The organism is Pseudopontixanthobacter vadosimaris, from assembly GCF_012979275.1.
In the GTDB taxonomy this organism is placed as follows: domain Bacteria; phylum Pseudomonadota; class Alphaproteobacteria; order Sphingomonadales; family Sphingomonadaceae; genus Pseudopontixanthobacter; species Pseudopontixanthobacter vadosimaris.
Window position 1 is genome coordinate 56,535 of record NZ_JABASZ010000039.1, and the last position, 103,086, is coordinate 159,620.

Genomic DNA, 103,086 nt, shown 5'->3' on the forward strand with positions numbered 1-103,086 from the left:
AGTGCCGGTTCTGGGACAATGCGCAAATAGAGGAAGGTGCCGGTGAGCATCCAACGCAAACCACCATCAAGAGAGCAGACGAAGCATGTTTGAGATACTCCACATGCAAAGCTTAGCTGATTGGTGGACATCTGCAATGGGGTCGTAAGCCGAACGTCCGTTTGCAAGTTCAAATATGCCAGTATCTGCCGTTCCAAACTCTGCCCCAACATCGGTGCGTCAGTGACGCCCGAACAGCTTCTCCACATCGTCCATCGACAGCTTGACCCAGGTGGGCCGGCCGTGATTGCATTGGCCGGAGCGCGGGGTGCGTTCCATTTCGCGCAGGAGGGCGTTCATCTCCTCGGTCCGCAGCACCCGCCCTGCCCTGACCGATCCGTGACAGGCCATGGTGGCGAGCACGAGATCGAGTTTTTCGCCGAGCAGCAATGCCTCGCCATGTTTCGCCAGGTCGTCGGCAATGTCGCCCAGCAATTTCGCCGGGTCCGATCCGCCGAGCGCATGGGGCACGCTGCGGACGAGCATGGCGCACGGGCCGAACCTCTCGATGGCGAGGCCCATCTCCGCCAGCTTTTCGGCCGCGTCCTCCAGCCGGTCGCAGGCCGGTTCGTCCATCTCCACGACCTCGGGCATCAGCAGCGCCTGGGCACGGGCCACCGAAGCCCCTGACCCCGCGGCGCGCAAGCGTTCCAGCACCAGCCGCTCATGCGCCGCGTGCTGATCGACAAGGACGAGCCCGTCCGCAGCTTCTGCGACGATATAGGTGTTCGCCACCTGCCCGCGCGCTATGCCGAGGGGAAAGTCACCCGCATTCGCCGGCGCGGCCGCACTCTCGGCAACGCGCCCCTGCAACGGAGCCGCCACGGGATCGGCCTCCCCTCGCCACCCTTGCGCGGATTCCCCGACGATGTTCCGATCGGCACCGGGCGGGTCGCGGAACAGCGATGTCGTCCCGGCATAGGCTTTGGCATGAGCGTCAGGCAATCCTGCCCCGCCCGCAGGTTCCGTCTGCCAGCGGCCCATCGCTCCCTTGTCCGGCGACTGAGCGCTGCGCCGGTCTCCTGTCGACAGCGCGGACCGCAGGCCCGACACGATGAAGCCGCGCACGTTCTGCGCATCGCGGAAGCGCACCTCGGTCTTCGCCGGGTGGACATTCACATCCACATCCTCGGGCGGAAGGTCCAGAAACAGTGCCAGGACCGCGTGGCGATCGCGTGCCAGCATGTCGGAATAGGCGCCGCGCACCGCGCCGGTCAGCAGGCGGTCCTTCACCGGGCGGCCATTGACGAACAGATATTGCTGGTCAGCAATCCCGCGATTGAAGGTGGGCAAGCCTGCGATCCCGGTCAGGCGCATCGTGCCGGTTCCTGCCGGGCGTTCGAGCGCGATGGAAACGCCATTGTCCTCCAATTCGCGCGCGATAGTTGCGGACACGCGGTGTGCCAGGCTGTCGCCCTCCGCCACGGCCAGAGTTCGGCGGCCGCCATGGTCGAGGGTGAAGGCGATGTCGGGCCGCGCCATGGCAAGCCGCCGCACCACGTCGAGCACCGCTGCATATTCGCTGCGGGCGGTGCGCAGGAATTTTCGCCGCGCAGGCACCTTGGCGAACAGGCTTTCCACTCGCACGCGGGTACCCGGCGGCAATGCGGCAGGTTCGTCGGCGATCGTGCTGCCGTGGTCTGTCACCATGCGCCAGCCAGCCTCCCCCCCTTGCGGGCGGCTTTCAAGCGTGAGCCGCGACACGCTGGCGATGGACGGCAGCGCCTCGCCCCGGAAGCCCAGGGTGGTGACCTGTTCCAGCGCGCCATGCTCGCCGATCAGGCTTTCCGGCAGTTTGGAGGTCGCATGGCGTTGCAGCGCCATCGCCATCTCGGCCCGGTCCATGCCGCAACCATCGTCCGTCACCTCGAAACGGGACAGCCCGCCGTCCACCAGACTGATCGCAATGCGCTTCGCGCCCGAATCGATGGCATTTTCCACCACTTCCTTCAGGGCAGACGCCGGGCGCTCCACCACCTCGCCCGCGGCGATGCGGTTGACGAGATCCTCTGGCAGTCGGCGAATTTCCGGCATCGCGCCGCTTGTAGCGACGAGCCGCCGGCAATTCGAGGCAGACAGTGAAATAATCCTCCACAGCCCCGAATAATTTTTAGCCTTTTAGGGGATGATTGGCTAAGGACGGGGCCACTCCCAGTCACAAACGGGCTGTCACGGCTGCAGGAAACTGCGCTGCCGGCCCGAAACAGCACGGAAATTCGGCACCAATGGGCTTTTTCTCGAATCTTCTGAAATTCGGCTCGCAGAACATGGCGATCGACCTCGGTACGGCGAATACTCTGGTCTATGTGCAGGATCAGGGCATCATCCTCAACGAACCCTCCGTGGTCGCTATCGAAACGCTGAACGGCATCAAGCGGGTCAAGGCCGTGGGCGACGATGCCAAGATGATGATGGGCAAGACCCCCGATTCGATCGAGGCGATCCGCCCCCTGCGCGATGGCGTGATCGCCGATATCGAGATCGCGGAAGAGATGATCAAGCATTTCATCCGCAAGGTGCATGGCAAGAAGAGCCTGTTCCGCTACCCCGAAATCGTGATCTGCGTGCCTTCGGGATCGACTTCGGTCGAACGCCGCGCGATCCGCGATGCGGCGAGCAATGCGGGTGCCAGCCAGGTCTTCCTGATCCTGGAGCCCATGGCGGCCGCGATCGGCGCGGACATGCCGGTGACCGAGCCGGTCGGTTCGATGGTGGTGGACATCGGCGGCGGCACGACCGAAGTCGCCGTGCTGTCGCTGCGGGGCCTCGCCTATACGACATCGGTACGCACCGGCGGCGACAAGATGGACGAAACGATCGTGTCCTATGTCCGTCGCCATCACAATCTGCTGATCGGTGAAAGCACGGCCGAACGGATCAAGAAGAGCTACGGCGTCGCGACGATGCCCGAAGACGGTGTCGGTGAAACCATCACCATCAAGGGCCGCGACCTCGTCAACGGTGTGCCCAAGGAAATCACCATCAACCAGGGTCATGTTGCCGAAGCCCTGGCCGAACCCATCGGTGCCATCGTCGAAGGCGTTCGCATCGCGCTGGAAAACACCGCCCCCGAACTCGCCGCCGACATCGTCGATCAGGGCATCGTGCTCACCGGCGGCGGCGCGCTGATTTCCGGGCTGGACGTGCATCTGCGCGAGGAAACCGGCCTTCCCGTCAGCATCGCGGAAGATCCGCTGTCCTGCGTTGCGCTGGGCACCGGGCGCGCGATGGAAGATCCGATCTATCGCGGCGTGTTGATGACAGCTTAAGGGGAAAATCGGATGGCGCCGCCTTCCTCACGGCGCTCGGGGCATTCGCGCAGGGCGCAGTTCAGTCAGTTCACCGGCTATGTCGTCGCAGGCATCGGCGCGCTTGTCGGTGCCGTGCTGCTGGGTCTGTCGCTGTGGCAACCCACCCTGTTCGGCGGATTGCGCGGAGCGGCCAGCGACGTGACCGTGCCCGTGGCGCAGGCGAATGGCGCGGCCCGTGCCGAATCACTGGGGTTCATCGAGAGCGTTCAGGGCTATCTCCGCGCCGGCAGGCAGAACGCCGCGCTGAAGGAGGAGATGGAGCTTGCCCGCATCCGCCTTGCCGAAGCGGCGGCGGTGAAGCAGGAAAACCGCCGCCTCAAGGGACTTCTCCGCTTACAGGAAGACGAGGTTCGTCCAGTGGCCGTGGCGCGCCTCGTCGCCTCCACCGCTGCCAGCACGCGGCGCTTCGCCTATCTGGCGGCAGGGTCGAATGACGGCGTGAGGGTGGGCATGCCCGTGCGGTCTCCGCGCGGGGTGGTCGGGCGCGTCCTCGAAGTGGCGCGCAATTCCTCGCGCGTGCTGCTGCTGACCGACAGCGAAAGCGTGCTGCCGGTGCGCCGCGCGCAGGATGAAACGGTCGCCTTCGCCGAAGGGCGCGGCGACGGACGGTTGCGCATTCGCCTGATCAACCTCGGCATCAATCCCCTGAAAGTCGGGGATGTCTTCGTGACAAGCGGCGCTGGCGGATATTACCGCCCCGGCATCGCCGTCGCGGTATTGAGCCAGAAGACCGAGGATGGCGGCATCGCGCGCATCATCAGCGACCCTGCGGCGTCCGATTTCGTGTCGGTCGAACCGATCTGGCAACCGGCTGCAGCGATCGGGGCGAATACCGCACCCGATGAAGCATTCGGCGAAGACGGGTCGGCTCAGGTGGAGCCGGCAGAAAGCACGGCGGAACCGGCCGGGTCCGCCGAGGTTCAGACCGAATGATCGACCGCCTCAATCCCCGGTCCCGGCGCGACCGGTATGGCAGCCGGATCAATCGCGATCATTCGCCGCTGCTTGCCTATTCAATTCCCTGGCTCACGATCCTGTTCGGGTCGCTGCTGCCGCTGATCCCGATTGCCTCTGCCATTCCGCTCGTCCCGCCGACGGGACTGCTGTTTCTCGTTGCCTGGCGCCTTGTCCGGCCCGGATTGCTGCCGATGTGGGCGGGGTTTCCGCTGGGGCTTTTCGACGATCTGTTCAGCGGCCAGCCTTTCGGCAGTGCGATCTTTCTCTGGTCTGTCGTGATGCTCGCCATCGAAGGGGTGGAAACCCGCTTTCCCTGGCGCAGTTTCTACCAGGACTGGCTCGTCGCCACTCTGCTGGTGGGTGCCTATCTGGTGTTCGCGGCGATTTTCAGCGGGGCGGATATCGAGCTGTCGGTCGCCATCGTGCTGATTCCGCAATATGTCCTCTCCATCCTGGTCTTTCCGCTGGTCGCCAGGATCGTCGCCAGACTGGATAGGTTCAGGCTGTGGCGTGTACGGTCGGTGCGATGATTTTCGGAAAGCGCGGCAGGGAAGTAGTTTCCTCATCCATTCTGCAGAACCGGTTCGACCGGCGAACCTTTGCCCTCGGCGCTGTCCAGGGCGGGTTCGCCTTGCTGCTGGCCGGGCGCATGAGCTATATCGCCATTGCCGAGAACAAGAAATACGAGCTGGAATCCGAAAGCAACCGCGTCAATCTGAGCCTGATTCCGCCGCGCCGCGGATGGATCCTCGACCGGAACAATGCGCCCCTCGCCTCCAACCGGGCCGATTTTCGCGTCGACGTCATCCCCGAACGCATGGACGACCCGGAAGGCACGATAGATCAGCTGGCCGAACTTCTCGCGCTCGACCCGGCGCGGGTCGCCGATGTCAAATCGAAGCTGGCCGAGGCGCGCAATTTTCAGCCGGTAGAGGTTGCAAGCGGCCTCGATTACGATCAGTTCGCCGCCATCAGCGTGCGCTTGCCCGATTTTCCGGGCGTGGTTCCGCAGCGCGGCTTCTCCCGCTATTATCCCACCGGCCCCGCAGTCGGCCATCTGATCGGATATGTCGGCGCCGCCTCGGCCGAGGAATTCGAGGAGGACGGCAACCCGATCCTCATCACGCCGGGATACAAGATCGGTAAGGACGGACTGGAAAAGCAGTTCGAGCAGCGCCTGCGAGGCGTTCCGGGGGCGCGCCGGGTCGAGGTGACCGCATCAGGGCGGATCGTCCGCGATCTTGCAACCAGGGAAGACATTCAGGGCAACCCGGTCCGCACGACCATCGACGGCCCGTTGCAGGATTACGCCGCCCGCCGCCTGGGGCTCGAATCCGGGTCCGTGGTAGTGATGGATTGCAGGACGGGCGACCTGCTCTGCATGTCCTCCATGCCGAGCTTCGACCCCAATAGCTTTTCCGACGGCATCGGCAGCGTCGAATATTCGATGCTGCGCGAGGACGAACGCGTGCCACTGCGGAACAAGGTGCTCAAAGGGCTGTATCCTCCGGGTTCCACGGTCAAGCCGATGGTGTCCATGGCGTTTCTGGAAGCCGGGCTGGATCCTGCCGCGACCGTCTTCTGCGGTGGCGGCCTGCGGGTCGGCAACCGAGTCTTCCGCTGCTGGAAACGCGGCGGCCACGGCACCGTCGACATGGCCAAGGGCATCTACCAGAGCTGCGATGTCTACTTCTATCATTTCGCCCAGCAGCTCGGCATGGATGTCATCGCGCCGATGGCCAAGCGCTGCGGCATGGGGCAGGAATTCCCCCTGCCCGTCACCAGCCAGTTCTACGGCACCGTGCCCGATCCCGAATGGAAAATGCGGAAGTACGAGCGGGAGTGGCAGCCCTTCGACACCGTGAATGCGACAATCGGGCAGGGTTACATGCTGGCCAGTCCGCTCCAGCTCGCCGTGATGTCCGCGCGCCTAGCGACCGGGGCCAAGCTGATGCCGCGCCTCATCATCAATCCGAACGACCCGTCCCCGGCATCGATGAATTTCAGTCAGGACCATGTCCGCACGATCCAGAACGCCATGTCCGACGTGGTCAACGGACCTGGCACGGCCGGGCGGGCGCGCATTCCGATCGAGGGCGTGAACATGGCTGGCAAGACCGGAACCGCGCAGGTCGTCAGCCTCAGCCGCAGCGACGGCAAGACGGGCAATTGGAAATATCGCGACCACGGATTGTTCATCTTCTTCGCGCCGTTCAACAATCCGCGTTATGCAGGTGCCGTGGTCATCGAACATGGCGGCGGTTCCGGTGCCGCCTATCCGATCGCGCGTGACGTCATGACGTTCATGTTCGACCCGCAGAAGGGCCTCGACGCACTTACCGAACTTGAAAAGGGCTGGGGCGGCACCGCGCAGCAGCGGCTGAACTCCAAATATGCAGCCTATGCGGCAGCGGCAGGTGAAAGCGTCGAGCCCGTGCCGCGCCGCGAGGCGGATATCTTCGCCCGTGTCGATGCGGAAGCGCGCGCGGCTGCCGAACGGCCATCCGCCCTGGCGGACCGGCCAACCACGCCGCGCCCCGAACCCGGGGACGAGGAAGGTTCGGCCGGCCCGCCGCCCGGTACGATCGCCGCACCGGCACCGGCTCCAGCACGGGTTCCAGCACCGGCGCAAGCTCCGGCAGCGGGTGCAAGGCCGGCGGCGGCGACGCCATGAGTTCGGTAGTTCCGGCACCCATTGCGCGGCAGCCATGGTCGATGCTGTTCCCGCTGATCACGCTCATCGCCTTCGGAGCGGCTGTCCTCTATTCGGCGGCGGGCGGCAGCATGCAGCCTTATGCCCAGTCGCATCTGGTCCGTTTCGCCTTGTTCCTGGTGATGGCGGCGATCATGACCCGCTTTTCGCGGCAATGGGTGAAATTTCTTGCCTATCCGATTTACGGCATCGTGCTGCTGCTGCTCGTTGCGGTGGAGGCGATCGGCGCGATCGGCGGGGGCAGCCAGCGCTGGCTCAATCTCGGATTTATTGTCCTGCAGCCATCGGAACTGATGAAGCCCGCCATCGTGCTGGCGCTCGCACGTTTCTACGACACGCTTCCGCCCGGCATGACCGGTTCGTGGCGCGCGATCGTGCCCGCCGGTGTCCTGCTGTTTGCGCCGGTCTGCCTGGTGTTGCTGCAACCCGATCTCGGCACGTCGCTGGCGCTTATCTTCGGGGGCGCGATCGTGATGTTCCTGGCCGGTCTGCCCCTGCGCTGGTTCGTCATCGGCGCACTCGGGGCCGCCATCGCGGCGCCGCTCGCCTTCTTCTTCGGGCTGCAGGAATATCAGCAGCGCAGAGTTTTCACCTTCCTCGACCCCGAAAGCGATCCGCTGGGGTCGGGCTATCATATCACCCAATCGAAGATCGCCATCGGGTCCGGTGGCCTTTTCGGCAAGGGTTTCAACGAAGGGTCGCAAAGCCATCTCAACTACCTTCCCGAACCCCATACCGATTTCGTCTTCGCGACCATGGCGGAGGAATGGGGCCTGATCGGCGGGCTGGTGGTGATCGGCATCTTCGTCCTGATCCTGGGATGGGGCCTGAGGGTGGCGCGCCAGTCCAGCGATCGCTTCGCATCGCTGCTGGCTGCCGGCATGGTCGCCACGATCTTCTTCTACGTCGTCATCAACCTGATGATGGTGATGGGCCTTGCCCCTGTCGTCGGCATCCCCCTGCCCTTCATGAGTCATGGCGGATCGTCCATGCTCACCAACATGCTCTGTATCGGTGCGCTGATGATGGTGAACAGCTGGAACCGCAGCCGCCGCGCACGCTCATTCTCCGCCTGAGGTGAAAAAACATGGCGCGGCCTCTTTCAATGTGCAGGCACCGCGTTATATGCAGCGCCTGCCCGGCGACGGGCACGATTCGCCCTTTCGCTGCAAGGCACACGGCAATCTCGTGGACGCATAGCTCAGTTGGTAGAGCAGCTGACTCTTAATCAGCGGGTCCTTGGTTCGAACCCAAGTGCGTCCACCATTTTTCTGGCAAGATCGGCAATGTAACCGGCGGGGACGCGCTTGCGTGTCGTCGGCGCAGCGAGGTCGCCATCGCATCGGTATAGTCGTATTGGTGCACCTCCACGGTGGGAATCGTGGTTCGGCCACACCGCCCGTGCCTCTCAAGCGCCTTTTTGGCGGGCCGCGCGCCGGTCATAGGCGATCACTGCCTTTACCGTGTTCTGCATCAGCTGCATCCTTGCGGGAATGGGCTGGCTGGTCCGGCCGATCGTGACCGCGACGGAATAGTACCTGCCACCCGGCGATGTCACTACGCCGATATCGTTGTAGCCGGCCTGCACGCCTTTGAAGACCTGGCCCGTGCCGGTCTTGTGGGCGATGGACCAGCCGGGTGCGAGGCCGCCTTTCAGACGCCTGGGGCCGCTCTTCGTCCTGCTCAGGATCGCCAGCAGCTTGGCGGTGGAGGCGGGCGAGAGAAGTTCGCCCTCCTGCAATCTGGCGAGGGCATTCGCGATCCCGACCGGAGTCGCTCCATCGACCGGATTGTCGAGATAATCTCGAAACGCCTGCTCACGCCTCTTCGCCGGCACCTCTGCCCTAGCCTCGTGAAAGCCGGATTCGAGCGAGTAGTCCTGATCCCACTCCAGTCCCGCGATGCCGCTTTGCAACTTCCGCTCTCCCGGGCCGAACCGGATGCCGCCGATCTTCTTCTCCGCGAGAATTCTGCGTACGGTATCCGGCCCACCGATCCGTCGCAGCAGAAAATCATTGGCCGTGTTGTCGCTCCGCATGATGGCTCTCTCCAGCAGATCGTCGAGAGTGGTCGTGTAGCCGTCGCGACGCAGGACGAGGGTTCTGACCGGCTGATAGAACAGCGTGAGATCATCCTTGTCCAGGGTTACCTCCGCCGACAGGTCAAGCTTGCCCCTGTCGACCAGTTCGAGCGCCGCGATCGCTACCCACAGCTTGCTGACGCTCTGTTGCGGGAAGAATTCGTCACCCCGATGTTCCGCGGTCCAGCCGCGCGCCACATCGCGAACGGCAATCCCGACCTCCCCCTCGAATGCCTGCGCCAGACGCTCGAGATCGCTTGCCAGCCGCAATTCGGCTTTACTTTCTGCCGGAGGGGACGAGGGGATCGGAACGCGGGCCAGCGCCTCGGCCGGTGTGAGCTTCTGCTCAGCCCGTCCACCGTCCGCCTCTGCCCCGCTCTCGATCATCCGCGTCTCCTTGTCGTCCTCGGCAGCGCATGCGGGCAGCAGCAGCGCCATCGCCAGGGCTGCCATGACAGGCGTATTGATCTGCACGGTCCGCTTGCCACGTGTGGCATATCGCTTGATCCGCCCCGATCCTGCGGCCGAGGATCGGAGAAAGGAAAACATCATACGGGCAGTCTTTTAGGTAGTCTTTCCGGCGCGTTCGAAGCGATCAATGTTCTTCCCTTCTTCGTGCAACTCGTGCAATTTTGCGTGCCGATATGGGATCGGCGAGGTTCATCGCGCGATCCCCAAGACGGCATTCTCCGCTTTCGCAACTTCTGCGCGCGTGGCGGGTTATCTAACCTCGCCGTTTCAGCAGGCCTGCCGCTCCGGCAGCGACAGCCAGCAGGCCAATGGCCGTAGCGGCGGGATTCAGCCGCATCGTTGTGTAGAGACTCGTGCTTCGCATAAAGGTGCCCTGATCACCGTAGATGGCACCGTCGGCACCGGTCTCGTGGAATCCGCCCTTGCTCCTGCGCTTCCGCTTGTCCCGCAGGGCCGTCGCGAAGAACGCCTTTTCGAAGAGGTGATCCGCAAAATTGGGCGCGACATTGGCGAGCAGGGTCATCGCCCGGCCACCGCCACCGACGATCATGTCGCGCACGGGATTTTCGGCCGCGTTGCAGACGGCCTTCGCAACGATCTCCGGATCGTAGACAGGTGGCGGAACCTGCGCCCGATCGTCGGTTTCGTTCAGCGCATGCTTGCTGAAAGGAGTGTTGATGCCGCTGGGCTGGATCAGCGTCACCGATACCGGCGCGTCGTCATGCATCAGTTCGAGCCGCAGCGAATCGATATAACCCTTCACTGCATATTTGCTGGCCGTATAGGAGGACAGGAGCGGCGCGGGCATCTGCGACGATATCGAGCCCATGGTGATGAGGGCACCGCCGCGCTTCTTCAATTGCGGCAGGGCTTCTGTCGCGCAATGGACCACACCCCAGTAATTTGTTTCGAAAACCTGCCGGTGATCCTCATCCGCAAGGTCCTCCAGCTTCGCATAGACACCCACGCCGGCATTGCTGACCCAGGTGTCGAAACCGCCGTGCCGGTCAATTATAGTGGCGACCGCTGCGCGCACCTGCTCGCGCGAGGCGACATCGGCGACGACGTGATCACACCTGCCACCAGATGCACGGATCTTCGCCGCAGCCTTTTCCAACGCGTCTTCACCGCGCGCGATGATGACGACATTGGCCCCGCTGCGCGCTGCACGTTCTGCCGTTGCGAGGCCGATTCCCGACGAACCGCCGGTGATGACGATCGTCTGTTCGTTCAGGGGCTTGAGCTGCATTTCTCGACTCCGGCAAAATTCGTTCGTTAATTCGTCTGCTATGCGATTCGAAAGATTGGCTTGTCCGTTCGTTCCGAGATTCTTCTTCGTGATCGGCGCTGGAAGCCATGGTGGAGAAGATGGTTTCGGCACCGCGCTGCAATCGCTTCTTGATGACACGCGCAATTCGTCTAGCGCTGCACGATCCCAATCACCGCTCCGGGAGCGATACATGGCCAAGTTCCTTATCGTGGAAGCTCGCTTCTACGAACATCTCAATGATATGCTGATCACAGGCGCAAGAAACGCCCTGGAAGCAGCAGGGCACGAGGCGGAGGTGCTGACCGTTCCGGGGGCGCTCGAATTGCCGGGCGCAATATCGCTGGCAGCGGATAGTGCGGATTATGCCGGCTTCGTCGCGATCGGCGTGGTAATCCGCGGCGAAACCTATCATTTCGAGATCGTCGCCGGAGAAAGCGCGCGCGGCCTCATGGCGCTGTCCATGGACGGAATTGCCATCGGGAACGGCATTCTGACGGTGGAGAACGAGGCGCAGGCGCTGGAACGGGCGGACCCTGCTAGAAAGAACAAGGGCGGCGAGGCTGCCGAGGCTGCGCTCGCCCTGTTGAAGCTGCAGAACCGCTTCTCCAGATGATGATCGGCCTCGGTAATCTGCGGCTAGGGACGGGACTCAGCCGATGAACGGACCGCTCGAATGGTCCGCTGCCATCGGCACCATGATAGCCGCAGGCCTTATCGCCGCCGATCTCGGCCGGCGCGCCACCGGTTGGGGCTTCGTCCTGTTCAGTGTCGTGGCGATTATGTGGATCGTCTCCGGCCTGACCGGCGATGCCATGCCGATTGCCGCGATGAACGGCATCCTCCTGCTGATCAATCTGTGGGGCGTGTGGCAATATCTCCTCAGCCCCAAGAACCGCCGGGTGATGGAACGCATGGAGAAGATCGAGCACGAGGTCGAAGAGGAGGTCGAGGAAGAAATGGAGGAGGAGAACCGCTGAGGCTCCCCGCCCCCGGGCAAAAGCGCCTTCAGGAAAGACGGCCAAAGCATTCGCGGCCGGCAAAGCGGGCGCTGCCGCCAAGCTCCTCCTCGATCCGGATCAGCTGATTATATTTCGCCAGCCGGTCCGAGCGTGCCAGCGAACCGGTCTTGATCTGCCCGCAATTGGTCGCGACCGCCAGATCGGCGATGGTGGCATCCTCGGTCTCGCCGGAGCGATGGCTCATCACGGCGGTGTAGCCCGCCCGGTGAGCGATATCGACAGCCTGCATCGTTTCGGAAAGCGATCCGATCTGGTTGACCTTCACCAGCAGGGAATTGGCGAGACCATCCGCGATGCCCTGCCGCAGCCGCTGCGGATTGGTCACGAACAGATCGTCTCCCACCAGTTGCACCCGGTCGCCGATCCTGTCCGTCAGGGCCTTCCAGCCCGCGAAATCGTCTTCCGCCATACCGTCCTCGATGGAACGGATCGGGTAATCGTCGCAGAGCTTCGCCAGGTATTCGGCCATTTCCTGCCCGTCCAGCGACAGCTTCTCGCCTGAAATCTCGTATTTGCCGCTGCGATAGAATTCGGTCGCCGCGCAGTCGAGCGCCAGCACGACATCCTCGCCCGGCTTGAAGCCCGCCTGCTCGACCGACCGCATGATGAAATCCAGCGCATCGCGGGTGGAGGCGATGTCGGGCGCGAAACCACCCTCGTCGCCGACGGAGGTGGCGAGGCCCTTCTGTGTCAGGCCCTTCTTCAGCGTATGGAAGATCTCCGCGCCCCAGCGTACGGCCTCGGCAAGGCTGTCGGCTCCTACCGGCATGACCATGAATTCCTGGATATCGATCGGATTGTCGGCATGTTCGCCGCCATTGATGATGTTCATCATCGGCACGGGCAGCAGATGCGCTCCCACCCCGCCGATATAGGAATAGAGCGGCAGGCCGCGGGCGGCGGCGGCGGCTTTCGCGACAGCGAGGCTGGTGCCCAGGATCGCATTCGCGCCGAGGCGGCTCTTATTGTCGGTTCCGTCGAGCGCGATCATGACGCCGTCAATGTCGCGCTGGTCTTCCGCATCGAGGCCGAGCAGGTGCTCCGCGATCTCGCCATTCACCGCATCCACCGCCTTCAACACGCCCTTTCCGAGGTAACGCGCAGCATCGCCATCGCGAAGTTCCACCGCCTCATGCGCGCCGGTGGAGGCGCCGGAGGGCACTGCGGCGCGACCGAAGCTGCCATCGTCGAGCAGGATGTCCACCTCGACCGTGGGATTACCTCGGCTATCGAGAATTTCGCGCGCGTGGATATCGATAATGGCGGTCATGGCAGGCTCCGTTTGCTGTAAACGCGGTTCGAAGCGGATCAGCACCGCATCGTCTGCGTCGCGTCCTATAAGTCGGAACAATGCCGCGCAAGTTGCGTTGCCATTTTGAAACCCCGGTCTTTTGATCGTCGCTTCTCGGCGGATGACAGAACGGGATGATCTTACGAAACGCATCAGGGCAAAGGAAAAGACCATGGCAGAAGCCGGCACACCCCCGCTTACCACAGAAAAGAGCAGCACCCGCAAGACGACGGCGCTGAACAACGCGACCGCGACCCATCCGGGCGGTTCGACGCGAAACGCCGCTGACACGGCGACCAACACCTCTACGATAGTGGACGACAATGCCGGAACATCGGGCACGGACGGCCGCAACGAAGCCCGGACGCGCTTCAATTCGGCGCTGAACGAAGCGAAGGCCGGCGCTGCTGCGCTGCGTTCCGAGGCCGGTCATCGCGCCGACGATTACAAGACGCGGGCCCGCGGCAAGGGTGACGATCTTCGCGCCGAAGCCAAGGCCTACACCGATCAGGCGAAGAACCGCGCTGGCGAATATGCCGTGGAGGGCAAGGCCAAGGTCAGCGGCGGCATCGCGTCGCTCGCGCGCCTGGTCGACGAGAATGCTTCCACGCTGGACGAGAAGATGGGCGCGCAATATGGCGACTATGCCCGCACCGCATCGCGCAGCCTGCAGGACACGGCCGACAGTCTCGACAACAAGAGCATCGAGGAACTGGGCGAAGATGTCCGCGAATTCGTTCGCAAGAGCCCCGGAACGGCCATCGGGATCGCAGCCGTAACCGGTTTCATGCTGTCGCGAATCTTCAGCACCGGTCGCCGCTGATCCCTTCACCCTTCAGAAGGGAAGACTGAATGCTCGAAGAAAGTGTGCGGACCGATCCCACGATTGAAGCCGAAGTGGCGGAGCCTCACGAGGACCCGTATGCCGGCGGATCGCTGAAGGATGACATCACCGCTCTTTATGAGGATGGCAAGACTTACGCAGAGGCCGAACTCGCCTATCAGAAGACACGCGCCCGCTTTACCCTGGAAAAGGGCAAGAAGGGCGCAACTTTCCTGGGAGGGGCGCTCGCGTTCCTCCATCTGGCGGGGATTGCCCTGGTGGTCGGCCTGATCATCGCATTGACACCGCTGATCACGGCGTGGGGCGCAACCGCTCTCGTCGTCGCACTTCTCGTCATCGGCGCATTGATCCTCGGCAACATGGCCAGGAAGAAATTCGCGGCCATGTCCTCTGCCTATAAGGAGGGCGACCGATGAGCGGATCAGTGATGGATATCGACAATCAGCTTCGCCAGGACCGGGCGATCCGCGATGGAGCGAAGGCCGTGTTCATGCAGGATTACCGCCATCTGCGGGAAGATCTTGCAGAGAAAGGCGTAGGGTCGCGCTTGTTCGACCGGGCGGCGATCGGGGCGAGTGATGTGTTCGACGAAGCCGTCGAGGTCGCCGACAACAATCGCGGCGTGCTGTATGCCCTGCTGGCAGCTGTCGGCCTGTGGTTTGCCCGCAATCCGATACTCTCGATCTTCTCCGGCGACGATGACGACGATTGGGATGACGATGATTGGGATGACGATGAATGGGACGAAGATGATGATCGTCACTATTGAGCGCGGCTGGCCCGAAACACCATTTTAGAAACATCGTAGGCGAAGATTTTCCGACATGAATCAGACACAAGAAGAAAAACGCGAAGAACTGCGACAAAAGATCGAGGCCAGCGAGGCCCGCAACGCGGAGCGCGGGATTGGTGACTATGCAGCCGACATTCGCGACGGCACGGTCAATTTTGCAAAAGATCACCCGATTGCGGCAGTTGCAGGCGGCCTCGCCCTTGGTGTCATCATTGCGTCACTGATCCCCGGCCCCGGTCGGCGAATGCGGCGCAGGGCGACATCGAAGGCGTCTTCGCTTGCAAGCACATTGAGCGAGCTTGGCATCGCCTATGCCACCGGAATCTTCGATACGGCAGGCGATTTGGCTGAGGATATCGGGGACGGGATCAGCGACAAGGCGCGCCAGTTGAACCGGGAAGCGCATTACCGCGCCGGGAACACTGGCGATGCAGCGCGTAGTCTCTCTCGTCAGGCCAGCAAGAAGGCGGACCGCACCTTGCGCGATCTGCGCCGCTGAAACCTGCGGTTCGGCAATCGCGATTTTCGGCGCGGCGGGCTTGGCCTGCCGCGCCGAAGTCGTTAGTGGAACGCATAATCTTCATCAATCCGGAACGGCAGCGGCTGATCATGCCGACGCTGCACAAAGGTTCAGACATGGCCGAAACAGAGAGCAAGCAATTACTGCACCTGGTAATGGGCGGCAGGGTCAAGGATCCCCGCACGCTCGAATTTCAGGACCCCGAAAGCATCCATGTGGTGGGTGTCTACAGCAATTTCGAATCCGCCGAAGAAGCATGGCGCGGCAATGCGCAGCGCACCGTCGACGACGCCGAAATGAAATATGTCATCGTACATCTTCACAAGCTGCTCGACCCTGAAGCCTGAGCAGCTTCAGGATTGGAATGTCTGACGAAAAAACCCCAAACCGGGGGGTTTCTCATGTCAGTTTTGGACAAGTTTCAGATGAATTCTATTTTCTTCACCAGGTAGAACTTGTCACCGGAAGGTACGGTGACTTCGACTTCCTCATCCACCTTCTTGCCGATCAGGGCGCGGGCCATGGGTGAGCTGTAGGAGATACGGCCGCTGTTCGCATCAGCCTCGGTCTGCCCGACAATCTGGTATTTCACCGGCTTGTCATCTTCATCGAGCAGCGTGACGGTCGCCCCGAAAATGACCCGGTCGCCGGACAGGCTCTTCGGATCGATGATCTGCGCCCGCGACACCTTGTCCTCGATGTCGGAAATCTGGGCTTCAACCTGGCCCTGCCGTTCCTTCGCCGCATGATATTCCGCATTTTCGGAAAGATCCCCATGCGCGCGGGCTTCCTCGATCGCGTCGACGATCCTGGGCCGTTCGGCACGCAAGACCTTCAGATCGCTGGTCAGGCGCTCGTACCCTTCGGCGAGCATCGGGACCTTTTCCATGACACGTTCCAATCAGTTTCGCTCGCATCCGAACAGATCGCCCCTCCTGCCGTTCCATGATGTGGAACGGCGCCTGGAGGATGGAGAATGTGCGAAAGCAGCGCGGTTGTTTCAGCTATGATAGTCCTGCAACGGCTTCACTTCAAGCTGGCTGACCCTGACCGAGGCGATCGCCCGGCTGGCCGCCAAGGATGCTGCGGCCGTGGTGTAGGACGGGATCTTCATCTGCAATGCCGTGGCGCGGATCGATTTCGAATCGATCAGGCTCTGCCATCCCTCCGTCGTATTGAAGACGAGGTCCACTCCGCCGTCGATCATCCGGTCGACGATATGCGGCTGCCCCTGGGCAACCTTATTGATCCGTTCGACCGTCAGCCCCTGTTGGGCAAGATATCCGCCGGTTCCGTCGGTCGCGAGCACCGAGAACCCCTGCTCGATCAGGCTGCGCACTGCCGGGACGATGGCCTGCCGGTCGCTTTCCTTCACCGAAACGAAGGCCGTGCCGCTTTCGGGCAGCGTGACTCCCGCTCCCAGTTGCGACTTGAAGAAAGCGGCGGGAAAATCGCTGTCGATCCCCATGACCTCGCCCGTCGATTTCATCTCCGGCGAAAGGACCGGGTCCGCACCGGGGAAACGGGCGAAGGGAAACACCGCTTCCTTCACCGCCATGTAATCGAATTTTCGCCGGATCGGCGGGAATGCGGACAGCATTTCGCCCGCCATGATCCGCGCGGCGATCTTGGCGATCGGCTGTCCGGTTGCCTTGGCGACGAAGGGCACGGTACGGCTCGCGCGCGGATTGACCTCGATCAGATAGACCAGCTCGTTCCCATTCTCGTCCGCCTTGATCGCGAACTGGATGTTCATCAGCCCGCGAACGCCGAGTGCCAGCGCCAGTTTCCGGGCCTGACCCTCCATTTCGGCGATCACCGCATCCGACAGGCTGTAGGGCGGCAGGGTGCAGGCGCTGTCGCCGGAATGGACGCCGGCTTCCTCGATATGCTGCATCACGCCGGCGATGACGACATCGGTTCCATCGCACAGCGCGTCGACATCGCATTCGACCGCATCGCGCAGATATTGGTCGATCAGGACGGGCGAATCGCCCGAGACATTCACCGCCGTCGCTATGTAGTCGTCAAGCTGCGCCTCGCTGTCCACGATCTCCATCGCGCGGCCGCCCAGCACATAGGAGGGGCGCAGCAGGACCGGATAGCCGATGCCCCGCGCAACGGCGGCGGCCTCGTCACGGCTGCGGGCGATGCCGTTGTCGGGCTGCCGCAGCCCCAGCTTTCCGACCAGCTTGGCGAAGCGTTCCCGGTCTTCGGCAAGGTCGATGGCGTCGGGGCTGGTGCCCAGGATCGGGATGCCTTCGTCTTCCAGCGCCTGCGCCAGTTTTAACGGCGTCTGCCCGCCGAACTGCACGATCACGCCGACGAGTTCGCCATTCTGCTGCTCCACGCGCAGGATCTCGAGCACGTCTTCCGCCGTCAGCGGTTCGAAATAGAGCCGGTCGGACGTGTCGTAATCGGTGGAGACGGTTTCCGGGTTGCAATTCACCATGATGGTCTCGAACCCGGCTTCATCGAGCGCGAAACAGGCATGGCAGCAGCAATAGTCGAATTCGATGCCCTGCCCGATCCGGTTCGGCCCGCCGCCCAGGATCACCACCTTGCGGCGGTCGCTGGGCCAGGCCTCGTTCTCCGGTTCGCCGAAGCTGGGCGCTTCATAGGTCGAATACATATAGGGCGTGATCGCCTCGAATTCGGCGGCGCAGCTGTCGATGCGCTTGAACACGGGATGGACGCCCAGCTTCTCGCGCAATTTGCGGACCTCGGCCTCCGAAGTCGCCCCGGCCATCGCGCGCAGCGTATCATGCAGCAGACCGCTGCGCCGGGCCTGCGTTTCCGCCATGCCGCCCGCAACGCCCACGCTGCGCACGGCAAGGGTGGCAAGCCGCTTGTCGGAAAAGCCCATCGCCTTCAGACGCCGCATTTCCGCGGCATCGCGCGGCAGGCCCGTGTGGCCGAGCATCCGTTCTTCATAGATGATGGCTTCGATCTGGCGCAGGAACCAGGCGTCATATCCGGTGATCGGCTGGATTTCCTCGACGCTCAGCCCCTCGCGGAATGCCTGGGCGACATTCAGCAGCCGGTCGGGGGTGCGGCGCGACAGGGCGGCGGTGATGACGTCCCTGCTCGTGCCTTCGAGCTCCACGACGCGGTTGAAGCCGTCCAGGCCGGTTTCCAGTCCGCGCAGGGCCTTCTGCATGCTTTCGGCGAAGCTGCGGCCGATGGCCATGACTTCACCCACCGATTTCATCGCGGTGGACAGATCGTCTTTCGCGCCCTTGAACTTTTCGAAGGCGAAACGCGGGATCTTGGTGACGACATAGTCGATGGTCGGTTCGAAACTGGCCGGGGTTGCGCCGGTAATCTCGTTGGTGATCTCGTCCAGCGTGTAACCGACTGCCAGCTTCGCCGCGACGCGCGCGATGGGGAAGCCGGTCGCCTTGGATGCCAGCGCGCTGGAGCGCGACACGCGCGGGTTCATCTCGATCACGATCAGCCGCCCATCGGCTGGATTCACGGCGAACTGTACGTTGGAACCGCCTGTTTCGACACCGATTTCCCGCAGCACGGCGATGCTGGCCGAGCGCATGATCTGATATTCCTTGTCGGTCAGCGTCAGGGCCGGGGCAACGGTGATGGAATCACCGGTATGCACGCCCATCGGGTCGACATTCTCGATGGCGCAGACGATGATGCAATTGTCGGCGCGGTCGCGCACGACTTCCATTTCGAACTCTTTCCAGCCGAGGAGCGATTCCTCGATCAGCACCTCGTTGGTCGGGCTGGCGTCGATGCCTTCGCGGGTGATGCGTTCGAATTCGGCCTTGTTATAGGCGATGCCGCCGCCGGTTCCGCCAAGGGTGAAGCTGGGGCGGATGATGGCCGGAAGGCCGGTGCGTTCGAGCACCTTGAAGGCTTCGTCGACCGAATAGGCCACGCCGCTGCGCGCGCTTTCCAGCCCGATGCTGTCCATCGCCTCGCGGAAGCGCTGGCGATTCTCCGCCTTGTCGATGGCGTCGGCCTTCGCGCCGATCATCTCGACGCCGTATTTTTCCAGCGTGCCGTCATTCGCCAGTGCAAGCGCACAGTTCAGCGCCGTCTGTCCGCCCATGGTGGGCAGCACCGCATCGGGGCGCTCCTTGGCGATGATCTTGGCGACGATTTCGGGCGTGATCGGCTCGACATAGGTCGCATCCGCCATTTCCGGATCGGTCATGATCGTGGCAGGATTGGAATTGACGAGGATGACGCGATAGCCCTCCTCCTTCAAGGCCTTGATCGCCTGCGTGCCGGAATAGTCGAACTCGCAGGCCTGGCCGATGATGATCGGGCCAGCGCCAATGACGAGGATCGAGGAGATGTCAGTGCGTTTGGGCACGCTATTGGGCTCCGTCCGTAACTGTTTTATCAAAAAATTCTGCGCGAACACCGAACTCGTCTAAACGAGCACGAACGCAATCGATATCGTCATTCAAGACGTCGTCGTCTGGTGACCAATACCAAGCAGGGTTGCCGCCTTTGTCGATCCGGACATCGGCATCGTGAATGCCGCATGCCTTCAGAGAGGTCGAAATTTGCTCTATCGACGCGGGTTGCTCGGAACATGCTGAGAGCAATACGATGGAAGCCATCAACCCGAGCCTCACCCCAACATTCCCACGAACTTATCAAACAGGTAAAAGCTATCCTGCGGCCCCGGACTTGCCTCCGGGTGATACTGCACCCCGAATGCCTTCTTGCCGCTGATCGCGATGCCGCAGTTCGAGCCGTCGAACAGGCTCACATGGGTCTGCTCCACGCCCTCCGGCAGCGTATCGCCATCGACCGCGAAGCCGTGGTTCATGCTGGTGATCTCCACGAGGCCTTCGGTGTCGCCCCAGCTTTCGCCCACGCGCTGGACCGGGTGGTTGGCGCCGCGGTGGCCCTGGTGCATCTTCTTCGTCTTCGCGCCTGCCGCCAGAGCGAGCAATTGATGGCCGAGGCAGATGCCGAAGATCGGCATGTTGCGATCCAGCAATTCGCGGATGACCGGCACCGCCCGTTCGCCAGTGGCGGCAGGGTCGCCGGGGCCGTTGGAGAGGAACACGCCCGCAGGTTCATGCGCCATGATGTCTTCCACGCTCGCGCTGGCCGGAACAACCGTCACGCGGGCGCCGGCGCGCACCAGATTGCGGAAGATGTTGTCCTTCGATCCGTAATCCACCGCGACCACATGCGGCCTGTCGCCAGCGCCCTGCGCCGCGCTGCCGTAACCTTCACCCAGCGTCCATTCGCCGCCTTCCCAGCCTTCGGCCTTCTCGCGGCTGACCCGGCTGGCGAGGTCCATGCCTTCCAGTCCGGCCCAATCGGCAGCCTGCCGCTTCAACTCGCGCAAATCGAAACGGCCGTGCGGATCATGCGCGATCACCGCGTTCTGCGCGCCCGACAGCCGGATGCGGCGGGTCAGCGCGCGGGTGTCCACGCCCGACAGGCCGATGCGCCCTTCCGCCGCCATCCAGCTGACGAACTGGTCGCTGGCGCGAAAACTGGAATGCGGCGTCACTTCCTCGCGCACGATGCAGCCCACGGCGCTTTCCACCCGGCTTTCGCGGTCTTCCTCATTCGCGCCGACATTGCCGATGTGAGGGAAGGTAAAATTGACGATCTGCGCGGCGTAGCTGGGATCGGTCATCACTTCCTGATAGCCGGTCATCGCCGTGTTGAAGCAGAGTTCGCCCACGGCGGAGCCGGAAGCGCCGAAGCCCTTGCCCCAGACGGCGGTGCCGTCGGCCAGAACGAGGACTCCTGTCGCACCCGCAGGTTGCGCAAGAGTTGTGGCGGGGTCGGCCATGGGGGCGCTCCGTTTGCGAAAAATACCGGCGATGTTGCTAAGCCGCAGCGGCTAGGCTGCGCCGCCCCTTCCGTCAAGCGCGCATCTGTCCACACCCGTTCAGGATGGCGATTTTGCGCCGCAGCTATGGCGAGTGCGGGGGCATCTTGTATAGGGTCGCCAGATTATCCGCTTCCCGAGGAACTGAAGATGCTGCGCGAGAATGTTCAGAAAGAAACCATCGCGGCCATGAAGGCCGGCAACAAGCCGCGCACGGCGGCCCTGCGGCTGATCGGTGCCAAGATCAAGGACCGCGATATCGAGAACCGCACGGCCAAGAGCGTGCCCGATGACGACGATATGGTGACCGAGGTGCTTCAGAAAATGGCCAAGCAGCGCCGCGAATCGATCCAGATGTACGAGGATGGCGGGCGCACCGAACTGGCCGATCAGGAAAAGGCAGAGCTTGCCGTGATCACGGAATTCCTGCCGCAGATGATGGATGAAGGCGAAATGCGCGCCGCCATCGCGCAGGTAAAGGCGGATATCGGTGCCGAATCGGTGAAGGACATGGGCAAGGTGATGGCCGAATTGAAAAGCCGCCACGGCGCTACTCTGGACATGTCGGAGGCCAGCGGGTTCGTGAAGGACAGCTTCCAGTAAGCGCCGTCTGCCGTATCCAGAGGCAGTCTTGGCCGAATAACCCGCGCCGGCGCACTGGCGGGCGCGGCGAAGAAGCTGTAAGGCGAGCCGCATGGCGCTATCCCCACAATGGCTGGACGAATTGCGCGCGCGCATCTCGCTCTCCAGCCTGATCGGGCGTACGGTCAGGCTGCAGAAGGCAGGTCACGAACATAAGGCCTGCTGCCCGTTTCACGACGAGAAATCGCCGAGCTTCACCGTCAGCGACCAGAAGGGCTTCTATCACTGCTTCGGCTGCGGCGCGCATGGCGATGCGATCCGCTGGATGACGGACCAGCGCGGCCTGCCCTTCATCGACGCGGTGAAGGAACTGGCGAGCGAGGCCGGCCTGGAGATGCCCGCCCCCGATCCGCAAGCCATGCAGGCCGCCGAGCGACGGGCGGGGCTGCATGACGTCACGCAGGCGGCGCAGGAATGGTTCGCGGCGCAATTGCAGTCCGATGCCGGGAGCGCGGCGCGCGAATATCTGGCCGGGCGCGGCTTCGATGCCCATACCGCTGCTCGTTTCGGCTTCGGCTATGCTCCGGCTGACAGGCAGGCGTTGCAGCAGGCGCTGGGACAATTCGATGAGAAGGAACTGATCGAAGCGGGGTTGCGCGTCGCAGTGGAAGGCAAGCCGCCCTACGACCGCTTCCGCGACCGTCTGATGCTGCCGATCCAGGACCAGCGCGGCCGTGTGATCGGCTTCGGCGGGCGCATCCTGCAATCCGGCAGCGATGCTCCGAAATATCTGAACTCGCCGGACACCCCGCTGTTCGACAAGGGGCGGAGCCTCTACAATCTGCACCGCGCCGGCCCGGCATCGCGGCAGACCGGGCGGATGATCGTGGTCGAAGGCTATATGGACGTGGTCGCCCTCGCCGCCGCCGGTATCGAGGATGCCGTCGCGCCGATGGGCACCGCCGTAACGGAACAGCAGATCGAACTGCTGTGGCGGCAGGTTCCTCGCCCCATCCTGTGTTTCGATGGCGATGCCGCGGGCCAGCGGGCTGCGATGCGGGCGGCCACACGCGCCCTGCCCATGCTCCGCCCCTCTCATTCGCTGTCTATCGTAACGCTGCCGGCGGGCAAGGATCCCGATGATCTGCTGAAGGAGAAAGGCCGGGCGGCGCTGGAAGATTTACTCGCCGCGCCTGCCAGCCTGCTCGACATGCTGTGGCAGCATGAACGAGACGCGCAGCCGCTCCATTCGCCCGAGGACAAGGCGGGGCTGAAGGCGCGGCTTCTGGCGCATGTGGAAGCGATTGGCGATACAGATATTGCCGCACTTTACAGGCGGGAACTGCTCGAACGTTTCTCCGCCTTCGCCTTTCCGCCGCGCGAACGCAGACCGTGGGTGAAGAATAGCAGTGCCGCGCCGTTTCAGCGGGGCGTGTTCCGCAAAGCGCCCGATCCCGTCCTTTCTCCGGAAGCTTCGCAGCGTCTGCGGCGCATGAGCGAAGGCGGCAGCCGCGACGGACTGGCAGCCGCCGTGATCGCGGGATTAATGCGCCACCCTGCCGAAGTCATGCGCCATGCCGACGCACTTTCGCGTTACGCCGCCAGCGATGCGCGCATCGCACCTGTGGTAGATTCCCTGCTCGATGCCGCAGAAGCGCTTGAACCGGGGCGCACATCGCCCATATCGGACGGTGAAAGCCAGGCTGCGCCGCCTGAAGACACCCGTTTTTCCTTCCTCGTGGAAGGAACCGAACCTCAGGTCGCGCGCGAAGATCTGGCTGAAGCCGTGTCGCTGCTGGTGGAGCGGCCCGCGCTGGAGGCGGCCCTTGCGGCTGCAACTGCGCGGTTCGAGACTGATCCGGAAGGCGCTTTCGCCGAGCAGCAGCGCCTGCTCAAACGAAAGCTGGCTTTCGAAAAGCGACTCGGGCAGATGGCAAGCAACCGGGCCGCCCGCGTGGCCCAAGACAATTCAGAACCCGTTCCGGCGCAAGGCGATGCGTTGACGGGCCAGGTAACGGACTGACAACAGATCGATGGCTTCCGAAGCGAACACCAAGAAGAATGACGATGCGCCGCTGATCGACCTCAACGAGGCGTCGATCAAGAAGCTGATCGGTAAAGCGAAGAAGCGGGGTTACGTCACCTATGACGAGTTGAACGAGGCGCTGCCGCAGGACCAGATGAACAGCGAGCAGATCGAGGATGTCATGTCCGCGATCAGCGAGATGGGCGTCAACATCGTGGAAAATGACGAGGAAGCGGAAGCCGATTCCGAGACCGATGGCGACAGCGATGTCGAGGAAATCACCGCCGACGATTCCAAGGAGGCGAAGAAGCCCGCCGCCGCGCCGAAGAAGCTGGCGGCAGGCGAACGCACCGACGATCCGGTGCGGATGTATCTGCGCGAGATGGGCGCGGTGGAACTGCTCAGCCGCGAAGGCGAGATCGCCATCGCCAAGCGGATCGAGGCCGGCCGCGACATGATGATCATCGGCCTTTGCGAAAGCCCGATCACCTTTCACGCGATCATCCATTGGTCCGAAGCGCTCAATAATGAGGAAATGCAGCTTCGCGAAATCCTCGACCTCGATGCCATGCTGTCGAAGGAACCCCCGGTCGACAAGATGGAGGAAGGCGAGGAGGACGACAGCGGCGAAATCAGCGAGGAAACCGCCGGCCCGACCATCCGCGACGATGACGAGGATGAGGACGGTTCAAGCGGCGATGATGGCGATGACGACGAAGACGGTGAAGGCGGGTCCAAGCGCCGCGACGATGACGAGGAGGAGGACAACACCCTCTCCCTCGCCCAGATGGAAGCGGCGCTGAAGCCCGACGCGATCGTCCGCTTCGCGCGCATCACCGACCTGTTCCGCAAGTTCGAGAAATTGCAGGCGGAACGGGTCGATACCATCGCCCGCGGCGACGATTTCCCGGCGGCGAAGGAAAAGAAATACGAGACCCTGCGCGAGGAACTGACGGCCGAGGTGGAAAGCGTCCAGTTCCACGCGACGAAGATCGAATTCCTCGTCGACAATCTCTACGCCTTCAATCGCCGGCTGACTGCGCTGGGCGGCCAGATGCTGCGCCTTGCCGAACGGCACAAGGTCAAGCGGATCGAGTTCCTCAATGCCTATATCGGCAATGAACTCGACGACAGCTGGTTGAAGGCGAATGCGAAGAAGGACAAGAAATGGGCCGCCTTCGCATCGAAGGAAGCCGATGCGGTAGAACGCATCAGGGCTGAAATTGCCGACATCGCCGCGAACACCGGCATGAGCCTGGAAGAATTCCGCCGCATCGTGAACATGGTGCAGAAGGGCGAGCGCGAGGCGCGTATCGCGAAGAAGGAAATGGTGGAGGCCAATCTGCGCCTCGTCATCTCCATCGCCAAGAAATACACCAATCGCGGCCTGCAGTTCCTCGACCTCATCCAGGAAGGCAACATCGGCCTGATGAAGGCGGTCGACAAATTCGAATATCGCCGCGGTTACAAGTTCAGCACCTATGCGACCTGGTGGATCAGGCAGGCGATTACCCGCTCCATCGCCGATCAGGCCCGCACCATCCGCATCCCGGTCCACATGATCGAGACGATCAACAAGCTGGTGCGGACCAGCCGCCAGTTCCTGCACGATCAGGGCCGCGAACCAACGCCGGAGGAAATGGCGGAAAAGCTGTCGATGCCGCTGGAAAAGGTTCGCAAGGTGATGAAGATCGCCAAGGAACCGATCAGCCTCGAAACGCCCATCGGTGACGAGGAAGATTCGCATCTGGGCGACTTCATCGAGGACAAGAACGCGATTATTCCGGTCGATGCCGCCATTCAGGCCAACCTCAAGGAAACCGTCACCCGCGTGCTCGCCAGCCTTACCCCGCGTGAGGAACGCGTCCTGCGGATGCGCTTCGGCATTGGCATGAACACCGATCACACGCTGGAGGAAGTCGGCCAGCAGTTCAGCGTGACGCGCGAACGTATCCGCCAGATCGAGGCGAAGGCCCTGCGCAAGCTGAAGCACCCCAGCCGCAGCCGCAAGATGCGCAGCTTCCTCGACCAGTAATCGTGTCGATCCAGCCCCGGCAGCTGTCGATAGACAGGTGCCGGGGCTGGCAGTCGATGGCGACATGCCCTATGCGGCGCGCTTTCACCGAAGGGCTCAGCCATGAAAATCGCTATCGCCTCAGATCATGCTGCACTGGACATGAAATCCGCGCTGGCCGAATGGCTGATGCAAGAAGGCCACGAGGTTGCCGATCTTGGCCCTGCCAACGCCGACAGCGTCGATTACCCCGATTTCGGATACAAGCTGGCCGGTGTCGTTGCCGATGGCACGGCAGAGCGCGGGATCGCGCTTTGCGGATCGGGCATCGGGATATCCATGTCGGTCAACCGCAATCCGGCCATGCGATGCGCGCTGGTGTCGGACCCGCTTTCCGCAACCCTCGCCCGTGAACATAATGATGCGAACTGCCTTGCCCTTGGCGCCCGGCTGACCGGCATCGACATGGCCAAGGCCTGCGTCACCGCATTTCTCGAGACGGAATTCGCCGGCGGCCGCCACCAGCGCCGTGTCGACAAGCTGACCAACCCTCCCCGCTGATCCCTATGCGAAAACAAGGTGCGACGATGACCGACAGCCTTTCAACCGGCACCCTTCCCCCCGGTACGCAGCGTTTCTGGTGCGACAGCCTGTCCGAAGCAGACCCGGAAATCTACGCGGCCGTCCGCAACGAACTCGGGCGCCAGCGCGACAAGATCGAACTGATCGCCAGCGAGAACATCGCCAGCCGCGCGGTGCTGGAGGCGACGGGATCCGTCTTCACCAACAAATATGCCGAGGGCTATCCCGGCAAACGCTATTACGGCGGCTGCGACTATGCCGATGTCGTCGAGACCCTCGCCATAGAGCGGGCGAAGAAGCTGTTCGGCTGCGAATATGCGAATGTGCAGCCCAATTCCGGCAGCCAGATGAACCAGGCCGTGTTCCTGGCGCTGCTGCAGCCGGGCGACACCTTCATGGGGCTGGACCTCAATTCCGGCGGCCATCTGACGCATGGCTCGCCGGTGAACATGAGCGGTAAATGGTTCAACCCGGTCGCTTACGGCGTGCGGCAGGATGACGAATTGATTGACATGGACGAGGTCGCCTCCATCGCCCGCGAGCACAGGCCGAAGCTCATCATCTGCGGCGGCACCGCCTATTCGCGCGGCTGGGATTTCGCCCGTTTCCGCGAGATTGCCGACGAGATCGGTGCCTGGCTGCTGTGCGACATGAGCCATATCTCCGGGCTGGTTGCCGGCGGCGTTCACGAATCCCCTTTCCCCCATGCCCATGTGGTGACCAGCACCACGCACAAGAGCCTGCGAGGGCCGCGCTCCGGCATCATCCTCACCAATGACGAGGCGCTGGCCAAGAAGTTCAACAGCGCCGTATTTCCGGGCATGCAGGGCGGTCCGCTCGTGCATGTCATCGCTGCCAAGGCCGTGGCTTTCGCAGAAGCCCTGCGGCCCGAGTTCAAGACTTATGCCAAGGCGGTGCAGGACAACGCCCGTGCGCTTGCCGCCAGCTTGCAGGACAGCGGCTTGCGCATCGTTTCGGGCGGCACGGACAATCATTCCATGCTGGTCGACCTGACGGTGGCGCGCGGCGGCGGTGACGTGACCGGCAAGGCGGCGGAAAAGGGGCTGGATCGCGCCTATCTCACCTGCAACAAGAACGGCATTCCTTTCGACAGGCGCAGCCCCTTCGTCACCAGCGGCATCCGGCTCGGCACGCCTGCCGGTACGACCCGTGGTTTCGGAACCGAGGAATTCCGGATTATCGGCGGCCTCATTGCCGAGGTGGTCGAAGGAATGGCGAGAAACGGCGATGATGGTGACGGTCAGGTGGAACAAACGGTGCGCCGGCGAGTCGGGGAACTGTGTGAACAATTTCCCGTCTATCCAGGAAGATAAAAGATGAACAATGATGACAGAGATACGCTGCACCCCGTCACCGCAACCGAAGATCACGTGATGGCGACCCACGATGCCTACGAACGCCCCAGCCTTGCCGGTGACGCCACCCGCGAAGCCAAGGGCATGTTCTCCGAAGGAATGAACCATCCCAGCACCAAGCCGGTGCTGACCGGCGCTGCTGTAGGCGCCGTTGCGGGCATTCTGCTGCCCTTCGTCACGCTGCCGCTGGGTGCAGTGGCCGGTGCGGGCTACGCCTTCTACAAGCGCGTCCGTCCCTGATCCATGCGCTGTCCTTTCTGTGTCCATGACGACAGCCAGGTCAAGGACAGCCGGCCCACCGAAGACAACACGGCCATCCGCCGCAGGCGCCAGTGCGCGCATTGCGGGGCGCGGTTCACCACGTTCGAACGGGTGCGACTGCGTGAGGTGACCGTCGTGAAAAACGATGCCGGTGGCGGGGAACGCCGCCGGCAGAGTTTCGACAGGCGCAAGCTGGAGCAATCCGTTGCGCTCGCCTGCCGGAAACGCAATATCACGCAGGAAACCATCGATCAGCTGGTGTCGGGCATTCAGCGCCAGATCGAAACCGCCGGGGAGGCGGAGGTCGCATCGTCCCGCATCGGCGAACTGGTGATGGAAGGTCTGCGGCAGATCGACAGCGTCGCCTATATCCGCTTTGCCTCCGTCTATCGCGACTTCAGCGAAGCGCGCGATTTCGAACAATTCGCCAGCAGCGTGCGCGATGTCGCCACCGACTGACCGTTCCTCCTCACTCGACGACGCGCCTGTCATCGTCCTCGTCAGGCCTCAGCTTGGCGAGAATATCGGCAAGGCCGCGCGCGCCATGCTGAATTTCGGCATGGCGGAACTGCGCCTCGTCGAACCGCGGGACGGCTGGCCGAACCCTTCCGCCGGACCGGCAGCGGCGGGCGCCGATATCGTGCTGGAAAAGGCGCAGGTATTTTCGTCGGCAGCAGAGGCTGTTGCCGACTGTTCCCATGTCTATGCGACCACCGTGCGCAAGCGCGGCGTGACCAAACCGGTGCTGACCCCCGAGGCGGCGATCCGCTCGATTGCTGGCGAGCGGGGGCGCAGCGCCATCCTGTTCGGGCCGGAACGATCCGGGCTCGACATGGATGATGTGGCGCTGGCCCGTGCAATCATCACGGTTCCCATCAATCCCGAATTCGGCTCGCTCAACCTGGCGCAGGCGGTGATCCTCTGCGCCTATGAATGGTCGAAAACCCGCGATCTGGTCCAACCGCCGCTGGAGGACCATCTGCCGCCCGCACCGCAGGCCGAACTGGACGGTCTGATCGGCCATTTCGAGACCATGCTGGAGCCGAAGGGATATTTCGAACCCGCCATCCGGGCCGAAGTGACTCGCCGGACCCTGCGCACCGTACTGACCAAGCCGCGCTGGAACCATCTGGAAATCAGAACCCTGCGCGGCGTGCTGACGACGCTGGGCCGCAGGGGGCGAAAGGGCGCGGCCGACGAGAGCTGATGACGTGCCGCGCTTGACTTGTCGCTCATCAGGCGGCAAGGGGCGCGGGTACGAATTGGCTCCGCACCCCGGTGAAGCGGCAGCCACGTCCGGCAACAGGCCGGACGGTGCGATACCGGGTTAAAGCGCCGGAAATCGCCCGTTATCCGGGTGGTGGCGATAGCAGATTGGATAAGACATCATGTCGAAGCGCAAGAGCGCCAAGTACAAACTCGACCGCCGGATGGGTGAAAACATCTGGGGCCGTCCTAATTCCCCCGTCAACAAGCGTTCCTACGGCCCCGGCCAGCACGGCCAGCGCCGCAAGAGCAAGGTTTCGGATTATGGCCTGCAGCTGCGCGCGAAGCAGAAGCTGAAGGGCTATTACGGCGACGTGACCGAAAAGCAGTTCAAGCGCAGCTATACCGAAGCCAGCAAGATGAAGGGCGATACCAGCCAGAACCTGATCGGCCTCTTGGAACAGCGCCTGGACATGGTGGTCTATCGCGCCAAATTCGCCCCCACCATCTGGGCCGCGCGCCAGATCGTCAATCACGGCCACATTCGCGTGAATGGCGAAAAGTGCAACATCGCCAGCCGCCGCGTTCTGGTCGGCGATGTCATCAGCCTGGGCGACAAGGCCAAGGAAATGGCGCTGATCATCGAAGCACAGAGCCTGCCCGAGCGGGACATTCCCGATTACGTCTCGCCCGACGGCACCGACAAGGTGACCTTCACCCGCGTGCCGAAGCTCGACGAAGTGCCCTATCCGGTCACGATGGAACCCAACCTGGTCGTCGAGTTCTACTCGCGCTGATCCATCGGTTTCGCACATTTACGGCAAGGGCGGTCCTGCGGGCCGCCCTTTTCATTTGTAGCGCCGCCCAAGGCGTTGTTCAGCCCCTGCGGTCCCATTCCGCCAGCTCGTAGGCGATGGAGCTTTCGACCAGCGCATCCCAGATGCGGGCGAGATCGTCGGCCGGCAAAGTCCGCTCCTCGGCATCCCGGCGCGCCGCATCCACGACCGCTTTCTTGCGATCCTCGTCCCGCACAGCCTCACGCGTCGGTTTGATCCGCGCAGCGGCGCGCATGTAGCCATAGCGGCGGTCGAGCAGCGCCATCAACTCGCGATCCGTGGCATCGACCCCGTCGCGCACTTCAGCCATGGTCATGCAATTTTCGGGCATCTTGCAGTTCATTCGTCGCTCCCGAGATAATCCTGGCGGAAACTGGTGGCGAACAGGGCGAAGCGCCCGTTCTCGATCGCATTGCGCATGGCGGCCATCAATTGCTGGTAGAAGGACAGATTATGCTCCGTCATCAGCATCGCACCCAGGATCTCGCCGGCCTTTTGAAGATGGTGAAGATAGGCGCGCGAGTAAATGGCGCAGGTCGGACAGAGGCAGCGTTCGTCCAGCGGCCTGGTATCCTCCGCGAAACGCGCGTTGCGGATGTTCAGCGGCCCGTTCCAGGTGAAAGCCTGCCCGTTACGCCCCGAACGGCTGGGCAACACGCAGTCGAACATATCGACCCCGCGTTCCACCGCGCCGACCAGATCGTCGGGCTTGCCGACGCCCATCAGATAGCGCGGCGCATCCGCCGGCAATTGCGACGGCGCGAAATCGAGCGTGGCGAACATCGCTTCCTGCCCTTCCCCCACCGCCAGCCCGCCGATGGCATAGCCATCGAAGCCGATCTCGCGCAGGGCATCGGCGCTCGCCCGCCGCAAATCCGCATCCAATGCCCCCTGCTGTATGCCGAACAGGGCCGCGCCTTCGGCATGATCGCCGCCGGTATCGAACGCTTCGCGGCTGCGCTGCGCCCAGCGCATCGACATTTCCATGGAAGCGGCGATTGCATCGCGCCCCTGATCCGCACGCGGGCATTCGTCGAACGCCATCACGATGTCGGAGCCGAGCAGGCGCTGTACCTCCATCGACCTTTCGGGCGTCAGCATATGCCGCGACCCGTCGATGTGGCTGCGGAATTCCACCCCTTCTTCCGTCAGCTTGCGCAATTCGGAGAGGCTCATCACCTGATAGCCGCCGCTGTCGGTCAGGATGGGGCGATCCCAGTTCATGAAGCGATGCAGACCGCCCAGCCGGGCGACCCTTTCGGCACCCGGCCGCAGCATCAGATGATAGGTATTGCCGAGGATGATGTCGGCACCCGTTGCCCGCACGGCTTCGGGCTTCATCGCCTTGACCGTGGCCGCCGTGCCCACCGGCATGAAGGCAGGCGTGCGGATCTCGCCGCGCCGCATGGCGATTGTCCCGGTTCGTGCCTGCCCGTCCTGCGCGGCGAGGGTGAAAGAGAAACGAGGTCGCATCAACGCTCTAGAACCCGTAAACAATGGTAAAGCGCGACAGCGTATCGGTCGACACGGCGCCCGGTGCAGGGTTGCTGTTGTAATCCACCGTGTAAGACAGGCGCGTGCTAACCCGGTCGCTGATCTTTGCGCGAAGGGCGGTGACGAGGTTCAGTGTCGTATTCGACGAATCGATGATGACCGTGGCGCTGCCCGCCGCTTCCGCCACCATGTTCGTGTCCTGCGTCAGGGTCAGCCCGTCGGCAATCTGCCAGTCGAAATCGAGGCCGACCAATCCGGCCAGGCTGTTTTCGGCCTCACCCGACAGGAAGACAGTCCGGCGGTAGGCAGGCCCGGCCTTCACCGACAGCTTCAGACCGTCGCTGTCCAGCAGCTGATAGCCCAATCCGCCCGATACCGCCTGCCGCGAATCAAAGCCCTGGAACCGGTCGCTTTCATATTGCAGCAGGCCATAGGCGAACAGGCCTTCGTCTATGTCGTAGCGCGGCTCGTAGGCAGCCAGATATTGCTCCCGCGTGGTCCGGCCGTTGGATCGCTGGTAATCACCCCGCGCCCGCAGACGGTGGCTCCAGTCCACGCCCTCGCGTTCGAGTTCGATCGTGCCGGTAACGCCGATATTACTGTTGTTGCCATCGGCGTAGAAGGCACCGATCTGCCCTTCCCCCTCCCAGCGCTCGAAAAATCCGGCGGTGCGAGCCGCCTCGGCCTTTGCCGTCGCTTCTTCGGCCTTGCGCTCTGCTAGACGGGTCAGGAAAACATCGTGCATGGCCTTGATCTCGGCCACATCGGCCGGATTGGTCTGCTTCGCAATCTCGACCACGGTGGCGATCTTCTCCGCATTGCCGGTGGCGATCGCGGCATCGATCATGGCTCGCACGGGAGCGGGCAACTCGGCCCGAAGCGGAGCTGCGAGACACAGGGCTGCCAGCGGGACGGCGATACGGAACATGCCGCCTGCTAACGCCCCGCCCATGATTTCGCCAGCCATTTCATGGCATTTGAGGCATGATCCGGAATCTGTCCTTATGCGACGATCCGCCGACACACGGGGCTGCTGTAGCGACCTGCGGCACTTGCACGAATTGCGCGGAGCCTGTTCGCGCGCTCGACAAAGCAGGCATCACCCGCAATAGCGCGGCGATGATGGAAATGGCCGAAATCGCGACATACTCCCCCGAGGCCTGGCTGTTCCCCACCCTGGCCGCCGTTGCGATCCTGACCGGGATCGTGGATTCCATCGCGGGCGGCGGAGGCCTGATCATGATGCCGTCGCTGCTTGCCGCAGGTCTCCCGCCGCATCTGGCGCTGGGCACCAACAAGCTGCAATCCGTCTTCGGTACGACGATGGCCTGCCGCACTTACTACAGGGGTGGTCTCGTCCATTTCAGGGAGAACCGCGCGCTGGTGGCGCTGGCCTTCGTCATGGCCGCGGCGGGCGCGGTGCTGGTGCAGCTGATCCCGGCCCGCATCCTCACCTATATCGTGCCGGGCTTCCTTCTCGCACTGGCTGCCTATGTCATCTTTTCGCCCCGCATGACCGATGATGATGCGGAACAGCGCATCGGGCGCGCCGGATATGCGCCGGTGGCGGGCGGCATAGGCTTCTACGACGGTTTCTTCGGACCCGGCACCGGGCAGTTCTTCAGCGCCAGCCTTGTCGGGCTGCGCGGCTACGGACTGACCCGCGCGACGGCCAATGCCAAGCTGTTCAACATGGCCACAAACTGGGCATCCGTCATCGTCTTCGCACTCGGCGGCAAGATGGTCTGGCTGCTCGGCCTGTGCATGGCGGCGGGCGCGATGCTGGGCGGGTTCATCGGATCGCGCGTGGCGATGCGGCACGGTGCCCGCCTGATCCGGCCGCTGATGATCGTCGCCTCGCTCGGCCTCACCGGGCGGCTGATCTGGGGCTGGTTCACGTCCTGAGGCGCCATCCCGTGCGGAAGATGATGGCGATGGCGGTGACGCAGGCCAGCATGAAGCCGAGAGTCAGGCCGAAGGATAGCCAGATATCGACATCCGACGATCCGTAGAATGTCCAGCGCAGCCCGTTCACCAGATAGACGATGGGATTGGCGAAGGCGACGGCGCGCCATGGGTCGGGCAGCATGTCGATGGAATAAAAGGTGCCGCCAAGGAATGTCAGCGGCATCAGGATCAGCATGGGCACGATGCCCAGCTTCTCGAAATTGTCGGCCCATATCCCCAGGATGAAACCGAACAGCGAGAAAGCCGATGCGACCAGCATGATATACAGCGCCGCCAGCACCGGATATTCGATGCGGTAATCCACGAAGAAGGTCGCGGTGACGAGGATGATCGCTGCCAGCACCAGCGACTTCGTGGCCGCCGCGCCCACGAACCCGGCCAGGGTTTCCGCCGTACCCACGGGGGCGGAAAGCAGTTCGTAGATCGTGCCGGTGAAACGCGGCATGTAGATGCCGAAGCTGGCATTGCTGGTGCTCTCGCTGAGCAGGGTGAGCAGCAGCAGACCCGGCACGATGAACGCGCCGTAAGCCACGCCGTCCACCGCATCCATGCGCCCGCCGATTGCCGCGCCGAACACGATGAAATAAAGCGAGGTGGTGAGAACGGGCGCAAGGATCGACTGGAACGCCGTCCGCATCGCCCGCATCAATTCGCGGGTGTAGATCGCCCAGGCGCCGCGATAGTTGAAGGCGCTCATGCCTGCTTCTCCAGCAAATCGACGAAAATGTCTTCCAGCGAGGATTCGCGGATCTCGATTGCGGTGTAGTCGATGCCGGAGGCGATCAGCGCCTTGGTCAGATCGGCCACTTCCGACTTGCCCAGCCCGCTCCCGTCGCCGCCGCGATAGCACAGGTCGTTCCCTTCCAGCCTTACCGGGTAGCGGGTGATTTCAGGCGGGAGGACGGCGGGAGGATCGCACAGGGTGATATGCGCCTCCGTCCGTCCCAGGCGGGCCATCATCGCCTGTTTGTCATCCACCATCAGCAGCCTGCCGCCGCGAATAATGCCGACCCGGTCGGCCATCTCCTCGGCCTCTTCTATATAATGCGTGGTCAGGATCACGGTCACGCCCTGCCCGCGCAGCACGCCGATCTGCCGCCACATGTCGCGCCGCAATTCCACGTCGACGCCGGCGGTGGGTTCGTCCAGGAACAGCAAATCGGGGTCATGCGCCAGTGCCTTGGCGATCAGCACTCGGCGCTTCATTCCGCCTGAGAGATTGCGGATCTGCTCGTCCCGTTTATCCCACAGGCTGAGCGATCGGAGAACCTCCTCGATCCGGGCAGGATCTGCCGGGCGGCCGAACAATCCGCGCGAGAAGGCGACGGCGCGCCCTACCGGTTCGAACATGTCGGTCGACAGTTCCTGCGGGACCAGCCCGACCCGCCCCCGCACCTTGCGCCAGTCGCGCAGCATGTCGTGACCGAAAGCATGGATGGTGCCGGAACCTGGCCGGACCAACCCGCAGACCGCACCGATCAGGGTCGTCTTGCCAGCACCGTTCGGCCCCAGCAGCGCAAAAATTTCGCCGCGGCGGATCTGCAGATCGACATCGTCCAGCGCCTTCAGCCCGCCCGGGTAGATTTTCGTCAGGTTCCGGATGTCGAGGATCACGTCGCTCATTCAATTCGCCTTTCGCGGCAGCAGCAAAGAGGCATCGCCATAGGAATAGAACCTGTAACCTTCGGCAATGGCGTGGCCATAGGCGGCCTGCATCACCTCGCGGCCCATCAGCGCGCTGACCAGCATGAACAGGGTGCTGCGGGGCAGATGAAAATTGGTCATCAGCCCGTCGATCGCGCGGAAACTGTAGCCCGGCGTGATGAATATGGACGTGTCGCCCTCGAATGGCCGGATCGTGCCATCCTCATCGGCCGCGCTTTCCAGCAGGCGCAGGCTCGTCGTGCCTACGGCGATCACGCGGAGTCCGCTGCGCCGCGCATCGTTCAGCCGCTCTGCCGCCGCTGCGTCGATCCGGCCCCATTCTGCATGCATCGCGTGATCCGCCGTATCCTCTGCCTTGACCGGCAGAAATGTACCCGCCCCCACATGCAGCGTCAGCGTCTCGGAACCGACACCGGCCTCATGGAGCGCGCTTACAAGCGCAGGCGTGAAATGGAGGGCGGCGGTCGGTGCGGCCACGGCACCGTCCTGCGCCGCGAACATCGTCTGGTAATCCTCGACATCGCGTTCGTCGGTCGCGCGCCTGCTCGCGATATAGGGCGGCAGCGGCATCGTGCCGGCGCGTTGCAGCAGCACCTCGACCGGCTCCCCGCCTGCGAATGCAAGAGTCCAGCTGCCATCCGCCAGCCGCGCCTCGGCTACTGCACTGACGTCGTTCGGGAAATCGATCCGGTCGCCGGCGCGCAGGCGCTTGCCGTTCCTGACGAAGGCCTGCCAGCGGCGCAGGTCGATGCGCTTGTGCAAGGTCGCGCCGATCTTTGCATCGCCGCGCCGCCCCTGCAATTGCGCGGGGATCACGCGGGTGTCGTTGAAGACGAGTATGTCGCCAGCACGAAGCTGGTCGGGAAGGTCGCCGACCGTGCGATCCGCAAACCCTTCATCGCCGCCGACGACCAGCATGCGCGCCGCATCGCGCGGCACCGCCGGGCGAAGGGCGATGTTCTCCGGAGGAAGCTCGAAATCGAAAAGATCAACGCGCATCCCGCGGCATCTAGAGCGGGTGCGGCGACATGGAAAGCCCGCACGAACGGCGGTGACCCGCCCTATTCGGAGATCGGCGCGTTCAACTGATCGATCGTGACGCCGTCATACTTCGGCACTTCCTGTTCGCCCGTGGGAACGGGGCGATTGTCGGCGGCAATGCTCGCCTGCAGGATACGCGTGGGGTTTGCAGGCGGTTCGCCGCGTTCGATGGCATCCACCGCCTCCATGCCGGAGATTACCCGGCCGAAATTGGTATATTTCCTGTCGAGAGTGAAGCGGGGATAGAACACGATGAAGAACTGGCTGTTGGCACTGTCCTCGTCCTGAGCGCGCGCCATGGCGACGGTGCCGCGCAGGTGCGGCATCGGATTGAACTCTTGCTCAAGGTCCGGCAGCTGCGATCCGCCCTGCCCGGTGCCCGTTGGATCGCCCGTCTGCGCCATGAAACCGTCGATCACGCGGTGGAAGACATTGCCATCGTAAAATCCCTGCCGCGCCAGGGTCTTGATACGGGCGACATGGTTCGGTGCCCAGTCTTCCATCAGCCGGATCGCGACACGCTGCCCGTTCGACAGGTCGAGATAGAGAATGTTCTCCAGATCAGCCGCGGTGTCGTAATCGATCGGCGCATAGATGCGGCGCTGCGCCTCGGCCTGGTCCTGCGCGGCGGCAGGCATGGCGGGCACCAGCATCAGCGAGGCGAGCGCGCCGGCGGCAATCAGGCGTTTGATCATGAATAATCCGTCGATGGATGCGAATGGGAATGTCGGAACGAAGGCGGCGATTACCCTTTCGGGCCTGACCGTTCAATGAATGATGCGCTCCGGAGCGCTGGCGGCATCGGCATCGGCGTCGGCAGCAGGATCAGTAATCGCCGAGGCGGCCCAAGGTCTCGACCCGCGCGACCATGTCGGACCGCACCGCCGCGCTGACGAACGGAGCGATATCGCCGCCGAACAAAGCGATCTCCTTCACCAGTCGCGAGGCGATCGGCTGCAGCGATACGTCGGCCATGAGAAACACCGTCTCGATATTGTCGTTGATCTGCTGGTTCATGCCGGCCATCTGATACTCATATTCGAAATCGGCGACGGCGCGCAGCCCGCGCACGATGACGCTGGCGTTCTGCTTTTCGGCGAATTTCATCAGCAGGGCGTTGAAGCCGGTGACCGACACATTGCCGATGCCGTAATCCTCCACCTCGCGCCGGACCATCGCCATGCGTTCTTCCGGTGTGAACATCGGGTTCTTGGACGGGTTGGTGGTCACACCGATGATAAGCCGGTCCACCAGCTTTGCCCCGCGCCGGATGATGTCGGCATGGCCGAGCGTGATGGGATCGAATGTACCCGGATAGATGCCGATGCGTTCAGCCATGCGCCTTACCTGTCCCTTTCCACGATAAACCGGGCGAGTTCGCGCAGCATATCCGCTTCCGCACCGAACTGATCGAGGTGGCCCACCGCCTGGTCGATCAGCGCCCTTGCCTGCGCGCGCGCGGCGTCGGCACCCATGAGGGAAACGAAGGTCTGCTTGCCCTGCGCGTCGTCCTTGCGCAATGCCTTGCCGGCCTTCGCCTCGTCGCCCTGATGATCGAGCAGATCGTCGGCGATCTGGAATGCAAGGCCGATATCGCGCGAATAGAAGCGCAAGGGCGCCCGGCTGTCCTCATGCGCGCGTCCGAGAATTGCGCCCATCTCCACCGCCGCCGCCAGCAGCGCGCCGGTCTTCAATTGTTGCAGGCGCGTGATTGCCGGCAGATCATATTGCGATTGGCCGACCACGATATCCATCATCTGGCCGCCGGCCATGCCATGCATGCCGCTGGCCCCCGCCAGCGTGGCGACGAGGTCGGCCCGCACGTCCGGAGCGCCCGAAATCTCTGGCATGGAGAGAATCTCGAACGCCAGGGCATGCAGCGAATCGCCCGCGAGCACCGCCGTCGCCTCGTCGAATTTGCGGTGCAGCGTGGGTTTGCCATGGCGGAGCGCATCGTCATCCATGCACGGCAGATCGTCATGGATCAGCGAATAGACGTGAATGGATTCCACCGCGCAGCCGGCACGCACGGCCGCCTGCCGGTCCGCGCCGAAAAGACGGGCGGTGGCGCTCAGCAGCAGCGGGCGCACCCGCTTGCCCCCGCCGATCGCGGCATAGCGCATCGCCTCGACCAGCCGTCTGCGCGTGTCGTCGGGCATGGGCAGCAGCGCATCGAAACAGGCGTCCACCTCTCCCTGGATGCGGGCCAGACCGTCTTTCAGGAGTGCGGATCTGTCGCGCACGATAGTCAATTCAGTCCGCCGCGTCGAAGGGCTGCGTATCGCGCGCCCTGCCGTCCGGTCCGGCGACGATCTTCTCGATCCTTGCCTGCGCCGCGTCCAGCCGCGCCTGGCAATGCAGCCGCAGCTTTTCGCCCCGTTCATAGAGGTCGATCGAGCTGTCGAGCGGTACCTCGCCGCCCTCCAGCTTGCGGACGACATCCTCGAGCGCGCGCAAGGCGTCCTCGAAGCTCAATTTCGAAATTTCGGAAGCCTCTGCCATGCTGTCTGCATTGCCGCCGGCATGGCAGCGGGTCAAGCGTGAGTGGCGAGATGCATGGCGCGGCAAAGGGGACTAGCGGCTGGCGCGGTGCACCGCTAAAGGCGCAGGCATGTCCGAAATCACGCCCGATACCGTCGAAGCTCACGGCTTCACTCCCGAAGAATACGCCCGCGTTCTGGAAGCCCTCGGGCGCGAGCCGAACCTGCTCGAACTCGGCATCTTCTCGGTCATGTGGTCGGAACATTGCAGCTACAAGTCGAGCCGCTTCCACCTGAAGAAGCTGCCGACAGAGGCCCCCTGGGTGATCTGCGGACCGGGCGAAAACGCGGGCGTGATCGACATCGGCGAAGCACCCGACGGGCGCAAGCTGGCGGCGATCTTCAAGATGGAAAGCCACAACCACCCCAGCTATATCGAACCCTATCAGGGCGCGGCCACCGGCGTCGGCGGCATCCTGCGCGACGTATTCACGATGGGCGCGCGTCCGGTGGCGAACCTCAACGCCCTGCGCTTCGGCAGGCCCGATCACCCCAAGATGAAGCATCTGGTGCAAGGCGTCGTCGCCGGCATCGGCGGCTACGGAAATTGCGTCGGCGTGCCGACGGTCGGCGGCGAAACCAATTTCGATGCCGCTTACGACGGCAATATATTGGTGAACGCGATGACGGTCGGCGTCGCCGACCAGGACCGGATCTTCTATTCCGCAGCGACGGGCGTGGGCAATCCCATCGTCTATGTGGGGTCGAAAACCGGGCGAGACGGTATTCACGGTGCCACCATGGCCAGCGCCGATTTTGGCGACGATATCGAGGAAAAGCGCCCCACCGTTCAGGTCGGCGACCCCTTTGTCGAGAAGCTGCTGATCGAAGCCTGCCTCGAACTGATGGCGACCGATGCGATTGTCGCGATCCAGGACATGGGCGCTGCGGGCCTGACCTCCTCCAGCGTCGAAATGGCGACCGGCGGCAGGACCGGCATCCGGCTCGACATGGACCAGGTGCCCTGCCGCGAAGAGGGCATGACGCCTTATGAAATGATGCTGTCCGAAAGCCAGGAACGCATGTTGATGGTGCTGAAGCCGGGCCGCGAGGCCGAGGCGGAGGCGATCTTCCGCAAATGGGAGCTGGATTTCGCCATCATCGGTCAGGTCACCGATACGCAGCGCATGGAACTGGTGTTCGGCGGCGAAACGGTCTGCGACATCCCGCTCGGCCCGCTGGCTGAAAAGGCGCCCGAATACGAACGGCCCTTCCTGTCGCGCGAGGAATATGCGCAATGGGCGAAGATCGAACCGCTTGGCGATCTGCCGGAGGTGACCGATATCGGTGCCGATCTGCTCAAGCTGATGGCCAGCCCTGCCCTCGCCTCCCGCCGCTGGATCAGCCAGCAATATGACAGCCAGGTGGGTGCCGATACTTTGCAGACGGGCGGCGATGCCGCCGTGGTCAGGGTGCATGGAACGCGCAAGGCGCTGGCCATGACGACGGACTGCACCCCGCGCTATTGCTATGCCGATCCTCATGAAGGCGGCAAGCAGGCCATCGCCGAAGCCTGGCGCAATCTCTGCGCTGTCGGTGCAAGGCCGCTGGCCGTGACCAACTGCCTCAATTTCGGCAATCCGCAGCGGCCTGAAATCATGGCGCAATTCGTCGGCTGCCTGCAGGGGATGGGAGACGCCTGCCGCGCGCTGGACTTCCCCATCGTGAGCGGAAACGTGTCGCTCTACAATGAAAGCAAGGCAACCGGCGGTGGCAGCGCAATTCTGCCCACACCGGCCATTGGCGGCGTCGGGATCATCGAGGATCATGGCGCGATGATGACCTTGGGCTTCAAGGCGGAAGGCGAGGAGATTCTGGTTCTCGGGCGGCAGAATTCTGCCACGGATGCTGCGATCGGCCAGTCCGTCTGGCTGCGCGAAGTGGCAGGAAAAAAGGCCGGTGCGCCGCCCCCCGTCGATCTCGATCACGAGCGGCAAGTCGGCGAAGTCGTACGCAAGCTTATCCAGGATCGCAAGGTAACTGCCGTCCACGATGTCAGCGATGGCGGGTTGGTCGTCACGCTTGCCGAAATGGCACTCGCCGGGCGCATTGGTGCCGCGCTAGAGGCGGATCCGGACAGCGATGGTCGTGCATTCTTTGCCGAAACACAGGGTGTTTACGTCGTCACCGTGCCGCGCGGAACGAGCGACACCGTGGGAATGGCGGCGGCCGAAGCAGGCCTGACTTGTGAACGGCTGGGCACGACCGGCGGTGATGCCATTACCCTGACCCGCTCCGGCAATGACGCTAACAGCACCGACGCAATCCGCTGCTCCGTCAGCCTTGCCGCCCTGCGCGAGGCTCATGAGAGCTTCGTCCGCGACTGGATGGACGTCTAGCGCAGCGCAGGCCCGGGGTCAGGCAGGTTCCTTCGCGGCTTCCTTGCCCAGCAGATCGTAAGGATCGATACTTTCCCCCTGCCAGATGCGGTGGCATTCGCGGTAGCGTACGGGCGGGTCGATGTTCAACTCGCGGCGCGCGTCATCCAGCGGTTTCGCTAGCAGTTCCATGATCGACAGATCGGCTATGCGCGGGCATTTGCGCCCGGCAAGCTGGGCTTCGCGCACCGCCTTCAGCACCGGCGCTTCACTCTCGATCTGGCCGCGTAAATTCAGCGCCCCGGCATAGGCGATGAACAGATTGGCCTTTCCGCCGTTCTGTTCATAGGTGAAGGCCAGCACGCATTGTTCGCCCAGGGCATCGCGGCCATAGCCGGTAAGGATGTGCAGCAGATCATGCGTGTCCCGCCGCCGGTCGCCATACCATTCGGCCAGATCGCCGTAGCGCGGGCGGTCGCCCCGGCATTTGTCGGCTTCGGCCACCAGGCCCGCCGCGCTCAGCCCCTCGCGCTCCATGAAGGTGACATAGGCGTCGGCAACGCTGCCCTTCGGCATATTCCGCAAGGCGTCGTGATCGTCCAGCAGGGCCGGCAGATTGCGTTCATGCACGCGCATCTGCTCGCCATGGTCGCTCAGCGCGAAGGCGCGGGCTGCCGGCATGAACTTGCTGGACGGCAGGGCTTCGAAGATATGGAAGACATGCGCCGTGTTTTCCTTGTCCTTCAACAATTCGCGGAAGTGGTGAAGCGCCTTCAGCGGGCGCTTGCGCGTCTTCGGACGGTCGGGATGCACCAGAAGGGTACCGTCGCGGGCGCATTCCGCACGGGACACAGGGCTGTCGTGAATGGCGGTGTGATCGGTCATGGCGCATCCCTTACTAACATTCATGTCAATATAGCATGGATGTCGCGGGTTGCCAGCCCCGTCAATTGCTCACCCATTCCTCGCGCGGGATCTCCAGCAGCTTCAGGATCGCGGTACAATCGCCGCGTTCGATCCAGCCGTCGGCTTTTTCGCGCAGGGCGGGCTTCGCCCGATAGGCCATCCCGTGAGTCGCAGCCTCGATCATCGCCACATCGTTAGCCCCGTCGCCCGCAGCCATGCTCACGGCCTTGGATCCGAGGCGTTCCATCTCCTCCAGAAGCACGCGGCGCTTCGCATCCCCGTCGACGATCACCCCCTCCAGCGCGCCCGTCAGCCGACCGTCCCGTATGGCGAGCCGGTTACCTACAACGCGGTCGAAGCCGAGCCGCTCCGCCACCGGATCGGCAAAATGATGAAACCCGCCGGTAACCAGCACCGTGTGACATCCCCGTGCCTTCAGCGTGGCGACCAGCGTTCGGGCGCCGGGCGTCGCGGAGATGCGTTCTTCCAGACACTGGCGAACCGCATCCTCCTCCAGCCCTTCAAGCAGGCCGACCCGTTCCCTCAATGCCGATTCGAAGTCGAGTCCCCCCTGCATCGCGCGTTCCGTGATCGCGGATATCTGCGGCTTCAACCCGGCGAAATCGGCCAGTTCGTCGATGCATTCCTGCCCGATCATCGTCGAATCCATGTCGGACACGAACAATTGCGGCTCGCGAATATCGCCGGGCGCCACCAGCATGTCGGCCGGAGCGAAATGCGCGTCCAATATGGCGCGAAACTGCGCCGGATCGCCATGCGGCAGGGCGATCTGCAGAACGTCACCACAGAAATCGAGCATCTGCGCCACGGCGACCGGCATCCCGGCTTCGGACAGGGCCGCACTGGCACGGTCAAGGCGCATTTCCAATGTCAGCGGGTCTGCTATCAACCGGGCGATGGGCAAGATGGTCTCTCCTGAAAATGGCGCGAAACCGCCGCTGGCGCTCATCGCAGGGCCGACCGCCAGCGGCAAGAGCGATTCAGCCGTCGATCTGGCGCTGTCGCTGGGTCGGGCTGGAATGAGAGCGTCGGTGATCAACGCCGACAGCGCGCAGGTCTATGGCGACCTTCGCATCATCAGCGCGAGGCCCGGGCCGCGGGACATGCGCGGGGTGGAGCACCTGCTGTATGGCACATGGGACGGGGCCACCCCCTGCTCTGCCGCCGATTGGGCCGAAGCGGCGAAGGTGGAGATTGCCCGGCTGCATCAGGAAGGCGGCATCCCGATCCTGTGCGGCGGCACCGGCATGTATATGCGTGTGCTGCTCGACGGCATCGCGCCCGTGCCGCCCATCGCCGACGAAATACGCGAAGGGGTGCGCGCGCTGTCCGGGGCGGAGGCGCGCCTCGCCCTTGAAAGCGAGGATGGCAAGGCTGCGGAATGGCTGGCACCGGGTGACACCGGCCGCACCATGCGTGCGCTGGAGGTGGTGCGCGCGACGGGCCGCCCGCTTGCCGACTGGCAGAAGGAAAAATCGGGCGGCATTGGCGATACTGTTTCGCTGCACCCGGCCCTGTTGCTGCCGGAGCGGGAGGAACTCTACCGCCGCTGCGATATGCGCTTCCGCAAGATGATCGACCGGGGCGCCGTGGACGAGGTCCGTGCGCTGCTTGCCCGCAATCTCGATCTGGCGCTTCCGGTCATGCGCGCCATTGGCGTTCCGGAAATTGCAGCCTTCCTTGCCGGCGAGGCCACGGAGGACGAAATGATTGCCAGAGGGCAGCAGGCGACCCGCAACTACGCGAAGCGGCAGTTCACATGGTTCAACCGGCAACCGCCGGCTGAATGGCCAAGGCTGAGCTGCGGCAGAGGGTTGGCGCCCTTCCTTGCGGAAAGAATGTTACCCGTAATGAGGTTGACACGCAATAATCTAAGCAGTAGGTAAGCTACTCGCCGGCATAACCATGGCCGGTTGCAACCTTCATCTCCGGCCCGGTACGTTCCCCCACGTATCGGGCCGGTCCGGTAAAAACCCGAATTGCGAATCGCCGAAAGGGACATTGTGAGCGAGGAACGAAGCGGAGCGTCCATCCTGGTCGAATGCCTGGTGCGGCAGGGTGTGGAATTCGTCTTCGGTTATCCCGGCGGCGCGGTGCTGCCGATCTATGACGAACTCTATGAAGATGAGCGTCTGCGCCATATCCTCGCTCGGCACGAAGCCGGCGCTGCCCATGCGGCCGAGGGCTATGCCCGGTCGACCGGCCGACCCGGCGTGGTTCTGGTAACGTCGGGGCCGGGTGCGACGAATGCCGTGACGGGCATCGCCGATGCCTATATGGATTCCATTCCGCTGGTCATCATCACCGGCCAGGTTCCAACCACTCTGATCGGCAGCGATGCATTCCAGGAAGCGGACACCGTCGGCATCACCCGGCATTGCACCAAGCACAATTACCTCGTGCAGGATCCCGCCAGTCTGGCAGCGACGATCGACGAGGCATTCCGCATCGCCACCAGCGGCCGCCCCGGCCCTGTCCTGATCGACATTCCGAAGGATGTGCAGATCGCCACTGCCATCTTCACCGCAGGTGACGAAGGCTGCTCCAGCCAGGCGAAGGCTCCGCCCAGCACGCGGCGCTACGCCCCGCAAATGCGCGGCACGGAAGAAGCGATCGCCCGCGCGGTGGAACTGCTGGCCACGGCCGAGGCTCCGGTGTTCTACACCGGCGGCGGGGTGATCAATTCAGGGCCGCGCGCCAGCCGGTTGCTGCGCCAGTTGCAGGGGCTGACCGGCGCGCCCGTTACCTCCACCCTGATGGGCCTCGGCGCATTTCCCGCCGACGATGCCGCCTGGCTGGGAATGCTGGGGATGCACGGCACCTATGAGGCAAACATGGCGATGAACCGCTGCGACCTGATGGTCTGCATCGGTGCGCGCTTCGACGACCGGGTGACGGGCCGCCTCGATGCGTTCTCACCGGGTTCGACGAAGATCCACATCGATATCGACCGCGCGTCGATCAACAAGACCGTGCCCGTCGATCTTCCGATCGTCGGCGACTGCGCCGAAATTCTGGCGCAATTGCTCGAACGCTGGGGAGATACGAAGCCGCAGGACCTCAGCGAATTCAAGGCGCGTATTGCCGGCTGGCGCGCGCGGGACTGCCTTGCCTTTCCCGAGGATGGGCGGGCGCTGATGCCGCAGAAGGCGGTCACCCGCCTGTTCGAGAAATCGCGTCATCTCGACCCGATCGTCACGACCGAGGTCGGCCAGCACCAGATGTGGGCGGCGCAATATTTCCATTTCTTCCAGCCCAATAAATGGCTCACCAGCGGGGGGCTCGGCACCATGGGCTATGGCCTGCCCGCCGCGATCGGCGCGCAGCTCGGCAATCCCGATACGCTGGTCATCGACATAGCGGGCGAAGCAAGCATCCAGATGAACATCCAGGAACTCGGCACCGCCAGCCAGTACCGGCTGCCGATCAAGCTGTTCATCCTCAATAACGAATTCATGGGCATGGTCCGTCAATGGCAGGAACTGACCTATGAAAGCCGCTATTCCAATTCCTATTCCGACAGTCTGCCCGATTTCGTCGCCTTGGCGGAAGCCTACGGCTGGAAGGGTATCCGTATCCACGACGAGAGCGAGCTGGATGGGGGCATCGACGCCATGCTGGCGCATGACGGGCCGGTGCTGGTGGATTGCCGCGTGTCGAAGGATGCCAATTGCTATCCCATGATCCCCAGCGGCGCGGCGCATACCGACATGCTGATGTATGGCGACGAGATCGCCGCCAATCTCGACGATGCGGCCAAGGCGCTGGTCTGATGCATATCCAGCCGCAGACCACCGAACGCCATGTGCTGATCGTCACCGTCGATAACGAAGCCGGCATCCTGGCCCGAATAGCCGGCATGTTCACGGCGCGCGGGTATAATATCGACAGCCTGACCGTTGCCGACATCAGCGAAGATCACGCGATCAGCCGGATCACCATCGTCACCAAGGGTCCGCCTCCCGTCATTGACCAGATTCGCGCCCAGCTCGAACGGCTGATACCCGTTCACAACGTGGTGGATCTGACCGAGGAAGGCCCGCATGTCGAAAGGGAGCTCGCCCTCGTCAAGGTGACCGGCGAAGGTGAGAAACGGGTGGAGGCATTGCGCCTGGCCGACATCTTCCGCGCGCGCGCCGTGGATACGACGAGGACGAGCTTCATCTTCGAACTGACCGGCGCACCTGCGAAGATCGACAGTTTCGTCGCTCTGATGCGCGAACTCGGGCTGGTCGAGATTGGCCGCACGGGTATCGTGGGCATGATGCGCGGCATGGAAAAATTCTGATTCAGAAGCATTCTGCGCCTGCGTTGGCGGGTGCATGGAAAGGGGAAATATGAAGGTCTATTACGACGCCGATTGCGATCTCAACCTGATTGCGGACAAGAAGATCGCGTTGCTCGGTTACGGCAGTCAGGGTCACGCTCACGCACAGAACCTGCGCGATTCCGGCGTCGGCGAGGTCGCGATCGCGCTTCGTGAAGGAAGCGCGTCGGCGAAGAAGGCGGAAGAAGCCGGCTTCAGGGTGATGACCAATCGAAAGGCGGCCGAATGGGCCGACATCGTCATGATGCTGGCGCCGGACGAAAACCAGGCGCAGATATGGAACGACGATCTGAAGGGCCACATGAAGCCCGGCGCGGCCCTCGCCTTCGCGCATGGGCTCAACATCCATTTCGGCCTGATCGAGCCGACTGACGATATCGATGTCATCATGATCGCGCCGAAAGGCCCCGGCCATACCGTGCGCAGCGAATATCAGCGCGGCGGCGGCGTGCCCTGCCTGATCGCCGTGGACCAGGACGCCAGCGGCAACGCGCATGATATCGCGCTGGCCTATGCCAGCGGGGTCGGGGGCGGCCGGTCGGGCATCATCGAGACCAATTTCAAGGAAGAATGCGAAACCGACCTGTTCGGCGAACAGGCGGTGCTGTGCGGCGGCATCACGCACCTGATCATGGCCGGTTTCGAGACTTTGGTGGAAGCAGGCTACGCGCCCGAAATGGCCTATTTCGAATGCCTGCACGAAACCAAGCTGATCGTCGACCTGCTCTATGAAGGCGGCATCGCCAACATGCGCTATTCCATCAGCAACACGGCCGAATATGGCGATTATCACACCGGCCCGCGCATCATAACGGACGAGACCAAGGCCGAGATGAAGCGCGTGCTGGACGATATCCAGACCGGCAAATTCGTCCAGCGCTTCATCACCGACAATCGGATGGGCAACCCCGAGATGAAGGCGCGGCGCAAATTGCAGAGCGCTCATCCCATCGAGAAAACGGGCGCAGATCTGCGTGCGATGATGCCCTGGATCACGGCCAACAAGCTGGTGGACAAGGAGCGCAACTGAATCGCTGCGGCAGCGTTGACCAAAGACAGGCGAAAGGGATCACCATGCACAGGATGACACTGGCGGCGCTTGCCTCCGGTCTGATGATCGCCGGATGCGGCGACACTACCGAGGCGGAGGATGTGCCGCCCACGGATATGATCGCCGCGCGGGCCGATCAGCCGGAGGCGGTGCCCTATCCGGATTCCGCGCGACAGATCCCCGAGGTAGCGCCCGATCCTGCGGCGCGCAGCGATTGCAATGCGGACATCGCGCAGGTTTTCGTCGGCGATATGGCCGATGCGGAAACACGCGGCCGCCTGTTGTCCGAAGTGGCACCGATCACGACGGTGCGCTGGGTCGGACCGGGTGAAGCCACGACGGACGATCTGGATGCCGATCGCCTGAACGTGATGCTGGACGCAAGCGGTGCAATCACGGGCACACGATGCGGATAGGATCGCACGGGAAGCATTACATTAATTTGCAGAAGCGGAGCATTTCATGAACAGGATCATCAGCACAGGCCTGGCTGCCCTCGCCCTGACGGTTGGCGCCGTCGGCCTCAACGCGCAGCAATCGGGCGAACTGCCCGGTGTGGTCGATCCGTCGCGCGTGTCCGGCGGCACTTATCAGGTCGACTCCAGTCACACGCTGGTCGGCTGGCGCGTCAATCATTTCGGCTTCAACGATTATTTTGGCCTGTTCGGCGATATGCGGGGATCGCTCACGATCGACCCTGCCAATCTGGCGTCTGCGCGGGTGGATATCACGATCCCTCTCGATGCCGTCACGGTGACCAGCGAAGGGCTGCGCGATCACCTGCTGCGGCCGGGCAAAGACGGTGCGGAGCCGGACTTTTTCGGCGCCTCGCCCGCACCCGCGCGATTCATATCCACGCGGGTGACGCCGAATGCCGATGGCAGGAGCGCCACCATCCTCGGCAATCTCACCATGAACGGGGTGACCAGACCGGTGCTGATCGCGGCGGAATTCACGGGGGCGGGGGCAAACCCGATGAACCAGCGCGAGACCATCGGTTTCGAAGGACGCGCGCTGATCGAAAGATCGGAATTCGGCATCGACTACGGGCTTCCGGTCATCTCCGACGAGGTTGAACTGAACCTCACCGCCGCTTTCGAAAAGCTGCGTTAGGACAGAAAAGCAGCTCCAGACTTGCCAACGGCGCAACATTGCGCGATGATAGTGGGGATGACACGCAACGGATCGGTTCTTCTACGACTTATGCGCCCCTGGGCGTAGGCTGGCGCGCTTTCCAGGCGCGCTCGCGCCCAGGGGCCTGCCACAACGCAAACCCGAACCCGATTCCATTTCCGTCGCGAGTTGCTTTTCCCCATGACCACAATGCAGCAGGCGGCCGGCAAATACCGGCCCTTCCCCGCCATTCATCTGCCCGACCGCCAATGGCCCTCCCGCACCATCACGGCCCCGCCGCGCTGGCTTTCCACCGATCTGCGCGACGGCAACCAGGCGATCGTCGATCCAATGGATGCGGTGAAGAAAAACCGCTTTTTCGACCTGCTGGTCGAGATTGGCGTGAAGGAGATCGAGATCGGTTTCCCCAGCGCCGGATCGACGGAGTTCGACTTCATTTCCGGGCTGATCCGGTCGGGCCGGATACCGGATGATGTGATCGTGCAGGTGCTCACCCAGTCGCGCGAGGATCTGATCCGCACCAGCTTCGCCAGCCTCGACGGCGCGCATTCGGCCATTGTGCATCTCTATAATGCGGTATCGCCCGCCTGGCGCGACATCGTCTTCCGCATGAGCCGCCAAGAGGTGAAGGACATCGCCGTCGCAGGAGCTAAAGTGATGCGGGATGAAGCCGCTAAACAGCCGGGCACGCAGTGGCATTTCCAATATTCGCCCGAGACATTCTCGACGGCGGAACTCGATTTCAGCCTGGAGGTTTGCGAAGCGGTCATGGCTGTGCTGGCGCCCACCGCCGATCATCCGATCATCCTGAACCTGCCCGCGACGGTAGAGGCCGCGACGCCCAACATCTACGCCGATCAGGTCGAATATTTCATCCGCAATCTGCCGAACCGCGATGCTGCAATCATCAGCCTGCACACGCATAATGATCGCGGTACCGGCGTGGCAGCGGCGGAACTGGGCCTGATGGCGGGCGCCGACCGGGTGGAGGGCTGCATGTTCGGCAATGGCGAACGCACCGGCAATTGCTGCCTCGTCACCGTGGCGCTCAACCTTTATACGCAAGGCGTCGATCCCGACCTCGATTTTTCGAATATCGACCGGGTGATCCGCACCGTGGAATATTGCAACCAGCTGCCGGTGGATGCGCGCCATCCCTATGGCGGCGAACTGGTCTTCACGGCATTTTCCGGCAGCCATCAGGACGCCATCAAGAAAGGGTTCGCCGAGCGCGAGGCGCAGAACGATACGCTTTGGCGCGTGCCTTACCTGCCCATCGATCCCGCCGATCTGGGCCGAACCTACGAGGCGGTCATCCGCGTCAATTCGCAGAGCGGCAAGGGCGGCTTCGCCTGGGTGCTGGAACAGGACCAGGGTCTGAAACTGCCCAAGGGGATGCAGGCCGATTTCTCCCGCTCCGTCCAGACGCTGGCCGATGACCTTGGGCGCGAACTCACCGCCGAAGACATCTGGCAGGCATTTTGCACAACCTATCACATCGGTCCGGGCGAGAAGCTGCTGCAACTGGTGGATTACGAGGAATCCCGCGGTTCCGACGGATCGGCGATCTTCACCGGAACGGTCGAAGTCGCAGGCGAACAACAGCGCGTGTCCGGGCGCGGCAATGGTTTGATCTCTTCCGTCGTGGCGACAATGGAGGAAGCGTTCGGCATCAACCTCGAGGTCGTCGACTACACCGAACATGCGCTGGGTTCGGGGCGCGATGCCAGGGCGGCCGCCTATCTGGAATGCCGCGACGGGGACGGGAGCACCGTCTGGGGATGCGGCATCGATGAAAATGTCGCGACCGCCAGCATCCGCGCTGTCTTGAGCGCGGCGAACACGATCCTGAGGGCATCGAGTTAGGCCGAAAACGGGCCGCTGGTGGCAGCGGCCCGTTTTCGATGTGACAGTCAGTCGCCAGTCAGAATGCGGTCGACCAGCTGCTTCACGCTGGGCGTGAAATTGTTGGAATAGAACGGATCTTCGCGGAACCTATAGGCCGCGTGCCCCGCGAACATCAGATTTTCCTCCACCGGGCCGCCATGCGCGATATCCTGAAGGGTCTTCTGGATGCAGAAGCTGCGCGGATCGGCCAGACGGCCGGTGGTGTAATTGTCGTGATCCTTCCACGAGGAAAACGCGCAATGCGACAGGCAGCCCATGCAGTCCGCCTGATCCTTGCGGATCATATCGCGGCTTTCAGGCGTGACGAAGACGATGGTTTCCTCGGGCGTCTTCAGCCCTTCGGTGTAGCCGGCAGCCACCCATTCGCGGGCCTTCGCGCGGTCTTCCTCGCTCACCCAAAAATTCTTCCCCCGCACCCCTGCATCCAGCTGAACGCAGCGTGCGCCATCCTCGGCCTTGCTATAGGCGATCTGGCGTTCGCTGCGGCGGATCAGGTCGAACAGGAAATCGTTCTTCACCGCGCTGGAATAGAAGCCGGTGGGCGAGAATTTGTGCAGCAGCACGTCGCCGGGTTCGATATCGCGCAGGGCATCCTTCCACCCCTGAGGGATCGGGCTTTCCTCGGTCAGCAGGGGCCGCGTGCCGAACTGGAAGGCGATCTTGCCGAGTTCGGGATTGTCGATCCAATCGTCCCATTCGCGCAGGAACCACACGCCGCCCGCCATGACGATCGGTACGCCTTCCGCCACCCCTTCCTTGCGCATCGTGTCCCGCAGGGCGGCGACGCGCGGATAGGGATCTTCCGGCTTCAGCGGATCCTCGGCATTGGACAGGCCGTTGTGCCCTCCGGCCAGCCACGGGTCTTCATAGACGACCGCCGCCATGAGGTCGGCGACCTTGTGATAGCTGCGCTTCCACAAGGCGCGGAACGCGCGCGCCGAACTGATGATGGGCAGGTAATGGACACCGTGATGCGCGGCGATCTCCGCCAGCTTGTACGGCATGCCGGCGCCGCAGGTCACCCCGGTGACGAGACCCTTCGTATTGGCGAGAGTACCCTCCAGCACCTGCTGCGCGCCGCCCATCTCCCACAGCACGTTGATGTTGATGGCACCCTTGCCGCCGGAGATGTCATGCGCGCGCTTCACCTGTTCGGTCGCGCCGTCGATCGCATAGGCGATGAGCTGTTCGTGGCGTTCCTTGCGGGTCAGGGCGTCGTAGATCTGCGGAACGATCTTGCCTTCGGCATCGTAGCTGTCGGCATTCACCGCGCTCACCGTGCCGATGCCGCCGGCTGCCGCCCAGGCGCCGCTGCTTTCGCTGTTGGTGGCGGACACACCCTTGCCGCCTTCTATCAGCGGCCACACTTCGCGCCCGCCATAGGAAATCGGCTCCAGACCCTTGAACGCCATTATGTCTTCGCTTTCATCTTCGGCATCGATGCCGATTTGCTGGTTGTGTCGCCGCCCTGCCGGTCGCTGCGGCAGGGTTCGATTGCAGATGGGGCGGGCCGCTTGTCGGCGGCCTTGAACTGGGCATAATAGCCGGCAAGTTCCGGTGCATCGCGAAACGCGACCAGTTCGAAACCGACCTGCCTGAATTCGCATTGCAGCAGCAGGGGATCGATCCCGTGCTGATCGGTCGGCCGGTCGACATCGACGACGACGACCTGTCCGCCTTCCGCAAGGGCAGGCCACAATCGCCACAGGAACGCATAGGGTTCGCTGACCTCGTGATACATATGCACGAGGAAGATGCGGTCGAAACTGTCTTCCGGCAGGCGCGGATCGTCAGCTGCGCCCGGCTTGATCGAAACATTGTCGAGGCGTTCACGCTCCACGCGCGAGCCGAGCCGCTCCAGCGCTGCACGGTCGATATCCTGCGCGAGCACGCGGCCATTCGGCCCGACGCGTTCCGCCAGGCGAACGGTATAATATCCATTGCCCGCACCGATATCGGCCACCGTCATGCCCGGCTCGATCTCGGCGAAGTTCATCACCGTCGCCGCTTCGCCGCGGCTGTCGCGCTGCGTCTCTGTCGAGAACTGGTTGCTGCCGAGGCCGGACACCGGCCTGTCCGGCTGCGGAAATTCCATGGCAGTTTCGGGGCGCTCGCCCTCCACGCGCTCGCAGCCCGGTAGCAGCATACAAGCTCCGGCCAGTGCAATCACCAGGAGGGCGCTGTGGTGCCTCATTCGACGTCCTCGACCTCGACCGTCTCGCCGGTGACGCGCTGCGCCAGCGCGGCCGAAATGAAGGGATCCAGTCCGCCATCGAGCACATCATCGGGCGTGGGGCTGGTGACGCCCGTGCGTAGATCCTTCACCATCTGATAGGGTTGCAGGACGTATGAGCGGATCTGGTGCCCCCAGCCGATCTCCGTCTTTTCGGCGTATTCGCCCGATGCGATCGCCTCCCGCTCCGCCATTTCCTTTTCGAACAGGCGCGCCTTCAGCATGTTCATCGCCGTGGCGCGGTTCTTGTGCTGGCTGCGGTCGTTCTGGCTGGCGACGACGATGCCGCTCGGCTGATGGGTGATGCGAACGGCGGAATCAGTGGTGTTGACATGCTGCCCACCGGCACCGCTGGCGCGGTAGGTGTCGATCTTCAGATCGCTTTCGTTTATCTCGATGTCGATATCGTCGTCGATAACCGGATAGACCCAGACGCTGGAGAAACTGGTGTGCCGCCGCGCGGAGGAATCGTAGGGGCTGATGCGGACGAGGCGGTGAACCCCGCTTTCGGTCTTGGCGTAGCCATAGGCGTTTTCGCCCTTCACCAGCAAAGTGGCGGATTTGATGCCCGCCTGTTCGCCCGAATGGTAATCGACCAGTTCGACCTTGAACCCCTTGCGTTCGGCCCAGCGGGTGTACATCCGCTGCAGCATCTCGGCCCAGTCCTGGCTTTCCGTGCCGCCGGCACCGGCGTGGATTTCTACATAGGTGTCGTTGCCATCGGCCTCTCCTGCGAGCAGGGCCTGCACCTTGTCGGCATCGGCACGTTCCGCCAGCCGTTCAAGGGTGGCATGACCGTCATCGACGATCTCCTCGTCGCCCTCGGCCTCGCCCATCTCGACGAACTCGATCGCATCGTTCTTTTCGCTGGTGATCTCGCGCACGGTGCCGATGGCGCTTTCCAGGCGGCGGCGCTCACGCATGACGTTCTCCGCTTCCTTGGGATCGTCCCACAGGGTCGGGTCCTCCACCCGCGCGTTCAATTCATCCAGGCGGCGGAGCGCACGCTCCCAGTCCAGCGACTGGCGCACCAGTTGCAGGGCAGCGTCTATTCGGTCGATATGGGCCTGCCCTTCGGCACGCATGGCTTTTTCTCCGCGTCTGAATATCCGCCAGGCCTAGCGAAGCCAGGCTGGCTTGGCAAAGGTTTGCCGGCGCTGCGCCGAAGCAGCGCCGGACTGTGCGTTCAGTAGATGCCGCCCTGCTCCGCGACGAAGCTCTCCACCTGCTGCGGTGGCGGTGCGCTGCGGCTCTGCGCCTGAGAGGTCCGACGCGATGTCGCCCGGCTCGCCTGGCGGATAAGCTCCAGAATTTCGTTCCGGCGCGCGGCGATGGCATCCTGACGGGTGGCGCGCGGCGGTTCGGTATCGGGCTTGAACGCCTCCCAGATCACCGCGGCCTTCGGGTCGTCCGTGGGCGTGCCCCCGAACACCTTCTTGCCGCTGCGCCGGTCGATCCGCACCATGCGCACGCCGGCGGGGGCCACGAAGGGTTCATCGGTCCAGCGGTCGCGCGTATCGGTAACGAATTGCTTGAAGATCGGGGCAGCGGTGTTGCCGCCCTGCACGTAACCGCCCATGTCGCGCGGCTGATCGAAACCGAGATAGGTTCCCGCCACGATATCGGGCGACCCGCCGACGAACCATGCGTTGGTCGGCCCGGTGGTCGTCCCCGTCTTGCCGAACAGCGGCAGGTCGAGATCGCGCAGGCGAACCGCAGTCCCGCGCGTCACCACGCCGCGCAGCATGTGAACGGTCTGGAACGCGGTGCGCGGGTCCATCACCTGCCGCCCGCTGGCGGGCAGGCGCGGCATGGGCTGGCCGTCATATTCGGCCATGTTGCACCCGGTGCATTCCCGCTTGTCGGCACGGAAGATGACCTTGCCGCGGCGGTCCTGAACATAATCGATCACGCTGGGATCATGCTGACGCCCCTGATTGGCGAGCGCGGCATAGGCATTCACCATCTTCAACACCGTGGTGTCGCCCGCGCCCAGCGCGAAGGAGGGATAGTTTTCATATTTGCCGATGCCGACTCGCTCGAACAGGCGAGTGACATTGTCCATCCCCGCTTCCATGGCGATATGCACCGTCATCAGATTGCGGCTCTGCTCCAGACCCCAGCGCATGGTGTGGACGCCGCCGCCGCCACCGCCGAAATTGCGGAAGCATTTGTCGCCGAGATTCGCGCCCTGATAATAGCAGAATGTCTGGTCCGGCACCAGGCTGGCGGGGGTCATGCCGTGGTCCAGGCCTGCGGCATAGACGAAAGGCTTGATGGTCGAACCCGGCTGGCGCTGCGCCTGGGTCGCGCGGTTGAAACTGCCGAGGCGGCTGTCGAACCCGCCCTGCATGGCAAGTACGCGCCCGGTCTGCGGATCGGAAGCGACGAAGCCGCCCGACACTTCGGGGATGTATTCCAGCCGGTAGCCACTGCCCGCAGGCGAAGCGGCCACGACGTCGCCCACTTTCAGCGAATCGGCTGCGCGCGACAGCGGGTGATCCTCGCCGTCGGTGAAGAGGATGCGCGGCGATGCGCCCGCTTCGCTGATGACGCCGATGCGCCAGTCCTCGTAATTGATGCCGAGGTTCGAACTCGCCAGTTGCGACGCAAGATTGCCAGCATCGGCGTCCAGCGTGGCCACCGGCCCGCGGAACCCCTTGCCCGCATGGTAACGCAGCATGCCCGCCCGCAGGGAATCGCGCGCCGCGTCCTGCATTTCGGTATCCAGGGACGTTCTCACCCACAGGCCGCCCGAATAGACGCTGTTCCTGCCGTCATCGGCCGTTTCCCCGAATTCGTCGATCAGCTGGCGGCGAACTTCCTCGAGGAAATAGCCGGCATCGGCGCTGGCAGTCTGGGATTTCTGCGGCACAAGCCCGAGCGGCTGCGCCTTGGCACGGCTCGCTTCGCTTTCCGTGACGAAATCGTTGACGGCCATCTGATCGAGCACGAAATTGCGGCGGGCAAGCGCCAGCTGTTCGTTCCTGGCTCGCCCGTAGCGCTCCGGCGCTTTCGGCAGAATCGCCAGGAACGCCATTTCGTGCAGGTCGAGATCGCCGATATCCTTGTCGAAATAGGCGCGGCTGGCCGCCTGCACGCCGAAGCTGCGACGGCCGAGAGGTATTTCATTGAGATAGAGTTCGAGGATCTGCCGTTTCGTCAGCACGTCCTCGATCTTCATCGCCAGCCGCATTTCCTTCAGCTTGCGCGTGATGGAATATTCATCACCCACCAGGATGTTCTTGGCGACCTGCTGGGTAATGGTCGAACCGCCCTTGGCACGCTGGCCGGTGCCCAACTTGCTGGCATAGTCGACGACCGCGCCGGCCAGGCCGGTGACATCGACCCCGCCGTGGCTGAAGAAGGTCTTGTCCTCCGCCGCCAGATAGGATTCGATCAGCGTCTGCGGGAAATCGGCATATTGCAGCTGCACTCGGCGCTCACGCGCGTAGGAATGGACGATCTCGCCATCGATGCCGCGCACGACGGTCGGCAGCGGCGGTTCGTAATCGAGCAGCGTTTCGGCATCGGGCATCCCGCGCGAAAGCGTGATCCACAGCGCGATCAGCGCGACGAGGCCGAGCACGCCAAGGATGAACATCCAGCGGAACCAGCGCCGTTCGCGCCAGTTTCTTCTGAAGAACTGCGCTGCCCCGCTCGCGTCGCGGCGAATTCGGTACGTGATGCTGTCTCTGGATTGTTCGGCCATGATCAGCGGCGGCCTTTAGCATGCACTTCCTTGCTGTTGCCAGAACAAAGCCGGGCTTTTCAATCGATCGGGCTACCGTTATCGAAATTGTTCCGGTCGACGGTCCGGCCGCCGTGGTGAGTGCACGTTTAATTCCGACCAGATTTCTGCGCTGGCGAAGCTGCGCCTGACGCGATAGACGATCATCCATGTTTTTCGATTTCGTAGACGAGCTTCGCGCGACCGGCATCTCGGCGTCCTTCAAGGAACATCTCACGCTGCTCGAGGCGCTCGACCGCGATGTGATCGAACAGACGCCCGAGGCCTTCTATTACCTGAGCCGCGCGACATTCGTGAAGGACGAAGGGCTGCTCGACCGCTTCGACCAGGTGTTCAACCGAGTCTTCAAGGGGATCATGAGCGATTACGGGCAGAACCCGGTCGAGATTCCGGAGGACTGGCTGAAGGCAGTGGCCGAGAAGTTCCTGAGCGAGGAGGAGATGGCCGAGATCAAGTCGCTGGGTGACTGGGACGAGATCATGGAGACGCTGAAGAAGCGGCTGGAAGAACAGAAGGAGCGTCACGAGGGCGGCAGCAAGTGGATCGGCACCGGCGGAACGTCGCCCTTCGGCCATTCGGGCTACAATCCCGAAGGCGTGCGGATCGGCGGGGAAAGCCGCAACAAGCGCGCGGTGAAGGTCTGGGAAAAACGCGAGTTTCGCAATCTGGACAATACGAAGGAGCTCGGCACCCGCAATATCAAGATGGCGCTGCGCCGCCTGCGCCGCTTCGCGCGTGAAGGGGCCGCCGACCAGCTGGATCTGGATGCCACGATCAAGGGTACGGCGAAACAGGGTTGGCTCGACATTCACATGCGCCCGGAACGGCGCAATGCGGTGAAGCTGCTGCTGTTCCTGGATGTCGGTGGGTCGATGGACCCGTTCATCAGGCTGGTGGAGGAACTGTTCAGCGCAGCCACGGCCGAGTTCAAGAACCTGGAATTCTTCTACTTCCACAATTGCCTGTATGAAGGCGTGTGGAAGGACAATGCCCGCCGCTGGCAGGACCGCACGAAGACCTGGGACGTGCTGCATAAATTCGGCCATGACTACAAGGTCGTCTTCGTCGGAGATGCTGCCATGAGTCCCTATGAGATCACGCATCAGGGCGGCAGCGTCGAACATATGAACGAGGAAGCCGGCGCCACCTGGATGCGCCGGGTGACGAACACCTATCCCGCCACCGTCTGGATCAACCCCGTGCCGGAAAAGCAGTGGGGCTATTCGCAGAGCACCCGGATGCTGCGCGAGCTGGTGAATGATCGCATGTATCCCCTGACGCTGGACGGACTGGATGATGCCATGCGCGAATTGAGCCGCAAGCAGGGCTGACCCTGCTTGCGGCCCTGCACCGGCTTCCGCGCCCGCATCACTCGCGGTCGAGTTCCTCGTTCAGCCGCAGGCTGCAGCGCCAGAAGAAGAATGCCGGCACCAGGCTCATCGCCGAGGCAATGAAGAGCACGTAGCGGACGCTGTCATCGCCATAGGCCGGCTTCAGCACATCGGACAGGATGCCGAAGAATGTCGGGCCCAGGCCAAGGCCGATCAGATTCTGGAAGAACAGCAGCACCGCCGCCGCCATTGCGCGGGCCGACGGGCTGACCAGCCCCTGCACCGACGAATAGGTGGGGCCGTAATAGAGCGACGTCAGGATGGTCGGGATGAACAATATGGCGAGCGCCAGCTGCCACTGAGCCACTGCATAGGCCAGCACCAGCATCGGCGCGGCGACCGCCATGCCGATGGCGGGTGCGGTCAGCACGTGGCGCCGGTTCGTCGCTCCGAAACGATCGGCCAGATAACCGCCGAGCCAGGTGCCGAAGATACCCGCCGCGCCATTGACCAGTCCGAAATACAGGCCGACTTGCCCCGGGCTGAGGCCGTGCGTGCGCTGGAAGAAGATCGTTGCCCAGGTGATCTTGCCATAGCTGAGGAAAGCCGCCGACGATCCGGCGATCAGCAGGAAGATCATCGCTTTCGATCCGAAGATGGCGGACAGCGCCGCCTTGCCGGACAGCCGCTGGCGTTCCGGCATCGCGCGCATCGCCGCGCCGCGGCGCGGATCCTTGAGCACGAACCAGACGACGAGGGCGAGCGCCACGCCCGGCAGCCCGACGAACAGGAAGGCTGCACGCCAGCCCACCAGATCGGCCAGGATCCCCCCGATAACCATGCCCAGCACGGTGCCGATGGGGATACCGAGCGCGTAGAAGGCGAGCGCCGAACTGCGGCGTTCCTTCGGCACGATGTCGCTGATCAGCGAATGGGCAGCGGGCGTGCAGCCCGCCTCCCCGACCCCGACCCCGACCCGCGCCAGGAGCATCTGCGTGAAATTCTGCGCCAGCCCGCACAGCGCCGTCATCGCCGACCAGACCGCCAGCGCGACGGCGATCAGACGCGGACGGTTCGTCGTCGGCCTGTCGGCATATCGCGCCAGCGGCAGCCCGAGAATGGAATAGAGCAAGGCGAAGGCCAGCCCCGTCATCAGCCCGATCTGCGTATCGCTCAGATCCAGTTCGAGCGCGATCGGTTCGGCAAGGATGTTGACGATCTGCCGATCGAGGAAATTCAGGATATAGACGATCAGCAGGATCCACAGGACCGTGCGGACCGAGCTTTCCCGCTCCGGTTTGCCGGACGCAATGGTGGCGGTTGCCGGGGGTGCATTGAAGGCCATCTTCTCTCCTCGAGGGCCGCAATCTGCCGTTGCCGCTCCTGTTTCCGCCGCGATGTTCCTGCCTTTTGCGGCAAGGTCAACCATGTTGCGCCTTTTGCCTGCGTTTCCCCTCAATACAGCAGGTGGCCTCTCACCATCTCAACCCATGCCGCTTCGTCGGCAGTGGCCTGCCCGTCCAGATGATCGGGTCCGGCGCTGCCGTCATCCACCCATTCGCGCAAGGAAGGCCCGCCGTTGATGACATCGATGGCAAGCCGGTCCGTTTCATATTCATAGGGAAAGTCCCGCCACAGATCGTAATCCGGGTGCAGCATCCGGATCGCCTTGAGGGCCAGCGCCTGCAGCCTCCACGGACGAAAGGCATCGTGATCGTAGAATGGCCCTTCGGCATGGATCATCAGCGCATTGCACAATTTGCCTGCGTGCTTGTGAAATGTCGGTTCGAACCAGCATTCGCGCAGGGCGCAGCCGCTCAGCCATTCGGGCGCCAGTTTGCGCATCGCCTTGTGAATGGCGGCGGCGTCGAGGTCGGGCGCGCCGAACAGAACCTCCAGCGGACGGGTCGTGCCGCGCCCTTCGCTCAAATTCGTGCCCTCCAGCATCACGGTGCCGGCATAGGCGCGCGCCATGTTGAGCGCGGCGGCGTTCGGGCTGGGGTTGATCCAGACCCGGTCCGAAGGCCAGCCCCACCCGGCACCTGCCGCATCGCCTGCACCCTCATTCGGTTGCCAGCCCTCCATCGCGACCACGCGGTAATCCAGATCGAGCTCGAAATGTTCGATAAACCACGCACCCATCTCGCCCATCGTCAGCCCGTGCCGCATGGGCATGGGGGCCGCACCGACAAAGCTCTCCTGCCCCGGCACCAGCAGAGTGCCCTCGACCGGACGGCCCGCCGGATTGGGCCGGTCCAGCACCCACACCGCCTTGCCCTGCTCCGCCGCCGCTTCGAGCAGATAGAGCAGCGTGGTCACGAAAGTATAGATGCGGCAGCCGAGATCCTGGAGATCGAACAGGAAGACATCCGCCGTGTCCATCATGGCCGGGGTCGGCCGGCGAACCTCACCATACAGGCTGAAAATGGGGATGCCGTATTCCGCATCCACCTCATCCGCGGTTTCCACCATGTTGTCCTGCTTGTCGCCCTTAAGCCCGTGCTGCGGGCCGAAGGCCGAGGTCACCTTAACGCCGGCATCAATCAGCGCATCGAGCGAATGAACGAGATTGCGGGTCACGGAGGCCGGATGCGCCACCAGCGCCACCCTCCTGCCCTTCAACTGGTCCAGGAGCGAGCGGTCGGCGAGCAGGCGATCAAGTCCGGTTTTCATGGAGCTTCAGGTGCCGCAAGCCTGCCGGCGAAGCAAGCCGGATCGTGGAAATCAGGCTGCGGCTGCCGGGACGCCTCGGGATGCGCCAGCGCCCAGAAGCTGCGTGTGCCGCAAGTCTCCTCCAGCACGGCGCTCAGGCCGATGGTCGCCGGACCTGCGGGGATGGCGTCTGCGGGAATATGCACGTCCAGCAGGGTGCAGGACGATCCGTTCCGCAGCGAACAGGCCGGTGCTCTCTCCACGGGCCTGTCGCGCATTCCTGCCCGGTAGCTGTCGAAATCGTAAGCGGCCCAGGCTTCGGAGGGTGAGAGGTTGAACTCCGAATATCCGTCGCTTCCATCGCGCTTCACGAACAGTTCGAAACAGGTCTTGCGCCACAGTCCATCGGCGCGTTTTCGCCCGGCGAAAGGTGGCAGCTTCAGCACTGCGCCGGGCACGACCTTCCAGCGCAGCGACAGCCAGTCCGCCGTCATGCCGGTCACGCGGGCCTCCACCGAGGCTATGCGGGCAGGCGGGAAGGCGGGGTGCGGGATCAGTTGCGGCATGGCGCGTCATTGCCCGCGCATTCGCCGGAAATGCAAGCTGCGCCGGAACTCTCCACCCGATAATTCTTGCGAAAATACGCTTCGCTGCTAGCCGCCTGCTGCATGAACGACTTCGCCTCCGACCTCATGCGCGTGCTGGATCAGCGCGGCTATATCCACCAGGCAACCGATGCCGCAGCCCTCGATGCGCTGGCGGCCCGGCAGGTGGTGCCCGCCTATATCGGCTTCGATGCGACGGCGCCTTCGCTGCATGTCGGCAGCCTGGTGCAGATCATGATGCTGCGGCGTCTGCAGCAGACGGGTCACAAGCCCATCGTCCTGATGGGCGGCGGCACGACCCGCATCGGCGATCCCACGGGGCGGGACGAGAGCCGCACCATGCTGAGCGACACCGATATCGACGCCAATATCGCCTCGATCCGCACGGTGTTCGAGAAGCTGCTCACCTTCGGCAATGGACCAACCGATGCCGTGATGGTGAATAATCAGGACTGGCTGGGGACGCTCGGCTATATCGAGATGCTGCAGAAGGTTGGCACGCATTTCACCGTCAACCGGATGCTGACCTTCGACTCCGTGCGCCTGCGGCTCGACCGCGAACAGCCGATGACCTTTCTGGAATTCAATTACATGATCCTGCAGGGGTATGATTTCCGCCATCTGGCGCAAGTCATGGGCGCGCGCCTGCAGATGGGCGGCTCCGACCAGTGGGGCAACATCGTCAATGGCGTGGAACTGGGCCGCCGTATGGATGGCACCGAATTGTTCGGCCTGACCACGCCGCTGCTCACCACCGCCGACGGACGCAAGATGGGCAAGACCGCATCGGGGGCGGTCTGGCTGAACGACGATCAATTGCCGGCCTATGATTTCTGGCAGTTCTGGCGCAATGCGGATGACCGCGACGTCGGGCGCTTCCTGCGCCTGTTCACCGATCTGCCGCTTGACCGCATCGCCGAGCTGGAGGCGCTGGAAGGCAGCGCGATCAACGAGGCCAAGACCGTGCTGGCGGACGAAGTAACGGCACTCGTCCGCGGCACGGATGCCGCGCTCGCCGCCCGGCGGACTGCGGAGGAAACCTTTGCAGGCGGCGGCGGCGAGGAACTGCCTGCGATCTCCGTCGGCGCGGAAGGGATCGGCATCGCGGCGGCCTGCACTGCACTCGGCTTCACCGCCAGCAACAAGGAAGCCAAGCGCAAGATTGCCGAAGGTGCCGTGCGCGTGGACGATATCGCCATCGCCGATCCCGGGCACATGATCGCACCTGCCGGGGGCGAAATCATGAAACTGAGCCTGGGGAAGAAGAAGCACGGACTCGTCCGCTTCTGAGAACTGCTGGTTAAACAGACATTTACCATGGTTTCAACCTCCCGCCGCGTTTACCGTATCTAAGTGTTTTTACCTCATGATCCTGCTGGTCGGATCGAGCCAGGGAAGGGTTTTCACCACCATGACTGTCGGAGCACAGCTTTCAGTAACCGATCTGCGCAATGCAGCGCGCCATCCGGTCGATTTCCCGGTGATCGCCGAACATCACGACCACGGCGACATGCAGCTGCATATCAGCAACATCTCGGCCCATGGTTTCATGATCGACAATGACGCGCAGATTGCGCGCGGCGACCGCGTCATCATTCGTCTGCCGGTCATCGGCCGGATCGAAGCCTATGCGATCTGGCAGCGGGATGTGCGGGCCGGTTTCCAGTTCGAACGGATCATCAGGCTCGGCGATTTCATGCAGATGATCGACACGCTGCAACCCAACCCGCGGCTGCGGAAACGCCGCTGACGAGATGCCCGATCAATTTAGGACCGGATCATTTTAGGACGGTCATTTTTCCGCCGGTTATTTTGGGACGGCCAGTTTCCAACCGGTCAGTTTGCGTCCGGTCTGCTTACGGATTGCCGGGCGAAATGGATCTGGACGGCGCGTGCCACTGCTTCGGCGAAACGCCTCTGCCCCGCCTCGGATGCGAGCCTTGCCGCATCATCGGGATTGGTAATGAAGCCCGCTTCATAAAGGACGGACGGCACGTCAGGCGCGCGCAACACGGCGAGCGATGCAGACCGCCGCGCCTGCGGGTGGAAGCGCAGGAAATCCTGCCCCTCACGCAGGATCAACCCTGCAAATTGCGCCGCTTCCGTTTGCATCCGCCGCTGTGACAATTCGATCAGTATGGCATTTACCGCGTCGCTTCTGCCGCTCAGATTTACGCCGTTGATCATGTCGGCCTCGTTCTCCCGCTCGGCGAAGGCGGCTGCCGCCCTGCTGGAGGCCTCCTCCGACAGGGTGTAAACGCTGGCCCCGCTGACTCCGTCCATGTCGCCGGCGGAATCGGCATGAACCGATATGAACAGGTCGGCATTCAGCCGCCGGGCGATATCCGATCTTTCGCCCAGCGCCAGCAGCCGGTCATCCTCACGCGTCATCGCCACGCGGATACCGCCGTCGCGCACCAGCCGGTCCTTCAGGGCACTCGCCAGTTCAAGCACCACGTCCTTCTCGCGCAGGTCGTCCCCCACGGCGCCGGGATCCTTGCCGCCATGGCCCGGGTCGATCACCACCAGCGGGCGGGAGCGGTCCTGGGGGCCATGGATCGTCGGCAGGTCGACCGGATCGCCCGCCGCCGGCAGGGCCAGCCGCAAGACGTAATCGCGCCCCATCAGCGGCACCTCTATCGTCCGCCCGAGGGCATAGAGCATCGCCAGAAGCAGGACAGGCGCAAGGAGCAGGAGCCAGAGCTGGTATCGGAGCGTCATCGCACCGCCCTGTTAGGGCCTATCCTGCCCGATAGGCAATATGCAGCCACTCGCCGCAACTTGCGCTGCACAGTGCGGCAGTGCCGCCTCCAATGCGGTCGTATCGCAAGCCGGATGTCCTTGCGCGGAGCCCGATCGCAATAAGGTTGCCGCGTGGGATATGCGATGCTAACCAGAGCAGTACCGGGCAACAATCGCTAGCCGGCGACCAGGTGGTTTCCGCCACTTTCCGCCGGTGTGCTGCGAGATTGCCCGCCTGCCACGATGTGCTCTGCCCCACGGGCGGCTCTGCTCCATCGGGCGACTGAACAGGTTGATGCGACATATGACACTCCCCTTCCCGCTCCCGACGTCACGGCCCTCATGCCGCGGCGGGGCTGTTGCGGCAGGGGCGACGGGCTTCACGAACGGACAGGTCCAGACCGTCCGGCCCGCTCCGGCTTCTGCCAAGGGCGCTTCGATGTTCGCAAACACAAGAATTCCGTATTCCGGCCACGCGGGCACCGTCCGCAGCGGCAGGGATCGGCTATCCTTCGCCGCGCGCCCAGGCCGCGGCTCCACCAATATTGCGTGCGCTCCCCCGGTCCTTTGCGACCCGCCCGGACGCACCTGGAGAATGAATAATGGCAACGCGCATGCTGATCGATGCGCGCCACACGGAAGAAACGCGTGTGGCGGTCCTCAAGGGAAATCGTATTGAGGAATTCGACTTCGAATCTGCCGAACACAAGCAGATCAAGGGAAATATCTATCTCGCCAAGGTAACGCGGGTCGAACCGTCGCTTCAGGCGGCTTTCGTCGATTTCGGCGGCAATCGCCATGGTTTCCTGGCCTTCAGCGAAATACATCCTGACTACTACCAGATCCCGAAGGAAGATCGCGAACAGCTGCTGGCCGAAGAAGCCGAAGCCGCAGAGGAAGAAGCGCGCCTTCGCAGCGAGGAAGAGGACGACGGGTACAGCCCCGGCGACGAATATGACGCCGATGAGGAATCGTCGGGCTCGCTCGCCGAAGACCTTGCCGAGGATGGCCTCGAGGAAATCGACACCTCCGACAAGGACCGCGTCTCCATTATCGAGGACGGCAATGTCGAAGGCGATGACGACACCGACGATGACAGCGACGATGATGACGAGAACGAAGAAGCGGGCGCCGAAGGTGGTCGCGGACGCGGACGCCGGCAGGGCCGCGGCCGGCAGAACAATCGTCAGAAGAAGGGCGGCCGCAGCCGCGCGAAGGAAGTGGACGAGGTGCGCGCCAAGCGCATGGCCCTGCGCCGCCGCTACAAGATCCAGGACGTCGTCCACCGCCGCCAGGTGATGCTGGTGCAGGTCGTGAAGGAAGAGCGCGGCAACAAGGGCGCGGCGCTGACGACCTACCTCAGCCTTGCCGGACGTTATACCGTGCTGATGCCCAACAGCAGCCACGGCGGGGGCATCAGCCGCAAGATTTCCAGCGCGCAGGACCGGAAGCGACTGAAGCAGATCGTCGGCGACCTCGACCTGCCCCGCAGCATGGGGCTGATCGTGCGCACGGCGGGCCTTCAGCGCACCAAGCCCGAAATCAAGCGCGACTTCGATTATCTCGCCCGGCTCTGGGACGAAATCCGCGAAAATACGCTGGGGTCGAGTGCGCCGGCGCTGATCCATTCCGATTCTGACCTCATCAAGCGCGCCATTCGCGATCTCTACAACCGCGAGATCGAGGAAGTGATCGTCGAAGGCGAGGCAGGATACAAATCCGCCAAGCAGTTCATGAAGCTGCTGATGCCCAGCCATGCCCGGCGGGTAAAAAGCTATTCGGACCCTGTTCCACTGTTCCAGCGCCATGGCGCGGAAGACCAGTTGCGGGCGATGTATGATCCCGTGGTGCAGCTGAAATCGGGCGGCTATCTGGTCATCAACCCGACCGAGGCCCTGGTCAGCATCGACATCAATTCGGGCCGCTCGACCAAGGAGCACGGGATCGAGGCGACCGCGACGGCAACGAACCTGGAAGCGGCGAAGGAAATCGCCCGCCAGTTGCGGCTGCGTGACATGGCGGGTCTCGTCGTGATCGATTTCATCGATATGGAGAACAACTCCAATATCCGAAAGGTCGAAAAATGCATGAAGGATGCGCTGAAAAGCGACCGTGCGCGCATCCAGGTCGGGCGGATTTCCGGCTTCGGCCTGATGGAGATGAGCCGCCAGCGCCTTCGCACCGGCGTGCTCGAAGCCACCACCCGCGAATGTCCGCATTGCGACGGCACCGGCCTCGTCCGCACCGCCTCCAGCGCCGGTCTTTCAGCCCTGCGCCTGATCGAGGATGAGGCAGCTAGGGGCAAGGGATCGATCATCCAGCTTTCGGCCAGCACGGAAGCGGCGGTCTATCTGCTGAATGCCAAGCGCGCCGATCTCCAGGAGATCGAACATCGCTACAATGTCTCTGTCGAAGTGCTTCCGGAAGGCGAAGACGAGGGAGCGAAGATGGCCGTGAACAGTTCCGGTCCGCGCCCCACCGAAGCGCCCAGATTCGAACCGATCGTCGATGACGATGACGATGATGACGATGACGATGAAGAAGTGATCGACACGGACGATGCCGGGGACGAGGACACGCGCGACGAAAGGGACGAAAGCGGTGGCCAGAATGGCAATCGCCGCCGCCGCCGTGGCGGACGGGGCCGCAACCGGTCGGGTGATGGCGACGACGCCGCTCGCGGCCGGGGCGGGAAGCGGGATGACGATGATGGCAGTTCGTCAGATAAAGGTGAAGACGACCGGGACGAACGCAACACCGGTGACGGTGACGATATTGCGGACGATGAGGACAAGCCGCGCAAGCGTCGCCGCCGCGGCGGCCGCAATCGCCGGAACCGTGGCGGTCGTAGCCAGGACGAGGAAAGCCAGAATGGTAACGGGCGCAACTCTGACGATGCGCGGACTGACAATGATGCGAACGGAAACGGAAGGGGCGGCAAGGAAGACCAGCCGGAGGCTATGACGGCGGAAGATGCAGCCAAACTGCAGCATGTGTCCGAACAGCTTCAGGACGACATCGCCGTGGTCACCGGACCGGAAGGTACGCCGGAAAGCGCGGAAGCTGCTGCCGAAGTGCTGGAAAAACCCAAGCCCCGCGCCCGGCGCCGCAAGAAAGCGGATGCGGAGCCGTCGAGCGATACGGCAGCCTCCCCCGGCTCCGGAGAACCCGCTTCCGATGACGATGCCAAACCCGCGCCCAAACCGCGTGGGCGCCGCAAGAAAGCTGCCGAAGGCGAACCGGGCTCCTCCGACGAAGCGCCGGTAGCGAAGAAGCCGCGCCGTGCGCCCCGCAAGAAGGCGGTCGGTGATGAAGGTACGGGCAGCGACTCGTCCGAGAAGAAGGATAAGACCGAGGGCGCATCAGCGGCAAAACCACGCCGCAGCCGGTCCTCCAGCAGTGCGGAAATGAATCCGGCGGCGGCCGGTGCCGAACTGAACGACGAGCCATCTCGCACCGTCCGGGACGATGGTCCTGGCAGAGATGATCCTGCCGGAAATGAAGCCAGCAGCAGTCCGGAATCATCCGGTGCCGCCGCTGAACCGGAACGGAGCGGTCCGCCGCGCCGGGGATGGTGGCAGCGCACCTTCGGCACCTGACACACGGGCTTTTGCATAAGGGGCAGGAAGGCACTGGCCGCCTGCCCCTTTTTGCGGCCGCAAACCAACAAGGCGCGGATTCTGTGCGGCAATTGTCAATCGCTTGCCGCAAAGGCTGCGAAAAGCTGGCGCGTGGGCTGCAAACCCACTATCGCCGCAGTAAAGCCCCAGCGAAAGATGACGCATGAACGACAGGATCGAACCGACCCGCATCCCGCCTGCTGCAAGGGAACGCCTGCGCATATTGTTCATGGCGAAACATGCGCTGTGGGGCGGCGGGATGCATCCCGAGGATGGCAATCACGCCATCTATCATCACGAAGTCCGCACCACGCTGGAAAAGCTGGATCTGAACCTGTCCTTCGCCAACAGCTACGACGTGCTGTTCAGCGAACCCGAAGCCGATTTCGTCTTCCCGCTGCTGAACCGCGGCGGCTTCGTCAATTCAGAGATGATGATCCCGCTGCTGTGCAACATGCACCGGCTGCCCTATGTCGGGGCAATGCCGTTCCTGCGGGGCCTGAGCGACGACAAGGCCACCGCCAAGATGGTCGCGCACCATGCCGGCGTGCCCACCGCACCCTGGTACTGCTATCGCCGGGGCGCTCCCGTGCGGGAACAGGATTGCCCGCCGGCGGAACGCTGGGTCATCAAGCCCAACGCCTCGTCGGCCAGCTGGGGCATCGCCGACGCCACGGAATGGAACGGCGTAGAGAATGCCGTTGCAAATATCCACGGTCAGGGCCACGACGCCATCGTCGAACCCTATCTCGACGGATATGACCTGCAATGCGCCTTCATCACCCTGCAGGGCAGTCCCACGGCCATGCCGATGCTGTGGTACGAACGCGAGGACACGCAGCGTCTCTGGACTTATTACGAAAAGCGCGATCTGGTTCAGAACACGGAAAAAGATACTCTGAAGCAGTTCGACGATCCTGAATACGCCCCCAGGGTTGCCGCTTATGCCCGCACCATTGCCGAGGCGTTCAACCCGTTCGACTACGGGCGCTTCGAATTCCGCTTCGACCCGCAGACGGGCGATATCAATTTCATCGAGGTCAATCTGAATTGCAATCTCTGGTCCGAAAAGGTCATGGCAAAAGCGTCCGCGCTCGGCGGTTTTTCCCATGCCGATCTGATCGAGACGATCCTTGCCGAAAGCATGATGCGGCAAGGTCTGGTAGAACGCTGATTTGACCGATTATCCGATCACCGCGATAGTGCTGGCGGGCCAGCGTGCCGGCGTCGTGAACCCGCTGGCAACGCGTGCCGGGGTTTCGCACAAATGCCTCGTGCCGATCTGCGGAAAGCCGCTGATCGCCCATGTGCTGCAGGCGCTGGCGAACGCGAGCAACATCAGCGAGATTGTCATATCGGTCGAAGATGATGCGAGGGACGGGCTTGCGCCCGTCATAGCCGCTTTCCAACGTGCCGATCTGCCCATCCGCTGCACGTCGGCGGCAGCCGGAATCGTGGGCAGCGTCTTCGCGGCGGCAGAAGGGCGCGACGGTCCGTTTCTCGTGACCACCGCCGACAACGTCATGCTGGACGCCGGCGCGATCGACACGATCCGCGCGGAACTCGCGCAGGCCGACGCGGTTTTCGCGCTGGCGACGGACAGGGCCGTTCTGGCGGCGCATCCCGAAGGGCAGCGCAATTTCTACCGGTTCAAGGATGCGAGCTACGCCAATTGCAACATCTATGGACTGGCGGATCGCGCAGCTTTGCGGGCGGCGGAAATCTTTCGCGAAGGGGGCCAGTTCCAGGCGAATCCCGGCCGGATGATCCGCGCTTTCGGCCTTGGCAATATCCTGCTCATGCGCTTCGGCCTTATCACTCTGCCCGCTGCCCTGAAGCGGGTCAGCCGCAAGCTGGGTTTCACGCTCAGAGCCGCGCAATTCACCGATGGGGCGCTGGCGATCGATGTCGATAATGAGCGCACCTATGCCATTTGCGAGATCTTGCTGGCGAGGCGCGAAACCACCGATCAATAGGCAATGGGCTGACCGTCCCAGGCAAAAAAGCCGCCGCTGTCGGCAGGTGTGAGGCCATGCAGGACCTGCAACAGGCGCTCGGCAGATTTTCCGGGTGAGAACAGTTGGTTATCGGGTACATTGCCCTGAAACGGTTCGCTCAGACCCGTGTTCACGGTGCCGGGGTGAAGCGAGGCAACCACGGCCTGCGGATGGGTGCGGCGCAGTTCGATGGCGAAATTGCGCAGCATCATGTTCAGCGCGGCCTTGCTGGCGCGATAGGAATGCCATCCGCCCAGCCGGTTGTCGGAGATCGATCCGACCCGCGCCGACAGGGCCGCTAACACGCAGCGCCGGTCGCGGGCGAACAGCGGCAGAACATGTTTGGCGATGATGGCGGGACCGATGGTGTTTATCCGGAAGATATGCTCCATGGTTGCTGCGTCCAGCTTGCAACTGGATCGTTCCGGCGCCTTTCCGTCTTCTGTGGACAGGATACCCGTGGCGATCACGACCAGATCGGGCGGATCGCCCTGCATTGCGGCAACGGCGCGCCGGATGCTTTCCTCATCCGACAGATCGAACGCAAACTCTTTTACGGCACCGTCCATGTCGCCGTGGTAAGGCCCGCAATCGCCGGATCGCGAACCTGCATAAATTCGCCGCACGCCGCCATGTGCCAGACGCTCTGCCATGGCTCGGCCGATTCCGCCCGACGCCCCGAAGACGGCGGCGACCTCCACCTTGTTCTTCCGACTGTTCATGATCGCATCATTAGCCGGTCCGCGCCTTCATCCAAACATCACGTCATATCGCCCGCCGCTGGCGCAATGTCACTTCTTGCCCGGCCAGCGGAGAACCCGCGAACTGCTTGCCTTTCGGGCCTGAAGCATTAATTGACAGCCATCGCAGCAGGAATTGAGACACATGGCCACCTTCACCCTTCCAAAGAATTCCAGGATCCACCGCGAAGGGCGTGTGCATCGCGCCGAAGGGGCCGCAAGGGTCCAGAAATTCAAGATCTATCGCTACGATCCCGACAGCGGCGCGAATCCGCGTTACGATCATTTCGAGATCGACCTCGACGATTGCGGGCCGATGGTGCTGGACGCCCTGATCAAGATCAAGAACGAGATCGATCCTTCGCTGACCTTCCGCCGGTCGTGCCGCGAGGGAATCTGCGGTTCCTGTTCGATGAACCTGAACGGCAAGAACGGCCTCGCCTGCACCACCGCGATCGGCGATCTGAAGGGCGAGATCCGCATCACACCGTTGCCGCATATGGAAGTGATCAAGGATCTCGTTCCCGATTTCACGCATTTTTACGCGCAATATGCCAGCATCCGCCCATGGCTTCAGACGGTATCGACCACGCCCAGCGGCAAGGAACGCCTGCAAAGCCCGGAGCAGCGCGAACAGCTGGACGGGTTGTACGAATGCATTCTCTGCGCCTGCTGTTCCACGGCATGCCCCAGCTATTGGTGGAATTCCGACAAGTTCCTCGGGCCCGCCATCCTGCTGCAGGCCTATCGCTGGCTTGCCGACAGCCGGGACGAGATGACGGGGGAGCGCCTCGATCAGCTGGAAGATCCGTTCCGCCTCTATCGCTGCCACACCATCATGAATTGCGCGAATGTCTGTCCCAAGGGGCTGTCGCCGGCCAAGGCCATCGCCGAGATCAAGAAGATGGAAGCCGAACGGCAGATGTGATCGATGCGGGGGAACGATGGACAGCCGGACAGCGAATTCTTCGAATATCGCGAGGATCCGGATAAGCCGGGCTGGCATACCTGGAACCTGAAGGACGATACCCGCTTCAACGGCGCGGTGATGGGTCCGATGTGGACCCGGGTGGAGGGCGACAAATGCCGTCTGCGCATGATCCCCGAACATCGCCACACCAATCTGCAGGAAATCATCCACGGCGCGGTCACGCTGGCGCTGATCGACATATCGCTATTTGCAGCGCTTCGCACGCTCGGCCGCGGTGATGCCGGCATGGCGGTCACGCTCGAACTGTCGACCCAGTTCATCGGCGGGGGCGACCCGTCGCGGCCACTGGACGCCGTGGTCGAGATGGTGCGCGAAACCGGCCGGCTCATGTTCCTTCGCGGGCAGGTCGTTCAGGATGACGAGACGGTCGCAGGGTTCAGCGGCATCGTCCGCAAGGCCTCGCGCAAGTGAGCCACGGATGACGGGTGTACTGGCGCGCTACCGTGCCCTGATCGAGGGCGGCGAACTTCGCCCCGATCCCCAGCAGGAGCAAGCGGTGGCTTCCCTGATGGACCTTCAGCAGCAGCTGGAAAACCGCCCGGCGAAGAACGGCGGCGGATTGCTCAAGCGATTGTTCGGGTCCGGCCGTCCTGCGGAGGTGCCCGGCGGCATCTACATGTGGGGCGGCGTCGGCCGAGGCAAGTCGATGCTGATGGATCTGTTCCACGACACGCTGGCCATCGCGGAAAAGCGCCGCGCGCATTTCCATGCCTTCATGATCGAGGTGCACCGGATGATGCGGGAAGCGCGAAAGACCGAAAGCGGCGACCCCATCCCCATCGTCGCAGCACGGCTGGCGCAGAATACCCGCTGCCTGTGTTTTGACGAAATGGTGGTGAACAACAGCGCCGACGCGATGATCATGAGCCGACTGTTCAGGGCGCTGATCGTCGACGAGAATGTCGCGGTCGTCACCACGTCGAACCGCCCGCCGGGCGATCTTTACAAGGATGGGCTGAACCGGGAACATTTTCTGCCCTTCATCGAACTGATCGAGAGGCGTCTTTCGGTTATCCCCCTGAACGGGCCGACGGATTACCGGATGGAGCGCCTGCGGGGCATCGACACCTGGCACACGCCGCTTGGCGATGCAGCGACCGCGAAGGTGCGCGAAGCGTTCTTCCGGCTGACCGATTACGAGCCTGAGGACGCGGCGAATGTGCCGTCTGCTGAACTGGACCTCGGCGGGGGCCGTATCCTCCATGTTCCCAAGAGCTTCAAGGGCGTTGCCGTCTTCAGCTTCAAACGCCTTTGCGCCAGTCCGCGCGGGGCCGGCGACTATCTGGCCATCGCGCAGAACTACCATTCGGTCATCATCGTCGGCATCCCGCAAATGGGCGCCGACATGCGTAACGAAGCGGCGCGTTTCGTGACCCTGATCGACGCGCTGTACGAAAATAAGGTGAAGCTGTTCGCAACTGCGGAGGTCGAGCCGGAGGATATCTATGTGGCAGGCGATGGCGCTTTCGAATTCGAACGGACGGTCAGCCGGCTGAAGGAAATGCAGAGCCGGGAGTACCTGGCGCTCGGCCACGGTTCGGACGAATAGGCAGGTTTCGGCCCTTAGTTCCGTCCGCTTAGCGCAGGATTTTTCGGTCCTCATAACTGCCTGTCGGGGCGGCCCTTCCTATTCCGCCGAAGACACGTGACGACACGATCGCGGGCGGCAGCGGCTTCCCTCCGCATCCGCACAATAATATGGAGATCGTTACCTTCTTGCAGAACGGGGCAATCCCGCAGCGCGCATTTCCGCATTCCGACCGCGGCGGAGACTTCACCGTTCTGGCAAGCGGCGCAGCGGAACGCGGCGATGGGCTGGAGATCAGGGCCGATGCGCGGATGGCGGCGGCAACGCCAGCAGATTGGGCGCTGGGAGGCGGACCCGTCACGCCGTCCATATCTGGTCGCGACAAGGGCCGCGTCAATGTGAAACCACGGATTGCGGAAGCAGGGGACGGCATTGCCGCCACCGGCGCAAGCACGAGCTGATCGGCACGGCGCTGGATGGTGCCGAAATCGTGCTGGTCGATGCTCGCTGAAGAAGCCTAGCCGCTTACGCCCAGATGGTTCAGCGACCTGTCCAGCATGAGCAGCTGCCACAGCAGCCGCGAATGGTCGCCACGCCCGGCGATGTGATCTTCCGCAAACAGGGCGATCCGCCCATTGTCGAACCACCCGCTTCGCGCAAGGGTGGCGCCGGAAGCGATGGCCCGCGCCTCCTGCGCCAGCGGCCCCCGCAGCCATTGCGCGATCGGCGTGACGAAGCCCTGCTTCTGGCGATAGAGGATCGCATCGGGCAAATAGGGGCGCATAGTCCGCTTCAGCAGCCATTTGCCCTGCGTTCCGCGGATCCGCTGGCGTTCGGGCAATTTGGCGGCGAACTCCACCAGCCTGTGGTCGAGCAGCGGTTCGCGCGCCTCCAGCCCCACCGCCATGCTGGTGCGGTCCACCTTGGTCAGGATGTCGCCGGGCAACCAGAATTTCAGATCGGCATATTGCGCGGCATCCAGCCCGCTTCGGACAGGCGCATCCCGCATCAGGCGCAGCAGCGGCTGTTCGGCCCGGTAATCCCCGCGCAGGCGTAGGAATTCCGGAGAATAGAGCGACTGCCGCAGCTCAGGCGTAAGCGCCGACAGCGCCCTTGCATAACCCTCCAGACCATCCGTGGCGAGCGATTGGAAGGTGCTTTTCGCCCTCAGCACGCGCGGGGCCCAGTCGGCTTTCGGCCACAGCCGTCCCAGAGTTCCGAAGACGGGCAGACGCAGCGCTGACGGCAGCAAGGCGCGTGCCTGTTCCTCTCGCGCGTGGAAGATATGACGCCGATAGCCCGCCATGGCCTCGTCGGCGCCATCACCCGACAGGGCCACGGTCACTTTCTCCCGCGCCAATTGGCAGACGCGCAGCGTCGGCAGCGCCGATGCATCGGCGAAGGGTTCGTCGAAAATCGCTGCGAGTTGGGCACTGGCGGCAAGATCTTCCGGGTCCACGCGGCGGGTGCGGTGATCGGTCGCGAACAGATCGGCCACCTGGCGTGCGTAGGATGTTTCATCCAGCGCGGCGACATCGAAGCCGATGGAACATGTGTTTACCGGCCGCGAACTGGCTTCGGCCATCAGCGCCACGACGCTGGAGGAATCCACGCCGCCCGACAGGAAGGCGCCCAGCGGCACATCGGCAACCATGCGCGATGTCACGCCTTCGCGCAGATGGTGGAGCAGGCCTTCCGACAGATCGGCTTCGCGTGCATCGCTGCGTTCGGCGAAACTGACGTCCCAATATTGCCGCGCCGTCCCCGCCTGCCGCCCCTGTTCGAGCAGCCGGAAATGTCCGGCGGGCAGTTTTTCCACATTCTTCAGGAAGCTGCGGTGATCGGGCACATAGCCCCAGGCGAGGTAATCTTCCACCGCAAGGGGATCGACCTGCCGGCGCAGCAGCGGGTGCGCCAGGAGGCCCTTCAGCTCCGATGCGAAGGCGATGCTGCCATCGCTGAGCGCTGCGGTGAACAGCGGCTTCACGCCGAGGCGATCGCGCGCGAGGAACAGCGCGCGCCTGTCGAGATCGTAGAGTGCGAAAGCGAACATGCCGTTCAGCCTTTGCAGGCAGCCGACCCCCCATTTCTGCCAGGCGGCAAGGATCGTCTCGGTATCTCCGTCGGTGCGGAAAATCGCGCCATCGTCCTGCAACTCGCGGCGCAATTCACGATAATTGTAGATTTCGCCATTGAAGACGATGACCACCCGGCCATCGGCCGAATGCATCGGCTGCGGCGATCCGCCGAGATCGATGATCGACAGACGGCGATGGCCCAGCCCTACACCCGGCCCGGTCCAGACGCCCGCCCCGTCCGGCCCGCGATGGGCCAGCGCCTCGGTCATCCGCGCCACGCGTGCGGGATCGACAGGCTTGGGTGTCTCGCAATGGAAAATACCGGCTATTCCGCACATGCGAGCCGCCTAACGGCTTTGCAGGATGCCGTCCATCCACGCACCTTCGCTGCCGATGGCGCGCCGGAAATCGGCCAGCAATTCGGCTGCCGGTCTGCCCTGCCGTTCCTCTGCCGACAGGATCAGCGTTGCAGTCGGGTTGGGCCGCAGCAGGAGACGGTCGCGCATGGTGGCCAGTTTCAACCGCAATGCGCTGCCGGTCAGCAAGGGCTCACGGTAATAGCTGGTCTGCGCCAGCCGCCGGTAACGACCGAGTGCGAACAGATTTTCCGATCCATAGGTACCGGTTCCCTCCCCTTGCCCAACCCAGCGCCAGGGCGTGTCGGGCGGCAAGGCTCCTTCGCCGAATGCCGCGGCATCGGCCTTGTCGGTCTGCTTCGCGTAAATTGCCAGCGACACGTCCACCGCCTGCCCTTGCACATTGGCATAGCGCCCGAGCAGGCGGTGGTCTGCCCCGCCCGCGCGCGGCTGCCACGCAAGGCCCTGCGGCGTTCGGGCAGCTTGCCACCCCTTCACACCGGGCAGATAAACCTGGTCCGGCAGGGCGGCCTCCACCCGCAAAGCGGCAAGGTTCCAGCCCACGAAGGCAAGCACTACCACCAGTGAACCGAGCAAGGCGGCGCGGAGCGAGATGCGGTATTCGGCCATTCGGGCAAGCGTCTGCGATTCCATGATATGCTCCGGATCGATCGCGGCATCGTCGGGATGACGCTCCGCCCAGCGCCAGGCGATCGCCAGCAGCAGGAACATGATGATGGCGAAGAATACCCAGCCGTAGAAGATATGGTCGAACCCTTCGGCAAAGGCGATGCCCTGCGACTGGGCTATGTAGATCGTTGCCCAGGCCCTGATCCCGTTGGCGACGATCGGCAGGGAGAGGGCAACGGCCATGAACAGCAGCCGGCTGCGCCAGCGACGAAAGCAGGTGGCGGCCACCAGGACGCCGAGTGCCGTCATGGCAACGAGAAATTTCACGCCGGAACAGGCCTCCGCAACCTCGAACAGACCGACCGGCGTATCGATGAACACACCCTCGATTTCGGCCGGTATGCCGCTGGCTTCGGTCAGCCAGATGACGATTTCGGCGGTCACCATCTGAAGCGCGGGTACCAGTTCGTCGCCGAACGGTATCAGGAACAGCATATATCCCAGCGGCAGGGCCAGCCCCGCCGCGATACGCGGGCCGAGTATCACCATCACGCCGATGATGAGGGCGCCGACTGCACCCGATTGCGCGAAAAGATCGAAGCCCGAGACGCTTCCCACCAGCCACACGAACAATGCACCGGCAAAGGGGAACAGGCCCGGCCACCATGGCTCGGGCGGAAGTTTCAGCAATTCCTCGCGTCGATGCCACACCAGCCAGGCGAGGATCAGGGGCACGAACAGGATGTGGTTGTAAGTGGACGAATTCCACCATTGCCCGAACATGGCCAGCCATTCGCGCCAGGTGACGAGGAACACCGCCAGCCACACCGCCGCCAGCGTCGCAAGCGGCGCGCGCCATGCCGCGGGAAGCATGCCAGCCCTTGTTCCTGACGCGCGCGCGAAGATCTCAGGCGGCATCGCGGCACCCGCTCCGGCTGGCAATGCCGACTATCTCTGCAAGGGGGCGCAGCATGGCATCCCAGTTCTGGTGTTCGGTGACGAAATCGCGCGCGGCCCTGCCCATGGTGGCGGCGGATGCGGGTTCATGCGCGATGGCACAGATATGATCGGCCAGGGCCGCATCCGAATGGCCGATCTGCCAATGCACCCCATTGATAGCATCGATGCCCGTCGCCGCTTCTGCGGAAAGCACCACCGGCCGGGCCATCGCCATGGCTTCGAGCACCTTGTTCTGGACCCCTCGCGCGATTGTCAAAGGCGCAACCACCACGTCGCTCGCGGCGAGATACGGCCGCACGTCGGGAACTTCGCCCCAGACGCGAACGCCCGGCTGGCCGACACGGCGGATCAGTCGCTCGACCGGTGCGCGTCCGACAATGTGAAAGGTGGCGTCCGGCAGCGTCCGCCGAACCAGCGGCAGGATGCAGTCTGCCATCCTTTCGCAGGCCTCGACATTCGGCGGATAATCCATTTGGCCGGTAAACACGATATGCGGACCCCTCGTCCGCGCAAGATCGGGATGAGGCTGGCAAGTGGCTGGATCGAAGAACTGCGTGTCGATACCGTTCCGCAGCACCGCAACCGATCGCCCGGCACTGGCGGGCAGGCGTGACCGGAAAAGCCCGGCTTCCGCGTCGCTCACCAGCAGGGTACGATTGGCTCTGGCCGCCAGCCGCGCTTCCTCTTGCGCCAGAAGCCTGCTTTCGCGGGCGTAGAGCCATGCTTTCGCTGAATCTGCGCTTTGAGCATATGAGGCGAATTTGGCGGAATCCACATCGCACAGGTCGACGACGACCCTGCCGGCGAAATCCGCCGGGACATATTGCCCCATCTGGCCGGAAAAGATGAAGATGCAGTCGATGTCCCGCTCTGCCAGAGTGCGGCGCACCCAATCGTGCATGGCAGCCTGATCGAAAGCCGTAAGGCTGATGGGCCTGCCCGAGCCGAGCGCACGCAGGCCCGGCATCGCCAGCCCGGTGGCACGGCGCGCTATGAATTGGCTGGCGGCGATAGCTTGCAAGGCCTCGTCATGGCCGAAATCGATCTTGCTTTCGGCAAAGCACCCGACGTGTACCGGGGCCAGCTCGGCCAGTTTCAGCAGCAGGTGGTGCGATCTGATCTTGTCGCCCCTGTCGGGCGGAAAGGGTATGCGATGGGCGAGGAACAATATGTCTCCCATCAGCCGAGCCCGCGGGCGATGAAGGGACCGATGCGGTTCGCTATTCCAAGCGGCAGGCGTTTCCACAGGGCGATCTTGCGGGCATAGGCCGCGCTGGTCGGATCCGCATCGCGCGGGGTCCGGCCCGGCGCGGTCCAGCTGGCATAGGTGAGCGGTTCGGGAGTGAACCCCCAGTTCTTCTTGTAACGCCAAGGCCCGCTGCCTGTCTTGGACCGGCCGAAATCGAAGCGCGTGCAGCCCTTTCGCCGGGCATGCAGCATCAGTTCGTAATACATGCGTTCATTCGCGCGCAGCGACCTGGCCTCGTGCCTTCCGCCGCCCCAATATGGCATCACGGCACCGCCATCGTAGAGGGACAGCACACTGGACACAGGCTTTCCGCCCAGGCTTGTCGTCAGAATGTCGGAACTGTCCGCAAACTCATCCAGCACCGCATCGAATAAGGAGCGCGGAAACACCGGCGTGCCCAGGTTGCGAACGCTTTCCGCATAGACCGCATAATGCATTGCGCGATCATCTTCCGACCGCCCGGTGTGAATGTCGAAATCGATCTGCAGGCTTTTCCGCACCTCGGCTCTCTGCTTGCGCGGAATGGCTTTCAATTGTTCATCGTCGTTTGAGGCAAGCTCACCCACGAAGCCGCTATGGCTGTCGCTTGTCACCCGCCAGCCATCGGGCGCGAAGCCGCCGCGCAATTCGATGCTGTCGCAGGATTGGCGCCGCGCGATTTCCTGTACATGGCGGCAGAGGACTTCGGCGACCCACCGGTCTTCGGCCAGAACTCCGCCACCGACAGCGAAGCCGCTCGACACCAGCGCGCGCCCGAAAAGGGGGGAATGTATCTCCGTCAGCGGCAGCCAGCCCGCGATGTCGCCGCCCCGCGTGGCTACAAGGCCGATCGCGCGCTGCCCCGTGCCGCGTTCCACGGCACGTAACCAGCGGGGGCGATGGAAGGGCGTTCCCCCTTGCTTTGTTACGAAAGCATCGACGGCAGAGGCGGCTGCGGCATCGCTGCAGTTCAGGATGCTGCAAATCACGCCCGCATTCAAAGCGTCAGCGGCAAACGAGGCGACAGGCGCATTCACGCGGCGATTTCGGTGCTCATCTCGACAGGATTCTGCGCTTCCCTGTGCGCCAGCATATCCATGCGACCCCAGGCGAATTCATGCACCAGATCGCCCAGCTTCGCCGCCATCTTGTCAAGATTGGTATAATGACGCAGCTTCGACCGGATCGGCGCATTGCCGACGCGCGGCTGCCGTGAATCAATTTCCCAAGGGTGGAAGTAGAACACCGCCGGCCGTTCGTCGGTGCGATTGACCTGCCTTATTGCCCAGCGGGAGAATGCATAAGGCAGAACCCGGAAGAACCCGCCGCCACCCGCCGCCAATCGCTTTCCGCCGAACATCGCGGTGGTGACGGGGATCTCCACCAGATCGGACCATGGCAGCGGCTTGAACGCGAAGCGCGGCGCTTCCTTCCAGCCATAATGGTCATGCGCGACCGGCGCGACACTGCTGGAATAGGCATAACCCTGCTCCGCAAGTTCCATATAGGCCCAGGGCGTCCTGCCATCGATCGAGAAGCTGGGCGCGCGATAGCCGGTGATGCGGACCCCTGCCGCATCCTCCAGGATCTTGCGTGCGGTGGTGATATCCTCGGCGAATTCCGCCCGCGTGAGTTTGAAGACGCGCGCATGGTCATAACCATGGCTGGCAATCTCGTGCCCCGCCTCCACGATGCGGCGCATCAGCGCAGGATTGCGCTTCGCCACCCAGCCGAGGGTGAAGAAGGTGGCGGTCACGTCGGCAGCGGCGAACAGGTCGAGGATGCGCGCGACATTGTCCTCCACTCTCAGCGCGAGGCTGTCCCAATCGGTTCGCCGAATGACGTTTTCGAAGGCGCCGACCTGAAACCAGTCCTCGACATCGACCGACAGGCCGTTGACGATTTGCCGGCTGGTCGCTTTCGCGCGGTTCGGCGCCTCCATGCAATTGCTCCTGTGAGGTTCGGGCGCGGCCGTTCAGGCCGCGATACGGGGCGAACCGTCGCCCTCGATCCATTCGATCAGCATCGTCAGCGTATGGCGGATGCTGCGCTCCTGCTCGTCCAGCCGCGCCTCCATTTCGTCCAGGCGATGTGCGAAACGAGCCTTATCGTCCCTGTTATCGTGGCCGGAGGCAAATCCGGCCAATTGCCGCTCCATCTGCGCAATCATGTGCTGCATCTCCGCAATGCGGGCATCCCGCTCGCCCAGCAGCGTGCCAAGGTTCGAACTCACTTCGGCGGTATCGGATCCTGCGGCACCGCCTGCTTCGCCTGCCGGCAGATCCAGCGGGTCGGTCGCCACCATGTGCTTGACAGGTTTGGAGACCGGCGCCGGCCGCAGCCCGGTCGTAGCGCCGGAAACCCCGGCGGAAAAGGTGCTGTCGCTCTCCATTTCGGCCAGTACGGCGGTGAGCATGCCGCAGTCGATCCGGGTGCGCTGTTCGACCGCGCCCAGCAGCAAAAGCCGGGTCATGATCTGGTTGACCTTGCGCGGAATACCGCCGCTTGCCTCGTGCAGCCGGGTGAAGACACGCTGGTCGAAAGCCGGATTGCCGTCCCAGCCGACGCATTCCAGCCGATGCCGGATGTAGGGTTCCAGTTCGCCAGCCTCCATCGCATCCAGATGGTGCGATGCGATTACCCGCTGGCGCAATTGCTCCAGCCCCTCGTGATTGGCCAGAACCTGCCGGAATTCGGGTTGGCCCAGCAGCAACGTCTGCAGCAGGGGCTGCGCGCCGAGCTGGAAATTCGACAGCATCCGCAATTCTTCGAGCGCCTCGACAGACAGGTTCTGCGATTCATCCACCACCAGCAGGCAGCGGCGGCCCGCGCGCGCTTCCTCGTGCAGGAAGCTCTCGATGGCGCCGAGTGCCGCCGCCTTGTCATGCCCCTCCACGTCGAGGCCGAAGCTCTGCGCCGCGACATGCACCATTTCCTCGGCATCGAGGGCGCTTGTCACGACCTGCCCGACGCTCATCTGGTCGGGGTCGATCTTCTGCATCAGATGAGCGACCAGCGTCGATTTGCCCGCCCCCACCTCACCGGTGATGACGATGAACCCTTCGCCCTGCGCCAATCCGTAGCCGAGGTAGGACAGCGCCTTTCGGTGCGTTCCGCTTTCGAAATAGAACTGCGGGTCCGGAGTGAGCTGGAACGGGCGACCCGTCAGTGCATAGAAATCGTCGAACATCGTATTGTCCCCGTCAGAAATCGTAGCGCAGGCCGAGCAGCGCGGATGCGGTGGTCAGATCCTGCCCGGCAAAGTCGCTGTCGAGACGATCGATAGCGACGGCAGCCCGGGCGGACAGACCGGCCCTGATAGAACGCCGGTAAGCGGCCGATGCCCCCAGGATAGTGCCGTCGCCCGCGATGGTGCCAGCAGCGCTTCCTTCACTTTCGAACCATTGGGCATAGGCATTGAGTGAAACGCTGCTGCGCGGGCCGAGCCGCCGGTCGGCGAATGCGGTCAGATAGAAGTTTTCATCCACCGTGCCATCGGCAGCGGCCAGGACCGTGCCGGGCACACCGAAGAAGCTGCGCCGGTCGTATCCCGCGCCGATGCCGGCCGTGCTTCGGCCGATCTGGCGCGAATAGCTGGCGGCGACACCCCGGTTGCGGAAAGTTGCCGCGCGGATCGATCCGAACGCGCCCGAAAGACAGCTGCTGCCGTCCTGCCCGGCGACACAGCCGGTGATGTCGCCGGTCAGCGGATTGCGATTGGCGGCGAAATTCGTCGGCAATGCGGCAAGCGCGCGGTTCAACTGTCCGCCAAAGCCCGTGACCGTGTCATAGACTGAGACGCTGAGATTGCTGCGGGTATCGGGCGCCCATGCGAAGCTGCCATAATAGGTGGTGGAATCATACCGCCTGCCAAGATGCGCTTCCAGGGTGGTGCGCGTGCTCGGCCGCCACAACACCCCGACATCCCAGATCAGGCCATCGGTGTCATAGGCGATCCGGCGCCGCGCGCCCGTATCGACAAGCACGCGACCGTCATTGCCGATGATTGGGACGCCTGCATCGTCGAGCAATGCGGTTCGGCCGGAAATCTCCACATCTTCATAGCCGATACCGCCGAGGAGGGCGAGCGTCGGCGAGAGCGGCACGGTGACATCTGCGCGGGCGTAAATATCGCGCACGCGTTGATCGAAATTGGAGATATCCTCCTGCGTGAAGCCCGCGCCCAGCGCGACGCCCACCGGCAGGGGTTCGCCGGGCCGGGTTGCGGCGCGGATCGCCGCGGTCTGCACGACGCTTTCGTCGAACAGATCCACCTGGCGGACAGTACCGGGCAGGCCGATATCCGCTTCCTGCTCGATGCGCGTGTAACCCACGCGGTAATTTCCCTCGATCTGGACGTCGCCAGCCTCGGTCCGCAAATTCGGCCCGGCATAGGCGGTATAGACCCGGCTGGAGGCATCGTTCGTCAACAGGGACGCGCCACCGCCGTTCAGGCGCGTGCGGGAGGCAAGCGCGCCGCCCTCGATCGTCAGCGTATCGGGCACAATGGTCGCATAACCGCGCGCGATACCGCTCAGGATGTCGCTGTCTGCAGCATTGTCCTCATAGGCAATGTTGCGGGCATAGCGAAGCGACACCGATCCACCATTGTTGCGCCCGTTGACCGCCGCGTCCACCCCGGCGGCGAGCTGCGTATAGGTGACGACATCATCGCCCGGAGAGATTTCCGCAAGGATGATCTGCGATATTTCGATGTAAGGTTGCACCTCCACACGGCCCGAGCCGCGCTCCCGATGTTCATCGCTGCGCGCCTCTCCTGAATATGGCTGGCCCAGGCCGTCCTGCGCCAGTGCAGGCACCGCCAGGGCGCCCGCGAGGCCGAGCGGCAGAGCCAGAGACATAAAGGCGCGCAGCGGCGTCATCTGTTCAGTCCATGTCCGCATGATACGTTCCGAAACGGCGGCCGCTGGGGCTGAAATCCGCTCCGTTCAGCAGCAGCTTGATATCTGCGCAGGCCGACAGCAGATGACAGGCGTCCTCCAGCGCGTTGCGGCCCGTCCGGTCAGCCCGTGCGACGAGGACCGTCTGCCCGGCATGCTTGGCGAATTCCGCCGCAGGCGAGGCGGCGAGCGTCGGCGGAGAATCGACGATAATCATGCGGTTGGCCGCGTTTTCAGTAAGCCTGCCGAATGTCAGCGCCATCCGATCGCTGGCGAGAAGATCGGTTTCATCCAGGCCCGCAGAGCCGGCCGGAAGGACGAACAGGCCGTCTATGTCGGTGCGAATGACCAGATCTTCCACCCTCACCTCAGGGTCGGCCAGAGCGTCCATCAGTCCCCTGCCCGCTTCGAAGCCGAACGATCTGCTGATCGAGGGTTTGGCGACGTCGCCATCGATCAACAGGATCTCCGCGTTTCGTTCGGCTGCCATGGCGATGGCCAGATTTACGCTGCAGAAGGTCTTGCCCTCGCCCGGTAAGGGAGATGTCACGAGCACGATGCGGGACCGATCGGTGCCAAGCGCGCGGGCACTCGAAAGCAACTGCCGCTTGGCTATGCGGAACTCTTCCAGCAGCGTGCTTGCCTCGCCGCCCGGTTCGATGAAACCCTGCTCGGCCAGATGCTGGCGATCTACATGCTGCACCTGCGCCGGAAACCGGACCGGTTCGCCGGTCGGCTCGGCGGGTGCTGCCGCGAAATCCCGCTGGGGCCGGATCGTGGAAACCTGCGCAGAAACAGCCGCAGGAGTGCGCGCGACGACCTTCGGCGCAGCACGGCGAGCGCGTTTTGGCGTGGCAGTCGGCAGATCGGCAAGGCTGCGCCGGGGTGCGGCGGGCTTGAACGGATCGAGGCCGAATTGTCCGCTGGCCCGTTCGAACAGCGAGGCACCGGCAGGCCGGCGCGTTTCCTGATCCTTCCCGAACGAAGGATCACCGGCACGTTCTGCAGCCTTCCCGTTCGGCGCATCCTCGGAGGAGGGTAACGGAATGTTCCTGTGCTCGGTCATGACAATCCCCTCAAGCCACCATGCCGCGCTGGACGAATTCCGCGGCCAGCAGCACGACGAACATACCGAACAGCGCCGCGCTGCCCGCAACGAACATCCGCAGGCGTTTCGCCCGCCGCAGGCGCGCGGTGCGGGTCAGGCTGGTGGATATGGTGCCGATTACCGGCAGGTCCAGCGCACGTTCCAGACTGCCCGCAGTCGCAAAGGTGGACCGAATCTGCGCCAGCAGCAGCACCGTGCCCACCCCTGCACCGATGCCCGCGATCAACACGCCCAGCAGCAGCAAGGGCCGGTTCGGGGCGGCAGGCACGCGGGGCCGGGTCGGCGGATCGATCACGTCGAACTGAAAGCTGGACCGCGCATTTTCGACCTGGCCGCGCAGCCGCATCTCCTCGCGGTCCTTCAGCAGTTCATCGTAATTGGTTTTCAGCACCTCGTAATCGCGGCTGATACGATTGGCTTCTGCAGCGAGGCCGGGTTCCGAAACCTGATCGGCTGCGACATTTGCGATTTCGGCCTGCATGGCAGCCTTGCGCGCAAGCAGCGCCTGCACATTGGCCGACCTTTCTGCCTGGATGGACAGGAGCGAGCTGTAGGCCGGGTTCGGCGAACCGGTGGCGCCTGTGCCCTCATTCGCAGCCTGACGCTCCAGCAAGGCGATCTGGCGTTTTTGCGCCACGATGTCGGGATGCTGGTCGGTCAGACCGCGAGCCTGCAGCCCGGCGAGCTGCGACTGCGCCTGGATCAGCGCCGCACGTGCGCCGCCGATGGTGCCGGGCGTCACCAGCGTGCGCGGGGTGCCGGCAAGCTGCCCGTTGATGGCGGCCAGCGCGCTCTGCGCCGCAGCCAGATCGGCATTGATGCCGCGCATTTCGCTGCGTGAAGACTGAAGACGTGAAGAGATCGCCATGGCGCCGCCGATCAATTCGGGATTCCGCGCCTCGAAGGTCGTGCGCTGCAACTCTGCCGCCTCGAGCTCGGTCGCCCGGGCGGCAAGCTGCTGATCGAGGAAAGCGATGGTTTCGGCCACTTCGCCGCGATTTCCGGCATAATTGTTCTCGCGGAAAATGTCGATCAGCTTCTGCACCACGTCCTGCGCCAATGCAGCGTTTTCGGCATCGCTCAATTCGGATCGGCCGATGGTCGCCATCAGTTCGAACAGGCTTTCCTCGCGGTTCACGACCGTGATGTTTTCCGCCAGCCTGGCGATCGCCGCTTCCATCTCGCGCTGAGTCGCGATGTCCTCACCAATCCGGGTGGAGCGAATGACTTTCTCAAGATTGACCGCGCTGGTCAGCGATTGCCGCACGCGCTGGATGTCGCGGCCGGTATTGCCCGAAATGCCGATTTGTTCCGACAACACGTCGTCCAGCTGCACCGAGATGCGCGCGCTGGACTGATAGGAATTCGGAATGGTCGCCACGACCAGCCAGCCCAGCAGGCATACGCCCCAGGCTATTGCGAGCGCGAGCCAGCGACGGTTCCATACCGTATGCAGGGCGACGCGCGCCTGACCGAGCACTTCGTTCATCGTTGCAGGCCCTTGTTCAGAACATGCTTTCGGGGATGATGATGACATCACCGGGCCGCAGCATGACATTGGCGGAACTGTCGCCCTTCTTCAGCAGATCGCCCAGTCTGAGATCATATTCTGCCTGACTGCCGGTCTGCTTGTCGAACCGGATCAGCTTCGCCCGGTTGCCCGCCGCGAATTCGGACAGGCCGCCCACCGCGATCATCGCGTCGAGCACCGTCATATTGGCCCGATAGGGAATGGATGCGGGCTGTTCCGTAGCGCCGACGATTCGGATCTGCTGGCTGAACGTACCGGCGAATTTGTTCACGATGACCGAGACGATGGGTTCCTCGATATATTTCGCCAATTGCAGGCGGATGTCGTCCTGCAGCATCGAAGGAGTCTTGCCCACGGCAACCATGTCGGTGACCAGCGGAATGGTGATGCGCCCGTCAGGACGCACCTGGATATCTTCCGCACCCAGTTCCGGATTGCGCCAGACGTGGATCGTCAGTTCATCGAGCGGGCCGATGACGTAATCCTGGCTCGGCCCCTCCTGCAGCGCAACGAAATCGGCGGGCGGCAATTGCTGTCCGCTGCCCTGCGCGCAGCCGGCCAGGGCCAGAAGGCCGAGAATGGCAGAAAGGAGAGACAGCAAACGAAACTGCGGCATCGGAGAAAATCCTGATCATCTGAGGTAGGAACCGGTGGATACGCGAGGGATTTCGCGGGCCAATGGTCCTGAATTGCTCTGGCTCATTCCGTCATCGCCAGAAAAGGTGAATATACCGTTAGGGCTGATTGGCGAAGCGTCGCAATCGCGGTGCAGTCCTGAAATGGGACGCATCGATGGCGCATTTCAGACCAGCATTTCTGCTGCCGGTCCCTGCCCAAGAAATGCGGTGGGGCTGGCACTTGCCCCATAGGCCCCGGCGCAGAACACGGCCACGAGATCGCCCACATCGGCATGGGGAAGATGCGCCTTGTCCGCCAGGCGGTCGAGCGGGGTGCAAAGACATCCGACGACATTGGCGACCTCCGTCGGTTCGGCGTCGAACGCCTTGACGAGGGCGAGCGGATAATTGCGGCGCACGACCGTGCCGAAATTGCCCGAAGCGGCCAGTTGGTGATGCAACCCGCCATCGGTGACGAGATAGATCTGGCCATGGCTGATCTTGCGGTCCACGATCCGGGTCACGTAAACACCCGCTTCCCCCACCAGATACCGGCCCAGTTCCACACAGAACTCAGTGTCGGAGAATGCGTCCGAGGACACGGCCATCCGTGCTGACAGGGCTGCACCGATCCGCTCCATATCCAGCGCTTCGTCGCCATGGAAATAGGGGATGCCGAAACCGCCACCCAGGTTGAGCTTCGGCAGCGGCGTTCCGATCGCGTCCGTCAACTCGCCAGCGAGAGACAGCACATTATCCTGCGCCTCGATGATGGCGCCGGCATCGAGCGACTGGCTGCCGGTAAAGATATGCAGGCCCCGCCATTCGGCACCCTGTCCGATGATGGTGCGGGCGAGCGCCGGCACTCTTTCAGCATCGACGCCGAAGGGTTTGGCTCCCCCGCCCATCTTCATGCCGGAACCCTTGAGCTCGAAATCGGGATTGACCCGAATGGCGAGCCGGGGCCGGATGGCGAGGGTCTGCCCCATGGCAAGCGCGCGGCGCGCCTCGCCTTCGCTCTCGAGGTTGAGCGTGACGCCGGCGGTGATCGCGGCCTCCAGTTCGGCATCGCGCTTGCCCGGCCCGGCGAAACTGACGCGGCGGGCATCGATGCCGGCCTGCAGGGCCAGCGCCAGCTCTCCTCCGGAAGCGATGTCGAACCCGTCGACCTCTTCTGACATCATTTCGAGTATTGGGCGATATGGGTTTGCTTTTACAGCGTAATTGATCTGGACATCTTCTGGCAGAACCTGCCGAAGATGCGCGATGCGCTGCAAGATAGCTGCTCTGGAATAGATGAAGATCGGCGTGCGGCCAGCCTTTTCGACGAACTCTTGCACCCGGCGTCCATCAAAGGACAGTTCGCCCCCCATGGCCTGGTAGAACGGCGGTATGGGACCAAGTGGTTTCAATTCGTCAACTCCTGCAGAATGTCCTGCCTGATCGCGGGCCGGTCCAGCTTGCCATTGGGATTGATCGGGAAATCGTCACGCCAGTGGATCATGCGCGGTTGCATGAAATTCGGCAGCATCTTTGCCAGGCGGGCTGGCAATTCACGCTCCGCAACATCGCGCGGCCCGGCGGCGCGCGCGGCGAGATGCACCGCCTGCCCAAGGCGCGCATCCTCGACGCCGAGTGCTACCGCATCGCGAACCAGACCTGTCGCCATGGCGGCATCCTCGATCTCTTGCGGACTGATGCGATTACCTGCGCTCTTGATCATGGCGTCACGGCGCCCGACGAAATGCAGCAGACCATCCGCGTCGCGCCGCACCCTGTCGCCCGACCATACCGCGGTGCCGCCATAGCGGCTGCCCTTCGGTGCAGGTCTGAAGCGTTCGGCGGTGCGCACCGCATCCTGCCAGTAACCCTGCGCGACCAGGGGGCCGCAATGCACCAACTCGCCTTCCTCATCGACGGCAGTTTCGTTGCCCGCGCCATCGATCACGAGAATTTCCGCATGCGGGATCGGCCTGCCCATCGAGGTTGGATGGCGGTCGACCAGATCAGGATCGAGATAGGTAGAGCGAAAGGCTTCTGTCAGTCCATACATCGGAAAAAGCCTGGTTCCCGGTAGTTTGCTACGCAATCTTCTCACCAGTTCTTTGGTCAGGGCACCCCCGCTGTTGGTGATCCGGCGCATCGTTCCTGCCACATCGTCAGGCCACTCCAGTTCCGCAAGCTGCATCCATAGCGGCGGCACCGCGGCAAGCGTCGTGATCGAATGACGGGAACAGGCCTTCACGACGTCTCGAGGCAGGAGATAATCGAGGGGAACGACACAGCCACCTGCAATCCATGTGGAAAACAGCTGGTTCTGTCCGTAATCGAAGCTGAGCGGCAGTACGGCCAGGGTGCGATCGTCGGCCGCCATGCCGAGATAGTGTGCCACGCTTACGGCACCCAGCCACATGTTTTCATGGCTCAGCATCACGCCCTTGGGCTGCCCGGTGGACCCGCTGGTGTACAGGATTGCCGCAAGTTCATCCGGCGAGGCTGTCGAGAATTCGCGCTGGCCATCCGCTGCATAGGCTTGGGCAATCGCATCCTGTTCGGACATGACGATGCAATCATCGGGGAGGTCGTCAGCGCTCAGGCTGTCCACCCGCGCCGATGTACCCAGCAGCATGGAGGCGCCGCAATCCCTGAGGATATAGCCGACCTGCAGCGGTTTGAGGAGCGGATTGACCGGCACATGCACCAGCCCCGCCCGCGCTGTCGCCAATGGCATCAGGCAGGCCAGTTCCCCCTTCGCCGCCCAGGTGGCGACCCGCGCGCCCGCCGTATCGACATGCTTCGACAGAAAGGCTGCGAGCCTTGCTACACGCTCTCTTAATTCACGATAGCTAAGCGTGCCGTCACGAAGCACCAACGCCGGAGCGTCGCCTGTCCCGCACTCCGCCAGATGGTCGATGGGGCGGCAGAGTTGCTCCGGCTTAGGATAAGGGACAGACGGCATGGATGCTCCGGCAAACGGAAAATTCGGAAGAAAGGGAACGTGACTTGATTTCGACCAGCTATCACGAGACTGTTAAGGTCTTGCAAGGGGCTGGGCATGACGGCACATCTCCTTTCGACAGGCTGGAATGGCTCTACCTGCTTGAGAAGCATCGACCTGCAGGCGGCGGAAAGCCCTTTATTGCGACAGCATCCGATGATGCCGCCACGGTCGCCCTTCCCTTGCGCAAAGATGGTGGCCGGCTGGAACCGCTGCGGAACTGGTACAATTTCACCTGGCGACCGGTCTGGAGAAGCGATGCCGGAGCCGACAGGCTCTGCACCGCCCTGGCAAGGGATCTGCGCCGGCATGCCTATCGGCTGACCCTGTGGCCCTTGCCGGAGGAGGATATGACCGCATCGCGCCTCGCGGCGGCCTTCCGGAAAGCTGGATGGCAGGTGTATATGTCACTATGCGACCACAACCATATCCTGCGTTTGGGCGATCGCAGCTTCGCGGAATATTGGGCTGACAGGCCCGGCCGGATGCGATCGACCCTGCAGCGCAAGGGCAAGAAGGTCCGGACCGAAATAATCACGCGATTCTCGCAGGATGTATGGGACAGCTACGAAACCATCTACGCCGATAGCTGGAAGCCCGCGGAGGGCGATCCTGTCATGCTCAAGGAATTTGCAGAAGCGGAAGGCCGGGCCGGCAGGCTCAGGATGGCGACCGCCTATCAAAGCGAACAGCCTGTCGCGGCGCAGTTCTGGACGGTGGAGAACGGCATCGCCTATATTCACAAGCTGGCTCATGTGAAGGCAGCCAATCCCCTGTCGGCCGGCACTACTCTCACGGCGGCATTGTTGCAGCATGTCATCGACAATGACGGGGTCGCGCTGGTGGATTTCGGGACAGGCGACGATGCCTACAAGAAGGACTGGATGGAGGACGACCGGCCACGCTATCGGCTGGACTGCCTGGACCCCTGGCAGCCACGCGCCTGGCCTGCCCTTGCAAAGCGCGCAATCGTGCGGGTTGCACGCGGTAACGCACGGGGGTAGGTGGCGATCCGCCACGAACGGGAATCGCAATCAGATGCAGCGCTGCAGCGCTGCCGTCGGAGAGGGGACCAGCGATGACAGAAGAAGCCGCCGATCAGGTCGGGGAAAGCGCGGCAATGGCGCCGGACCGTCATACGCTGGATATCCAGTTGCGATCCATTCTTGCCGACATCCTCAACCTCGACGCGGATCGCGTTGCCGGTTTCACGAATGCCACGGGTCTGTTCGGCCATCTGCCAGAACTCGATTCGATGGCTGTCGCAGGTCTGCTGACCGAAATGGAAGACAGGCTCGACATTCTTATCGAGGACGACGATGTCGATGGCGAGATGCTGGAGACCTATGGCGGTCTGCTGGTTTTTGCCGAAGCAAAGGTCATCGGCAACTGATCGAACCTGCCTTTATATCCTGGTCCTGCCCCGCCCCGGATGCAGCCAGAAACGACGAGATGGCCGTAGCCCTCGACAGTGGCAGCCGCTTGCGTCTGGTGATCCTGCCGGCCCTGTTCGACGAAGCCAACCGGATGCGGAAGTTCACGCTGGACGTGATGCGCACGCTTGGCACTGGCGGTATCGACACTTTCCTGCCCGACCTGCCGGGGTGCAATGAGAGCCTTGCCCCGCTGCGGGCGCAAACGCTTTCATCCTGGCGCGAAGCCGCAGATCGTGCGGTGCGATCCTTCGGCATCAGCCATGTCCTGACGATCCGGGGCGGCGCGCTGCTCGCTCCGGCCGGTGTTCCCGTCATCGCTTATGCGCCGGTTACCGGCGCAAGGATGCTGCGTACCATGATGCGCGCGCGGTCCATACAGGCGCGGGAAGCCGGACACGAGGAAAGCCTTGCCAGCCTCGCCGACACGGGCCGCAAGGATGGGCTGGACCTCGCCGGCTGGCCCATCGGTGCCGGGATGTTCCGCGAAATGGAAGATGCCGTGCCCGTCGCGGGTGCTTGCGCGACGATTGATCAGGGCGATCTCGGCGGCCCCGGCCTGTGGTTGCGCGCAGAGCCCGGGTCGGACGCCCTCCAGGCCGAAACTCTCGCCAGCCTCGTTGCATCGGCAATGCAGGCATGAGCCGCCTGCACCTCACCTTCCCATGCGAAGGAAGCCGCCTGGCGGGCACCATCGACACCGCACCGGGCCAAACGGGTCTGCTGATCGTGACCGGGGGTAACGAGATACGGTCCGGCGCGTTTTCGGGCCAGGCGCGATTTGCCGCGACGATTGCCCGGGCAGGCTTTCCCGTCTTTCGCTACGATCGGCGGGGCGTGGGCGACAGCGATGGCGAGAACCGCGGGTTCCGTTGGGCCGGTGCCGATCTCACCGCCGCCCTCGCCGGCTTCCGTGCCATCAGCCCGCAGATCGTGCGCGTCGTGGGCTTCGGCAATTGCGACGCTGCCAGTGCGCTGATGCTGGCGGCAGGTGGCGGATGCGACAGCCTGATTCTTTCGAACCCGTGGACTATCGAAGATGGCGACGACACGCCGCCTCCTGCGGCGATCCGTATACGTTATGCAGAAAAGCTGCGCAATCCGCGCGAATTGATGAGGCTGATCAGGGGGCAGATCGATATTGCCAAGCTGGCCGGTGGATTGCGCAAGGCCGCCGCTGCAAAAGCAGGGCCGACCTCCCTGGCGCAGGAGATGCAGGCAGGGCTCGCCCGCTTCGATGGTCCGGTGCGCATCCTGCTGGCAACGGCCGACCGCACGGCGCAGGCGTTTGCGGAAAGCTGGCCCGCCGATGACGAACGCATCCGGCGCTGCGAAGATGCGACCCATGCCTATGCCGAGCCGAAATCGGCAAGCTGGTTAGTGGATCAGACCTTGCTCGCGCTGCGGTCCTGACGCAGGAACAGGCTGGCGAGTTCGACATGGGTCGACCAGCGGAACTGTCCGATCGGCCGCAGTTCCTGCAAGGTGAAGCCCGCCTCCACCAAGACCCTGGCATCGCGTGCCCAGCTCGCCGGATTGCAGCTGATGTAAATGACGCGTTCCGCCTCGCTCTCGGCGATCCTCGCGATCTGCTCGCGCGCGCCTGCGCGTGGCGGATCGAGCAGGACGCCTGAAAATCTGTTCAGTTCCTCCGCCATCAGCGGGTTGCGGAACAGGTCGCGATGCATGGTAAACACGGGGCGTCCGCTGCGACCGGCAGCGGATTTGCAGGCCAGATGCGCCTCGCGCGCCGCTTCGACGGCCAGCACCTTGCACCTGTCCGCCAAGGCGAAGGAGAATGTGCCGAGACCGGCGAAAAGATCAACGACGGTATCGCAGTCGCCAAGCCAGTCCCTTGCTGCCTGCACCAGCGCAGCTTCGCCATCGCGCGTAGCCTGCAGGAAGGATCCGACCGGGAAGGGCACGGCCACGCCGCCGAGCATCACGGTGACCGGCTCGGGCTCCCACTGCGGTTCCGGCCCGTAGCCATTGTCGATGGTAAGCCGCGCCAGACGATGTTCCCGCGCGAAGTCGAGAAGTTCCTCGGTCTGCGCCAGCCCTTCGAGGGAAAGACCCGTAAAACCGCAGTCGATGCCGTGATCCGTCAGCGACATTTCGACATCCACGGCAAACTTGCCCTTTCGCCGCGACAGGAGCTGCCGGACAGGATCGACCAGTGCGAACAATGCTTCGTCCAGGATATGACATTCATGCATGTCGACGATGCGATGCGATCCGCTTTCGCGAAAGCCAATGGTGGCGCGCCTGCCTCCGCTGGCGGCATGCAGCGTCGCCCTCCGGCGGCTGCGCGGCGGCGAAAGATGGGCAGGCGCAAGAGTCGCGGGGGTAAGCCCCTGCCCTTCCGCGGCATTGCGTACACGGTCCGTGACGAAATCGCGCAAGGCCTTATCGTCGAGATGCTGTAGCTGACAGCCGCCGCATTGCGGAAAATGGCGGCATGGGGGCGAGGCATGATGCGGGCCGGCGACGATCGCGCCATCGGCCATCAGCAGATCGCCGGGTGCCGCGCCGCCTGCGTGGCGTCCATCCGCCGTCACGCCATCGCCCCTCGCCGCGACGCGGACGATCGGCACCGCTTCGGTGCTGGCGCTCACGACAGCGAAGCCCATGCATCGGCGGCGCGGTCCGCCAGCATTCCGGCGGTGAAAGCGGGACCGGCCAGCCGGGCTGCCGCCGCGTGAAGGGCACAGCCCTGTTCGGCAGCGGCAACCGCGTCGATCCCGGTCGCAAGTCTGCTGGCGATCATGCCCGCAAGAACATCGCCGGAGCCTGCTGTCGAAAGCCATGATGTCGCCGGCGGGCAGAAGATGATTTCACCATCGGGCGAAGCGATGACGGTATCCGGACCCTTGGCGATTACCAGCGATCTGCTCGCCTTCGCCAGCGCCTGCGCCCGCAGATGCTTCGCGCCCGTGCCGGGGAGCGACAATCTGTCCCCCAGGACCTGCAATTCTCCTTCATGCGGAGTCAGGATCGTCTGCGTCTCACGGGTCTGCAGCATCTCAGGCCGCAGCAGAGCCAGGCCATCGGCATCGATCACGCAAGGCCGCGCCAGCGCCAGCGCCTGCCTCAGCCGGTGTGTCGCCCCCTCACCCCTCCCGAGACCCGGGCCAACGAGGAGAGCGGAGATCCTGCCATCATCCAATGCTTCATCCAGCGGCGCCTCCACGATGACGAGTTCCGCAGGTGCATCGGGATGGGAATGGCTGGCGAACAGCTTCACGTAACCCGCACCGCTTCGCATGGCCGCCTGTGCAGCCAGCAAGCCGGCACCGGGCATCTCGCCACCAACGATCGCCAGCAGACCACGGGTGTATTTATGGCTTCCGGATTCCGGCGGATGAAGGCGTGGGCGCTGCGCCAGGCGCATTGCAGCATCGGCCACGATCCCGATGTCGGCAAGCCGGAGCATACCCATGCGGGCCATCGCGGGCATCAGGAAATGTGCCGGTTTCCATGCCCCGATCGCGACGGTGAGATCATAGCTGATGCAACTTCCGAGCAAGTGCCCCGTATCGCTGTCGATCCCGCTCGGGCAATCGACAGCTATCGCAAGAGCGTGGCTTTCGTGCATGGATCGCAGCAATTGCGATAGGCCGTCGCCCAGTTCGCGGGTCTGGCCAACGCCGACCAGACAGTCGACGAACACTCCGCCCGGACGTTTCTTCCATTCGCTGTCGATCGCGCCATCATATATCCGGCGGGCGGCCGTTGCCGTGTCGCTCTTCGTGCCGAGAGGCGCGACGACCGTCAGGTCGAGCCCTCGCCGGACGAGTTCATCGGCAATGATGAAACCGTCGCCGCCATTGTCTCCCGGGCCGCATAATATCGTTACCGGACGACCGGCGGCCATCCGCCAGACAAATTCGGCAACCGCCGTCCCGGCCTGCTTCATCAGGTCGAGCGCGGATTGCCCGCGAGCCATCAATGCGGCTTCGGCTTCGCGCATCGCTGGTGCACCGAGAACCGGCTCAGTCCGCATCATCTGCCCCATTGCGCGTCGCAGGGAATCGATAGCGGTCGCCATCCACCGCCACTTCCAGGATATCTCCGTCGAGCAACCGTTCGAGTTCGCCGGCACCATCGGCGGAAACGAGGCCGCGACCGTCGCGTGCCTCTTCCATGCGCCGGAACCCGCCGCCGGGATGTCTTATTATCAGATATTTGCCATTGGCAACTGTCACGGTTTCGACCTGGCATTCAGAGGTCATTCCTCCCCCGTCCAGCGAACATTCTATCGCCCTGGCACCCGGATCGGCCTGAGCCTGCGTCGGCGGATTGCCGCAGGCAGCCACGCCGGCCGCAAGGACGAAAGCGACGGCGAAATCAGATGTCGGCATAGACATGGGTTTCCGCCCGCGCGCCGGGATGGGTAACCGCGCCGCCATAGGCCGGCCCGACATTGCGGGCATAGCGCCACAGGGCACCCGATTGATAATCATTGCTGCGCGCCTGCCAATCGGCCCGCCGCCGGTCGAGTTCCTGCGCCTCGACATCAAGATCGATCGTACCTGCTTCGGCGTCGATGGTGATGATGTCTCCATCCCGCACCAGCGCGATGGGGCCGCCATCGGCAGCCTCCGGCCCGACATGGCCGATGCAGAAGCCCCGCGTGGCGCCCGAAAACCGTCCGTCGGTAATCAGCGCCACCTTCTCTCCCATGCCCTGCCCGTAAAGGGCCGCGGTGGTGGAGAGCATCTCCCGCATGCCCGGCCCGCCTTTCGGCCCTTCGTATCGGATGACGATCACGCTGCCTTCGGCGATATCGCGATCTTCCACCGCGCGAAAGGCATCCTCCTCGCAATCGAACACGCGTGCCGGCCCCGAAAATTGCAGCCGCTCCATGCCCGCGACCTTCACGATCGCACCATCGGGAGCCAGCGTTCCCTTCAGGCCGACCACCCCGCCCGTAGGGCTGAGAGGCGTTCTGACGTCGTAGATCACTTTCTGATCGGGGTTCCAGGTAATCTCTTCCAGATTTTCACCCAGGCTCCTGCCTGTCACGGTCAGGGGTTCGGGATCGAGAAACCCGCCATCCAGCAGCGTCTTCATCAGCATGTAGACCCCGCCTGCATCATGCATGTCGCGCGCGACATAGCGCCCCCCCGGCTTCAGATCGGCGATATACGGCGTGGATTTGAAGATCTCCGCCACGTCGTGCAGGTCGAAAATGATGCCGCATTCGCTGGCCATCGCCGGCAGGTGCAGCGCCGCATTGGTCGACCCGCCAGTGGCCGCGACAACCCGGGCCGCATTTTCAAAGGCGGCGCGGGTGCAGATGTCGCGGGGTCGCAGGTTCACCTCCAGCAGATGCATGACCTGCCTGCCCGCCGCCCGGGCAATCTCTTCACGTGATTTGTAGGGTGCAGGGGCCATGTTACTGTTCGGCAAAGACAATCCTATCGCCTCGCCGACGCAGGCCATGGTGTTGGCGGTGAACTGTCCACCGCAGGCGCCGTGGCCGGGACAAGCGACTTTCTCGAGCGCGGAGAGATCCTTGAGCGGGCAGTTACCGGCTGCATGCTGGCCCACGGCCTCGAACACGTCGACGACGGTGACATCTTCGCCCCTGTAGCGTCCGGGCAGGATCGATCCGCCATAGACGAAGATGCTCGGCACGTTCAGGCGCAGCATCGCCATCATCATGCCGGGCAAGCTCTTGTCGCACCCCGCGAAGCCGACGAGTGCGTCGTAGCAGTGGCCGCGAACCGACAGTTCGACCGAATCGGCAATGACCTCGCGGCTCACCAGCGAGGATTTCATTCCCTGGTGGCCCATCGCGATCCCGTCGGTCACGGTGATGGTGTTGAAGCGGCGCGGCATGCCGCCTGCCTCGTTCACCCCTTCCCGGCAGATATCCGCCTGCGCATCAAGGGTGGTATTGCATGGCGCGCTGTCGTTTCCTGCAGAAGCGACCGCGACGAAGGGCCGGCCAATCTCTTCTTCGGTCAGACCCATGGCATAATAATAGGAGCGATGCGGCGCGCGCTCCGGCCCGACCGACACATGACGGCTCGGAAGTTTCATCTTGTCGAAGCGTTCTGACATAAAGTTTCCTGCACGCGCGAGGGACGCCGGCCTGCCCTGCCCTCACTCCAGCGCCAGCGCAACCCGGTTGGCCACATCGGCCAGCAACGCCGCCCATCTGGCCTGCCCGGCCTCCTCGGTAATCTGGTCCTGCCGGATCTCGACGGTCAGGTAAGGAATACCACGCGCCTCGGCATGGCGGTTCATGGTGACGTTCAGATCCTTGCCTGAATAAGGCTGATTGTCGCCTACGGTCAGCCCTTCCTCCGCAAACAGCCGGATCGCATGGCGGGAGGCCCGGTCGTCATCATTATACAGCAGGCCCACCTGCCAGGGACGCGGTTCGCCGCCGCTTTGCAATTCGGGTGTGAAGCTATGTACGGCGACCACGAGGTCCGGCTGACACTCGCTCACCCACTCGCTGAGAGCGGCGTGATAGGGCCGGTAATATTGCGCGAGCCGGCTTTCGACATCTGCGCCGATGTTGCCGGGAACGAGGTGCCCGTCACTGCTGGTCGGGACGACGGCAGGGTCGCTCTCCTCCCGGTGAAAATCGCATACCAGGCGGCTTATCGTGGCGATAAAGGCGGGGATGCCATGGCGACGGGCAAGCCGGTCGGCCACACCCTCCACCCCGATGTCCAACGCGATATGCTGCTGCATCAACGAGCCGGGAATGCCGAGCACAATATCCGCGGGCACGAGATTGGAAGCATGATCGGCAACGCAGACGATCCCTCCGCGTCTGATTGCCCCGACCTGCCGGAACGGCTTGCCGTCGATCATCGCAGCCTCCCCGTCATCTGCCACCAATGCGGGTGATCGCGAGCGATCAGTCCTGCGGCATCCGTCATGGTGCCATGGCCGTCAAACAGGGCGAAGCAGGTGCCCCCCGATCCCGACATGCGGACCAGCGTTGCACCGGTCTTTTGCAAAGCAGCCAGCACTGCCGCGATTTCCGGCACCAGTTCTATTGCGGGTGTTTCGAGGTCGTTGTGGCCCTCTCTCGCCAATCGCGACAGACGCCCCTCTGGCAAAGGGCCGCCATCCTGCCCGTTCCAGCGGGCGAATACCGCTGGCGTGGACAAGGGAATGCCGGGGTTCACCAGCAGCACCGGAGTGCCGGTCAGGTCGTTCAAAACCGGTTCGAGGATGCTACCCGTGCCGCGGCCGACACAGGCTTCGCTGCGTACGCAGGCGGGGACATCGGCACCCAGTCTGACGGCACGTTCCTGCCAATCATCGGGCAAGCCATGCATTTTCTCGACCGCCCTGAAAACGGCACCGGCGTCTGCGGATCCCCCGCCCAGCCCCGCCGCGACGGGCAGCCGTTTGTCCAGAGTGACCGCCAGCCCGCTCTGCCGGGGCAGCCGCGAAAGGGCTTGCGAGACGATGTTGCCAAGCGGATTGGTCAACTGGGCAGCGAAGGGGCCGGTCAGGTGGAAATTGTCCTGCGACGCTTCGGCAAAAGTCAGCCGGTCGCCATCATCCACGAAAGCGAAAGCGGTTTCCAATTCGTGATAGCCATCCTCGCGCCGCTTGCGGACATGCAGCGCGAGGTTGATCTTGGCATAAGCGGTTTCGGTCAGAGCCATGGTGAAACGCGCGGTCCGCGCCTCACATGTTCGGATAATTCGGCCCGCCCCCGCCTTCCGGCGTCGTCCATTCGATGTTCTGGTTGGGATCCTTGATATCGCAGGTCTTGCAGTGCACGCAGTTCTGCGAATTGATCACGAATTCAGGCTTTCCCTCTTCCACGCCGGTCCATTCATAGACGCCGGCGGGGCAATATCGCGTGGATGGGCCGCTATAGACGCCAAGTTCACTCGTCAGTTGCAATTGCGGGTCGATGACCTTGAGGTGGTTGGGCTGGTCTTCCGCATGGTTGGTGTTCGACAGGAACACCGACGACAAGCGGTCGAAACTGAGGACGTTGTCGGGCTTGGGATAGGCGATCGGCTTGTACAGGTCGGCGCGCTGCAGATGTTCGTAGTCGCGCTCGTGCTTCATGGCGACCGGCAGGCCGATCTTCAGCTGGCGCATCCACATGTCGATGCCAGCGACGACGGTGCCGAGGTCCGCACCGAAACGGGCCACGGCAGGTTCTGCATTTTGAACCTTCTTCAATTCGGTGGCGATCCAGCTCGACCGGACGGCGGCGTCGTAATCCATCAATTCGGCATGTTCCTGCCCATTGGCGATGGAACTGGCGATGCTTTCGGCGGCCAACATGCCGCTCTTCATCGCGGTGTGGCTGCCCTTGATGCGGGGCACGTTGACGAAGCCCGCCGCGCAACCGACCAGCACGCCGCCAGGAAAGGCGAGTTTCGGCACCGATTGCCAGCCGCCCTCGTTAATCGCGCGGGCACCGTAAGCGACGCGCTTGCCGCCCTCCAGTATGTCGGCGACCTTCGGGTGATGCTTCCAGCGCTGGAATTCCTGGAAAGGCGAGACATAGGGATTTTTGTAATCGAGCGCGGTCACGAAACCGATGGCGACCTGGCCGCCCGCCTGGTGATAGATGAATCCGCCGCCCCAGCTTTCGCTTTCCGACAGCGGCCAGCCTTGCGTGTGGATGACGCGCCCGGGCACATGTTTTTCCGGATCGATGTCCCACAATTCCTTGATGCCAAGTCCGTAGATCTGCGGCTGGCAGTCGGCCTCAAGATCGAAGCGATGCTTCATCTTCTTGGTAAGATTGCCACGGACGCCCTCGGCAAGGACGGTATATTTCGCCTGAATTTCCATACCCGGCTGATAGTCGGCCTTGTGCGACCCGTCCGCCGCCACGCCCATATCCTGCGTGATAACGCCCGCTGCAGCACCGCTTTCGTCGAACATGATCTCGGATGCGGGGAAGCCGGGGAAGACCATCACCCCGAGTTCCTCGGCCTTCTCGCCCAGCCACCGGGTCAGATTGCCGAGTGAAACCGTGTAGCAACCCTTGTTCGACATGAAGGGCGGCATGGCGATGTGCGGCATGGAATACTGCTTCGCCTTCGACAGCACCCAGTGCCAATTGTCGGTGACGGGCGTCTGCGCCAGCGGGCAATCCTGTTCGCGCCAGTCCGGCAGCAATTCGTCCATCGCTTTAGGATCGACCACCGCGCCCGACAGGATATGGGCGCCAATCTCGGACCCTTTTTCCAGAACGATGACCTCGAGCTCCTCGTTCAGCTGCTTCAGGCGGATGGCCGTAGCCAGCCCCGCCACGCCGCCGCCGACGATCACTACGTCGCAGGGCATCGATTCACGTTCGGTCATGCCGGTCTTTCCTTCCGATCAAATCTTTTCTAATTACTTGATTGCTGCGGGCTGCAAGGTCAAGGCCGCACCCCAGGGCCGATGCCATGAACAACCAGCAAACCTCCGACCGGCCGCACGGGCATGGCCTCGATCTTGCCGCGCAGTTCAGCGCCGTGCTGGACTGGTGGCGCGAGGCCGGCGTGGATTGCGATTTCAGCGATGACGCTACGGGTTGGCTGGCACAGGCAGAGGCGGACAGTGCGGCGAAACCGCCTGCCGCGGCAAAGGCCCGGCGCAAGCCCGCCGCCGAAGCGAAACCGCTGGCGATGCTTGGTGGAGAAAAATCCGGCTGGCCCGTCAGTTTGGACGATTTCGCCCCCTGGTGGCTGAATGAAAGCACGCTGGACGATGGCGGCACCTATCCGCGTATCGCGCCGCGCGGCCCGGCGGCCGCCGAACTGATGGTGCTGGTGGCCGAACCGGAAGCGTCGGACACGGAGAGATTGCTGTCGGGCGAACAGGGCCGTCTGCTGGACAACATGCTGGCGGCGATGAACATGGCCGAAGACGCGGTCTATTTCGCCAGCGTCCTGCCCCGCAACACGCCCATGCCCGACTGGGACGATCTGGCCGCGCGCGGGCTGTCCGAAACACTTGTGCATCACATCGGCCTTGTCGCCCCCCGGCGGCTCGTCCTGTTCGGGCGCACCATTCCGCCGCTGGTGTGGCACGACGCGCCGCAAGACCCTGCCGTTCCTCGCGAATTCACCCAGAATGGCCGAAGCATTCCTGCGCTGGCCGTGCCGGGTCTCGACCGGTTGCTGCGCAGGGGCAGCGAACGTGCCCGTTTCTGGCGGCGCTATCTCGACTGGACGGGGCCGGTCCATATACGGCAAGGAAAAGCATAAGGCATGAACGGTTTATCGATGCGACACTCACCCTTGTCGCGCATGGCAACGATACTGGCAGGAGCCGCGGCAGCCGCCGTCTGTACCCCCGCGAGCGCGACAAGCGCGGATTATTTCCAGACCCGGGCGGCCAGCCAGGCTGTGCCCGACATTCTCGGCCGCGCGGATGACGAATATTACCGCGCGCTGTTCGAGGCGATCGATCGCGAACAGTGGATCGCGGTGGAAAGCATGCTGGCCGCCCGTCCCGACGGGCCGCTGCACCAGATTGCCCAGGCCGAATATTACCTGCACGCCAACAGCCCGCGCATAGAATTGGACCGGATCGCTGCGTGGCTGGCACGAGGGACCAGCGTTCCGCAAGCGGAGCAGATGGCCCGGCTGGGAATCAAGCGCAGAATGTCCTATGTGCCCGCGCTGCCCGTAGAGCAGCCATTCGCGCGGCAGCCTTATTCGTCGAAGCGCATTCTGCCTCGCGAGACGAATGACGGCACGATGCCGGCGGAAATCTCGTCCGCCATCCTCGACCGGATCAGGAATGACGATCCCGGTTCCGCGCGCCTGCTGCTCGACGGGATCGACGCCAGCCTGAGTTCCGCCGCCCGTGCCGAATGGCGGCAGCGCGTGGCGTGGAGCTATTATATCGAGAATGATGACGCGGCGGCGCTCGCCATGGCGAATACGGTGCGGGAAGGCAGCGGCCCGTGGGTCGCGGAAGGCGAATGGGTGGCGGGGCTCGCCGCCTGGCGGCTGGGCAATTGCGACATTGCAGGCGATGCCTTCAACCGCGCGGCGACGGGGGCGCACAACAATGAACTTACGGCCGCGGCGCATTACTGGGCCAGTCGCGCCTTCGTTCGCTGCCGCTATCCCGAACGCGCTGCCGAACAATTGCGCGGCGCGGCGCGGCTGGACGAAACCCTTTACGGGATGCTGGCGCGGGAACAGTTGGCCTATGAACTCCCCGCCGACCATGCTGCACCCGATTTCAGCGGAGCGGACTGGCAGCGCCTCGGCGGCAATCAGAACGTCCAGTCGGCCATCGCGCTGGCTCAGATCGGCCGTGCCGGTCTCGCCGATGATGTCTTGCGGCACCAGGCGCGCATCGGCGATCCGCAGGATTACGACGCGCTGTCGCGTCTCGCGCGCGAAATGGGCCTTCCCGGAACGCAATTGTGGATGGCGCATAATGCGCCGCTCGGGACACGCGCCCAGCCTGCCCTGCGTTTTCCGGTAACGCGGTGGGCACCTGTCGATGGGTGGAAGATCGATCCCGCCCTTGCCTACGCCCATGCCCTGCAGGAATCGAACTTCCGCCCTGCGGTCGTCAGCCCCGCCGGTGCCAAGGGGCTGATGCAGATCATGCCCATCGCCGCACGGGAACATGCCGCATCGCTGAACATGGATGCCGCTTATGCCGACCTCGCCGATCCGCAGGTCAATCTGTCCTTCGGTCAGCGCAATCTGGAATCGCTGCGGGACAGCGGCGTGACCGGCGGATTGCTGCCCAAGATCATGGCGGCATATAACGCCGGCCTCACTCCGGTCGGCCGCTGGAACAGCGAAGTGCGCGATCTGGGCGATCCGCTGCTCTATATGGAATCGATTCCCTATTGGGAAACGCGCGGCTATGTCGCGATCGTGATGCGCAATTACTGGATGTATGAACGGCAGGCAGGTGCGGCATCCGACAGCCGCGTGGCGTTGGCACAAGGTATGTGGCCGACCTTCCCTGCGGTGACCGGCGGACGGCTGCGTGTGGGCGCACGCTGATGCCCATCGATAGATCGCGGCAGTTCCGCGCCATCAACATCGCCCTGCTCACCGTGTCCGACACGCGCACACCGGCGGACGATACCAGCGGCGACATTCTTGCCGAACGGATCGAGAGCGCCGGGCATATTCTGGCTGCACGGACAATCGTCCGCGACGATGCAGACGCACTGGTCACGCAACTGGAAGCCTGGATCGGGGAGGGCGCTATCGATGCCATCGTCAGTACCGGCGGCACCGGCCTGACCGGCCGCGATGTGACGCCCGAAGCGCTGGACCGAGTGAAAGAGAAAGACATCCCCGGCTTCGGCGAATTGTTTCGCTGGCTCAGCTACAAGTCGATCGGAACATCCACTGTCCAGTCGCGGGCCATGGCGGTTCTGGCGAGGGGAACCTATATTTTTGCGTTACCGGGCTCGAATGGCGCGGTTAGGGACGGTTGGGACGGCATTCTTGGCGAACAGCTCGACAGCAGGAACCGGCCCTGCAACTTCGTGGAGCTGATGCCGCGGTTGCTGGAACGCTGATGCGTGGCGAAACCTTCACTTGGCATGCAGCATCTAGGCTTCGTGGACAAAGCTTGACCTGAGACTCGACCGCTGATTCAAGGCTACCTTTTGGAGGCAGCATTGGGTGAGCGGGTTGGTGTGTCGGGTGACGAGTGGGCTTTGATCGGCCCACTGCTAC

At 63.4% G+C, this 103,086-nt stretch carries 96 protein-coding genes and 1 tRNA gene (1 of these 97 cut by a window edge); 48 read left to right on the forward strand and 49 right to left on the reverse strand.

Going from position 1 to position 103,086, the window contains the following annotated elements:
* Both HG250_RS10325 and mutL read right to left on the reverse strand, forming a co-directional pair.
* Positions 1-103 carry the 5' portion of a hypothetical protein gene (locus HG250_RS10325; RefSeq protein WP_170005244.1) on the reverse strand. 350 nt of this gene lie to the left of the window's left edge, so the window shows 103 of its 453 coding nt (coding positions 1-103); it begins with the start codon at positions 101-103; its stop codon lies off the left edge, out of view.
* A 116-nt stretch (positions 104-219) separates the two neighbouring features.
* Positions 220-2,073: a DNA mismatch repair endonuclease MutL gene (gene mutL / locus HG250_RS10330; protein ID WP_170005245.1), complete on the reverse strand. Its 1,854-nt coding sequence runs from the start codon at positions 2,071-2,073 to the stop codon at positions 220-222.
* 191 nt (positions 2,074-2,264) lie between these two features.
* Between mutL and HG250_RS10335 the strand changes: the two genes are divergently transcribed.
* The 6 genes from HG250_RS10335 to HG250_RS10360 all read left to right on the forward strand — a co-directional run bounded on the left by HG250_RS10335 (position 2,265) and on the right by HG250_RS10360 (position 8,286).
* Positions 2,265-3,308, forward strand: coding sequence for a rod shape-determining protein (locus HG250_RS10335; protein WP_170005246.1), 1,044 nt, complete (start codon positions 2,265-2,267; stop codon positions 3,306-3,308).
* Between the two features lie 12 nt (positions 3,309-3,320).
* A complete protein-coding gene (locus HG250_RS10340; RefSeq protein ID WP_170005247.1) occupies positions 3,321-4,283 on the forward strand; it encodes a rod shape-determining protein MreC in 963 nt (320 codons plus the stop codon).
* Positions 4,280-4,837 carry a rod shape-determining protein MreD gene (gene mreD / locus HG250_RS10345; RefSeq protein WP_170005248.1) on the forward strand — a complete coding sequence of 186 codons (558 nt, stop codon included), beginning with the start codon at positions 4,280-4,282 and terminating at the stop codon, positions 4,835-4,837. Before HG250_RS10340 ends, mreD begins: the two co-directional genes overlap by 4 nt.
* Positions 4,834-6,981: a penicillin-binding protein 2 gene (mrdA, locus tag HG250_RS10350; protein ID WP_170005249.1), complete on the forward strand. Its 2,148-nt coding sequence runs from the start codon at positions 4,834-4,836 to the stop codon at positions 6,979-6,981. Before mreD ends, mrdA begins: the two co-directional genes overlap by 4 nt.
* On the forward strand, positions 6,978-8,096 hold the full coding sequence (gene rodA / locus HG250_RS10355) for a rod shape-determining protein RodA (protein WP_170005250.1): 1,119 nt from the start codon (positions 6,978-6,980) through the stop codon (positions 8,094-8,096). Before mrdA ends, rodA begins: the two co-directional genes overlap by 4 nt.
* A gap of 114 nt (positions 8,097-8,210) precedes the next feature.
* Positions 8,211-8,286, forward strand: a tRNA-Lys gene (locus tag HG250_RS10360).
* Between the two features lie 142 nt (positions 8,287-8,428).
* Here the strand turns inward: HG250_RS10360 and bla are convergent.
* Entirely contained in the window at positions 8,429-9,652 is a 1,224-nt protein-coding gene (gene bla, locus HG250_RS10365; protein WP_170005251.1) for a class A beta-lactamase, read from the reverse strand.
* Between the two features lie 172 nt (positions 9,653-9,824).
* Entirely contained in the window at positions 9,825-10,820 is a 996-nt protein-coding gene (locus HG250_RS10370) for an SDR family oxidoreductase (RefSeq protein ID WP_170005252.1), read from the reverse strand.
* A gap of 211 nt (positions 10,821-11,031) precedes the next feature.
* On the opposite strand from HG250_RS10370, the gene ribH reads away from it, so the two are divergent.
* The gene (gene ribH / locus HG250_RS10375) at positions 11,032-11,454 is read left to right on the forward strand and encodes a 6,7-dimethyl-8-ribityllumazine synthase (RefSeq protein WP_170005253.1); all 423 of its coding nucleotides are present in this window, start codon (positions 11,032-11,034) and stop codon (positions 11,452-11,454) included.
* Positions 11,455-11,497: 43 nt separating this feature from the next.
* On the forward strand, positions 11,498-11,818 hold the full coding sequence (locus HG250_RS10380) for a hypothetical protein (RefSeq protein ID WP_170005254.1): 321 nt from the start codon (positions 11,498-11,500) through the stop codon (positions 11,816-11,818).
* 28 nt (positions 11,819-11,846) lie between these two features.
* Here the strand turns inward: HG250_RS10380 and eno are convergent, their stop codons facing one another.
* A complete protein-coding gene (eno, locus tag HG250_RS10385) occupies positions 11,847-13,130 on the reverse strand; it encodes a phosphopyruvate hydratase (protein ID WP_170005255.1) in 1,284 nt (427 codons plus the stop codon).
* A gap of 142 nt (positions 13,131-13,272) precedes the next feature.
* On the opposite strand from eno, the gene HG250_RS10390 reads away from it, so the two are divergent.
* From HG250_RS10390 to HG250_RS10410, 5 genes are all read left to right on the forward strand, one after another.
* A complete protein-coding gene (locus tag HG250_RS10390) occupies positions 13,273-13,974 on the forward strand; it encodes a hypothetical protein (protein ID WP_205763606.1) in 702 nt (233 codons plus the stop codon).
* 29 nt (positions 13,975-14,003) lie between these two features.
* The gene (locus HG250_RS10395) at positions 14,004-14,411 is read left to right on the forward strand and encodes a phage holin family protein (RefSeq protein ID WP_170005256.1); all 408 of its coding nucleotides are present in this window, start codon (positions 14,004-14,006) and stop codon (positions 14,409-14,411) included.
* Positions 14,408-14,764 (forward strand): hypothetical protein, encoded by a 357-nt coding sequence (locus HG250_RS10400; RefSeq protein WP_170005257.1) that lies wholly within the window; start codon positions 14,408-14,410, stop codon positions 14,762-14,764. The genes HG250_RS10395 and HG250_RS10400 overlap by 4 nt, the downstream gene beginning before the upstream one ends.
* A 55-nt stretch (positions 14,765-14,819) precedes the next feature.
* A complete protein-coding gene (locus HG250_RS10405; protein WP_170005258.1) occupies positions 14,820-15,287 on the forward strand; it encodes a hypothetical protein in 468 nt (155 codons plus the stop codon).
* Between the two features lie 137 nt (positions 15,288-15,424).
* Positions 15,425-15,655: a DUF4170 domain-containing protein gene (locus HG250_RS10410; RefSeq protein ID WP_170005333.1), complete on the forward strand. Its 231-nt coding sequence runs from the start codon at positions 15,425-15,427 to the stop codon at positions 15,653-15,655.
* 74 nt (positions 15,656-15,729) lie between these two features.
* On the opposite strand, the gene greA is transcribed toward HG250_RS10410, so the two are convergent.
* From greA to carA, 4 genes are all read right to left on the reverse strand, one after another.
* Positions 15,730-16,197, reverse strand: coding sequence for a transcription elongation factor GreA (gene greA / locus HG250_RS10415; protein ID WP_170005259.1), 468 nt, complete (start codon positions 16,195-16,197; stop codon positions 15,730-15,732).
* Between the two features lie 111 nt (positions 16,198-16,308).
* Complete coding sequence (gene carB / locus HG250_RS10420; protein WP_170005260.1) at positions 16,309-19,647, reverse strand: carbamoyl-phosphate synthase large subunit; 3,339 nt, start codon at positions 19,645-19,647, stop codon at positions 16,309-16,311.
* A gap of 1 nt (position 19,648) precedes the next feature.
* The gene (locus tag HG250_RS10425; protein WP_170005261.1) at positions 19,649-19,900 is read right to left on the reverse strand and encodes a hypothetical protein; all 252 of its coding nucleotides are present in this window, start codon (positions 19,898-19,900) and stop codon (positions 19,649-19,651) included.
* An 11-nt stretch (positions 19,901-19,911) separates the two neighbouring features.
* Positions 19,912-21,099 (reverse strand): glutamine-hydrolyzing carbamoyl-phosphate synthase small subunit, encoded by a 1,188-nt coding sequence (gene carA, locus HG250_RS10430; protein WP_170005262.1) that lies wholly within the window; start codon positions 21,097-21,099, stop codon positions 19,912-19,914.
* 189 nt (positions 21,100-21,288) lie between these two features.
* Here carA and HG250_RS10435 point away from each other — a divergent pair, with 189 nt between their 5' ends.
* The 9 genes from HG250_RS10435 to rpsD all read left to right on the forward strand — a co-directional run bounded on the left by HG250_RS10435 (position 21,289) and on the right by rpsD (position 29,982).
* Positions 21,289-21,741: a GatB/YqeY domain-containing protein gene (locus tag HG250_RS10435; protein ID WP_170005263.1), complete on the forward strand. Its 453-nt coding sequence runs from the start codon at positions 21,289-21,291 to the stop codon at positions 21,739-21,741.
* Positions 21,742-21,832: 91 nt separating this feature from the next.
* Positions 21,833-23,743, forward strand: a complete 1,911-nt coding sequence (gene dnaG, locus HG250_RS10440) for a DNA primase (protein WP_170005264.1) — start codon at positions 21,833-21,835, stop codon at positions 23,741-23,743.
* Positions 23,744-23,753: 10 nt separating this feature from the next.
* A complete protein-coding gene (gene rpoD / locus HG250_RS10445) occupies positions 23,754-25,781 on the forward strand; it encodes an RNA polymerase sigma factor RpoD (protein WP_170005265.1) in 2,028 nt (675 codons plus the stop codon).
* 102 nt (positions 25,782-25,883) lie between these two features.
* Complete coding sequence (gene rpiB / locus HG250_RS10450; protein ID WP_170005266.1) at positions 25,884-26,321, forward strand: ribose 5-phosphate isomerase B; 438 nt, start codon at positions 25,884-25,886, stop codon at positions 26,319-26,321.
* A 26-nt stretch (positions 26,322-26,347) separates the two neighbouring features.
* Positions 26,348-27,676: a serine hydroxymethyltransferase gene (gene glyA, locus HG250_RS10455; protein ID WP_170005267.1), complete on the forward strand. Its 1,329-nt coding sequence runs from the start codon at positions 26,348-26,350 to the stop codon at positions 27,674-27,676.
* 3 nt (positions 27,677-27,679) lie between these two features.
* Positions 27,680-27,958: a hypothetical protein gene (locus HG250_RS10460; protein ID WP_240957080.1), complete on the forward strand. Its 279-nt coding sequence runs from the start codon at positions 27,680-27,682 to the stop codon at positions 27,956-27,958.
* A gap of 3 nt (positions 27,959-27,961) precedes the next feature.
* Positions 27,962-28,438, forward strand: coding sequence for a transcriptional regulator NrdR (gene nrdR, locus HG250_RS10465; RefSeq protein WP_170005268.1), 477 nt, complete (start codon positions 27,962-27,964; stop codon positions 28,436-28,438).
* Positions 28,422-29,186 (forward strand): RNA methyltransferase, encoded by a 765-nt coding sequence (locus HG250_RS10470; RefSeq protein ID WP_170005269.1) that lies wholly within the window; start codon positions 28,422-28,424, stop codon positions 29,184-29,186. Before nrdR ends, HG250_RS10470 begins: the two co-directional genes overlap by 17 nt.
* Positions 29,187-29,367: 181 nt before the next feature.
* On the forward strand, positions 29,368-29,982 hold the full coding sequence (rpsD, locus tag HG250_RS10475) for a 30S ribosomal protein S4 (RefSeq protein ID WP_170005270.1): 615 nt from the start codon (positions 29,368-29,370) through the stop codon (positions 29,980-29,982).
* 79 nt (positions 29,983-30,061) lie between these two features.
* Here the strand turns inward: rpsD and HG250_RS10480 are convergent, their stop codons facing one another.
* The 3 genes from HG250_RS10480 to HG250_RS10490 are packed head-to-tail and all read right to left on the reverse strand — an operon-like array spanning position 30,062 to position 32,482.
* On the reverse strand, positions 30,062-30,364 hold the full coding sequence (locus tag HG250_RS10480) for a chorismate mutase (protein ID WP_170005271.1): 303 nt from the start codon (positions 30,362-30,364) through the stop codon (positions 30,062-30,064).
* Positions 30,361-31,494 carry a tRNA guanosine(34) transglycosylase Tgt gene (gene tgt, locus HG250_RS10485; RefSeq protein ID WP_170005335.1) on the reverse strand — a complete coding sequence of 378 codons (1,134 nt, stop codon included), beginning with the start codon at positions 31,492-31,494 and terminating at the stop codon, positions 30,361-30,363. The genes HG250_RS10480 and tgt overlap by 4 nt, the downstream gene beginning before the upstream one ends.
* Positions 31,495-31,501: 7 nt before the next feature.
* Positions 31,502-32,482, reverse strand: a complete 981-nt coding sequence (locus tag HG250_RS10490) for a DUF481 domain-containing protein (RefSeq protein WP_240957066.1) — start codon at positions 32,480-32,482, stop codon at positions 31,502-31,504.
* Positions 32,483-32,499: 17 nt separating this feature from the next.
* On the opposite strand from HG250_RS10490, the gene HG250_RS10495 reads away from it, so the two are divergent.
* Positions 32,500-33,420: a TSUP family transporter gene (locus tag HG250_RS10495; protein ID WP_240957067.1), complete on the forward strand. Its 921-nt coding sequence runs from the start codon at positions 32,500-32,502 to the stop codon at positions 33,418-33,420.
* Here HG250_RS10495 and HG250_RS10500 read toward each other — a convergent pair.
* From HG250_RS10500 to HG250_RS10530, 7 genes are all read right to left on the reverse strand, one after another.
* Entirely contained in the window at positions 33,410-34,180 is a 771-nt protein-coding gene (locus HG250_RS10500; protein ID WP_170005272.1) for an ABC transporter permease, read from the reverse strand. The two genes, HG250_RS10495 and HG250_RS10500, sit on opposite strands and share 11 nt — an antisense overlap.
* Complete coding sequence (locus HG250_RS10505; protein ID WP_170005273.1) at positions 34,177-35,106, reverse strand: ABC transporter ATP-binding protein; 930 nt, start codon at positions 35,104-35,106, stop codon at positions 34,177-34,179. The genes HG250_RS10500 and HG250_RS10505 overlap by 4 nt, the downstream gene beginning before the upstream one ends.
* A complete protein-coding gene (gene queA / locus HG250_RS10510; protein WP_170005274.1) occupies positions 35,107-36,147 on the reverse strand; it encodes a tRNA preQ1(34) S-adenosylmethionine ribosyltransferase-isomerase QueA in 1,041 nt (346 codons plus the stop codon). It lies immediately after the preceding gene.
* A gap of 62 nt (positions 36,148-36,209) precedes the next feature.
* A complete protein-coding gene (locus HG250_RS10515; RefSeq protein ID WP_170005275.1) occupies positions 36,210-36,884 on the reverse strand; it encodes a peptidylprolyl isomerase in 675 nt (224 codons plus the stop codon).
* 130 nt (positions 36,885-37,014) lie between these two features.
* Positions 37,015-37,527: a pantetheine-phosphate adenylyltransferase gene (gene coaD / locus HG250_RS10520; protein ID WP_170005276.1), complete on the reverse strand. Its 513-nt coding sequence runs from the start codon at positions 37,525-37,527 to the stop codon at positions 37,015-37,017.
* Between the two features lie 5 nt (positions 37,528-37,532).
* Complete coding sequence (locus tag HG250_RS10525; RefSeq protein ID WP_420821327.1) at positions 37,533-38,441, reverse strand: polyprenyl synthetase family protein; 909 nt, start codon at positions 38,439-38,441, stop codon at positions 37,533-37,535.
* Between the two features lies 1 nt (position 38,442).
* Positions 38,443-38,691: an exodeoxyribonuclease VII small subunit gene (locus HG250_RS10530; protein WP_170005277.1), complete on the reverse strand. Its 249-nt coding sequence runs from the start codon at positions 38,689-38,691 to the stop codon at positions 38,443-38,445.
* 109 nt (positions 38,692-38,800) lie between these two features.
* On the opposite strand from HG250_RS10530, the gene purL reads away from it, so the two are divergent.
* Positions 38,801-41,068, forward strand: coding sequence for a phosphoribosylformylglycinamidine synthase subunit PurL (gene purL / locus HG250_RS10535; RefSeq protein WP_170005278.1), 2,268 nt, complete (start codon positions 38,801-38,803; stop codon positions 41,066-41,068).
* A gap of 18 nt (positions 41,069-41,086) precedes the next feature.
* On the opposite strand, the gene HG250_RS10540 is transcribed toward purL, so the two are convergent.
* Complete coding sequence (locus HG250_RS10540) at positions 41,087-41,932, reverse strand: Coq4 family protein (protein ID WP_170005279.1); 846 nt, start codon at positions 41,930-41,932, stop codon at positions 41,087-41,089.
* Between the two features lie 61 nt (positions 41,933-41,993).
* The gene (gene serB / locus HG250_RS10545; protein ID WP_205763613.1) at positions 41,994-42,836 is read right to left on the reverse strand and encodes a phosphoserine phosphatase SerB; all 843 of its coding nucleotides are present in this window, start codon (positions 42,834-42,836) and stop codon (positions 41,994-41,996) included.
* Between the two features lie 34 nt (positions 42,837-42,870).
* Between serB and miaA the strand changes: the two genes are divergently transcribed.
* The 7 genes from miaA to leuA all read left to right on the forward strand — a co-directional run bounded on the left by miaA (position 42,871) and on the right by leuA (position 50,352).
* A complete protein-coding gene (gene miaA / locus HG250_RS10550; protein ID WP_170005281.1) occupies positions 42,871-43,860 on the forward strand; it encodes a tRNA (adenosine(37)-N6)-dimethylallyltransferase MiaA in 990 nt (329 codons plus the stop codon).
* Between the two features lie 117 nt (positions 43,861-43,977).
* Entirely contained in the window at positions 43,978-45,747 is a 1,770-nt protein-coding gene (ilvB, locus tag HG250_RS10555; protein WP_170005282.1) for a biosynthetic-type acetolactate synthase large subunit, read from the forward strand.
* The gene (gene ilvN, locus HG250_RS10560; RefSeq protein WP_170005283.1) at positions 45,747-46,262 is read left to right on the forward strand and encodes an acetolactate synthase small subunit; all 516 of its coding nucleotides are present in this window, start codon (positions 45,747-45,749) and stop codon (positions 46,260-46,262) included. The genes ilvB and ilvN overlap by 1 nt, the downstream gene beginning before the upstream one ends.
* 49 nt (positions 46,263-46,311) lie before the next feature.
* Positions 46,312-47,331 carry a ketol-acid reductoisomerase gene (gene ilvC / locus HG250_RS10565; RefSeq protein ID WP_170005339.1) on the forward strand — a complete coding sequence of 340 codons (1,020 nt, stop codon included), beginning with the start codon at positions 46,312-46,314 and terminating at the stop codon, positions 47,329-47,331.
* 44 nt (positions 47,332-47,375) lie between these two features.
* Positions 47,376-47,768, forward strand: coding sequence for an I78 family peptidase inhibitor (locus HG250_RS10570; protein ID WP_170005284.1), 393 nt, complete (start codon positions 47,376-47,378; stop codon positions 47,766-47,768).
* Between the two features lie 46 nt (positions 47,769-47,814).
* Positions 47,815-48,465, forward strand: coding sequence for a YceI family protein (locus tag HG250_RS10575; RefSeq protein WP_170005285.1), 651 nt, complete (start codon positions 47,815-47,817; stop codon positions 48,463-48,465).
* A 201-nt stretch (positions 48,466-48,666) separates the two neighbouring features.
* On the forward strand, positions 48,667-50,352 hold the full coding sequence (leuA, locus tag HG250_RS10580) for a 2-isopropylmalate synthase (RefSeq protein ID WP_170005286.1): 1,686 nt from the start codon (positions 48,667-48,669) through the stop codon (positions 50,350-50,352).
* Between the two features lie 47 nt (positions 50,353-50,399).
* Here the strand turns inward: leuA and HG250_RS10585 are convergent, their stop codons facing one another.
* The 4 genes from HG250_RS10585 to HG250_RS10600 form a co-directional block, all read right to left on the reverse strand.
* The gene (locus HG250_RS10585) at positions 50,400-51,806 is read right to left on the reverse strand and encodes an NAD(P)H-dependent flavin oxidoreductase (protein ID WP_170005287.1); all 1,407 of its coding nucleotides are present in this window, start codon (positions 51,804-51,806) and stop codon (positions 50,400-50,402) included.
* Positions 51,806-52,588: a class I SAM-dependent methyltransferase gene (locus HG250_RS10590; RefSeq protein ID WP_170005288.1), complete on the reverse strand. Its 783-nt coding sequence runs from the start codon at positions 52,586-52,588 to the stop codon at positions 51,806-51,808. Before HG250_RS10590 ends, HG250_RS10585 begins: the two co-directional genes overlap by 1 nt.
* Positions 52,585-53,712 carry a peptide chain release factor 2 gene (prfB, locus tag HG250_RS10595; protein ID WP_170005289.1) on the reverse strand — a complete coding sequence of 376 codons (1,128 nt, stop codon included), beginning with the start codon at positions 53,710-53,712 and terminating at the stop codon, positions 52,585-52,587. Before prfB ends, HG250_RS10590 begins: the two co-directional genes overlap by 4 nt.
* 101 nt (positions 53,713-53,813) lie before the next feature.
* The gene (locus tag HG250_RS10600) at positions 53,814-56,339 is read right to left on the reverse strand and encodes a penicillin-binding protein 1A (RefSeq protein WP_170005290.1); all 2,526 of its coding nucleotides are present in this window, start codon (positions 56,337-56,339) and stop codon (positions 53,814-53,816) included.
* Between the two features lie 188 nt (positions 56,340-56,527).
* Between HG250_RS10600 and HG250_RS10605 the strand changes: the two genes are divergently transcribed.
* Complete coding sequence (locus HG250_RS10605) at positions 56,528-57,709, forward strand: vWA domain-containing protein (RefSeq protein ID WP_170005291.1); 1,182 nt, start codon at positions 56,528-56,530, stop codon at positions 57,707-57,709.
* 37 nt (positions 57,710-57,746) lie between these two features.
* On the opposite strand, the gene HG250_RS10610 is transcribed toward HG250_RS10605, so the two are convergent.
* Genes HG250_RS10610 through HG250_RS10620 form a run of 3 tightly spaced genes read right to left on the reverse strand, consistent with a single transcriptional unit; the run spans position 57,747 to position 60,927 of the window.
* Entirely contained in the window at positions 57,747-59,138 is a 1,392-nt protein-coding gene (locus tag HG250_RS10610) for a spinster family MFS transporter (protein ID WP_240957068.1), read from the reverse strand.
* 26 nt (positions 59,139-59,164) lie between these two features.
* A complete protein-coding gene (locus tag HG250_RS10615; protein WP_170005292.1) occupies positions 59,165-60,382 on the reverse strand; it encodes an exo-beta-N-acetylmuramidase NamZ family protein in 1,218 nt (405 codons plus the stop codon).
* Positions 60,379-60,927, reverse strand: a complete 549-nt coding sequence (locus HG250_RS10620) for a DOMON-like domain-containing protein (protein ID WP_170005293.1) — start codon at positions 60,925-60,927, stop codon at positions 60,379-60,381. The genes HG250_RS10615 and HG250_RS10620 overlap by 4 nt, the downstream gene beginning before the upstream one ends.
* A gap of 102 nt (positions 60,928-61,029) precedes the next feature.
* On the opposite strand from HG250_RS10620, the gene tyrS reads away from it, so the two are divergent.
* Both tyrS and HG250_RS10630 read left to right on the forward strand, forming a co-directional pair.
* Positions 61,030-62,256 (forward strand): tyrosine--tRNA ligase, encoded by a 1,227-nt coding sequence (gene tyrS, locus HG250_RS10625; protein WP_170005294.1) that lies wholly within the window; start codon positions 61,030-61,032, stop codon positions 62,254-62,256.
* A 121-nt stretch (positions 62,257-62,377) separates the two neighbouring features.
* Positions 62,378-62,716, forward strand: coding sequence for a PilZ domain-containing protein (locus HG250_RS10630; RefSeq protein ID WP_170005341.1), 339 nt, complete (start codon positions 62,378-62,380; stop codon positions 62,714-62,716).
* Positions 62,717-62,802: 86 nt separating this feature from the next.
* Here the strand turns inward: HG250_RS10630 and HG250_RS10635 are convergent, their stop codons facing one another.
* On the reverse strand, positions 62,803-63,687 hold the full coding sequence (locus tag HG250_RS10635; RefSeq protein WP_170005295.1) for an N-acetylmuramoyl-L-alanine amidase family protein: 885 nt from the start codon (positions 63,685-63,687) through the stop codon (positions 62,803-62,805).
* 623 nt (positions 63,688-64,310) lie between these two features.
* On the opposite strand from HG250_RS10635, the gene HG250_RS10640 reads away from it, so the two are divergent.
* The 3 genes from HG250_RS10640 to HG250_RS10650 all read left to right on the forward strand — a co-directional run bounded on the left by HG250_RS10640 (position 64,311) and on the right by HG250_RS10650 (position 69,304).
* Positions 64,311-67,307, forward strand: a complete 2,997-nt coding sequence (locus HG250_RS10640) for an Rne/Rng family ribonuclease (RefSeq protein WP_170005296.1) — start codon at positions 64,311-64,313, stop codon at positions 67,305-67,307.
* A 184-nt stretch (positions 67,308-67,491) separates the two neighbouring features.
* Positions 67,492-68,502, forward strand: a complete 1,011-nt coding sequence (locus tag HG250_RS10645; RefSeq protein ID WP_170005297.1) for a D-alanine--D-alanine ligase family protein — start codon at positions 67,492-67,494, stop codon at positions 68,500-68,502.
* A 1-nt stretch (position 68,503) separates the two neighbouring features.
* The gene (locus tag HG250_RS10650) at positions 68,504-69,304 is read left to right on the forward strand and encodes a nucleotidyltransferase family protein (protein ID WP_170005298.1); all 801 of its coding nucleotides are present in this window, start codon (positions 68,504-68,506) and stop codon (positions 69,302-69,304) included.
* Here HG250_RS10650 and HG250_RS10655 read toward each other — a convergent pair.
* Positions 69,298-70,047: an SDR family NAD(P)-dependent oxidoreductase gene (locus HG250_RS10655; protein ID WP_170005299.1), complete on the reverse strand. Its 750-nt coding sequence runs from the start codon at positions 70,045-70,047 to the stop codon at positions 69,298-69,300. The genes HG250_RS10650 and HG250_RS10655 overlap by 7 nt on opposite strands.
* Before the next feature lie 163 nt (positions 70,048-70,210).
* Here HG250_RS10655 and HG250_RS10660 point away from each other — a divergent pair, with 163 nt between their 5' ends.
* The 4 genes from HG250_RS10660 (at position 70,211) to HG250_RS10675 (ending at position 73,045) form a co-directional block, all read left to right on the forward strand.
* On the forward strand, positions 70,211-70,993 hold the full coding sequence (locus HG250_RS10660; RefSeq protein ID WP_170005300.1) for a succinate dehydrogenase iron-sulfur subunit: 783 nt from the start codon (positions 70,211-70,213) through the stop codon (positions 70,991-70,993).
* 3 nt (positions 70,994-70,996) lie between these two features.
* Entirely contained in the window at positions 70,997-71,467 is a 471-nt protein-coding gene (locus tag HG250_RS10665; protein ID WP_170005301.1) for a PaaI family thioesterase, read from the forward strand.
* A 7-nt stretch (positions 71,468-71,474) separates the two neighbouring features.
* A complete protein-coding gene (gene zapE, locus HG250_RS10670) occupies positions 71,475-72,605 on the forward strand; it encodes a cell division protein ZapE (RefSeq protein WP_170005302.1) in 1,131 nt (376 codons plus the stop codon).
* Positions 72,606-72,712: 107 nt separating this feature from the next.
* On the forward strand, positions 72,713-73,045 hold the full coding sequence (locus HG250_RS10675) for a cupin domain-containing protein (protein ID WP_338103909.1): 333 nt from the start codon (positions 72,713-72,715) through the stop codon (positions 73,043-73,045).
* 56 nt (positions 73,046-73,101) lie between these two features.
* Here the strand turns inward: HG250_RS10675 and HG250_RS10680 are convergent, their stop codons facing one another.
* The 12 genes from HG250_RS10680 to HG250_RS10735 all read right to left on the reverse strand — a co-directional run bounded on the left by HG250_RS10680 (position 73,102) and on the right by HG250_RS10735 (position 88,952).
* Complete coding sequence (locus HG250_RS10680) at positions 73,102-75,000, reverse strand: XrtA/PEP-CTERM system amidotransferase (RefSeq protein WP_170005303.1); 1,899 nt, start codon at positions 74,998-75,000, stop codon at positions 73,102-73,104.
* 9 nt (positions 75,001-75,009) lie between these two features.
* Complete coding sequence (gene xrtA / locus HG250_RS10685; protein ID WP_240957070.1) at positions 75,010-76,521, reverse strand: exosortase A; 1,512 nt, start codon at positions 76,519-76,521, stop codon at positions 75,010-75,012.
* 34 nt (positions 76,522-76,555) lie between these two features.
* Positions 76,556-77,788: a TIGR03087 family PEP-CTERM/XrtA system glycosyltransferase gene (locus tag HG250_RS10690; protein WP_170005305.1), complete on the reverse strand. Its 1,233-nt coding sequence runs from the start codon at positions 77,786-77,788 to the stop codon at positions 76,556-76,558.
* A complete protein-coding gene (locus HG250_RS10695; protein ID WP_420821328.1) occupies positions 77,788-78,873 on the reverse strand; it encodes a FemAB family XrtA/PEP-CTERM system-associated protein in 1,086 nt (361 codons plus the stop codon). Before HG250_RS10695 ends, HG250_RS10690 begins: the two co-directional genes overlap by 1 nt.
* Positions 78,870-79,778: an XrtA system polysaccharide deacetylase gene (locus HG250_RS10700; protein ID WP_170005306.1), complete on the reverse strand. Its 909-nt coding sequence runs from the start codon at positions 79,776-79,778 to the stop codon at positions 78,870-78,872. Before HG250_RS10700 ends, HG250_RS10695 begins: the two co-directional genes overlap by 4 nt.
* A 33-nt stretch (positions 79,779-79,811) precedes the next feature.
* Entirely contained in the window at positions 79,812-81,026 is a 1,215-nt protein-coding gene (locus tag HG250_RS10705) for an XrtA/PEP-CTERM system-associated ATPase (RefSeq protein WP_170005307.1), read from the reverse strand.
* A 13-nt stretch (positions 81,027-81,039) separates the two neighbouring features.
* Positions 81,040-82,740 carry a preprotein translocase subunit YajC gene (locus tag HG250_RS10710; RefSeq protein WP_240957071.1) on the reverse strand — a complete coding sequence of 567 codons (1,701 nt, stop codon included), beginning with the start codon at positions 82,738-82,740 and terminating at the stop codon, positions 81,040-81,042.
* Positions 82,724-83,803 (reverse strand): AAA family ATPase, encoded by a 1,080-nt coding sequence (locus tag HG250_RS10715; RefSeq protein ID WP_170005308.1) that lies wholly within the window; start codon positions 83,801-83,803, stop codon positions 82,724-82,726. The genes HG250_RS10710 and HG250_RS10715 overlap by 17 nt, the downstream gene beginning before the upstream one ends.
* A 10-nt stretch (positions 83,804-83,813) precedes the next feature.
* The gene (locus HG250_RS10720) at positions 83,814-85,334 is read right to left on the reverse strand and encodes an XrtA system polysaccharide chain length determinant (RefSeq protein ID WP_170005309.1); all 1,521 of its coding nucleotides are present in this window, start codon (positions 85,332-85,334) and stop codon (positions 83,814-83,816) included.
* 16 nt (positions 85,335-85,350) lie between these two features.
* On the reverse strand, positions 85,351-85,992 hold the full coding sequence (locus tag HG250_RS10725; RefSeq protein WP_170005310.1) for an XrtA/PEP-CTERM system exopolysaccharide export protein: 642 nt from the start codon (positions 85,990-85,992) through the stop codon (positions 85,351-85,353).
* A gap of 186 nt (positions 85,993-86,178) precedes the next feature.
* Positions 86,179-87,405, reverse strand: coding sequence for a pyridoxal-dependent decarboxylase, exosortase A system-associated (locus HG250_RS10730; RefSeq protein WP_170005311.1), 1,227 nt, complete (start codon positions 87,403-87,405; stop codon positions 86,179-86,181).
* Entirely contained in the window at positions 87,402-88,952 is a 1,551-nt protein-coding gene (locus HG250_RS10735; protein WP_170005312.1) for an acyl-CoA ligase (AMP-forming), exosortase A system-associated, read from the reverse strand. The genes HG250_RS10730 and HG250_RS10735 overlap by 4 nt, the downstream gene beginning before the upstream one ends.
* Before the next feature lie 44 nt (positions 88,953-88,996).
* Here HG250_RS10735 and HG250_RS10740 point away from each other — a divergent pair, with 44 nt between their 5' ends.
* The 4 genes from HG250_RS10740 (at position 88,997) to HG250_RS10755 (ending at position 91,837) form a co-directional block, all read left to right on the forward strand.
* On the forward strand, positions 88,997-89,995 hold the full coding sequence (locus HG250_RS10740) for a GNAT family N-acetyltransferase (protein WP_240957072.1): 999 nt from the start codon (positions 88,997-88,999) through the stop codon (positions 89,993-89,995).
* 74 nt (positions 89,996-90,069) lie between these two features.
* The gene (locus HG250_RS10745) at positions 90,070-90,384 is read left to right on the forward strand and encodes an acyl carrier protein (RefSeq protein WP_420821329.1); all 315 of its coding nucleotides are present in this window, start codon (positions 90,070-90,072) and stop codon (positions 90,382-90,384) included.
* Between the two features lie 59 nt (positions 90,385-90,443).
* Complete coding sequence (locus HG250_RS10750; protein ID WP_170005314.1) at positions 90,444-91,067, forward strand: alpha/beta hydrolase family protein; 624 nt, start codon at positions 90,444-90,446, stop codon at positions 91,065-91,067.
* On the forward strand, positions 91,064-91,837 hold the full coding sequence (locus HG250_RS10755) for a hydrolase 1, exosortase A system-associated (RefSeq protein ID WP_170005315.1): 774 nt from the start codon (positions 91,064-91,066) through the stop codon (positions 91,835-91,837). Before HG250_RS10750 ends, HG250_RS10755 begins: the two co-directional genes overlap by 4 nt.
* On the opposite strand, the gene HG250_RS10760 is transcribed toward HG250_RS10755, so the two are convergent.
* The 7 genes from HG250_RS10760 to HG250_RS10790 are packed head-to-tail and all read right to left on the reverse strand — an operon-like array spanning position 91,810 to position 99,736.
* Entirely contained in the window at positions 91,810-93,054 is a 1,245-nt protein-coding gene (locus HG250_RS10760; RefSeq protein ID WP_170005316.1) for a class I SAM-dependent RNA methyltransferase, read from the reverse strand. The genes HG250_RS10755 and HG250_RS10760 overlap by 28 nt on opposite strands.
* Positions 93,036-94,472, reverse strand: a complete 1,437-nt coding sequence (locus tag HG250_RS10765) for an NAD(P)H-hydrate dehydratase (protein ID WP_240957073.1) — start codon at positions 94,470-94,472, stop codon at positions 93,036-93,038. Before HG250_RS10765 ends, HG250_RS10760 begins: the two co-directional genes overlap by 19 nt.
* A complete protein-coding gene (locus HG250_RS10770) occupies positions 94,417-94,785 on the reverse strand; it encodes a hypothetical protein (RefSeq protein ID WP_170005317.1) in 369 nt (122 codons plus the stop codon). Before HG250_RS10770 ends, HG250_RS10765 begins: the two co-directional genes overlap by 56 nt.
* Positions 94,772-96,493, reverse strand: coding sequence for a dihydroxy-acid dehydratase (ilvD, locus tag HG250_RS10775; RefSeq protein WP_170005318.1), 1,722 nt, complete (start codon positions 96,491-96,493; stop codon positions 94,772-94,774). Before ilvD ends, HG250_RS10770 begins: the two co-directional genes overlap by 14 nt.
* 42 nt (positions 96,494-96,535) lie before the next feature.
* On the reverse strand, positions 96,536-97,258 hold the full coding sequence (locus tag HG250_RS10780) for an N-formylglutamate amidohydrolase (RefSeq protein WP_170005319.1): 723 nt from the start codon (positions 97,256-97,258) through the stop codon (positions 96,536-96,538).
* Positions 97,255-98,067, reverse strand: a complete 813-nt coding sequence (locus HG250_RS10785; protein WP_170005320.1) for a 4-(cytidine 5'-diphospho)-2-C-methyl-D-erythritol kinase — start codon at positions 98,065-98,067, stop codon at positions 97,255-97,257. The genes HG250_RS10780 and HG250_RS10785 overlap by 4 nt, the downstream gene beginning before the upstream one ends.
* Before the next feature lie 22 nt (positions 98,068-98,089).
* Positions 98,090-99,736 carry an electron transfer flavoprotein-ubiquinone oxidoreductase gene (locus HG250_RS10790; RefSeq protein WP_170005321.1) on the reverse strand — a complete coding sequence of 549 codons (1,647 nt, stop codon included), beginning with the start codon at positions 99,734-99,736 and terminating at the stop codon, positions 98,090-98,092.
* An 86-nt stretch (positions 99,737-99,822) separates the two neighbouring features.
* Between HG250_RS10790 and HG250_RS10795 the strand changes: the two genes are divergently transcribed.
* From HG250_RS10795 to moaB, 3 genes are read left to right on the forward strand one after another with little or no spacing between them, the layout of a single operon-like run.
* Positions 99,823-100,626: a uracil-DNA glycosylase family protein gene (locus HG250_RS10795; RefSeq protein ID WP_170005322.1), complete on the forward strand. Its 804-nt coding sequence runs from the start codon at positions 99,823-99,825 to the stop codon at positions 100,624-100,626.
* A 42-nt stretch (positions 100,627-100,668) separates the two neighbouring features.
* A complete protein-coding gene (locus tag HG250_RS10800) occupies positions 100,669-102,399 on the forward strand; it encodes a lytic transglycosylase domain-containing protein (RefSeq protein ID WP_240957074.1) in 1,731 nt (576 codons plus the stop codon).
* The gene (moaB, locus tag HG250_RS10805) at positions 102,399-102,926 is read left to right on the forward strand and encodes a molybdenum cofactor biosynthesis protein B (RefSeq protein ID WP_170005324.1); all 528 of its coding nucleotides are present in this window, start codon (positions 102,399-102,401) and stop codon (positions 102,924-102,926) included. The genes HG250_RS10800 and moaB overlap by 1 nt, the downstream gene beginning before the upstream one ends.
* The last annotated feature ends 160 nt before the right edge of the window (positions 102,927-103,086 follow it).

Bases quoted from the DNA above. Each gene is read 5' to 3' on its own strand.
- mutL (WP_170005245.1), bottom strand. From the start codon at position 2,073: ATGCCGGAAATTCGCCGACTGCCAGAGGATCTCGTCAACCGCATCGCC.
- HG250_RS10335 (WP_170005246.1), top strand. From the start codon at position 2,265: ATGGGCTTTTTCTCGAATCTTCTGAAATTCGGCTCGCAGAACATGGCG.
- HG250_RS10340 (WP_170005247.1), top strand. From the start codon at position 3,321: ATGGCGCCGCCTTCCTCACGGCGCTCGGGGCATTCGCGCAGGGCGCAG.
- mreD (WP_170005248.1), top strand. From the start codon at position 4,280: ATGATCGACCGCCTCAATCCCCGGTCCCGGCGCGACCGGTATGGCAGC.
- mrdA (WP_170005249.1), top strand. From the start codon at position 4,834: ATGATTTTCGGAAAGCGCGGCAGGGAAGTAGTTTCCTCATCCATTCTG.
- rodA (WP_170005250.1), top strand. From the start codon at position 6,978: ATGAGTTCGGTAGTTCCGGCACCCATTGCGCGGCAGCCATGGTCGATG.
- bla (WP_170005251.1), bottom strand. From the start codon at position 9,652: ATGATGTTTTCCTTTCTCCGATCCTCGGCCGCAGGATCGGGGCGGATC.
- HG250_RS10370 (WP_170005252.1), bottom strand. From the start codon at position 10,820: ATGCAGCTCAAGCCCCTGAACGAACAGACGATCGTCATCACCGGCGGT.
- ribH (WP_170005253.1), top strand. From the start codon at position 11,032: ATGGCCAAGTTCCTTATCGTGGAAGCTCGCTTCTACGAACATCTCAAT.
- HG250_RS10380 (WP_170005254.1), top strand. From the start codon at position 11,498: ATGAACGGACCGCTCGAATGGTCCGCTGCCATCGGCACCATGATAGCC.
- eno (WP_170005255.1), bottom strand. From the start codon at position 13,130: ATGACCGCCATTATCGATATCCACGCGCGCGAAATTCTCGATAGCCGA.
- HG250_RS10390 (WP_205763606.1), top strand. From the start codon at position 13,273: ATGACAGAACGGGATGATCTTACGAAACGCATCAGGGCAAAGGAAAAG.
- HG250_RS10395 (WP_170005256.1), top strand. From the start codon at position 14,004: ATGCTCGAAGAAAGTGTGCGGACCGATCCCACGATTGAAGCCGAAGTG.
- HG250_RS10400 (WP_170005257.1), top strand. From the start codon at position 14,408: ATGAGCGGATCAGTGATGGATATCGACAATCAGCTTCGCCAGGACCGG.
- HG250_RS10405 (WP_170005258.1), top strand. From the start codon at position 14,820: ATGAATCAGACACAAGAAGAAAAACGCGAAGAACTGCGACAAAAGATC.
- HG250_RS10410 (WP_170005333.1), top strand. From the start codon at position 15,425: ATGGCCGAAACAGAGAGCAAGCAATTACTGCACCTGGTAATGGGCGGC.
- greA (WP_170005259.1), bottom strand. From the start codon at position 16,197: ATGGAAAAGGTCCCGATGCTCGCCGAAGGGTACGAGCGCCTGACCAGC.
- HG250_RS10425 (WP_170005261.1), bottom strand. From the start codon at position 19,900: ATGGCTTCCATCGTATTGCTCTCAGCATGTTCCGAGCAACCCGCGTCG.
- carA (WP_170005262.1), bottom strand. From the start codon at position 21,099: ATGGCCGACCCCGCCACAACTCTTGCGCAACCTGCGGGTGCGACAGGA.
- HG250_RS10435 (WP_170005263.1), top strand. From the start codon at position 21,289: ATGCTGCGCGAGAATGTTCAGAAAGAAACCATCGCGGCCATGAAGGCC.
- dnaG (WP_170005264.1), top strand. From the start codon at position 21,833: ATGGCGCTATCCCCACAATGGCTGGACGAATTGCGCGCGCGCATCTCG.
- rpoD (WP_170005265.1), top strand. From the start codon at position 23,754: ATGGCTTCCGAAGCGAACACCAAGAAGAATGACGATGCGCCGCTGATC.
- rpiB (WP_170005266.1), top strand. From the start codon at position 25,884: ATGAAAATCGCTATCGCCTCAGATCATGCTGCACTGGACATGAAATCC.
- glyA (WP_170005267.1), top strand. From the start codon at position 26,348: ATGACCGACAGCCTTTCAACCGGCACCCTTCCCCCCGGTACGCAGCGT.
- HG250_RS10460 (WP_240957080.1), top strand. From the start codon at position 27,680: ATGAACAATGATGACAGAGATACGCTGCACCCCGTCACCGCAACCGAA.
- nrdR (WP_170005268.1), top strand. From the start codon at position 27,962: ATGCGCTGTCCTTTCTGTGTCCATGACGACAGCCAGGTCAAGGACAGC.
- HG250_RS10470 (WP_170005269.1), top strand. From the start codon at position 28,422: ATGTCGCCACCGACTGACCGTTCCTCCTCACTCGACGACGCGCCTGTC.
- rpsD (WP_170005270.1), top strand. From the start codon at position 29,368: ATGTCGAAGCGCAAGAGCGCCAAGTACAAACTCGACCGCCGGATGGGT.
- HG250_RS10480 (WP_170005271.1), bottom strand. From the start codon at position 30,364: ATGAACTGCAAGATGCCCGAAAATTGCATGACCATGGCTGAAGTGCGC.
- tgt (WP_170005335.1), bottom strand. From the start codon at position 31,494: ATGCGACCTCGTTTCTCTTTCACCCTCGCCGCGCAGGACGGGCAGGCA.
- HG250_RS10490 (WP_240957066.1), bottom strand. From the start codon at position 32,482: ATGGCTGGCGAAATCATGGGCGGGGCGTTAGCAGGCGGCATGTTCCGT.
- HG250_RS10495 (WP_240957067.1), top strand. From the start codon at position 32,500: ATGATCCGGAATCTGTCCTTATGCGACGATCCGCCGACACACGGGGCT.
- HG250_RS10500 (WP_170005272.1), bottom strand. From the start codon at position 34,180: ATGAGCGCCTTCAACTATCGCGGCGCCTGGGCGATCTACACCCGCGAA.
- HG250_RS10505 (WP_170005273.1), bottom strand. From the start codon at position 35,106: ATGAGCGACGTGATCCTCGACATCCGGAACCTGACGAAAATCTACCCG.
- queA (WP_170005274.1), bottom strand. From the start codon at position 36,147: ATGCGCGTTGATCTTTTCGATTTCGAGCTTCCTCCGGAGAACATCGCC.
- HG250_RS10515 (WP_170005275.1), bottom strand. From the start codon at position 36,884: ATGATCAAACGCCTGATTGCCGCCGGCGCGCTCGCCTCGCTGATGCTG.
- coaD (WP_170005276.1), bottom strand. From the start codon at position 37,527: ATGGCTGAACGCATCGGCATCTATCCGGGTACATTCGATCCCATCACG.
- HG250_RS10530 (WP_170005277.1), bottom strand. From the start codon at position 38,691: ATGGCAGAGGCTTCCGAAATTTCGAAATTGAGCTTCGAGGACGCCTTG.
- purL (WP_170005278.1), top strand. From the start codon at position 38,801: ATGTCCGAAATCACGCCCGATACCGTCGAAGCTCACGGCTTCACTCCC.
- HG250_RS10540 (WP_170005279.1), bottom strand. From the start codon at position 41,932: ATGACCGATCACACCGCCATTCACGACAGCCCTGTGTCCCGTGCGGAA.
- serB (WP_205763613.1), bottom strand. From the start codon at position 42,836: ATGCGCCTTGACCGTGCCAGTGCGGCCCTGTCCGAAGCCGGGATGCCG.
- miaA (WP_170005281.1), top strand. From the start codon at position 42,871: ATGGGCAAGATGGTCTCTCCTGAAAATGGCGCGAAACCGCCGCTGGCG.
- ilvN (WP_170005283.1), top strand. From the start codon at position 45,747: ATGCATATCCAGCCGCAGACCACCGAACGCCATGTGCTGATCGTCACC.
- ilvC (WP_170005339.1), top strand. From the start codon at position 46,312: ATGAAGGTCTATTACGACGCCGATTGCGATCTCAACCTGATTGCGGAC.
- HG250_RS10570 (WP_170005284.1), top strand. From the start codon at position 47,376: ATGCACAGGATGACACTGGCGGCGCTTGCCTCCGGTCTGATGATCGCC.
- HG250_RS10575 (WP_170005285.1), top strand. From the start codon at position 47,815: ATGAACAGGATCATCAGCACAGGCCTGGCTGCCCTCGCCCTGACGGTT.
- leuA (WP_170005286.1), top strand. From the start codon at position 48,667: ATGACCACAATGCAGCAGGCGGCCGGCAAATACCGGCCCTTCCCCGCC.
- HG250_RS10585 (WP_170005287.1), bottom strand. From the start codon at position 51,806: ATGGCGTTCAAGGGTCTGGAGCCGATTTCCTATGGCGGGCGCGAAGTG.
- HG250_RS10590 (WP_170005288.1), bottom strand. From the start codon at position 52,588: ATGAGGCACCACAGCGCCCTCCTGGTGATTGCACTGGCCGGAGCTTGT.
- prfB (WP_170005289.1), bottom strand. From the start codon at position 53,712: ATGCGTGCCGAAGGGCAGGCCCATATCGACCGAATAGACGCTGCCCTG.
- HG250_RS10600 (WP_170005290.1), bottom strand. From the start codon at position 56,339: ATGGCCGAACAATCCAGAGACAGCATCACGTACCGAATTCGCCGCGAC.
- HG250_RS10605 (WP_170005291.1), top strand. From the start codon at position 56,528: ATGTTTTTCGATTTCGTAGACGAGCTTCGCGCGACCGGCATCTCGGCG.
- HG250_RS10610 (WP_240957068.1), bottom strand. From the start codon at position 59,138: ATGGTTGACCTTGCCGCAAAAGGCAGGAACATCGCGGCGGAAACAGGA.
- HG250_RS10615 (WP_170005292.1), bottom strand. From the start codon at position 60,382: ATGAAAACCGGACTTGATCGCCTGCTCGCCGACCGCTCGCTCCTGGAC.
- HG250_RS10620 (WP_170005293.1), bottom strand. From the start codon at position 60,927: ATGCCGCAACTGATCCCGCACCCCGCCTTCCCGCCTGCCCGCATAGCC.
- tyrS (WP_170005294.1), top strand. From the start codon at position 61,030: ATGAACGACTTCGCCTCCGACCTCATGCGCGTGCTGGATCAGCGCGGC.
- HG250_RS10630 (WP_170005341.1), top strand. From the start codon at position 62,378: ATGACTGTCGGAGCACAGCTTTCAGTAACCGATCTGCGCAATGCAGCG.
- HG250_RS10635 (WP_170005295.1), bottom strand. From the start codon at position 63,687: ATGACGCTCCGATACCAGCTCTGGCTCCTGCTCCTTGCGCCTGTCCTG.
- HG250_RS10640 (WP_170005296.1), top strand. From the start codon at position 64,311: ATGGCAACGCGCATGCTGATCGATGCGCGCCACACGGAAGAAACGCGT.
- HG250_RS10645 (WP_170005297.1), top strand. From the start codon at position 67,492: ATGAACGACAGGATCGAACCGACCCGCATCCCGCCTGCTGCAAGGGAA.
- HG250_RS10655 (WP_170005299.1), bottom strand. From the start codon at position 70,047: ATGAACAGTCGGAAGAACAAGGTGGAGGTCGCCGCCGTCTTCGGGGCG.
- HG250_RS10660 (WP_170005300.1), top strand. From the start codon at position 70,211: ATGGCCACCTTCACCCTTCCAAAGAATTCCAGGATCCACCGCGAAGGG.
- HG250_RS10665 (WP_170005301.1), top strand. From the start codon at position 70,997: ATGCGGGGGAACGATGGACAGCCGGACAGCGAATTCTTCGAATATCGC.
- zapE (WP_170005302.1), top strand. From the start codon at position 71,475: ATGACGGGTGTACTGGCGCGCTACCGTGCCCTGATCGAGGGCGGCGAA.
- HG250_RS10680 (WP_170005303.1), bottom strand. From the start codon at position 75,000: ATGTGCGGAATAGCCGGTATTTTCCATTGCGAGACACCCAAGCCTGTC.
- xrtA (WP_240957070.1), bottom strand. From the start codon at position 76,521: ATGCTTCCCGCGGCATGGCGCGCGCCGCTTGCGACGCTGGCGGCGGTG.
- HG250_RS10690 (WP_170005305.1), bottom strand. From the start codon at position 77,788: ATGGGAGACATATTGTTCCTCGCCCATCGCATACCCTTTCCGCCCGAC.
- HG250_RS10700 (WP_170005306.1), bottom strand. From the start codon at position 79,778: ATGGAGGCGCCGAACCGCGCGAAAGCGACCAGCCGGCAAATCGTCAAC.
- HG250_RS10705 (WP_170005307.1), bottom strand. From the start codon at position 81,026: ATGTTCGACGATTTCTATGCACTGACGGGTCGCCCGTTCCAGCTCACT.
- HG250_RS10710 (WP_240957071.1), bottom strand. From the start codon at position 82,740: ATGCGGACATGGACTGAACAGATGACGCCGCTGCGCGCCTTTATGTCT.
- HG250_RS10715 (WP_170005308.1), bottom strand. From the start codon at position 83,803: ATGACCGAGCACAGGAACATTCCGTTACCCTCCTCCGAGGATGCGCCG.
- HG250_RS10720 (WP_170005309.1), bottom strand. From the start codon at position 85,334: ATGAACGAAGTGCTCGGTCAGGCGCGCGTCGCCCTGCATACGGTATGG.
- HG250_RS10725 (WP_170005310.1), bottom strand. From the start codon at position 85,992: ATGCCGCAGTTTCGTTTGCTGTCTCTCCTTTCTGCCATTCTCGGCCTT.
- HG250_RS10735 (WP_170005312.1), bottom strand. From the start codon at position 88,952: ATGCCGTCTGTCCCTTATCCTAAGCCGGAGCAACTCTGCCGCCCCATC.
- HG250_RS10745 (WP_420821329.1), top strand. From the start codon at position 90,070: ATGACAGAAGAAGCCGCCGATCAGGTCGGGGAAAGCGCGGCAATGGCG.
- HG250_RS10750 (WP_170005314.1), top strand. From the start codon at position 90,444: ATGGCCGTAGCCCTCGACAGTGGCAGCCGCTTGCGTCTGGTGATCCTG.
- HG250_RS10755 (WP_170005315.1), top strand. From the start codon at position 91,064: ATGAGCCGCCTGCACCTCACCTTCCCATGCGAAGGAAGCCGCCTGGCG.
- HG250_RS10760 (WP_170005316.1), bottom strand. From the start codon at position 93,054: ATGGGCTTCGCTGTCGTGAGCGCCAGCACCGAAGCGGTGCCGATCGTC.
- HG250_RS10765 (WP_240957073.1), bottom strand. From the start codon at position 94,472: ATGGCGACCGCTATCGATTCCCTGCGACGCGCAATGGGGCAGATGATG.
- HG250_RS10770 (WP_170005317.1), bottom strand. From the start codon at position 94,785: ATGCCGACATCTGATTTCGCCGTCGCTTTCGTCCTTGCGGCCGGCGTG.
- ilvD (WP_170005318.1), bottom strand. From the start codon at position 96,493: ATGTCAGAACGCTTCGACAAGATGAAACTTCCGAGCCGTCATGTGTCG.
- HG250_RS10780 (WP_170005319.1), bottom strand. From the start codon at position 97,258: ATGATCGACGGCAAGCCGTTCCGGCAGGTCGGGGCAATCAGACGCGGA.
- HG250_RS10785 (WP_170005320.1), bottom strand. From the start codon at position 98,067: ATGGCTCTGACCGAAACCGCTTATGCCAAGATCAACCTCGCGCTGCAT.
- HG250_RS10790 (WP_170005321.1), bottom strand. From the start codon at position 99,736: ATGACCGAACGTGAATCGATGCCCTGCGACGTAGTGATCGTCGGCGGC.
- HG250_RS10795 (WP_170005322.1), top strand. From the start codon at position 99,823: ATGAACAACCAGCAAACCTCCGACCGGCCGCACGGGCATGGCCTCGAT.
- HG250_RS10800 (WP_240957074.1), top strand. From the start codon at position 100,669: ATGGCAACGATACTGGCAGGAGCCGCGGCAGCCGCCGTCTGTACCCCC.
- moaB (WP_170005324.1), top strand. From the start codon at position 102,399: ATGCCCATCGATAGATCGCGGCAGTTCCGCGCCATCAACATCGCCCTG.